Here is a 113,582-nt window from a genome sequence, read left to right on the forward strand (position 1 = left end):
TACAGGTGACGCCGTAACGATGCCGCGGGGAAATATTTTGTTGACGATCGTACGATCTTCTATTACGATAAAAGAAATGGGCAGCGGATGCCAGCTTATCACCGCCTGGATTTGGCAGCAACTTATGATATTAAGCGAACAAAGAATAGCTACTCGAGCTTGTCGTTTGGTCTCTACAATGCCTATAACCGAAAAAATGCCTATTTGATCGACTTTAGAGAAAAAGAAGGACAATCCAATGTCACCGAGATTTATCGGATAGCATTATTTGGAGCGATACCATCGATTACGTGGAATTTTAAATTTTAGCAAAGTATGAAGAAGATATTAGGAGTTATAGCTGTTGCATTATTTACTTTAGGGAGCTGCGAAGACAAAATAGATTTGGAACTGCCCGAAAATACAGGTCAATTGGTTATCACCGCAGATTTGATGGTTTCGGATCAACAGCATGAGATTAGTATACAGCAGGTTGTAAGTATTAAAGACTCGCTGTTTTCTCCGATAACAGATGCAGAAGTGATCGTTAAGAATATGCAAAATAATCGCACTTATACGTTTCAAGCGGGGGCTGACGGGCTGTATACCAATAAGACATTACGGTTACAGGAGAAGGTCACTTACCAGTTGCAGGTAAAGACCGCTGATGGAAGGGAGATCCAAGGGGTATCAAAGGTTCCCAGCTATGTGGATGTGGATTCTATAGGGCTTTCACAGCGCATTATTTTTACTGATACCATTTATTATCCAACTCTCGTATTTGTTGACCCCCCGGAAAAAGGGAATTATTATAAGTATAAGATGTCGGTGAATGGAGGTAAACTACGTTTTATTGATGTCTTTAACGATAAGTATAACAATGGCTTAGAGGTGCAGCATGATATTGTCGACCGCGATAGAGATTTGAAAGTTGGTGATCGTGTGCGTATCCTACGTCAATGTATCGATGTAGGCGCCTACAATTACTGGAATAGTTTTCAAATGATTAATCCTGGTTCGGCTTCGCCATCTAATCCGATTTCAAATTTAAGCAACAATGCATTGGGGTATTTCAGTGTCAGTGTAGGTAAATATTATGAATCTGAGGTGACGTTTGCTAGAAGTAAACCTTAATCTATTCTCGAAAGCTGATAGTTATTTTTTAATAGAAATTCTATTGTTTTAGGGAGGACATATTCGACACGGGGAATGGCTTTGATATTATCATGAAAAATAATAACAGAGCCATTTTTAATGTTGGGCAAAACGTTTTCGAGGCATTTCTGGGGACTTAAATTCTGATCAAAATCACCCGACATAATATCCCACATGATCACACGGTATTTTTTATAGAGTTGACGGAGTTGGGATTTTGTTGCTCGGGCATAAGGCGGGCGAAAAAGATCGGTTTGGGTCAGTTCCTGGCATTTTGCAACATTTGCCAAATACTGCTCATCATTTGTCTCCCAGCCTTTGAGGTGATTGTAAGTATGGTTGCCCACCTGATGTCCTTCCGCTAAAATTCGTTGAAACAAATGTGGATTTTTTTTAATATTTTCACCAACACAAAAAAATGTTGCCTTCACCTGATATTTTTTTAGGATATCGAGTATAAAAGGTGTAATTTCAGGAATTGGACCATCGTCAAAAGTAAGATAGACTTTTTTTTCATGACGTGGCATGTTCCATATTGATTTGGGATATAGCCATCTAAGGAAAAATGGAGATTTGACAAAATACATAACCGATAAATGAAGTTCAAATCTAAAAAAAAATGTATGGTTCTACATATGGACATGAAAAGATTTTATTATTCTGCAGTAGTATTTACTGGGTTATTTCTTGGAACTAATGTTTTAGTTCAAGCCCAACAGGTTGTGGGGGTGGCCGAGGCCATTCGTATGACATTGGAACGGAACGTACAGATAAAGCAAGCGGCCCTGAACAAAGATCTTGCTGAGCAGGACCTGTTTCAGGCAAAAAGTAATTTGTTGCCAAACCTGAGTGCTACTGTGGATCAAAGTTTCCGTTATGGTTTTGGTTTCGATTTAACTTCTGGACGAATCGTTAATAACACTTGGACAAAAGGAACCAGTGGCTCCGTGGGATCTAGTGTCAACTTATTTCAGGGTTTTCAGCAGGTCAATCAGATCAAAGCGAATAAATTGCAACTGGAGTCTACAGCGACTCAGGTAGATAAGATCAAGAATGATCTCGTGCTCAATGTGTTGGTGAATTATTTGGAAGCAATAACCAATCATGAGATGATGGTTGCCAGTGAAGATCAGATTGCTTTATCAAAGCAACAATTTTCTTTGGACTCCATCCAATTTGCAGTTGGTAATAAAACAATTGCCGATCTTGCTAAGTCAAAAAATCAGGTTGCCACAAATGAACTGAACAAAGTTAATCTAAAAAATTCATACGAAATGTCTTTGTTGACCTTGAAGCAGTTGATGGAAATGCCTCCTGAAACCGTTATTTCTTTGGAACGCCCGAGTCTGGAAGCCATATTGGTTCATGCAGTGGATAAGAATGCCGTGGATGTTTACCAAAAAGCGCTCACCTTACAGCCCGATATTCACAAATCTGCGTTGGATAAAGAGGTGGCATTGAAACAAATCGATATCGCGAAGGGAGGCTATTATCCTACACTCAATCTGAATGTGAGTTATGGAACGAATTACTCCTCTGCAACGACAAGACAAACCGATCCCTTAGATCCTGCAACTCTTTTTAGAGTGCCCTTTGGCCAGCAAGTATCGGATAATAAGTCATTTTTCACAGGTTTATCTCTTGCTATTCCAATTTTTTCGAGAAATCAGAATAAAGTGAATGTGGCCAAGGCAAAGATTGGGTTGAAACAGGCGGAAGCATCCGAGCAGTTGGCAAAAAATAACTTAAACAAGGCCGTTAATCAGGCTGTATTGGATGTGAATGCGGCCAAACAACGCTATAGCTCGGCTACTGTAGCATTTGAAAGTGCTGAAACAGCATTTAAGGCAACAAAGGAGCGTTATGATATTGGTATGGCGAATTCACTGGAATTGTTTACAGCTCAAACAGAACGAAATAAGGCCGAATTTGACCTTATTCAAGCAAAATATAACGTAATATTCAGATCGAAGATCATCGATTATTACCTTGGAAATCCAATTCAATTTGATAACAATTAATCTATTTGAACTAACAAAAGAAATGGCAAAGAAAAAACGTAGCATTGGAAAAATTATACTGATCATCGTAGTGCTCTTGGTGGTCCTTGGCTTCATAGGTTTTAAAGCTGGCTGGTTTGGAAAGGGAGAGATTACTAAAGTCGCTGTGGATGTCGTAAAGGAGGCCGATGTCGATGAATTAGTTTCTGCGAGTGGGAAGATTCAGCCTGAGGTGGAGGTTAAGTTGAGTTCGGAGGTATCTGGAGAGGTTGTTGAGCTTAACATTAAAGAAGGTGATTTTGTTAAAAAAGGACAGGTACTCTGTCGCATCAAACCTGATATTTTGCAGTCTGGTTATGATCGTTCGGTTGCGGCAATGAATTCACAGCGGGCCAATCTCGCAGCTGCACAACAGCAATTAAAACAACAAGAAGAAAACTTCAAAAATGTTGCCGCTACCTATAAACGGAATCAGGAGCTTTTCGAAAAACGTGTTATTTCTGCTTCAGAAATGGATAAAAGTTCTGCCGAATATTTTGCTGCACAGGCTTCTATCCAAGCACAAAGGGAAACGGTACGTTCGACAAAATATGGCATTGACCAATCACAAGCGTCAGTAAAAGAAGCACAGGATAATTTGAATCGGACGACAATCTATGCGCCCTCAGATGGTATCATCTCGCTCTTGTCTATCGAAAAGGGAGAGCGTGTTGTTGGAACGGCGCAGATGGCAGGTACAGAAATTATGCGTATAGCTAATATGAGCTCGATGGAGGTTAACGTCGATGTAAATGAAAATGATATTAATAATGTAAGGGTAGGGAATCAAGCTGAGATCGAAGTCGATGCTTTTAAGGATAGAAAGTTTAAAGGTGTTGTGACGGAAATTGCTAGCTCGTCTAAAAATATAGCAACAACAACGACGACGACATCATCGACAGATCAGGTTACAAATTTTAATGTAAAAGTTCGAATCAGTGCAGAATCGTATCAGGACTTGATGAAAGAGAATGTGGCATCGCCATTTAAGCCGGGACTTTCAGCAACCGTTCAGATATTTACAAAACATGATAAAGGACTGGTTGTTCCGATTCAATCGGTAACTGTGCGTTCTGATGATAAAGATTCTACCAATACAAATAAGAAAGTAGATGAGTATGTATTTGTCCTAAAAGATAAAACTGTTAAGCAAGTGTTGGTAAAGACCGGTATTCAGGATGATAAAAATATCATCGTTACCTCAGGGCTGAAAAAAGGAGATGAAGTGGTCTCACGGCCATTTGATGCTATTTCAAAAACTTTAAAGGATGGTAGCCAAGTTGAAAAAGTGGATAAGTCGAAATTATAAATCTCTTTGTAGATAATAATTAATAAAAAGGGAATTGTTTTTAATAATTCCCTTTTTATTTTCCTTATAATTTATTAAATTTAGATATTCCAACTATTAGCGGCTTATGAAGAGGCTATTGGCTTATTTTAAATTTAATAAAACAGAACAAAATGGGTTTTTCATTATTTTGGTAATCATTGTGCTGTTTGTGACGATCTATGCTTTGATTAAAAGCAATACGCGCGATCCAATTCCCAATCAGGCCAAATTATTTGAACAATCCTTTCATGACTCTCTTGAGGTCTCTGGTCCGGTAAACAAACAGGAGGTCGAGGCAACCTATTCGACTAAAGACAAAAGCGCGGGGGCAATATCTGAACATTCGGTTTTGGAAGAGACCAAACTATTCTATTTTGATCCAAACAATTTACCACACGCTGATTGGCATAAGTTGGGGCTTTCTGATAAACAGATTGCGGTCCTGAAAAACTATGAAAAAAAAAGGTGGAAGGTTTAGAGTAAAAACCGATCTGAAGAAAATTTACTCGATCAATGGCCGACTTTACAACAGATTAGAGCCCTACATTCAAATCAAAACAATGCCTGATTCAGCGCGAACAAAACAACAAAATAAAGCGCCTTTGCTTTACGATAAGTTTGAAAGAAATAAAGCCGAGCTTATCGATATTAATACCTGTGATACGACAGCATTAATCAGTCTTAAAGGGATAGGTTCGGTTCTATCTAAACGCATTTTGAAATATAAGGAGGTTCTTGGTGGGTTCTACCGCATAGAACAATTAAAGGAGGTTTATGGAGTTACAGCCGAGACCTATGACCAGATTAAAGACTATATTGTTGTAGCCAATTTAGATGGAATCAAAAAAATCAATATTAATAAGCTTGATGCAAATTCATTGGCCAAACATCCGTATCTTAGCCCTAAAGATGCGAAACTAATCGTCAATTATAGGGATCAGCATGGAAGTTATGTCAATATTGAGGACTTGACAAAAATAGGAACACTTTCAGATCTTGCGATTGCGAAGATTGCGCCTTATTTAATATTTGAGAATGATTCAAGATAAATTGAAACTGGAAATCCGGGATATTGTGGATTTTCCTAAACCTGGTATTGTCTTTAAAGATATTACCCCTTTGTTGAAAGATGCGGCATTGTGTAGCGAAATGGTTGATGCGATTATTGATCAATTGCAAGGCATAGAGATAGATGCTATTGCTGGAATTGAGAGTCGGGGTTTTCTATTTGGATTTTTACTTGCCAATAGGCTGGGCTTGCCTTTTATTCCAATCCGAAAACAAGGTAAATTGCCTTTTAAAACCGTATCTGAATCCTATGCACTGGAATACGGCCAGGCAACCATTGAAATCCATGAAGATGCTTTTGAAAAAGGAAGCCGTATATTGGTTCACGACGACCTTTTAGCGACAGGGGGTACCGTCGTTGCCGCCAGTAAACTTATTGAACGACTTGGTGGGGAGATTGTCGCCTACAGTTTTATTATCTCTTTGGATTTCCTTAAAGCGAAAGGACGGTTATCTAGGTTCAGTGATAATATCTTTTCATTGGTAAGTTATTAATTTTGAAATATACGATTTAGAGCAATTCACATGATACTTTTTGCAAACGCTAAACTAAATATTGGGCTGCAAGTCATTGCCAAGCGTACGGATGGTTATCATGAACTGAATAGCGTTTTCTATCCACTTCCGATTTACGATATTATCGAATTATTGGAAACGACTGCTGCGGAGACAACACTAAACATTCAAGGGGAACGTATCCCAGGGAATCTCCATGATAACCTTTGTATAAGAGCTTTTGAATTGTTGAAAAAAGATTATGGCATTCCACCCGTTTCCATTGATTTGGTCAAACAAATTCCGATTGGAGCAGGATTAGGCGGCGGTTCTGCGGACGCGTCTTTTGTTTTGAAAGGACTCAATACGCTCTTTCAATTGAATCTTACTGAAGAGCAGCTGGCGGGATACGCCGCAAAGCTAGGTGCCGATTGTCCTTTTTTTATCGCAAATAATCCTGTTTTTGCAACAGGTATTGGGACAGATTTTAAAGACTTAAATCTAAATCTGGATGGCTACCATCTTGTGGTAATTATGCCTAATATTCATATTTCTACGGCTGAGGCTTTTGCTGCTGTGCAACCTAAGGCACCGAAGTTAATTTGGAAGAAGCGATTCGTTTGCCCATCCAAGAGTGGAAGTTTCATATTCGAAATGATTTTGAGGATGGTATTTTCGAAAGTTACCCCTTGTTGAAAGAAATCAAAGAAACTTTATATCAAAAAGGAGCAATTTACGCTTCTATGTCAGGGTCCGGAGCAGCCATTTATGGTATATTTTGGGAAAAGACAGATTTAAGCGAACTTGCGAAATATGGCAAGATCTATTATCCGACCAAGCTTTAGAAGTAATATCGACTACTGAAAAAGGTGTTATGTATAGCTGTCCAAACAGGTTACATAACACCTTTTTTTATAATTAATACTCTTCTTCCACCTGATAGTTGATGAGTTCGCGAGCCTCGTTTAAGACCTTTTCTTTCCGTTCTTTTGTTAAGTTTAGGAGATCCAATTTTTCGGGATTACTGACGATATCTTTTACCAAAATAAGTTGATTTTTGAGCAGTTGCTGTTCCTCAAGGTCGGAAAGAGTTGTGAGACAAGTGACCGGATAGAAAACAGCTTTGTCTACTTTCTTTTTGATGCTATTTTCTTTTGGATAATCCCAAGAAAGCAAGTTGATATGATAGTATTTGGCAAAATCAATCGAGTCGGAGGTGAAGTATGCATTGGTAATCAGCCAGCCTTCTTGAAACTGCAGCTGTTTTCCAAAAAACTGATAATTGATATTGCTGATATCTTTGAATCTTGAAAGATAATACATGGGCGTCGTTACGGATATTTTTGCGTCAATATCGTTTCGAAATTTGCATTCGGCGGTGATCAGTTTACCGTCCTTATAGGCTACAACATCCAATTCATGGGAAACGGCATGTCCCTGTACGGTCTGTCCGGTGGTGCTTTCATATCCGATGGATCGCAGAAGGTGGGCAATGTATTTTTCGAAGTAGAAACCTTCGGGGCCAAGTTCACGCAGGGCTTTCTTAAGGCTGTAGCGAGCGGCGTAAGAATTTCGCACAGTTTTTAACGTATCAAAGGCCAGCTGATAGAGTTCTCTTGTTGAAATCCCATCATATATTTCGTTGAGTACCTTATCGTAGACCTGATTGACCTGGTCAGCATTGGCACCGGAACGAGAAAGCGAATGACGTAGCGATTCACCATTAAAGGGTACCAATTCACCAGAATATTTTTTAATTTGCATGTATCTCTAATTTGTTAAATACGAATATAAGAGATGTCGTCGGAGAAACAACATAAAAAACTATTATTCTATTCCTAAACTTTTTTAGGACACCATTTGTTTATAACATGTACGATAAATAAAATGGAGATAATTATGAGTAACCTACTAAACTTTGCATTTGATAAGATAAAAACAAAGATCGAAGATGATTGTATCGAAGAAAATATTGGCACCTCTGAGCGTGTTCTGTCGGTGATTGCCGGCGGATTCATATTGGGCTTGGGTGTTAAAAAACTTTTTAAATCACCACTGACTGGATTATCAGGATTGACCCTTGGCGGAGCGCTGATCTATCGCGGTGTAACTGGTCATTGTGATGTTAAGAAAGTGCTGGAAGATAAGGATATCAAAAAAGTAGAGGTGATTGAACACCGCTATTTTGTTAAATAACACAAAAAAAAGAGGAAGCTGTCTCAAATTTATTGAGGCAGCTTTTTTTATTAAATATGGCTATGCGATAGATTTGTGAGTTGTTTGTTGATTATTTCACAGAACTGTTCATTTGGGAAGAAAAAGAACAAAAAGTAGCTTTTAAGCTGCTTTTTTCCTTAGATTTTGCGCTATAGCCAATAAACCCCATTCTATGGACACTTTTTCCTTACCGCGGAGCATAAATCTTCGGAACCCGTGGTTCTGTTTTATGTTTCCAAAGACTGGTTCGACATCGTGACATCGCTGTTTTCTTTTGGCTATACCGACATCGCTGTTAAGCAATCCGTATGCTCTATCTTTATAAGCCTCAAGCTGTTCATTTATCTGGATGATTCTATTGCCCTGTGATTTGTGGCAAGCACCGTTCAATGGGCAGTTTGTGCAGTTTTTTGCCTGATATCTTTTTATTTTTTGCTCGAAACCTGTGGAGGTCTTTTGTGTAAATAGACCTATGCAGTTCATTTCCTGTCCCATTGGACAGATATAGCAATCTTTTGCAGGGTTATAATGTAGTTTATCAACGGAGAATGGCTTCTTGCCCGAATAACTCTTTTTCTGCTCCTTGTCAAACATACCATATTTCACATAGGCCCCAATGTTTTTCCCTTCTAGTAACGCATAGTTCTCCTGGCTGCCATAGCCAGCATCTGCGGTAATGGTTTTCAGTATTTCCCCAAAGCTCGCCTCATGTTGTGCCAGATGACCGGGTAGCGTTGTGGTATCTGTGGGGTTGGGATGTATGGTGTAATTGACGATGTATTGATTGGAAGTAGATATCTGAATGTTATAACCTGGTTTGAGCTGGCCATTTTTCATATGATCCTCTTTCATGCGCATAAAAGTAGCATCGGGATCTGTCTTGCTATAACTATTTCTATCTCCAAGCGTTACTTCCTGCTCTTCATATTGAACAATCTTGGCCGGGTAGTTTTTAGTCGCATAGCGCAACTTTGCCCTCATCTTCTTGCTTACCGAAGGTTTATCGGACAAGACCCGGTTCAGGTTATCGACCGTAGCCTGAACTTTTTCGCGGTCAATTGTTGTCAGATCGGGAGGTTCCGGAAGGTTGTCCTCTGCTTTGGCGATACTTTGGGCGTATTCCCAAATATCTTTTAAGGCAGCTTTCATCTTCTCCTTATTGGTCTGGATAGCTTTTTTCCAGACAAAGGTGTATTTGTTAGCATTGGCTTCAATCTTGGTGCCATCGGTGTAAACATCTTCTATACTCAGCAGACCTTCTTCGGATAGGAGTTTGACAACTTCTTCAAATACACTACGAAGTGCTTCTTTCAAACGAACGCCTCGAAATCTGTTGATGGTATTGTGGTCGGGATAGCTCATGCCGCTCAGCCACATGAAATTGATGTTCTCCCGGCACGCCGTTTCCAATTTGCGACTGCTGTAGACATTGCTTACGTAGCCAAACACCAAAACTTTCAACAACATCTGCGGATGATAACTGGAGCAGCCTTTTATCTTATAAGCGTCCAATAGGGACTGGATGTTGATCCGGTTGATTACATCGTTAACGATACGTACCGGATGACCTTTGGACACCAGTTCGTCCAAAGTTGGAGGAATGGCCATGATCTGGTCCTGATAGTAAGGCTTAAAAGTAGCTCTTTGAGATGGCATATATCCTTTTTGTTTACACTATAAATATATGAAAATCAAACCGTTAAAACAAATAATAAACCTTAGATAATGCAAAAAAAGAGACTGCCTTTTTGAGACAGCCTCCTCTTTTTTGTATTTATCTGTTTGAACAGGTGGGAATGATTATACATTAAAACGGAAGTGCATGATATCGCCATCTTGGACAATATATGTTTTTCCTTCCACCGATAACTTTCCAGCTTCTTTTACCGCATTTTCGGAGCCAAGCGTGACAAAATCGTCATACTTGATTACTTCAGCGCGGATAAACCCTTTTTCGAAATCTGTGTGGATTACACCTGCAGCCTGAGGGGCTGTAAATCCGTTCTCAATCGTCCAAGCGCGAACTTCCTGTACACCAGCGGTAAAATAAGTCGCCAAATTTAAAAGCGAATATGCAGCGCGGATGAGCTTATGTACGCCAGATTCTTCAAGACCCAAGTCGTCTAAAAACATCTTTCGTTCTTCGTAGCTTTCCAGTTGTGCGATTTCAGATTCGATCTGTGCTGAGATAATCAATACCTCGGCTTTTTCATCCTTTACAGCTTCCTTAACACGTTCTACGTAAGCGTTACCTGTATTAACAGAACCTTCGTCTACATTACATACATAAAGTACCGGTTTGGCTGTTAACAAGGCTAAATCCTGGATAAACTCAAAATCTTCCGCTTCAATCGCTGCTGTACGGGCGGATTTTCCAGCTTCAAGATGATCTTTGACGATTGATAGGATGTCAAACGTTCTTTTTGCATCTTTATCGCCGCCTGTTTTAGCCATTTTTTCTACCTTCTGGATACGTTTTACTACAGTGTCCAAATCTTTAAGCTGCAATTCGGTGTCAATGATTTCTTTATCTCTGATTGGGTCTACCGAACCATCTACGTGGATCACGTTCCCATCGTCAAAACATCTTAAAACGTGAATAATAGCATTTGTTGTACGAATATTTCCTAAGAATTGATTGCCTAAGCCTTCACCTTTTGAAGCTCCTTTCACAAGACCGGCGATGTCGACAATCTCGATGGTGTTTGGAACAATTCGTTGCGGGTTGACTAATTCAGCTAATTTATTGAGACGGGCATCCGGTACGGTAATTACCCCAACATTTGGTTCAATTGTACAAAATGGAAAGTTAGCCGCTTGCGCCTTCGCGTTCGACAAACAGTTAAATAATGTTGATTTACCGACGTTTGGTAAACCTACGATACCGCATTGTAAAGCCATATATAGTGCAAATTTTTGAAATTGCACAAAGATAGAAAATTCACTGTAATTTTTAGCTATCTTGTCGAATGGTTCATTGGTACAAAATTGAACATGCCGATTTTCTTAAAAATCAGGGCATCAGCGAACATAAATTCGGTGGAAAAATTATTTGTATTACCTGGCACGAAGACCAACTCTATGCTTTCTCGCCTAAATGTCCACATGCTGGGGCACCATTGAAAAATGGCTGGTGTGAACGTGGCAAAGTAATCTGTCCTTTTCATCGCCATGAATTCGATCTGGTGTCGGGAAGAGGTAATCCCGAACAGCATGATTTTATTCGCGTTTACCCCATAAAATTCGAAAACAACGATTATTATGTTGGCTTGGAATTAGGCTTCTGGGAGCGTTTATTTGCTTAAAAAGTAACGAAAGTATCATATCTCACCGCGTGAATCGTATATCTCGTTAGTAAATAAGTATATTTGCTGTCGAAAACAAATTAAAGACATGCAGGGGAAAAAGATTGGTATAATTGGTAGCGGAAGTTGGGCTACTGCTATGATCAAGATGCTATGTGAAAATGACCAAGACAAGCATATTTTTTGGTGGGTAAGAAAGGAAGAGGATGCAGAATATATTCAAAAATTCAAACATAACCCGACTTACCTGAGCAGTGTTTCGGTTGATCTTAGTATTACGACGATTGATACCGATGCTAAAAATGTAATTACTAATTCAGATATTGTCATTTTAAATACGCCTGCGGCCTATTTGAAGGATGCACTGGCCAATGTGACGAAGGAAGATTTTAGAAATAAAATTGTTGTTTCAGCCATCAAGGGGATTATTCCCAAAGATAATTTGATTATCGGTGAGTTTTTGGAGCAACGCTATGAGGTCGATATTGAACAGATCTGTGTGGTTGGTGGTCCCTGCCATGCGGAGGAAGTTGCCTTAGGCAAATTGTCTTATTTAACTTTCGGCTGTAAGAACCTGGATAGTGCAGCATTGGTTGCTTCCTTTCTGTCGTCAAGGGTTATCAAGACGATTCTTTCGGAAGATGTACTCGGAATAGAATTTGGTGCAGTATTGAAAAACATCTATGCGTTAGCTGGAGGTATCTGTCACGGCTTAGGTTACGGTGATAATTTTCAGGCTGTGCTGGTCTCCAATGCAATTCGCGAAATGCGTCGTTTTGTAGGTAAAGTAGATGGTGATACGTCAAGGGATGTGAATACTTCGGCTTATTTAGGGGATCTTTTGGTAACAGCCTATTCCCAATTTAGCCGAAATAGAACCTTTGGTAATATGATCGGAAAGGGCTACAGTGTACAATCTGCGCAGTTGGAAATGAATATGGTGGCTGAAGGGTATTACGCATCGGCATGTATTCAAGAGTATGCGAAAAAATATGCGGTGGAATTGCCAATATGCGATGCCGTGCATCAAATTTTGTATGAACACCTCCCTGCATCTAAAATTATTCAAGCATTGAGCGAAAAATTAACATAATAAAGTAGCAATAGAGTAGATGATAACAAAAGAAGCGATTGCTTTAGCTTATAAAGAAATTCAGGACGAAATATGTCAGGCGCTGGAGAAATTAGACGGATCGGCACGCTTTGAAGAAGAATTGTGGGAGCGTGAAGGCGGCGGTGGCGGTCGCACCAGGATCATTCAAAATGGTCAAATTTTTGAAAAAGGAGGCGTTAACTTTTCGTCTGTGTATGGCAAATTACCTGAAGCGATCAAAAAGTCATTTGCGGTGGAAGAAGATGATTTTTTTGCGACAGGAGTTTCCATTGTAATCCATCCAAACAATCCCTTCGTACCTATTATACACATGAATATCCGCTATTTTGAACTGAACGATCAGATTCGTTGGTTTGGCGGCGGTATTGATTTGACGCCGCATTATATCGATGAAGAGGATGCGCGTTATTTTCATCAGCAGCTGAAAGATGTCTGTGATAGACATGATTCTACCTACTATGAAAAGTTTAAAAATTGGGCGGATGATTATTTTTATATCAGACATCGCCAGGAAACACGTGGCATAGGAGGTGTATTTTACGATAAGTTGAATACTGAAAAAACGGGGGTGAGCATGGAAGATATTTTTGCTTTTTCCTGTGACCTTGGACGCACGTTTGCACCAACCTACACTGCATTGGTGGAGAAAAATCGACATAAAACCTTTACAGATCAACAGAAAAATTGGCAATTGATCCGTCGCGGACGCTATGTCGAATTTAACCTCGTATGGGATTCGGGGACTAAATTTGGACTTGAAACGAATGGTCGGATTGAGTCCATATTGATGAGTCTACCAGCCCAAGCCAATTGGGTATATGACTATCGTCCTGAAGAAGGCTCCGAAGAAGCCAAAACCTTATCTTTATTGCGAAAAGGTATTAACTGGATTTAAAAACATCGAAGAAAAAATAGATGGTTTCTTATCAAAAATTTACGTTGGAAAACGGCCTACGTGTATTGGTACACGAGGATCATAATACAGCCATGGCCTGCGTCAATATCTTGTACGATGTGGGAGCAAGGGATGAATCGCCGGAACAGACCGGATTTGCACACTTATTTGAACACCTGATGTTTGGTGGAAGTATCAATATTCCTAATTTCGATACCGAATTACAAAAAGTGGGTGGCGAGAATAATGCATTCACCAGCAACGATATTACAAATTATTACATCACTTTACCCTCTTCAAATCTAGAAACGGCATTGTGGTTGGAGTCGGACCGGATGTTAAGTTTGGCTTTTTCCGAACAAAGCCTCGAAGTGCAGCGGAATGTCGTGAGTGAAGAATTCAAACAGCGTTATTTGAATCAGCCTTATGGTGACGCTTGGCTAAAATTACGTCCATTAGCCTATCAGGTACATCCGTATCGTTGGGCAACCATCGGAAAAGAACTGAGCCATATTGAAGAGGCTACAATGGAAGATGTTAAAGCTTTTTTCAAGTTGCATTATAATCCGCAGAGCGCAATTATGGTCGTTTCTGGGGATGTGCATTTTGAGGAAGTAAAAGCTTTGACCGAAAAATGGTTTGGCGATATTGAGGCAGGCGAAAAATACAATCGCCAATTGCCTAAAGAACCCGCGCAAGATAAGATTAGGCGTGAAACGACTTGGGCAGAGGTGCCTTTGGATGCGCTTTATATGGCATTTCATGGACCTGCTCGATTGGAAGAGGGGTATTTTGCAATGGATCTTCTGTCGGACATTTTATCGAGGGGCTCTTCTTCACGTTTGTATCGTCGATTGGTAAAAGAGGGGCAGTTATTTAGTGAAATAAATGCTTATGTGATGGGAAGTATCGACAATAACCTCTTTGTTATTGAAGGAAAACCATCGGAAGGCATCTCGCTAGAGGAAGCTGAACGTGCGGTGTGGGCAGAATTGGAGGTCATAAAATCCGAGTTGGTGCCTGCAGCTGAATTGGAAAAAGTGAAGAATAAGATCGAATCGACAAATGTTTTTGCAGAACTATCAATTTTGGATAAAGCCATGAACTTGGCTTTCCATGAGTTGCTGGGGGATGCAGACGGCATTAACACAGAGGTTTCAAAATATTTGAAGGTGAGTGCTGAGGAAGTTCAACAGCAAGCTCAGGTTATTTTTAGACCGGAGAATGCTTCTATATTAATGTATAAATCAAAACAAGAGGAGGCTGTACATGTTGGATAGAACAAAAGCACCCGAGTTCCGTGAAATTGGAAATATAAGTTTGAAAGAACCAATCAAGAAGCAGTTTGCAAACGGATTGCCTGTCTATGTATTCCAGTCGCCCGAGCAGGAGCTGGTACGGATAGAATGGATCTTTGAGAATACCTATCTTGACGGTGCGGCTGAAAATCCGTTGTTAAATAGTACTTTAAGTGCATTGCTTAAGGAGGGGACAAAGACCATGTCGAGTGCAGAGATTGCAGATAAAGTGGATTTCTACGGAGCATTTCTTGTTCCTGAATATTCTTTTGACGTAACTTCTTTGTCGCTTTATACATTGAATAGACATAGTCAAGTACTCTTGCCGCTTGTAAAAGATATTCTGACGGAAGCATCGATTCCGCAACAGGAGTTAGATACCTATTTGCGTAATAACAAGCAAAAGTTTCAAGTTTCTATTCAGAAAAATGATTATCTGGCGAGACGCAAATTTTACAATTTGATCTTTGGTGAGAACAATCGTTATGGGCGTACACCAAAACTAACAGACTACGATGCAATTACGCGTGCGCAGCTGATCGAATTGTACCGTAGGGAAATTGTTCCTACCAATTGTACATTAATTGTTTCAGGTAATGTTTCTGAAGAGCTTTTGCAGGAGTTGGAGCAAATCTTCGGTGTCGATTGGCAAGGAGCAGCTGCTGTATCTCCTTCGGAAGTCCCAGTTTTGGTGCAAGGTTCAAATAACCTGGCTTATGAGGAAAAAGATAATGCCTTGCAGTCTGCCATTCGGTTAGGCTGTCAGACAATTGGAAGGGAACATCCCGATTATCCGGCATTACAATTTGTCAACACATTATTAGGTGGTTTTTTCGGTTCCCGCCTAATGCGCAATATCCGAGAAGAAAAAGGGTATACCTATAGCATTGGTTCGGCTGTTGCTACCTTGAAACATACTGGTTTTATGACCATTGTAACTGAAGTTGGGGTAGATGTAACACAGGCCACGTTGACTGAAATAGAAAAGGAGATCAATTTGTTGAAAACAACTTTGGCCTCCGAGGATGAGGTCAATCTTGTGAAGACCTATATGGAAGGTTCTATGTTGGGTTCGTTGGAAAGTATCTTTTCGCATGCCGACAAGTTCAAAAGTGTTTTGTTAAATGGGATGACATTGAACTATTATTCCTATTATATGGAACAGATCAGAAATATGTCGCCCGAGAAGGTGCAGCATCATGCCAATAAATACTTGGACTACGATGCCATGGTGAAGGTTGTTGTTGGGAAAATTAGTCAAGTAGAACCAGTTCATCAAGCGGTTGTAAATTAAATTTCTTAGACTACAAAAATCGAATACTACTTTGTATTTTTGGTTTTTGATAAAAAAGTGTATTATCCAGCATGGAATTAAAATTAAAAAGACCATTGGTATTTTTCGATTTGGAAACTACAGGTGTTAATGTAGCGACCGATCGTATTGTGGAAGTATCATTTCTGAAAGTGATGCCCAGTGGTGAAGAAACAGTCTATACAAAGAAGATCAATCCAGAAGTGCCTATCCCTGCGGAATCCTCTTTTTTTCACGGCATTTATGATGAAGATGTGAAGGATGCTCCTAATTTTAAAGCAATCGCAGTGGAACTTGCGGCTTTTATTGCCGATGGAGATCTCGCGGGCTATAATTCCAATAAATTCGATGTCCCAATGCTTATGGAAGAGTTTTTACGGGCAGGTGTTGATTTTTCATTGGGAGGTAGAGCATTTGTGGATGTTCAAAATATCTTCCATCAGATGGAACAACGTACGCTGAAAGCTGCATACAAGTTTTATTGCAACGAAAATCTTGAAAATGCGCATACAGCGGAAGCGGATGTTCGTGCCACATATGAGGTCTTGAAAGCGCAGCTGACAAAATATGAGGGTGCAGCATTCGAAGATAAACATGGGACAGTATCTTATCCTGTGGTAAACGATGTTGAGGCGTTGCATACGTTTACCAACCTAAGTAAGCCTGTAGATTTTGCCGGACGTCTCGTCTATAATGCCGAGGGATTGGAAACGATTAATTTTGGTAAACATAAAGGAAGACCTGTTATAGAAGTATTTGAGCAAGAGCCCAGTTACTACGCATGGATGCAGAATGGTGATTTTCCATTGTATACCAAGAAGGTCTTGGAGAATATCTGGAATCGGTATAAAAAGGAAAAGAGTGAGCAAAAGGCAAAAGCAGCTGCAGCCACCCATTCTGTAGAAGATAAAAAACTTGCGAAAAAGGAATTCAATCAACAAAAAGAAGAAGCGCCGCAGAACATTTCTTTGGATATGCTGAAAGGATTGCAAGATAAATTTAAAAAATAACGTTAATTAATAGCTTAGAAAAAGGATTATGGAATTCAAACAAGAAGTGGAACATGTACAGTGTTTGATTATTGGTTCGGGACCAGCAGGTTATACTGCCGCGATTTACGCAGCCCGTGCGGATATGAAACCAGTCGTTTATACCGGTATTGTGCCAGGGGGACAGTTGACTCAAACAACTGAGGTGGACAATTTCCCTGGTTATCCAAAAGGCATCACTGGACCAGTGATGATGGAAGATTTGCGCGAGCAAGCTGAACGCTTCGGAACTTCAGTGCGTTTTGGATATGTGACTAAAGTGGATTTTACAGGTGAGGTACACCGTGTTGAGATCGATGGAACAGTACAAGTTACCGCAGATACAGTGATTATTGCGACAGGAGCCACAGCAAAATGGTTAGGCTTGGAATCTGAACAAAAATACAATGGTTTTGGTGTTTCAGCATGTGCTGTATGTGATGGGTTCTTCTTTAAAAAACCAAGAGGTTGCTATTGTAGGTGCTGGGGATACAGCGGCAGAAGAAGCAACATATCTTGCAAAATTATGCTCAAAAGTACATATGTTGGTTCGCCGTGACGAGTTTCGTGCTTCTAAAGCAATGGTACATCGCGTTATGAATACACCAAATATCGAAGTTCACTACAATTCTGAGGCAAAAGAAGTCCTAGGAGATGGTCAGGTGGTGACCGGAATACGTGTTGTAAACAATAAAGACCAGTCTGAAAAAGATATCGAAGTAACAGGTTTCTTCGTTGCTATTGGGCATAAGCCTAATACCGAGCTTTTCACAGGTGTATTGGATATGGATGAAACAGGTTATTTAATTACAAAACCAGATAGTACTGCAACAAATATCCCGGGTGTTTTTGCTTGTGGTGATGTTCAGGATAACATCTTCCGTCAGGCAATCACTGCTGCAGGTACAGGTTGTATGGCAGCTTTGGAAGCTGAAAGATACTTAGCAGCTAAGGAAAGCGGCGAATAATCGCATGGAAATAATAAAAACGGGGCATTGTACAATGCCCCGTTTTTATTTACCTTCTTCCATTTCAAAAACACTATCGATTTTCCAATTTGCCTTATCTTTGGATGCTGCGACAGCTAAACGATCACAGCGCTCATTTAACGGATGCCCAGCATGGCCTTTTACCCATACAAGGCGTACGGTATGGAGCTTATAGGCGTTCATTAAGCGCAACCAAAGATCTTTGTTCTTTTTTCCCGCAAAACCTTTTTGTATCCAACCATATACCCATTTCTTATCAATGGCGTCAATGACGTATTTGGAGTCAGAATACACGGTAACATGTTGCTGTAGATTTTTCAATGCCTCGAGGCCGACGATCACAGCCATCAATTCCATCCTGTTGTTAGTCGTTTTGCGGTAACCGCCCGAAAACTCTTTCTCGATCAGTTTACCTTTAAAGGCTTCATTATCGCCTGTATAAATAGTTCTTAAGATGGTTCCGTAACCTCCAGGGCCCGGATTTCCACTTGAAGCCCCATCTGTATATAATTCGATCATACCGGCCAAATATACATGAAGTTTTTGTAAGCACATACAAACAGGTAAAAATGATCAAGACTAGTCCATATTTTGATGCTCGAAGTAGAAGAATTTTAACACTGCGACATGTTCAATCAATCCAACGATAGGGCATAGTGCTACAAGCATCAAAATTCATAGGTATTTAAGACTGACTTTATAGGTGTTTAAAAGGGACTTTACACGGCTTTATCCGAATGAGGTCCGAATGAGGTCCCTATAAAGTCCCTATGAGATCCGTTTAAATAATAGAAATATTCCCTTTGTGTTTTAAGCTTAAGCTAAGCGAAGTATGATGATAGATTTCAGCCGCTCTCCAACGTAATTTATCCCTTACATAATTGGATTGTGCTGATTTATGTGTATTTTGCCGGCTTAAACTCGTTATGTAATCGATAAAATAGCTTATGAAGTTTCGAAAGATTTCTCTTTTTGTTCTTTTGGCGTCCGCGTGCTTAAACGTTTCAGCGCAGAACAATGTATCACCGCAAAAAATGGATTGGTTTGAAGATGCCAAACTGGGTATTTTTATTCACTGGGGGATTTATTCTGTCGATGGAATATCAGAATCTTGGTCATTCTTCAATAATTACATCAACCATGACAATTATATCAAGCAACTGAATGGTTTTACAGCAAAGGATTATAGACCGAAGGAATGGGCCAAATTGATCAAAGAAGCCGGTGCGAAATACACGGTGATTACGACCAAACACCATGACGGGATCTCGATGTGGAATACGAAGGCTGATAAAGCGATCACGACATTACAAGACGCAGCTGCCAAACAGGATGTAATCACACCATTTGTGAAAGCCATACAAGAAGAAGGCTTGCATACTGGACTGTATTATTCTTTGCCCGATTGGAGCCATCCTTATTACGATGTTTTTACGCGCAATCGAAAAGGTTATGAATTGAAAAGTGAGCCTTCTCGTTGGGATAATTATGTAAAATATTACCAGAAGCAATTGACTGAGCTATCCGAACAGTATAAGCCCGAATTACTTTGGTTTGACGGGGATTGGGAGCATAGTGCCGAGGAGTGGAAAGCTAAAGAGACCTTGAATCTTTTGCGGAAGTATAATCCGAATATTATTATAAACTCGCGATTGAATCATCATGGAGATTACGATACACCTGAGCAAGGGATTCCAGTAACCCGTCCTGATGCTAAATTTTGGGAACTCTGTTATACCATGAATGATTCTTGGGGCTATCAACCCTTTGATAAAAAGTACAAATCACCGAATATGATCATTCGAACGTTGGTAGATTGTATTTCCATGGGTGGAAACCTATTGTTGGATATCGGTCCAAAGGCAGATGGAACGATCCCTGAGGAACAATTAAATATTTTGAAACAGCTGGGGCGATGGACACATAAGCATGCAGCTGCGATCTACGGTACAAGAGCCGGTATTCCATTTGTGAACTACGGCGGGAAATCTGCTTTATCAAAGGACGGAAAGACACTTTATCTGTATGTATACGAACAGAAACCCGAATTGCAGCTCAGAGGTTTGGTCAATCATACAGCCATTAAAGAAGTCTCAGTTGTTGGTGATGCATCCGCGAAAGTGAACGTTAAGTCTGAAAACGGAACCGTTCAAGTCGATTTAACGAAAGTAAACTTTGATCAGGACGTCACTGTGATTGCACTAACCTTTGCGGAGGCGCTTCGTTGGACTGCACCGCAAGATACTGAAGTTACGTTGAAATTTGTACTGGATAATAAGTTGACAGGTCGTGCTTTAGGTCAGATCGCTTCAACACTGCATGCCGGAAAAAATATCTTTGATAATTCCGGATTGACCGTGGATGGCTTAGAGACCAAATTGCCAAGTAGTAATGCGACTAATCCAACGGTATTAAAGTGGATTAAGGATCATGCCGAAGCACTTTATGAGACTGGAAAAGGCTTACCTGAAGGACATTATGAAGGACTAAGCGCGCTCTCTAAAGATCGCCAGACATTGTATCTGTTTGTCGAGGGAAAACCTACGGGTCCTATTGCACTAAAAGGTGTTAAAAATGGAGTCGCCAGGATCCGCGTGGTCGGTGAGGGCTCCATGATAAATCATGAGATTTTCAATAAGCTTTATTGGAGTAGCATCCCGGGTATTATCTACATTCAGGCACCAGCAGAGCGCTTGGATAAAAATATGACAGTTATTGCTGTTTTGTTGGATGCGCCAATACAACTATATCGCGAGAAAGTGGGCGCTATCGAAAATAACCTTTAAGAGGTCGGATAGCAATTAGCGTTGAAAAAAAGCCTGGGATAACAAAATATCCTGGGCTTTTTTGCGAGATATAAACTATGCTGATTTATTAATTCTGATCCATTTTCTTTCGGTATTCGGTGCATTTTCTCCTGAATTGTGGCGCAAAAGCATTTTTTATTATAACTTAGGCCTATGAATCCAATCAAAGCTGTTTTGATCCCAATTTTTGCTCTTCTTTGTGTTTGTTGTTCTTCCGGTGACGGAAGTAAATCCGAGCGATTGCGGGCAGATTCGTTAGTGAATGAAGTGGTCAATGGAAGGTTAGCTCTAGCAACATTAGCAGAGTCAAATGAATTTATGTATTTCAATGATAAATACTTTCATGAACCGGCTGATTTAAAGGTCATTCCGAAATTTGATAAGGTACAGATTCAAGTTGTTACTTATCGGATTTATCAGCATGTCAAATTAAAAAATAATCGCTATGTATTCAACGTGCAGAAAGCCAGTGAACTGCATATACCAAATAGCGCTTTTGTGTATTACCAACGTTCTTTTGATGATATGAACCGTAAGGCAGCCTTGAGTAAAGATTCGATCCGACTCGAGCTGCCGGATAATTATGCATCTTTGTTGATAAATGAATGATCTAGATCAGGCCTACAGACATGATGAAGGTCATATCAAAAGTCAATCTTAACTATACAATGGTGCAACAAATAGATTTAAGATGGAAAAGAAAAATATCGTTGTATTGACGGGGGCCGGTATTTCGGCTGAAAGCGGTATACCTACCTTTAGGGATGCCAATGGATTGTGGGAAGGACATGACGTCATGGAAGTTGCTTCCATTGAAGGTTGGCATAAAAATCCAGCCTTGGTGCAGGAGTTTTATAATCTGAGACGGAAAGCCGCTTTGGTCGCACAGGCAAATGCGGCTCATTATGCGCTGGTAAAATTGGAATCAGCATACCGGGTGAGTATTGTGACGCAGAATGTAGATCTACTGCATGAACAGGCAGGTTCATCCCATATCGTTCATTTGCACGGACGCCTGGATCAGTCGAAGTCATCTGTCGATGACCGTTTGGTGTATCCCATTGTTGGTGATGAGATCAAAATGGGCGATCTTTGTGAGAAGGGTAGTCAGCTGAGGCCAAATATAGTCTGGTTTGGAGAGGCTGTGCCGGCCATTGAGGAAGCGATAAGCCTGGTTTCGAAGGCCGATATTTTGATTATTGTGGGGACCTCCCTACAGGTTTATCCCGCTGCGGGACTTAAAGAATTTGCGCCTAGTCACTGTAAATCGTTTTTAATTGACAAAAAGATTCCTCATGACAACGCTTTACGTAATATACAGTGTTTTGAAGAATCGGCGACCATAGCTGTTCCTGAACTGGTAGAACAATTACTTAATTAAATGTTATATAGTCGTTTATAAAATAAGGGTTTATGAAGAAAATAATAGGGCTTCTTTGCATGTCCGTTGCTTTTGTTGCATGTCAAAATAATTCAGCGATCAAAGTAAATACGAGTTCAAATGATCAGCCTCTAACCTTGGATAGCGTTCAGGCCAAGCATCTGCTCAGTTTGCCACTGCATTGCATCGAAGTGGAATATCCCAATAAGCTGGGACAGGTACTCGGTAGTGATGGTGATCTAAAAGCACCGCGTACATTGCATCCAATTTTTTACGGTTGTTTTGACTGGCATTCTTCTGTACACGGGTATTGGTCAATTGTGCATATTTTGAAGGAATTTCCAAATTTGGATAGCTCAGGTGAAATTCGACGCCAATTGAACCGAAATATTACAGCAGAAAATGTGGCTGTTGAATTAGATTTCTTTCAAGATAAGAACAATAAGAACTTTGAGCGTACGTATGGCTGGGCTTGGTTGTTGCAGCTGCAGAAGGAATTATTAACTTGGGAAGATGCCGATGCAAAACGCTGGGCATCGAATCTTGAACCGTTGGTGAAACATGTGGTAAAATCGTATCAGGAATATTTGCCCAAATTGGTCTATCCGATCAGGACAGGCTATCATGATAATTCTGCCTTTGGCCTTTCGCTGTCCCTGGACTATGCAAGAAGCACGGGAAATGTGACGTTTGAAAAATCATTAATGACGAATGCTTCTCGTTTATACAGTCAGGATAAGAGCTGCAACATTTCTTTTGAGCCAAGTGGAAGCGATTTTCTTTCTCCTTGTCTTGAAGAAGCCCTTTGTATGAGTATGGTGCTGCAACAGGAGGATTACCGTAAATGGTTAAAGGATTTTATGCCAGATCTGTTTAATCCCGATTTCAATTTAGAACCAGGAATCGTGAAAGATCGAACCGACGGACATTTGGTCCATCTGGATGGACTTAATTTTAGTCGCGCCAACTGTTTAAACGGTATCGCCAAAGCGCTGCCTGAATTAAGTTATTTGCATAGGTTGGCGAATAAACATTTAAAGTATTCTTTGCCCAATATTACAACCAAGGATGATTACATGGGGTCACATTGGTTAGGTACTTTTGCACTCTATGCACTATCAAAGCATTGATTCGGGGAGATTATCTTCTCCCCATTTATCCATTAGGTTTAATATTTCCTCGAGCGAACGGCCGAGCTCGGTTAATTCATATTCTACCTTTGGGGGAACTTGCTGGTATACAATTCTATTAATCAGCTTGTCATGCTCCAGTTCCTTTAATTTGGCGATCAGCATACGTTCAGATATTCCCACGAGTCTTTTCCGCAACTCACTATAGCGGAGTTTACCTTCATTTAGCAAATAGGAAAGGATATTGATTTTCCATCTGCCACCTATGGTGGCCAAGGTAAATGCAATACCACAACGGTCTTTCCAGTATAGCTCATTAATGTGATTGGTTGAATTCTCTTTTCGCGGGTTCATACAAACTTTTTTGTTGGTATCATACAATCTTGTATGTACTGTTATTCCTGCAAATTAATAAAGAAATTTGTAGGAAAACAAAAAGTATAACATGGAAACGATTAAATCAGTCGCTCATTGGTTGAGCTATGCGTACTACCTTTATGTATTTGGATATGCATCATTATTCAAAGTTTTTCAAAAGAGCGCCATGTTGCAAAGCATGCAGTCCCTGGGTTTTAATAAGACTTGGACGATCATTATCGGAATAGGGGAACTAACGGGGGTAGTATTGCTCTTAATAGGTTTGTATAACCCGCAATTTAAGAATGTTGCAGTGCTGCTGTTGTTTCCATTTGCGGTTGCGGCGTTTACGGCACATATGGCGCATCAAGAGTATCATCATTTCTACAACTCCTTGCTGATGTGTGTACTTAGTATTGTGCTGTTGGCCACAGACAAAACCTTTAAAATTATACTTTAAATCCTGCGTCAGCTTTAGCATGATCATTAGAAAATTAGGATTATTTTATAGCTTAATTTTCTAATGATCCTATGTTATCCGGAAGCAAGTGGTGCTGGAGATGCAAGAGGGAAAATAATGTGATAGACTACAATTATAAGCGGTATGGCAAGCCGGTCGATAACCGAAAATATAGGAGCGACTTGATCGGTTGTAAATCGTGATTTGTGCTAATTTAACTCTGTTGATTTATGCTGGGATATTTTGTTTTTCTACCTTTTTATTGCGTTTTTATTGGTATAAGTAAAGTTTTCGCGCTGTTTTTTTTAGATATACATTTTTTAGCAAGTTAGAAAAAGACTATAAAATTCAAGATTTGTGCTACTCTACACGATCAAACTTATAATACATTTGATCTATCAATCCCATAGGGATGTTACATGCTATGTATAGGTATTTAAGACAACTTTTAATGGTTTTGCCCATTGTTTTTTTCTGTCTGTTTTTTACAGGTAAAATAAACAAGGATGTCTTTTCACATACTGCCTATAAAAACACCTCAAAAACGGCAATAACTTCTTCACAATCCCATTTCGATTTTTATGTCGGATCGATCGAAGAATGCTCGTTCGAATGGCGTTATGATCAACATTTAGCATATGCCGTTCGGCTCTGTACCTTGGGACTGATTCTACCAATTTTCTTGCTATTTGCGGATAAGAAGTCATGGCATAGTTTTTATGAACTCCAAAATAAATATCTATCGAACAGGCTGCCAGACAGGTGTATCCTATACCATTCCTTTAAAATTTTCGGTTAAATCCCTTTTCCTTTTCGTGAATATAATCGGTTGGGTCGACAGACGGCTATAAAACCGATTTAATAAATCATTTGCTTGAAGAAAGCGGCTTAATCAGCTGCTTTGCTATTAAATCATTTATATGAACACAACACTTTACGCATTAGCTATTACAGCTATTACGATCAGTTTTTTTCATACTGCATCGGGGCCAGACCATTATCTGCCATTTATTGTATTGTCCAAATCGAAAAAATGGTCGTTGGGGAAAACCATATTATGGACCATTATATGTGGGCTTGGGCATGTTTTCAGTTCGGTCATACTGGGGATTATTGGCGTTTATCTTGGATGGCAGCTCAATAAGATCAGCTGGTTGCAGGACGTGCGCGGCAATGTTTCGAGTTGGGCACTATTTATTTTTGGACTTGGATATTTGATTTACGGGATCTGGAAAATGTCAAAGAAGCATTCTCATAAGCATTTTGATGTGATGGGTGATGAGGTGTATGTGCATGAACACACGCATGGGAAAAGCACATCAGGGCATCATCACCATCATCAAAAAACGAAGGTAACGCCTTTGGTATTATTTGCAATTTTCGTCATGGGACCATCGGAACCATTGATTCCACTTTTATTTTTTTCAGGTGCTCACCGCTCAATGCCAGAGGTGATTACACTGATTAGCACCTTTACCATCACAACAGTGGCAACCATGGTTGGGATGGTCTTGTTGGGAATTTATGGTTATAATTTGCTCAACACCGAAAAACTTGATCGCTATGTACACGCTATTAGTGGTGCTGTCCTGTCAATTTGCGGTGCGGGGATGTTATTTCTGGGATGGTAATTTTTTAAATAGGATATGAACAAACATCAAATCACCCTTTTTATAAGCCTAATGGCTACTACACACAGTTATGCCCAGCAACATGTAATTCAGGGAACTGTGAAAGATAAGGATAGTAAACAGAGATTAGAAGAAGTCAATATATATTACCAACGTGGAATAAAACATAGTCATACAGCATCGAATGGTACTTTTTCCGTACAGCCGGGAACATTTCCGGATACTTTATTGTTGAGCCGGATTGGCTATCTCGATCAGGTATACATCCTAAAAGAAGCGAAGTCTCCGATTGAAATCGAGATGCAAAAAAATGAAGTGCAGTTGAGTCAAATTCAGGTGGATGCATTCAATAGCAGTAAAACATTGAGCAAAGTTGATTTAAGTAAGATTCCCGTTAATTCGGCGCAAGATCTGTTACGAAAAGTTCCCGGGCTCTTTATAGCACAGCATGCCGGTGGTGGAAAGGCTGAGCAAATATTTTTGCGTGGATTTGATAATGATCACGGTACAGATATTGCCATTACTGCAGATGGCATTCCCGTTAATATGGTCTCTCATGCGCACGGTCAAGGATACGCAGATCTCCATTTTATTATTCCAGAAACGGTAAAAGACATTGATTTTGGCAAGGGTGCTTATTATGCAGACAAAGGCGATTTGAACACATCGGGTTATGTTAATTTTACGACCTTGGATCATTTGGATCATAATCTTTTTAAGGTTGAAGGCGGTTCTTTTGATTCCTGGCGTACCGTGGCCATGCTTAATCTGCTGAATAACCATGAGCAGAATAAATATGCCTATGCCGCAGGAGAGTTCAATTATTCGAATGGTCCTTTTGACATCAAGCAAAATTTTAGTCGTGTCAATCTATTTGCGAAATATAATCAGTGGATCTATGAGAAACATTATATCAATCTCCAGGGGTCCATATTCAGTTCGGGTTGGAATGCATCGGGTCAGATTCCGGAGCGGGCTGTTCGTCAGGGACTGATTAGCCGTTGGGGTTCGATTGATTCTACAGAAGGCGGGAATACATCCCGCATGAATTTGGCGATGCAATACCGTGCGCTGATCAGTGATCAGGAAAGCTGGGAAAGCAATGTTTACTTCTCGCGCTATAAATTTCAGTTGTTTTCGGATTTTACTTTCTTTCTGAAAGACCCCATTCATGGCGATGAAATAGAGCAGGTTGATAATCGATACTTGTACGGTATCGAAAACAAATACAATCGCCAATTTCATTTTGATCATAGTCAGCTTTCTTGGACATCGGGGTTTGGGCTCCGAATGGATGATATCAAAGATCTTCAACTGAACCATGTCTATCAGCGCGACGAATTATTGGATCGGCTTTCGCATATTTCGGGTGTAGAAATGAATCTTCATGCCTATAGCAATCTGGATTGGCGTATTGGAAAATGGACGATTAATCCTGCATTACGTGTCGATCACTTGATTTTCAACTTGCATGATAAGCTGAAAAGTGATCCTGCAGGGCAAGAGGCTTCTGCAACAAGAATCAGCCCAAAGCTGAACTTTGGATATACGTTCAATCATAGCGCCCAAATCTATTTGAAAACGGGTATGGGATTTCATTCCAACGATATCAGGGTGGTGATGGAACAACAGGGAAAAGATATTATGCCCATTTCCTTTGGTGCAGATCTTGGCTTGATCTGGAAGCCAACTGATAACCTTTTTATTCAGCCTGCTTTATGGGGGTTATACCTGCAGCAAGAATTTGTGTACGTCGGGGATGAAGCTGTTGTAGAGCCTTCAGGCAAAACGAAACGTCTGGGGGCTGATTTGAGTCTACGCTATCAAGCTACTCCATGGTTATATTTTGATGGCGACATCAACTATGCTTACGCGCGGGCAATTGACCAACCAAAAGGCGAAAACTATATCCCGCTGGTACCTTCTTTAACAAGTACAGGGGGAGTATCTGTGAAGCTACCGCTCGGCATTTCGGCCAATTTGCGCTATCGTTATATGAATACAAAACCAGCGAAAGAAGATAATTCGGTACGTGCTAAAGGTTATTTGGTCAATGATCTCTTGCTGAACTATGGCGTGGGAAGATGGAATTTTTTGTTGCAGATCCAAAACGTATTTGACACCAAATGGAATGAAGCACAGTTTGAGACAGAGACTCGATTAAGAAATGAACAACAGCCCGTTTCTGAATTGCATTTCACCCCTGGAACACCTTTTATGGTAAAAGCTGGCCTGTCCTATAAATTCTAAAGACTGGGTAAAGTGGTCGCCTTAAAATTTTCCTTTGTATCTTTAATAGGAATTATAAGTCCTTATAAATGATGTATTATGGAAAAGAGTAAGTTACTTCGAATGGATAATATGGGTATCGTGGTGGAGTCGTTGGACAACGCGATTTCGTTTTTTTCAGAACTTGGTTTACATTTGGAGGGAAGGGCACAGATTAAAGGGGAATGGGCAGGTCGAATAACAGGTCTCGGTGCTCAGCATGTGGAGATCGCCATGATGGTGACACCAGATGGGCATAGCCGATTGGAGCTTTCAAGATTTATTGATCCAGCGATAATTGCAGATCATAGAAACGCTCCGGTCAATGCCTTGGGGTATTTGCGGGCAATGTTTACCGTTGAAGATATCGATGATGTGCTGCGGCGACTCATTGACAATCATGGAGCTGTGCTGGTCGGGGAGGTGGTACAATATGAAAATGCGTATCGTCTATGTTATCTAAGGGGAGTAGAGGGATTATTGATTGGTTTAGCACAACCGCTGTAAGGTAATCGATATGAAGCGGTAAAAGACAGCTATAGGAATAATTACAAGGCAAGTGATAGGAATTGAATCTTTGTACGAAAAAAGAAAATTTAAGAAATTTCTATGTTTTACAAAATAAATAGGAAACTAAGACGTTATTGATACAAATACTTTTCATAAAATAGGTTAATATATGGCTAAGACCCTAGAGTTCCCCGCTCTAGGGCTTTTTTGTAATTATACGTCCGGGAAAAACGAAATTTTGTACAATCTGTCTGGATCGCGTTCTTTCCTGATCAATAAAGCGAAATTTAGCTACTTGATGAAAGCCATGAGGAGGGCCTAAGAATCTATTTTTTAGATGCTGTTTTCAGCGATGAACTCGTCGTTATCACTGGTTTTGCAATTTTGCCCAAACTGGATATAAATTAGGCAATTTTTGAACATGTGGTCATTAGTATAATCACACATAAGACGAGTAATATAATAACAGATGTGGTGTAAGGCGTTCTTCTCATAATACTTTTTTTTACTTAGTAGTTTACAAAAGCCGTGCCTTTATTTTTAGAACTTGCAGTAAGTCTGGTTGTTGTAGCTTCGTGTCTACAAGGCGTCGATATGAATAAGGAAATGATATGTTTGAAAAGGCTTTTGCCGATGTCTTGTGCATCGATTGTGGAATTAATGGATCTGGTTCCTATTGTTCGTTTGAAACGATGTTTTTTTTGATAGTCTATAGACGATGAGAATACCCAAAAGCATTACAATCGTATAGGCAATAAACGCGATGTTTTCAGACTGATGTTCGCTACCCTTTGCAACACTTTCTACCCATAACCCCGTATTATTTTTAAATCCAAACGCCCAATGGGTTAGGTTCCAGCCGAAGTGTAGTCCGATAGATAGTGCAATATTGCGGGTTCTTAGTACTGCAAGACCAAAGAGTACAGCTCCAAGTCCTGAACCCAGTACTGCCGCCTTTAGTGTAAAACCGGTAAATAAATGTTCTAAAATAAAAACAAGTACCATAATTGAGAAGGCCACAACAGTGCCGAGTTTATCTTTCAATCGCCATAAGAAATAGGTTCTAAAGACCAACTCTTCCCGACAGGCGACGAAAAAGTATAGAAGAATATGTATTGTCAGTATTTTTGGGTCGATAAATACCTGTTTTTTAAAAGATACTTCGGCAAAATTTGTTAATATTATAACCATAAGGCCGACCATAACAAAACCTAAGCATAAGCCAGCGCTAAAATTGAGCACACTCTTTTTGTTAAATCCTAACCCAATTTGAGAAAAACTAATTTTATCCCAAGCTTTAAACAGGTAAACTAAAGCCAAGCTGAGGAATGTCGCGAGGCAGAGTGAAAGTAAATCAGGCAACGCTGTCTGTTTGGTCACAGCGGCAGCGAAAGCAAACAACACCAGCGAAGCCACGTAAAATAATATTACTTTTAGGTATATGGTTTCTCTTTTCATTTTCTAACTGTTTGGTAAACGTGAATTTACACTATTTTTGAAAAAATAGTGAAGGTTATCTGAAAGAGTGGTGTGCTTTTTGTTTATAGGGGAGAAAGATTAGAGAAATAATAATATGAAGTATCCTTATTTAGGAATTAGTATGGTATGTGCGGCCCTAGCGAGCATGGCCAATTCAAAGGCTGTATTTGCCGGAGAGCAATTAGCTGTTCAACACATTGAATATGTGCAGGTAAATTCAGACTCATTGAAGGTTGAACAATTAGCAACAGCGCTGAGAATGATGAAGCCTATCAGTTCGGCTGATTTTAAGGCAAAGTTCAAACCGGAAATCAATGGATTTAAGCTCACAGAGGTGACGGCTTTCGAGGATGCGGAGTCAGGATCTTACGCAACGGCAAACTATGTGAAGGGAGAGCAAAATATTTATTTGATGGTTACCGACGGAGCCGGTCCAGGTTCGGATCAGGTAAAGTTAAATTTGATGAACTATATCGACCTAAAATCAATTGAAGACCTAGGAACCAAAATGCAGGTTAAGCCTTACAAAGGTTGGCTGGCGTCTTTTGACTGGAGCATGTTTGAAAACGATGGTTTGACTAGCATTCAATATCTCGAATCAAATCGATTTGCAACTGTCTCTTCAGCAAATAATGTAGCAATTGAAGAATTAGAGAGTTTTTTGAATAGTTTTAGTCTATAAGAAAATTGGCACAGTCCCGGAACCTTTAATCAAAGCCGGGACTCAGTCCATCAAACCGATTTAATCCATTCCCCGACTGCTAATAGTCGTTAAATATCTATATCTTCCGAGCCTTTCTTTCCGTAATTTCCCAGATTATCCGCTCTATAGCTGCGCTTGTTGATGCAATATTTTATTGTTTATTGCTTATTTTTCTTATATTAGGTAATAAACCAGCAAATTGTGTCTATGTTCAATCTAAATCGGAGAAAATTTATTCAAGGAGCGGGAGCAGTCTTAACTTTATCCGCTTTGCAAGTTAAAGGTCTGTCGTTTAAAGATGCGATTAAAAATTTTCGGGTCGGATTGATCGGTGCGGGTTGGTATGGGAAGAGTGATTTGTTCCGTTTAATGCAGGTTCGGGATGTTGATGTTATCGCCATATGTGATGTTGACGACAACCATTTGCAGGAGGCGGGGCGATTAACTGCTGAGCGCCAGGTTTCAAAAAAGGTTCCAAAGCTTTATAGAGATTATAAGGAGATGCTCGCTAACCATAAATTCGATCTTATCCTTATTGGCACACCGGATCACTGGCATGCAAGACAGGCTATAGACGCGATGCGTGCGGGGGCTCACCTTTATTTGCAGAAACCCATCAGTGTGGATGTACTTGAGGGCGATGCCATATGGCGCGCGGCTAGAAAATATAACCGGAAAGTGCAGGTAGGGACCCAACGGCGGAGTACGGCGCATCTCATCGACGCTAAGAAGCGGGTGGTCGATAGCGGCCTGCTTGGTAAGGTTTCGCATGTGGAGATGTGCTGCTACTATCATATGCGGAAAAATGGTAACCCGCCTACACAACAAGTTCCAGAGTTCTTAGATTATGAGTTATGGACAGGACCGGCACCTTTACGAGCTTATGATGGTTTACCGCATGGCAGCTGGTGGCGAACCTTTATGGCTTATGGAAATGGGATAACCGGCGATATGGGAATGCATATGTTTGATACGGTACGTTGGCTTTTGCAACTTAAATGGCCCAAAAGCGTGAGTGCCAAAGGCGGTATTTATGTCCAAAAAGAAGGCAAATCGACGATTGCAGATACGCAGACCGCTCTATTTGAATACGAAGATCTTAACTGTGTCTGGCAGCATAGAACATGGGGAGCAGCAACAGACCCTGAATATCCTTGGGCATTTGTTATATACGGTGACAAAGGTACTTTAAAGGGAAGTGTGATGAAATATGAGTTCATTCCCATCGGAGAAGGTGAGACTATCCGAAAGGATGTTATCTTAGAAAAAGAGACGTTTCCTAAAGATCTGGAAGAGCATCGAATAGAACTGCATACAGCTCCGGCAACGCGACGACACATGCTCGATCTTTTATCAGCAATTGAAAATAATCACCTACCTGTAGCCGATATTGAAGAAGGCTATATCTCCACCGCAAGTTGCATATTAGCCAATTTGTCGATGGAGTTGAATCGGCCCCTGATTTATGATCCTACGCAAAAAATATGTATTAATGACCCTGAAGCAACTCAATTATTGCAGAGAGGGTATCGCAGTCCATGGCAACATCCGTAATAAAAATATCAAGCGACAGATACCGGCAAATGGAAAAAACGCACCCGTCAAAATATGCCATGCATATGGACCGACTTGGCATTTATCAATATATAGAACGTTCCTGACCTAACGGCAAAGGGATCCAATAGATTAAACAAAATATGTTCAAGCTTAAAATTCTAAATTTCTACAGAATTCGAACCGTTCTTTACTCGATTAAAAGACGAGTAGACGATGAATATGAATTCGACGATAACCCATAATTATGCTAGGCTTAGAAAACCCTTGTTCTTTCTACCTATACTTCTATTAGTTCTGCTCATTCTATTTCTCTATTTTAATCATGCATTGAATGTATATGGCTATACGGTCATTCAGAAGAATAGCTTTTTCACAATAAATGCTTACCTCGGACAATATCCAAATCTTGAGTCTAATTTTACACAGTTTGGAGATTGTTTAATTAGCCTGTCACTATTGAGTGTTTTTGTATTATATGCGCCTAAATTATGGGAAGCATTGATATCAGCATCGCTAATTTCAGCTTTTTTTTCCATTGTTTTAAAAGTGGCATTTGCTGTGCCTCGACCTGCAGCGGTGTTTAATCAAACGAGTTTTTTGATTACTGGTAAGATGCTTCTTGGTAACAATAGCTTGCCTTCGGGCCATTCCATTACGATATTTACAACGCTGACCGTTATCATGTATGCTTTTATGCCGCAACGATTGAGTTATAAAATAATGTGGTTTTTTTGTTTAACATGTATTGGGTTAATGCTTGCTTTATCTCGCGTCGCGTTGGGAGCACATTATCCATTAGATGTAGTTAGTGGCTGTATTATAGGATATGTTTCGGGACTGCTCGGAATTTTTTTTAGCAGGGAATTTAAAATATGGAATTGGGTCAACGACCAACGGTATTATCCAATTTTCATTTTATTATTCCTCGTTTTCAGTATAGTATTGGTCAATAGAATAATTAATGATAATTTGCTAATATTTTATTTTACATTTATCTGCTTAATTAGTACACTTTATAAAACCATTACCGTTTATGCTAAAAAATAGCTTAAAACTAGTTCATTTTGTCCTTTTCATGAGTGTGTTGAATTTTATATTCTTCCATTTTCCATTTTATACTTTTGTTTTTAAAAATGTTGATTATAAAAGCTTTGGGGGCATTGTTCTCATCGGCAGTCTAATGGTTTTGATGCTGGTAATGAATGCTTTTGTACTTTATCTATTTTTTTCAGCCTCGCGTCGCTTCGGGAAATCGATACTTGTGTTGTTCTTTCTTATCAATTCAGTAGCCGTTTATTTTGTAAATACCTATAGCGTTATTTTGGATGAAACCATGATCGGCAATATCTTGAATACCCGTTATTCCGAGTCCAGCGGTTTCTTTTCCCTGAAATTGATCGTTTATCTCGTTTTTCTCGGTATTATTCCCAGTATCTTCATTATTAAAGCAAAAATAATAAAGGATAAACCAAAGAAGTTCTTTATCACTTCGTCACTTTCGCTATTATTTATCGTTATTTTAATATTCGCCAATGCGACTAATTGGTTATGGATCGACAAGAATTCGAAGACTTTGGGCGCACTTGCCATGCCGTGGTCTTATACCGTCAATATTTCGCGTTTTTACATTCACGAACATCAAAAAAATAAAAAAGAGATTTTATTGCCAGATGCGACGATAACTGACCACAAAAAGACAGTGGTTGTCCTTGTTATTGGTGAATCTGCTCGAAGGGATAACTTTTCCTTATATGGCTATCAAAAGAATACAAATCCGCTACTTTCCAAAACACCCAATCTTTATCATTTTGACGCAACTTCTTGCTCCACCTATACGACAGCAGGAGTAAAATGTATATTGGAGCATAAAAATACAGATGATTTGTACGAAATCCTGCCGAACTATCTCTATAGAAATGATGTCGATGTGATCTGGCGAACAAGTAATTGGGGGGAGCCACCTGTACATATTAAAGAATATGAAACAAATGATCAACTTGCCACAAATTGTAAGGGTGAAGGATGTGCTTACGATGAGGTACTTTTAACAGGTCTAAAGGAGCGAATATCCTCCAGTAAAAAAGATAAAATTTTGTTGTGCTCCACACAAGTACAAGCCATGGGCCAACATATAGCAAAAAATATCCCGCTCAATTCGAGCTGTTTAAACCTGTATGCAATAGTGTTGAACTCGGGAACTGTTCTAAAGAAGAGTTGATCAATGCTTATGATAACACCGTTGTTTATACAGATTATATTTTACATAATCTGATTGAGGATCTAAAACAATTGAAGGAATATAATAGTGCCATGTTGTTCGTCTCGGACCATGGCGAATCGCTGGGTGAAAATAACCTGTATATGCACGGATTGCCGATGAGCATTGCACCAAAAGAGCAATACGAGATTCCCTTTATTGTTTGGGTTTCTGATCATTCAAAACAGTTGAAACCAAATAAAACGTTGACCCAAAATCACGTATTTCACAGTGTGTTGAAATTTCTGGATATGAAAAGCCCTATTTATGATGAAAATATGGATATTTTCGAATAGACAGGATTGCGGGTACAGTTTGGTCTAAAACGGGATGGACTATGGCCAATCAGATCAATACCGGATGGTGGATAGGTTATGTTGAGTAAAAGAAAAGATTTATTTCTTTGCAACGCGGCTTATTCAGGACCGCAAGTTCAATCGTCCTGATTTCTCGCGCTACCGCAAAGAGATACGCGGAAAGTCTTTAAGGAGCTAAAAATTTTGCCCTAAACCTTAGGGCATTAGATATCAATCATCAAATTTTACCAGGACAATAGACAGATGGAAAATTTTAATCGAAAGAAGCATTGGGAAGACATATACGAAAACAAGCCGCTGGAATCAGTGAGCTGGTACCAGCCCAATCCAGAAGCATCGCTACATTTTATAGAGCAAGCTAACCTTCCAAAAAAGGCGAAAATCATCGATATAGGTGGTGGTGACAGTTTCCTGGTTGATTTCTTGCTGAAAGCAGGATTTGAAGATATTACTATATTGGATATATCCAACGCTGCAATTGAACGAGCGAAGAAGCGATTAGGGGATGAGGCGACTAAAGTCAAATGGATTGTTTCGGATATCTTGGATTTCGTTCCCGACGCAACTTATGATTTTTGGCATGATCGGGCCACCTTTCATTTTTTGACTGTTCGCCAGGAGATTGATCGTTACATCAAAATCGCAGATCAATCAATTGCGGTGGGAGGTATTTTAGTCGTTGGAACTTTTTCTGAACAGGGGCCAAAGAAATGTAGTGGCATTACTATTAAACAGTATTCAGCACAATCAATAAGCGATTTATTCCAGACATGTTTTAGGAAAATTGAATGTATGACTATTGACCATATAACACCCTTCGACACGAAACAGCATTTTGTGTTTTGCAGTTTTCGTAAATAGCTGTCATAGCTGGGGCGAACGCATTTCGTACAAATAGCGCATCGGTGTGTGGCTCGAATCTGCCCCTTTGTGCTAATTTTTATTGGAATTTTCCAATAAAAGTTCTCCCCAGGCATTTAATTTCCAGAGTACTTCCACTAAACTTTTCCCTAAGGGTGTCAATGAATACTCCACTCTGGGAGGAAGCTCATGGAAAGATTGTTTACTTAAAATACCATCATTGACCATTTCGGCCAATTGTTGGTTTAGCACCCGTCTATCAACTGTTGCAATACCACGAAGCATTTCACTTGGGCGTTTTTCCCCTTCATTGATACGCCAGACAATCGGAATTTTCCATTTCCCGCTAATCGCATTGACGGCAAATTCCAATGGACATATTTTTTGGTTTATTGCTTTCTCTGTTATACTCATAAAATTGACTTTTTTGCCCCATAGGGATAATAATATGCGGTATTGTGATTGTGCATTTACTTTTAAAACTTTGCAGAAATAACGTACAGCATCATGAAAAATTTAGAACACAAAATTGCTAAATTAAATGCGAATTTAGCTAATCTTCGTCTTGAAATAAAGGAAATATTTGGCAGATCCATTCAGGATTTTCAGTCTGGCGATCTAACCGAAAAGAGCCTGCAGATCGGGGACAAGGTCCCGAATTTTAGTTTGATGAATTCGCTGCATAGCAAAATTGAGCTCGGAAAACTTCTGGAGAATGGAACGGTTAGCGTGGCCTTTTTCCGCGGCAACTGGTGTCCTTTCTGTAATCCCGAGCTAAGACTAATATTGATGCGTTAATCATACAGCTATGAGCAAAGTACAACGTAAAGGGGCAAGGCGGACAGCTGATATTTCAATAGACTGCCTAGCCAGTCTGAACCGCGGTGAAATTGAAACTGCAAATCTTGTAGAGTGGCTAGCTGTTGACCAACGGCTTTTACTTGAGCACATTCTTCAGCAGAATGCGCGCATTCACTACTTAAAGCCAATCTTGCTGCTGTTGGAGCAGTTACAGAAACCGACGGTAAATTCCATCAATGAAACGATCGGACGTGCGCTGTTCGACATGATTACACAAAATCGTGATAATACCTTTCTGACAATATTATCCAATCATCCTGCAGATATCGTGCGTTGCTGGGCGACCTACGCGATTGGAAATGATAAACAGCTTGAAATTGAGGAACTGCTTTCATCAATACGTCCTTTTGCTGCAGATACACATTTTGGTGTACGAGAAATCAGCTGGATGGCCATCCGTAATAGGATAGCTTTTGATTTGGACAGGAGCATTACCTATCTGAGCCTATGGGCGATGGAGAAGGATGAAAATGTGAGGCGTTTTGCTACGGAGTCGACCCGACCGAGGGGCGTATGGTGTAAGCACATCGATCGGTTGAAGCAGGAACCAAGTCTAGCCTTGCCTATTTTAGAACCGCTAAAATCCGATCCTTCAAAATATGTTCGGGATAGCGTCGCAAATTGGCTGAATGACGCAAGCAAAAGCCAACCTGGTTTTGTTAGAGCACTTTGTCATCGTTGGGAAGAAGAAAGTAATACCAAGGAAACACACTACATTATTCGAAAAGCATTACGCACAATTTCGAAGTAAAAATTATCCGTGTCAGTATTCTGTTTTTTGCGTCTTTCTAGTTCATATTTAATTTTTTATGCAGTAGTTTATTTAGAATTATTAAAAATAATTGGAAATACTGTGTTAAAATACATTACATTTGCATCTGTTTAGAATCATTTTAAATAGATGTGCCTTTTTGTGCGCTTTTATTCTCACTTATGAAAAAGCTCTATTGGACTAGTTTTATTTTATTTTACACAATTGCAGTTGCGCATGCACAGTCGATATACATCCGGGGAAAGATCACTGATAGTAATAAGAAAGTCCTATTGGGAAGTACCGTTATTTTGGATCAGTTAGGATTCTCCAGTATGAGCGATGGGCGTGGTGAATATCGTTTAACCATCCCTAAAGAGCAGTATGGCAAACGTGTTACGCTATCGGTTTCCTACATTGGTAAGAAAAAGGTTGAAAGGACAGTCCTGTTAGATTCGATGCAAAAGATTGAAAATTTTTTGTTGCAAGATATGAGTCTTGCTCTTGAAGAAGTTGGGGTACAGGCGAAGAGAGGGGAGTTGAGCAACTCATCACTCGTATTTGATCGCGAAATGATTGAACGTTATCCGGCGCTAAGTTTAAACGATCTGTTGAACCGATTGCCAAACCGGAAGAATACAGCCCCTTCTGTGCAGGAGATGCAAAATCTGACGCTGAGAGGTGCTTTTAGTGAGACTACAGGACGATCGCGAGACGCGAATGAACTGAATAACTCCTTTGGTGTCGCTATCATAATGGATGACATGGTTTTGGGTAACAATGGAAATATGCAAGGGCGGAACGCTGGAATATTTGGCATGTCTTCCGCAACGAATGCAATTAGACCTTCAGATTATGGTTTAACCGGTCGACCGACAACGGGAAAATTCTATTCTGGAGAAAACGTGTTTAGCGGTCTGGATCTGCGTCAGATTCCGATAGAAAATATCGAACATTTGGAAGTTATTTCTGGCGTAGCACCGGCACGCTATGGCGATTTATCAAATGGTGCCGTTATTATCGAAAGGCAGGCAGGCAAGACTCCGGCTTTTTTTAGGCTTCAAGTGCGGAGCAATGCAACTTCATATGGTCTGTCTAAGGGAATGCAGCTCGGAAAAAAGCTTGGGACAATTAATGTGGATTTAGGTTATGTGCAGTCTTACGCAGACAATAGAGATAAGCTGAAACAATACGACCGCGTAAACGGAACTTTGATATGGACAAACTATTTTGGCGCAGATAAGCGTCTGAAACAAACCTTCTCAGGCTCTTACAATAAAGTTATTGATCAGGTCCGAAAAGATCCAGATGACCCACTCTCGAATGCCATTTCTTTTGGCGGCTGGGGTTGGAATGCTGCTAGCCGAACCAGTTACAAATTGGACCATAAATTCCTTAAAAGCATTAGTCTCAATGCAGGAATAAGTTCAACACTGCAGAAAACCTATCGGGAGTATTACTATAATGGTGCAGTCGTGCTTTATACCGATTCTGTGCAAACTGGAATTGTAGAAGGACAATATGCACCTGGTCAGTATACTGCGCTAGATCATGTGGATAATAGACCATTGAATTTAAATGCCCGATTGGAAGGAAATGCCATCGCAATTACCGGCGATATTATCCACAAAATAAACTTTGGAAGTAACTATAGTTATGACATCAACCGTGGAAAGGGGCGAATTGCAGATCCTTCTATTCCCAAAAAGGATCTTGGAGCGAGATCGGATAGGTATTATGATTTTTCATTAACAAACGCTTTGCAAAACCTGGGCTTGTATGCGGAGGATGCTATGCGGACAAAAGTATGGGGAAGGGATCTTAGCATGCGGGCGGGCATTCGCTGGGATCTTATGAATGGTCACTCTTCCATCTCTCCAAGAACCAATATCAATTATTCACTTTCTAAATCAACTCAGATTGGGCTAGCATACGGCTTATCCTTCAAATCTCCTGGATTAGCACAACTATATCCCGGGCCTACTTTTGATGAAATTATATTGCTCAACTCTTATAATGGTAAGGTTGACGAAAGTATGGCATTGATTTACTTGCGGCGTTATGAAAAAGATAATAGCAATCTCAAAAGTAGTGTAGGGCAAACGCTGGAATCATCGTTTTCATGGCATAAGAATGGGCATCAGCTACGTACGAATCTTTTCTATAAAAAAAATACGCGCGGAATCAACACGGTTACGGCTGATCAACTCATTGACTTGCCAACCTATTCGGCTACTGCGGTGCCCGGGGGTAAACCAATAGTTGAACAGACGGGGACGAGAAGCTATTTAATGTCCAATCTGTACTTCGCCAATAGTAATAAATCGTCCAATATTGGTGCGGAAGTCATGTATTCTACACCTAGAATTCAACAGATTATGACAACTTTCTCCGCTACTGCCGCATTTACCCTAGCCAATTCTAGTTCCAGTGCGCTGAGCCGTTTGAATTTTAATGCCGAAAAGACAGCGTTAGATGACGTTATCCTTGGATTTTTTCCGTCCAAATCTACCAAGAACTATTTAAGTCGAGCGCAGTTACGAAGTTCAACTCATTTTCCGGCTTTGCGTTTGATTATTGAACTGAGTGCAGACTGTGAATTATTAAACTACAATAAATCTAATTACCGAGATATTATTCCTGTAGGATATTATACACGTGATTATACGTATCATATCATTGATCAATTTGATATAAACAATCCGAAGCATCTCGAATTATACACAGCAAGGAAAAATGAAGCTGACTTGGTAAATATTGAAAACAACTACATCTACTGGAACTTTGGTCTCAATATGGCCAAGGAAATAGGCAAGAATATTTACCTGTCATTTAACGTCTATAATTTTCTGGATTACCAACCGCGCTTTTATAGGGAAGGAGCTTCTTCAGTGCAAGCCCCAAATTCATCTCCCAACTATGGCGCCCAACTGACTTATAAATTTTAACATAAAAACTAAACACAATGAAAACTCGTTACTTAATTCCTTTTCTCTTTTTACCTTTTATCTCCTGTAAAAAAGATAATACATCCGGTGTACAACCGCTGGATATTAAGCTGAATTTAAAATATGCTTCTGAAAATTTTAATACCAAGTTGGACTTAAGCAAGGTTATTGTTAAGATAACCAATCTGGCAACAAAAACCAGTGCTACATATTCTTCGTCCCAAGGTGTGGTCAACCTGACTTCTATTATACCGGGTGAATATGATATTGATGCTTCTATTACGATACCCAAAGCGCAATACAACAGTTTGACAGGAGAATCAAGTATTGAAGACGTGACATTCAATGCTTCGCTGAAAAAAATCAGTTTAACCAGTTCTACGACTTTGGATATGGAATTGGTTGCAGGTCTATTGGGCGACTTTGTCATCAAGCAGATTTACTATGCAGGTTCTGATAATAAAGAAGGAGCGGTATTCAGGGATCAGTTTTTTGAAGTTTACAATAATACAGAACGTGTTTTATATGCTGATAGTCTTTACTTTGGCCGGTTATGGGGAAGGCAATCTCCGACCAGTCAATCCGATTACTATCAATCCAATGGCCAATTGGATTGGAGTAAATCTTCAGGAATGGGCGGCTACGAATCAGAAAATACAGACTATGTTTACTTAAGAGATTTATTTATGATTCCTGGCAATGGAAAGACCTATCCAGTGGAACCTGGTAAAAGCATTGTAATTGCGCAAAATGCGCTAAACCATAAAGCACCGTTTGTTGGTAATAATGGAAAAGAAGTAGCCATCAAGAATCCGGATCTTACAGTAGATCTGAGTAAAGCTAATTTTGAGGTTTATTTTGGAGATATCCCTGGCAAAACTCCTTTTGCAACAGATATTGACAATCCGGCTGTTCCCAATGTGGAGATATTGGATTATACGGGGAATGACTGGATATTGGATAATTTAGGGCGGGATGCTTATGTTATTTTTAAGCACGCGAATCGTTCAGATGTGGAGAATTTGAAGAGCTATGCGGAACCGTCCATCAGTGTTCCGACTTCCACCGCAAAAAAAATACAGACAGTTACCTATCGGTTGGATTATGGATGCCGTAGAAGTACAGCCAAACACCAAGGACGCGAGAATTCCTAAAAAATTGACGGCGTCACAGGATGCAGGTTTTACTTTCGCACCATTAGGTGGCTATTCATCGCAATCTGTAATTCGCAAAACCGAAAAAACGAACAATGGAGTTCGTAAATTAAAAGATACAAATAATTCCACAGAAGATTTTATCGCGATAAAAGCAAATCCATTTGGATTTGGTGATTAATGAAAAACGGTTATTCCCAATACCAGCTTTTTCGTTGGAAAGCTGGTATTTTATAAAAAATACCTGAATGAAAAGTGTGAGATACATCATGTTATTTTTGGGGGCTTTCTTAGCCCACCACGCTGTCTTCGGGCAGAGTACGTCTAATTCTTTAGATTCAACAGCAGCTTTGACCTATTGGTATCAGCCATCATTTGTAATAATGCATGATATGGCCATACGAAATAGGGTATGGATTCCTGAGGAAATCAAAAATAGATCTTCTCTATTTGGTATTCGGCACAGCAGGGGGCAAGGGGACTTTAAGGCGGCGCAAGGAACTGATGGGCTCATTCAATCCCAATTGTATACGGAAGGGAAGACCGATTGGCGCAAAACTAGCTTTTGGGGAAGATTTTCATATGACCGCTCCGCAGAAGACAGTACTGCTTTGCGCCATCAGTCACGATGGAATGTCGATGCGCCATTGTATTTTGGTTCGTTGCGAAAAAATAAATACAGTCGAGAGACCTATAAGCTCGATGCGGGAATCCAAAGAGCATTCTTCGATGCTAAGCTCCCGATTTCCCTGGGCATCGATTATCGATTAGGCTCTCACTACTCCAATAATGATCCCAGAGGCGATATCAAAGATATGAACCTGCAGTTTGAATTGAGTGTTGGTCACAATCTGCCAACACTTTCTTATCATATTGCTGGTATTTGGGGATATGGTTCTGAACGGGTCAACGTGGGCTATAAAAATGACAAGTATACAACCAATACAGAAGACCCATTGTATGTCAATTGGATGATGAACGGTTTTGGAAGTGCGAGTGAGCGACTAAAAGAGATCAATTACAACGATATTATTCACCGTAAAGGCGTCGGCGCGCATATCTTGCTGAAAACCAATGATAGGAATAAGATCTATTTTAATAGTCGCTATCTAAATGAAGAACAATCATTCAGACGAAATGATAACTCAAAACAGACCTATTTGTCCTTAAATGATTATAAAAAAGATATCGGATCAATCGATTTTTTATGGAGCCGGCAGATGCATCGTAAGCGATTGCTAAGAGTAGCGCTGCAGGGACAAATTGAAAATGGACAGGATTTTAATTATAGTTATCTAGCAAATAACTACACCTATCGTCGGCATGAAATTTCGTTTAAAACTCAATTAGCCGTACATCAGTATTTGTTTGAAGGCCATGCTGGTATGTATAAGACCGAGAAAAAAGATGGTGTTAGTGGTAACCAAATGGAATTTGATCAAGTTAAACTGGGACTGGGACTGAATCGAACATTCCGGCTCGGCCAGTCGGCCGACATAATAGGAACAATCGGCTATACTAAACAATGGTCACCAAGCCATAATCTCTACGTATCTGAGTTGAATACAGGGGATTTTGGAAAGCAGATACTGTATCAAGATTATCTTTACGACACCGCTCCACGTAATAGCTGGAATATGTCCTGGGTATGGGGGCACGCATCATGCAAAGAACAATTGGAGCATACAGCTCCAGATGGATTATCAGTGTAGGGGTAATTTGGTACCGATAGACTATGAGTTGTCAAGTGTGCCAGGTAAAGATTGGTTTTCGGGTAAATTGGGAGTTTCTTATATATTTTAAAATAGTTATCGTACTTGTTTATAAGCATAATTAAGAGAGAATGAAAAAGCAGTTTTGTGTATTGGCTACTATTGTTGGTTTTGTGGGTTTGCTTTCTATGAAAGATCAACAGCAAGCCTTTGATGATGAGATACAGCTTTATTATCGACGGCCGGTGAGCGAATGGCCAAAACCAACAATTGATGCTGGGGCTCATTGGAATGAATTTAAGTCGCTACCCAAGATCGATACCGGTTATTTTTCTTTAATGGAAAAGCCTGATGTGAAGTTGGGGAAATATCTTTTTTTTGACCCCATTCTATCGGGAAGCAATCAAATATCCTGTAGTAGCTGCCACAACCCGCAAACTTCCTGGGCTGACAAGCTTACCGTGCCAGTTGGTAATGATCATCTTGAAGGCACGCGTAATACGCCATCGTTGCTCAATGTGTATGCACGCAAGGAATTGTTTTGGGACGGTCGTGCTGGTTCATTGGAGGAACAAGCCTTGGGGCCTATTGAGGCTCATCATGAAATGGATATGGAATTGACAAAACTGATTCCCAAGCTAAAGGCCATTTCCGCATACAACAAATTGTTTGTGGATGCTTTCGGGGAAGCCGATTATTCGATGCCAGAGGTGCTGAAAGCCTTGAGTGCTTTTCAACGGACATTAACAAGTAGGCGAAGTCGTTTTGATGAGTTTTTAGATGGCAATTATAAAGTGTTGTCAGATCAGGAAGTTCGCGGTCTTCATTTATTTCGCACCAAAGCGCGCTGTATGAATTGTCATAATGGTCAATTTTTTACCGATGATCTGTACCACAATATTGGTCTCACCTATTACAAACGGAAATATCAGGACCTGGGACGATACGAGATTACAAAGGATCCTGCTGATGTAGGACGTTTTCGAACACCATCGCTACGTGACGTGATGAATACCGATCCGTGGATGCACAACGGATTGTTTTGGAATATGACCGGTCTGTTGAATATGTACAATAGTGGTATGCAGATGAATTCCGCTACTGCTGAGCAGAAAGCAAAAGATCCACTTTATCCTGTAACTGATCCATTGATGCAACCCCTAAATCTGACAAAAGATGAAATAAAAGATATTGAGGCCTTTTTGCACGCCATCACAGGGACTTCTTATCGTATGCGCCGTCCCGAAAGTTTACCTAGATAGATGACAGCCGAACAATCGTGAAGCTGTGTTTACATACTGTTAGACATGCTATATTGAGAGTGGGGCAACTTCAGGATAGCTTCTTGCAAAAAAATGGTTATCCAGCTATTGGATAACCAATGTTTTAAACAGATACTGGTAGGGTGTTTATTTTTTCAAATATCGTGAATTCTAATGACTTATAAAGAAATTTTAAAAAGTTGGGCATATCTGTTTGTTTACCTCCTTTTTTTTGTTCCTACTAATTTGTATCTTAATAAGCTGTATAGCCATCTGCAATTTCTTGTTTTAGGGCCTTAAATTGGTTTGTTAACTTGTTGGTCGTATTGGCTTAGAATCGCTGTCAAAGGAATACTGCGACAGTTTTAAAAATAAGGAGAAAATACGAAATGAAAAAAATTATCGTCATTGCTGTGTACTGTGTTGTGTTGTTTATGTCGTGTAACAATAGCGGTGGAGATAGGGGAAATGAAGAGGTTGCTGAAGTTGGTCATAGCGGAATAGCCTCGGTCGTAAAATCGTACTTTCTCTATCATGAAATAAGAAATGTAGACTATGCTATCTATATCAATGATGTATTGGCAGGACAATCTCACGAAAACAATGGTATTCCGGGGCCCTATAAGCTGAATCCGTATATAACTTCATCGGGCAAGCAAATTGTTAAAATGATCATATCTGCCAACAGTCGAGAAAAAGAGATTACCCCAGAAATATTGGGAGAAATCAGTAAGAATGCGGGTATATATTTGCTTCTAAATAAAGATTTTGAGCATATTAGGGAACTCAAAAAACTGCAATTTCCACACATTGACAAGTCTGTTCCTTCCTATGAATATATATGGGAATTTGAAGCGGAGTAGGATAATTTTCCCCTAGGCTTGCATTAATAGCTGATCGACCAGCCGGAAGTTTTCATCGTCAAAACATACTATTTTGACTTGCGAAAGTCTTGTATCTGCCATCAGAAATTGCGTAATGACGCGGATGGATGTTTGAGCCGCTAGTTCTTTCGGGAATCTGTAGATCCCTGTACTGATATTGGGAAAGGCTATCGAATGGCAACCATTTTCAACAGCTAATCTGAGTGCATTATAATAACAGCTTTCTAATTTTTCAATTTCGTGATTTTTCCCTCCATTCCACACAGGACCAACTGTATGAATTACATATTTCGCGGCTAGCTTGCCTGCAGTTGTGATGACGGCTTCACCTACCTTGCAGCCTCCTTGTTTAGCCACAATGTTACGGCATCCTTCCAGAATTTCCGGGCCACCGGCGCGATGAATAGCCCCATCTACACCTCCACCTCCAAGTAGCGACGTGTTGGCAGCATTTACAATAACATCGACGGCAATTTGTGTTATATCGCCCTTTACTACGGTTATTTTATTGGTATTATGTGACATAAGATTAATCTTAATTCAAAGATATGAAAAATAAAATAGCCGGTTTAATCACCGTATTAGGGATATAGCCATTGAAGTTAATGCCTCAGGTAAAAAAATGCAATAAAATATTGTGTAGTTAAATAGCTACTCTTATATTTGTAGTCAAATAACTACATAATAAAGAGCGGTCAGTAAAAGAGCTGCTTTATCTTGGGTGGCAAGGATAATACCGGGTGTTGAAGATAGGAGAGGTGGCTAGGAATGTAAAGTAATTAACAGGATAATAAATAAATCAACGCATTATGAAAAGAAATCGGATAATTTATTGGATAGCAACCATATGGTTGGCTGTAGGGTTATTGTCAACTGCTATCATACAGATTTTTAAAATTCAAACAGAAGGTGCAGGTGGGATACAAAATATAGACCATTTGGGATATCCGAGTTATATACTTGCTTTACTAGGAATCTGGAAACTATTAGCTGTGGTTGCCTTGCTTTGGCCCAAAAGACCACTTTGGAAAGAATGGGCATATGCGGGTATTTTCTTTACGGCTACTGGTGCCTTGTATTCGCATATTGCATCGGGAGATTCTTTCGCTTTAATGGCTCCGGCACTATTATACATTATTCTAATTGCTACTTCTTGGTATTTCAGACCAGCCGATAGGAAATTCGATTAGAAATTGTGTTGAAATCTGTGATGAATTTAATGAGTTACCCGAAAATATGTACTGGGGTGAAAAAATCCATCAGGGACAGTATTTAACTTGCTTTAACCTTTACTCTTCAGGTGAAATATAGTGATCTCCGGTAGTATCCCAACTCGGCTTGGGATAATCTAGATAACCGAAGCCAACATTTACGTACAGTGCCTGATGCTTTTCACCGGTACAGGCCTGCCCATTCGCGGTAAGCATATTTGACCGGACTCCACTGATAATTCGGGTTGTTATAGCCGAATTGTCCCCCATGCGTATGCCCCGCTGAAAGTGACGTCGATTGTGGGATATTTGGGTAGGATCTCTGCGCGCCATGGGAGGGATCGTGTGAAAGCATCAAATTGATAGGCGAGGATTTATCTACTTTAGACATGGCCAGATCGATATTCCCATAATTTTGTGGATTATTTGCGCCCCAATTTTCGACGCCTATAATCGTAATCTTTTCGTTATTCAGTACGAGTTCTTTCGATTCATTGAGAAGTAGTTGCCAACCCAGTTGTTGATGAATGGATTTGAGATTTGAAAGGTTTTGTTGTTTGGTCAAATGCTTCTGATCAAAGAAATGATGTCTGTTAAAATGATAATCTCCATAATCATGGTTCCCGAGGATAGAGAACGTACCTAATGGAGCCTTCACTTTATCAAATATGGATAAATAATCTTCCATTTCAGCAGCAAAATCATTGATTAGGTCCCCTGTAAAAAAGATGATGTCAGGGTTCTGTGCTAACAAAAGGTCAATCCCTCTTTTTACAGCAGTTGAATTAAATAGACTACCTGCATGTATATCGGAAATTTGGGCTATAGTAATTCCTTCAAATGATTTCGGTAAATTAGGTAAAATTAAATCGAGGTGGTTGACCTGGTACTTATACAAATTGAAGGCAAATCCACGTGTAAGTGCAACGATGGGGACACTGGCTAACAGGAGACCACTTTTGACTATAAAATCTGATCTTTTTATGGAGGGTAAATTTCCAATTTGTTTCGGCAACGATTTAGTTTCTTTTATTCGTTTGTTTATTATGTTGAAAATATGCACAACCGCATCAATACCAATAAAAAAAAGACAGATTATCTTACCCAATAGCAACGAAACTGGAAAAAATACCAAACAGGCAGATTCAAAACTAGTCCATCTAAAAAATAAATTAAGAAATATGGATAGATAGGAAAGTATACTGATAGACCACCAGACTATGTTTAGTAGCTTTCGATTCGATTTCCAAGTTGATAATGACCGTATTCTTAAAAATATTAGAAGATCTAAAAAAATGAATAGCATTAAAATTTTTAGATAGGCATAGAATTGTTGGATCATATTCGAAGTCTAAAATTTGAATCTGGCATATTTGGAATGAATAATTGGATTACCAAATCTAAAATAGCTGTTTTTCTCCATAATCATAATTTCGGTTTTAAATTATTTTCAAAGCTGATGATTATTAGCTTTGGAGCTATAACCTTCTTTCGCTTTGTGTCATATTATTGACGAATGTGGTGCCACAGATCTAGGGTAGAAGTCTTAAATTTGTCCCTATTTGCAGTGGATTGTATGCTATTAAAGAGATTTTAAATTATGGGAAAACGAAAAGAAAATTCAACCAATAGGATTAATGAACAGTATATTATTGAATGTGATTTAGCGTATGCTGTATGTAAGATCGGTGGCCGATGGAAGCTGTTGATACTTGCTAAATTACAGCATGGCAAGCTGCGGTTTGGTGAGATTAAACAATTGATTACAGGGATTACAGATCGCATGCTCACTTTGCAGCTCAAAGAGCTGGAAAAGCAAGGACTGGTTAAAAGGATTGCTTACGCGGAAGTGCCCCCTCGAGTGGAGTATCAATTGACTGAAATTGCGGCAGAACTTATCCCTATTTGTGTCAGTTGGAAAAATGGGGCGCCAAGCATAAAATGATAACATAAAGACGGCTTTGTTTTCAGCACTGATTTTTTATCGATACCTAATTCAAAAAAGTTTAGTATAGCCACAATGGAATTTACACTAGGATGGTCTCTGAAAGATTTTTATTTCAGAGAACCGGCCTTGCTTTAGGTCCCACTTATATTCGAATGCAATGGAATAACCTAAAGATCTAATTTTCCACACCTGGTCTTTTTCATGTCCAACGATATAGTGTAAAAACCCTGACATCGCATTTTTTCCAATTTCTTCAACATCTTGATTAAAGGGGATAATGCCGTTTGAAAATGAAAATAGCTGCTGTGCAACTTCATCGGGTTGCAAAATATGGTTTTTTAAGGTTTTTGTCAATTGTATATTTTCATCGGAAGATAAGTGCAATTCTTGCCAGTTCGTATCCAAATTGCTTGCTTTTTCCAGATCCTTGAGTATTTCATTTTGAACTTTTATGAAGCGGGGCTGATTTTTTAGGTAAAATGTACCTAATCGCTTATCAATAGTATCTTGCCATTCTTGAGGGCTGAGTTGTTGTATCCAAGTTGATGAATAGCTGTTCCAGCGTATTTCATCCATTTCCTGGTAGAGTTTCTCTAATTCATTGGCTGGTTTCTGGGGCACGAACGGAATCCCAAGTCGTAAATATTCCACTTTATTGGATAGCGTATATTCCGAATTTTGGATAACCATCGTTTGGAGATTAAGGTTGAACTTAAGCATATAAAGCTTATTTACTAGCCAAATTTGCCAAACCTCCTCCTTTAATTGTTTAACGAAGACTTGATTTCCAAAGGCATAAGCTATTGTAGATTCGTTTGTTCCTATGTTCGATTGTTGGTAAATCATAGGTTGTATAATTCCGCTGATAAGTCGCGCTATTTCGATAGGTCGATAACACTGTAGCAAGGTTACTGTCGTGAATTGTGGGGTTTCCAACATTTTTGACAGTTCCTCAGGAGGCTTGCTATCAAAAATAAATGCATTAAGTGCTGTTGGTGGAGCCTGTATTTTTTCAAAATATTTTTTGCGCAATCGTGTTAAGCCAGTATGTTCTTTATGAGCATACGCAACGATCGGGTTAAATAATGCATTTTGCTGTTCGGTCGTTAAGGTCGAATCCGTTATTTTACTTCCTATTTCAGTAATAAACTTCAAAAATTCCTTTTGCGTCTTTTCCTTTTGATTCCTCAGTTGGCGATCAAAACTCTGGCCTGTACAAGTGAGTGCCATTAATACGAAAAGTACAGTTGACAGCGCTATTTTTGAATATATCATGTGCTGATAGATTTTATCTCAATGTTAGTATGCAAAGATCGTCCTTTTACTTAACATGCATATCATCTAAAATGTTTATGCTAAAGTTAGCTTAGATAACGAAGGAATATTAATTTATTACAAACGATCTTTGGTTAGAAGCTGTTTGGTTTTTAGAGACATTTGGATTGGGCAATTCCAATCCATTCGTACCGGGTCAGGGAAATTTAAACCATTATGGACAATAAAAATAAGGAACAAATGACGACAGCATATTTGCAAATTGTGTTAAAAATGAATTCTTCCAATAGGGGGGAATTGACAAGTACATATAATAAGTTCAAAGATTTATTTCGAGAACAAATAAAAGGAGCGAAAACACAAGAGCTACTCTTCAGCGATGAGGATATACAGCTCTTATATGGCTTTGATACTTATGAAGATGCTGAGGCCTTTTTGTCAACAGAATTATACAATAATATCATCCTCGTTGCACTAAAACCACTAATAAGCAATAATCCTGAGATTAAAATATACCATGTGGCATAAAGATAGCGTAGGCAATGCCTTCATATGTAGATGACCTTATATTAATATATAATGAAAATAGAGTTTCCAGAATTGTTACTGCGCGAAGTCGCTCAAAATCTCAAAGATGCTAAAGATCGTATTGCCGTTGCTGAAAGCGTGACAGCGGGATTGTTGCAGTTAGCCTGTACACAGATGGAGGGAGCAATGGAAGTTTTCGCTGGGGGAGTGACCACCTATACGATTAATGCTAAGATAAAAATACTAAAGGTAGATGCAAAGGAAGCCGAAAGATGCGACTGCGTATCTCCGAAAATTACCGAAGAAATGGCACTTGCAGTAAGCAACCTGTTTGGTACAACATGGGCTATTGCCACAACCGGATATGCAACATCCGTGCCCGAATCAGCTGGTAAATTGTTCGCCTATATTTCAATTGCTGAAAAGGACAAGATTATATCTACCGAAAAAATTGAACTTCAATCGAGCGTCAAAATGGAAGAAGCGCAGGCCAATTATACCATAAAGGCATTCGAAACTTTAAATAGGCTATTACGACTAAATAGGGTAAGTAAAAAGTCAAGCCAATCCGTTTGAGAATTGATTATCCGAAAGGTTGTTGAATTGGATGGGATGTACATAAAATAGTAAAAAGGAAGGGCTGTCCACGTTAATCACTGCCCTGAAAAGTTAGACTCCTCGGACAGCCCTTTAACTTTAAGCTTCTCTTTTCAAATCAAAAGAGAGGTATTTTTCATAATCAATTAAAGATCTCACCGGTGTTGTTACTCCATTTAGAAGCTCGATATACATTTTTGCTACGTTTTTCCATACAGTTTGTTCTCCGTAGCTGCGTGCTTTGAAACGATGCCAAGCGAGTAGTCGATGGGAGGTATACAATAATTTGATGTTGCCACGCATGGATTCTATGTCGTTAAATGGGGTAAGAATGCCACGATCATCTTTCAATAAATCTTTGGCATGCCAGTAAGGAGTGGAAATAACTGCAGCTCCCGCGCCTACTGCAAAAGATAAGGTTCCACTGCTTATTTGTTGTTCGTGAGGGTATGGGGATAAGTATATATCGCATGCTGTCAGATACTCTTTAAGTTCTTCATCCGTTAAGAATTTATCAATAAAAACAACTTTATCCTGTAAACCTAGTTGATCAACTAAATTTTGAAGTTCGAATCGGTAAGATTCACCTTCATGGGCAAGCACATTGGGGTGTGTTTTTCCAACAATCAAGTATTTGAATTCAGGAAGATCGATACCCGATAGGGATTTTATGGCATATTCAAGCCCTTTACTTCTTCCGATTAAACCAAAAGTCATCATCACAAAGTTTTGCTGTAAATTCAACCTGTACTTGGCTAACCCCTGATTATAGTCAAACTGTGGCACGCCATGCGGTATAACTTTAATTTTATCCGTAAGAGCCGAATCAAATTGCTCCTTTAACAATTCTACTCCTTTTGGCGATAAGCTGACAACCACCTGAGATTTTTCCAGAAGTAATTCCATAATTTCTTTCTGCTGCAATGAAGGGGTTTGCAGAATAGTATGAAATACGGTTAATAATGGTATAGTAAGATTGTTGGCGATTTGTGTGATGAAAATACCGTCGGCACCACCAAATATTCCAAATTCATGTTGCACAATACAATAATCATATTCCTCATTGATGATACGAGCTGCTTGATGATAACTATCAAGTCGATCCCGAAAGATGACAAAGCGTACAGATTCATTAAAATCCTCTAATCCATGTTTAGATAAAGCGATGATGTCAATTTGTACAGTAGGATCGAATTCCATACCTTGTTTAAGGTCTTTCGTAAAAGTTGCTAACCCACATTCTTGAGGCGGACAAGTACTGATGATTGCTATTTTTTTCATATGATTTAACCCTCCTTTACTGTATTTTGTACTTCTTCAACTGGAAGATCCAAAATGGCCATTAGCAATAAATAGTAGCCTTTTTCCAAACCTATTTTTTTTGCTTTCTTTTCAATATTTTCCATATCCGTACGCTATTTGAGTGTAAATTCTTTTGATGTAATTGAAACAAAATTTATACCTAAAGGATGTTTATGAAGCTTTAACCGTAGTTTTTGAATAGAAATAGCGTAGGGTAGCTAAGGAACTTCCGAAAAATACAGGTTAAATACGTATTTATAGCATTGGAGAAATGAATTTATCGTCGTATCACTTAAATAGTCATTTAATCCCATACAAATTTCATAAATAAGTGCTGTTTTGCTAAAGATGTTCAATTTTCCTCGCTTAAATTTTTCTTAGCAGTTTCAAACAATAAAGAGGTTCCTTTGGTTGTTTATTTAAGTTAAAAATGAGTTCATGAAAATAGCTACCTATAATATTAATGGTATCAATGCGCGTCTACCAGTCTTGCTTCGCTGGTTGGCCGAAGAATCGCCTGATGTTGTATGCCTCCAGGAGTTGAAATCTCCGCAGGAACGTTTTCCACTGAAAGAAATTAATGCCATCGGATATCATGCCGTTTGGCACGGTCAAAAAAGCTGGAATGGGGTTGCGGTTCTTTCCAAATATGAGATCGAAGAAATCTCAAGAGCGCTTCCAGGTGATGCCGAAGATGTTCAAAGCCGTTATTTGGAGGTTATGATCCAGCAAGTCGCGATTTGCTGTCTTTATCTTCCCAATGGGAACCCATTTCCCGGGCCCAAATTTGAGTATAAATTGACGTGGATTGAGCGCTTAGCTAAGCGGGCCAAAACGTTGCTTAGTATGGATATTCCAGCGATACTCATCGGCGATTTTAACATTATTCCAACCGAAATGGATACCTATAAACCTGAAAAATATGTCAACGATGCATTGTTCAGAAAGGAGGTTAAAGAGGCTTTCAGTCAACTTCTTGAAGCGGGCTGGCAGGATGCGATTCGTCAGCTTTTTCCGGATCAGCAGGTGTATACGTTCTGGGATTACTTTCGTCAGGCTTATAGTCGAAATGCCGGTTTGCGTATAGATCATATCCTATTAAGCCCTTCAATTCAGAATCGTTTGATTGAAGGCGGTATTGATCGCCATGTTCGCGGCTGGGAAAAGAGCAGCGATCATGCCCCTACATGGATTCGGTTACGGAATAGCAGCAACAATGGCTAAAAAGATAAATACCAGTGCTGGATTGTTATTGTATAAATTTGAGGCGCTAGAAATTTATTTTTTCTTAGTACATCCTGGTGGCCCCTATTTTACGAAAAAAGATGAAGGCTCTTGGACAATCCCTAAGGGAGAAATCGATTTGTATGAAGATGAACTTGAAGCAGCCAAAAGGGAATTTATTGAAGAGACAGGCTATCTTCCCAGCGGAAATTTTATTGCGCTACAAGCTATTCAACAGAAAGGAGGAAAAATAGTTAAGTGCTGGGCGATTGAAGGAGATATAGATCCTGCTGATCTGGTAAGCAATACCTTTGAAATGGAATGGCCGCCGAAATCCGGAAAAATGCAAACTTATCCAGAAGTAGATCGCGGAGGTTGGTTTACATTTGCGGAAGCTAGGAAGAAAATAAACGAACGGCAGATTTCTTTTTTGGAGCAAGTGATTGCTCATGAGAAATGTTAATTTTTTCAACACCATTTTATTTTGCAAGTGCTACCTAGTAGACCTCATTGCTTTAACTTTCGCTGTATTATCATCCGCTACAAACTTCTGATAAATTGCTGTTTCCATTCCATATAGAGCGATCTTGCCTTCACTATTACTATGAATCCCATACCCATAGGTTTTTGTAAGCGGGGAAGCTCGCAGGCAAGCTTGTCCTCTTGAGAAAAAAACTGCTCTTGCTTCAGGATACTCATCTGGTGTTAGATCCCTTCTTTCCGCATAGACTTGGAAAATAATATCGTCAGATGTATACTGATAAGGTGCAGAGGCGATTAATTCATATTGTCGTTCAGCAACGGTTTTATTGCTTTTTGATGGTGGAATAGTGCCCTTAACTACTTTGGTATCTGCAGCAGCTTCAATCAATGTGTTAAAATAATTGGTTGAATGTGTTTTCATAATTTTCATCTTTCTTTAATCAATGGAGCCGTAAGGATAACAACAAAAATAATAGGATATCTTACGATTTGAAAGTGAATCGCAAAATATCCTATGATTTATTGATTATTATGCTCGTATGTTCTAGAGCGCAGCTTTAATAGCGGCTAAACAATCCGATTGGTATTTCATGATGTTATCTTTATCCGAAGCAGATATTTTTCCATCAGCAAGACTTTTTTCGATCTCGTTTTTAATATCCAACAGTGATTTCTCTTTATCCAACGCTTGATCTGCAGACTCTGCATTGATGCGATCCACCCAAGTTTTACCTAATTTTGTATAAAGCTCCTTGGCTTTATCATTGGAAAGGACAGGGGCTGTCACTGAAGCAATGGCTGCATTAGCCGCCGCTTTATCGGAATAAACAACAGCTTCTGCATCTTTCGTCGCAGCATCTTCGGAAGTTTTCATTGCCTCTTCATTGGCGTCAGCTGCTTTTTCCTCCGCATGCTCCATCTTCTCAGCCGCCTTTTCCTGCGGTGTTTGATTATTACACGAAACTAAAATCGCTGCGGTAGCTAGTGAAGCAAGTAATGTTTTGTTTGAAATCATAATATTTATTTATTTAGTGATAATGTTTAAATAACAAGATTTATTTGTAAATAGTTTTAATTTTTATTTTTTTATAGTTTAATATATCCCCTATATTAATGATATATTGCTAACTGCTTTTGCATGGTCTTTCGAATAAAATGAATGCGTGTTTTAATAGTACCTTCAGGCATCTGCATATATTCAGCGATTTCATGATATTTATAACCTTCTAGAAACATGTTGAAAATTTCATAATTATCTTCGGAAAGCTGACGCAATGCTTTTTGGATATCATCCTGGATAAATTTGCTGCTGCTTAAATTTGTTGAAACAGAATCCGCACTGGCTAAAGCTGCATACTCATGGTGATAGTTCTCAGTACGTTTTGTTTTTCTGTAATGGTTAATATAAATGTTGCGCATAATCACATACAACCATGAGCCCACCTTAGGATTATGTATAAGCTTTTCGATGGATTTTAATGCATTAACCATGGTGTCCTGTATAAGATCATTTTTAATCTCCGGATCTGAAGTAAATTGCGAAGCGAAATTTTTGAGTAGGCTTCTTTTTTCTTTAAAAAATGAGTTTATCTCGATGTGCTGCATGTTGTTATTTTCTAAATTTTACGGCTATTATAGAACAACAACAGTGCAGATTTTAGTCAAAATGCTGCGTGTTGGAACGCTGATACGATCTTTAGGTAAATATTACGGAAGATGTAATTTATACTTAATATTGGTTATAACTGCTCATTATCAGTATGTTATATTCACTGTATGAGTCGCGCCAACATAATCAGCTAAGGATTTAAAACCGTATTAAATTTTTGCGATTGGAATTTTCTCGGTAATGCCTCAAAGTACACGTTATTTATACGCTTATCTCAGGTATTTCATTAAAAAACGAAGCCATCACTTGTTATACTAATGTGCGTTCATGAAGGGAGAGCGTACTGTTAGATTCCTAATCTGTGTAAAAAGCTGGAGAATCTCTATGTTTGGGGCTACATAGGCATCAACAAACTGTTGACATCGCTTCGCTTCTTTTAGCTGAGTTTGATCCACAAGAACAATAACGATCAGGTTTGGATAGCGATTATTTAGAAGCGAAAAGAAAAGGGCGGTATCTTTAAATACCAAACGATAATCGAGCAGCAGCAATTCAGGCTTTTCATGAATGAGAGAATTGCTGCTAATAGATTCAAGAGATGCTGCTTCTAGTACAACCCTTGCGGGACTTTGTATATGTTCAGAAAAAAGGATGCGATAGGCAAACAACTGCTTTCTTAAACTCGTAATAATACCGATATTGATTTTTTCCATAATGAACGATATTGTTGTTGTTTACAAGCCTGCAGTATCTATATTTCATTGCTCCTTTATTGGGGTGTGGTTGAAATAATATTTGCGGAATGGCATTTTAAACTTGCGCCAAAACTCCTTTCCGCCTTCTCAATTTCTTTTTCACTCACAATTTTTCGAAGCGACTGACTTGAAAATCGGTTTTTGTTCTTGGTATAACAAATTTCAATTCCCTCTGAAATACAATAATCTCTGCCTGAAAAATCAACCATCTTATAGTCTTCCCCTATAAAGAATTTGTGGACAGGTAGTGACTGAAGCATATCTGTAATGTCGTGATCCGATTCAAAAGGGATGATTTCATCAACAAACTGACAGCCTTCCAATTTGATGAATCTTTCGACCATGGTCTGAGCCGTGTCATGGCCATCAGCTTCCTGTACATTTGAATCAGTTTTAAGTCCCACAATGAGATAATCACACTGACTCTTCGCTTCCTGTAGCGCAACGATATGGCCTACATGCAACATGTCAAATACGCCGAAAATAATACCTATAATCATATTTTTAATATTAGTTTATGCATTTATGCGCTTTAACGCGTAATTAGCCCCATCGTTTATACTGACTACGGCGCCCTTACTAGTGTTTTCCTTCGATGCAATTATTCTTCGCAAAGACGAACTCGAGAACCTGTTTTCCCGTCTATTGAAATAAAGTCGTATCCCTTTTTCTTCGCAATACTGTCTGCCTGTAAATGCCTTATCCATATATTCATCACCCAAAATGCGAACATGTATTTTGTATGAACGTAAAACATCTTCTAGGTCCTGCTCAGTAGCGTAAGGGATAATCATATCCACATGTTTACATGCCTTTAATTGCATATAGCGTTCAAATACCGATTGTGTCGGCTTGTTTTTTTCTGGACGATCCAGCGTTGGATCTGTCTGCAGACCGCAAATCAGAAAGTCGCACTGTTCTTTGGCATCTTCGAGCATCTTAATGTGACCTGCATGAAGCAGATCAAAAGCGAAAAACGTAATTCCTATTTTTTTCATATTATAATAATTTAAACTGCAATTATTGAAGAAGTACAGGTAGAACGCAGCTCAGCAAGATTCGTTTTAATTTTAAATTATTTTTTTGCCTTATTATTTTCAACACCCTTCCATCTCATTTCAACTTCCCTTTTTTGAAAAACGATTGAACTAAAATGGCTGGCTGGCGTTCTGAACTAAAATGAAATCAAGCGCTATGCAGACGAATAGAAATGTATCCATTAATAAGCCAAATACAACCTACAGAATTCAATTTCATAAAGCGTTTAACTTTGCTGATTTTAAAGCCATAATTCCTTACCTGCTTAATCTAGGTATAGATACGATTTATGCTGCACCTATTTTACAATCAACGCCGGGGAGTGTCCATGGCTATGACGGTGTTAATATGCATCAGATAAATCCAGAATTAGGTACACTCGACGAGCTCAGGGCTATTAAGAAACAATTAAGAGAATCCAATATCAAATGGATTCAGGATATCGTTCCAAATCACATGGCATTTCATCCAGCGAACGAATGGCTCATGGATCTGCTGGAATTTGGACAGTCATCAACATTTAGCCGTTTTTTTGATACCTGCTATAGTTCGAATTTATTTGAGCAGGGAAAATTAATGGTACCTATATTAGCAAAGACTTTGGATGAAGCAATATCAGACAATGAAATTACAGTTGTTTCTTCCGATGATAGTCTTCGACTTTCTTATCAAGGAAATGTTTATCCAATTTCACCAGAATCCTATGGCTTTATATTGGGCGATTATTTACGGGACACACAAGCCGATTTTAGCGGCCTTTTGGTTCAGATAAATACCACTCAAACCAATGGAGATAACGAAGAGTGGAAGCAGTTGCGAATACACATCTTTAAAGGTCTCTCAGGCGAGATACTTACGTCTACGCTGCAACGCTTTAATGCGGATCCCGATCGTATTCTTGAATTGGTAACTAGTCAGAATTATGAGCTTTGTCCTTGGTGGCATACACATCAACGAATAAATTATAGACGTTTTTTTACGGTCAACGAACTAATTTGTTTAAATGTGCAGGACGAAGAAGTATTCAAGCAGTCTCATGAGCTAATCAAAACACTCGTTGACGAGGGGCTGATTGATGGACTCCGCATTGATCATATCGATGGACTTTATAATCCCACAGCCTACCTCTACAATTTGAGAAAATATATCGGTCCGAAAACGTATATCGTCGCTGAAAAGATACTGGAGAAAGGAGAGAAGCTCCCGATCGAATGGCCTATACAGGGAACAACGGGCTATGATTTTTTATCAGTTTGTAATAATGTATGTTCCTGCCAGTCGGGAAAGAAAATATTGAATAACTATTATCGCAAAGTTACTGGCGAAAACTTATCAATTAAAAAAGATCAATATGCAAAAAAATGTAAGATTCTTACAGATCAGATGCAGGGAGAGCTCGACAATCTTGCCAAATCGTTAGCATCACTCCTGGGTGTTGTTGACCAAGAGAAGCGGGATGCGCTAAAGGACATTTTAAAGTCCTTTATTGCCCTTTTTCCGGTCTATCGGCTTTATGATGATTGCTTTCCATTGTCAATAACGAACTTCGAACTTGTGTCTTCACTTTTTGAAAAGTTGATGAAGAACCCCGAGCTCGACCAAGAGCTGGTCGATCAATTTCGAAATCAGTTTCAGCAAGCGCAGGTAGCTTATCAATCGCCGAACCAAACTGCTTTGGCCGATTTCTTTCTCCGCTGCATGCAATTGACTGGGCCAGTAATGGCAAAAGGGGTGGAAGATACCTTGATGTACACCTACAACCGGTTTATTGGACATAATGAAGTGGGTGACCATCCACAGAATTTAGGGCTTAGTATCAAGCAATTTCACCGATTTATGCAGGATCGGCAAAAAGATTGGCCACTGTCAATCAACGCCAGTTCAACGCACGACACCAAGCGGGGGGAGGATTCACGGAGCCGTCTTTTGGTCCTGACTGCTATGGCGCAAAAGTGGGTAAAACAACTGCGCATTTGGCAGGATGTGGTCTGGAATGAATATCGAAAGGACATTCCGCACCCAAATGATGAATATTTCATCTACCAGTCTTTGGTCTCCTCTTATCCAATGGAGAAACAGGATGCGAAGGCAAATACAGCATCATTTGAAGAACGTTTTTTGGACTACTTGGTTAAATACCTTCGCGAAGGTAAAGAACGCTCAAGCTGGGAGAATCCAAATTTAGTTTATGAAGCTTCAGTTCGGGACTTCGCTTCTTTTTTGCTGGACAAAGACCGTCCTTTTTTTACGAGCTTTTATCAATTTATTGAGGCAGTCGCTGATTATGGGATATTGAATTCACTTATTCAGCAAATTTTAAAGTTTACTTGTCCTGGTATACCCGATATCTATCAGGGATCAGAACTTTGGAACTATAGCTTTGTTGATCCCGACAACCGACGACCTATAGCTTATGAATTAAATAAAGGTCTCCTCGACACGATCGAAGAGACAGCCAAAGAAGAGCGAATTCCATTTTTATGGCGAAATAGACACGATGGAAGAATAAAGCTTTGGTTGATAAAGGAATTGGTGAAACTGAGAAAGGACGATCATACACTTGCACCGAATAGCAGCTATATTTCACTGAAGGTGAGTGGTCGATATCGGAAACATATATTGGCCTTCGCACGTAGGTCAGGGGATGAGTGGTTAGTGGTGATTTTACCGCTACATCTTGCCGCTATTGGTAAAATCTCAAAATTTGTGCCCTGTTCATTTGATTGGTCCGATACAAAAGTTCATCTCTTAACTCATCGTTCAGTGACTTGGCAGCATGTTTTGATGGATAGCAGTGGCGAAGGCACAGAAATTCCTATCAATGCTATTTTTAAGGATCTTCCCATGGCGATCTTAAAATATAAAGATTCCACTCAGAAAAGGAGTTCCGGTGTATTGTTGCATATAAGCTCATTACCGTCACCTTATGGGATCGGAGATCTCGGGAATGAAGCTCGCCGTTTTGTTAAACAGCTCCAACGTGGTGGCCAAAGCTGGTGGCAAATCCTTCCATTGGGGCCTACAGACTTAGCACAATGTTATTCGCCTTATAGCACGCTAAGTAGCAGGGCTGGAAATCCCTTACTCATCGATTTAAAGGAATTATTAAAATTTGGCTTGCTGAATAAGGATGAATTAAAGACCTTGAAAAAGAAGGGCTTGCAAACAATAGATTTCACGGAAATAAACAGCTCAAAATATCGGCTCCTTGAAAAGGCATTCCATCGTCTTCCAGCGCAGCCTACGCATGAATTTTCCGAGTTTGTAGACCGCGAATCTTCCTGGCTTGATGATTATGCACTCTTCAAAGTTTTGAAAAATAGACATGACGATCGTCCATGGTATCAATGGCCAGCGCTTTATAAGCTTCGCGATAGCGCAGCGCTGGAAGATTTCGCCACTCGATTTGCAGATGAATTGCAACAGGAAAAATGGTTTCAGTTCCTATTTTTTAGGCAATGGAGTGCGTTAAGAAACTATGCGCGTGATTATGGGATTAGGTTTATAGGGGATATCCCATTTTATGTTGCCTATGATTCTGCCGATGTGTGGGTCAATCCGCAGTACTTTTCATTAAAAGCAGACGGTACTATAAATCATGTTGCGGGGGTACCACCCGATTACTTCAACGCCGACGGCCAATTATGGGGTATGCCAACCTATAATTGGATCTCACTTCAAAAAGATGGTTATCAATGGTGGGTGGAACGTTTGTCACATAACTGTACGCTATTCGATACGTTACGGCTTGACCATTTCCGAGCATTTTCTTCCTATTGGGAAGTGCCCCATGAAGAAACTTCCGCAAAAAATGGAAGCTGGGTTGTAGGGCCCGGGTCGGATTTTTTTGATCATGTGAAAACTTCGTTGGATCATATGCCTTTTATCGCCGAAGATCTTGGTGACATAGACGCTAAGGTATATCAGCTACGTAATGAATATAATTTTCCGGGAATGGCCGTATTACAATTTGCTTTTGGCAACGATATGCCCCGTTCACCTCATATCCCGCATCAATATAACCGCAATACTGTCGCCTATACGGGCACCCACGACAATAATACTTCGCTGTCTTGGTTTAATCAAGATCTCGATGGAGCGGGCAAAGAAAGGATCAATAATTACTATGGGCAAATCGTTGAAAATACAAATCTAAATGATGTCCTCATACGTTCACTCTACGCATCCGTTGCAGACAGCGTCATTATCGCGATGCAAGATATCCTGAATCTTGATGGATCTTGCCGCATGAACCGTCCCGCCAGCACAGCTGGCAATTGGGTATGGCGTATGCAAAAAGGGGCATTTGCAGCAAACCACCAGGAGAAATTAGTTTACTACACGAAATTATACAACCGTTAAACATACAGATGGAAACAAAAATTTATACCGGAAGCCCTTATCCATTAGGAGCTACTTACGATGGAGAAGGGGTTAACTTTGCCCTTTTCTCCGAACATGCTGAAGCTGTTGAACTTTGCCTCTATACCAGTTCCGATGAGGAGGAAGTCACAAAATTTAAAATAACCGAGAAGACGCACCAAGTGTGGCATATCTATCTCTCGGGAATTAAGCCAGGACAACGCTACGGCTATCGGGTATATGGTCCGCACGATCCATCGCAGGGACACCGTTTTAACCCCCATAAATTGTTGATTGATCCGTATGCAAAAGCAATATCAGGTACTGTACAATGGGATGATGCGCTATTTGCATACACTATTGGAGACGATGATATGAGTTTAGATACAACAGACAGCGCTCCTTTTGTTCCCAAAGCTGTTGTTATTGATAACAAATTTGATTGGGGGAACGACAGTCCGCCGCGGGTACCGATGCATCAGAGTGTTATTTACGAAACCCACGTAAAAGGTTTTACAAGCGACACATCCTGACATTCCCGAAGAAATAAGAGGAACCTATGCTGCTTTGGCACATCCTGTTGCTATAAATTACCTGAAAGAACTGGGTATTACTGCCGTCGAATTGTTGCCGATCCATCATTTTTTGACTGACCGTCATTTAAAGGACAAAGGACTCACTAACTACTGGGGATACAATAGCATCGGTTTTTTTGCTCCCGATGTGCGCTATTCCGCTTCAGGTACACATGGCGAGCAGGTTATGGAATTTAAAAAAATGGTCAAGGCCTTACATGATGCCGGTATCGAAGTGATCCTCGATGTTGTCTACAACCATACCGGCGAAGGTAACGAAATGGGGCCAACACTGTCTTTTAGAGGGATTGATAATGCTTCTTATTATCGCTTGGCGGAAGACCCACGGTATTATATGGATTTTACCGGAACCGGCAATACCTTAAATACACGTCAACCCAATGTATTACGTCTGATTATGGACAGTCTGCGCTATTGGGTTGAAGAAATGCATGTTGACGGGTTCCGCTTTGATTTGGCATCAGCATTGGCACGGGAGTTACACGAGGTCGATAAATTAAGTTCATTCTTTGACGTTATTCATCAAGATCCGGTGATTTCACAGGTTAAACTCATTGCAGAGCCTTGGGATATCGGAGAAGGTGGATACCAGGTTGGCGAATTTCCTGCTGGCTGGGCCGAATGGAATGGAAAATACCGTGATTGCATCCGCGATTATTGGATCGGGGCAGATAGCATGATTGCTGAATTTGCCAATCGCCTTACAGGATCCTCCGATTTATATCGGGGGGATAATCGAACACCCTCCGCCAGTGTTAATTTTATTACGGCCCACGATGGATTTACACTTCATGACCTTGTATCGTATAACGATAAGCACAACGAAGCCAATGGCGAGGATAATCAAGATGGTGAAAGTCACAATCGCTCCTGGAATTGCGGGGTCGAAGGACCCACAGATGATGCTACAGTTAATAGCCTAAGACAAAAACAAAAACGAAATATGCTGGTGACCTTGTTCCTGTCGCAAGGTGTGCCTATGCTCGTCGCTGGCGATGAACTGGGCAGAACACAGCAAGGCAACAATAATGCGTATTGCCAGGACAATGAGATCTCTTGGCTGGACTGGACCAGCGTGGATGGAACTTTATTGGATTTTACTAAAAAATTAATTCATTTTCGCCGTGAACATCCTGTATTCTGCCGTCGTAAATGGTTTCAAGGTATACCTATTCGTGGTACGGGTGTCGAGGATATCGTATGGTTTCTCCCAGATGCATCTGAGATGGACGATCATCATTGGCAGGAGGATTATGCCCGTTCCCTTGCTGTATTTCTCAATGGTCAGGGAATTCGATCGGTAGACATCGCTGGTAATAAAATAGTGGATGCCAATTTTTACCTCTTATTTAATGCTCATTGGGAAGATGTCGCCTATAAACTCCCTAGTGAAATCTATGGGGCTTCCTGGAATAAGATCATAGATACGAATAGCGATAGGATAGGTGATTTTGGGGAGTTTCCAGCCGGGGATACGGTTTTAGTTCCCTCGCGCTCGATTCTTTTATTTCAATCACAATAGAGCGACCACTGGATTATGAGCAAAACAGGAATTAGACAATTAGGAGTTCAATACAATGGTGCGCTATGGGAGATTCGCGTATGGGCGCCAAATGCAAAGAATGTCTATTGCATGCTTTATAATATGGGTGTCGAAATCCCGCTAGAGCAGCAAGCCTACGGTTATTGGTATGCCGAAAGTGATTTAATCCGTGCGGGCGATTTGTATAGAATACGGGTAGACGACAACGAATTCCCTGATCCGCTTTCTCGTTCACAACCGGAAGGTGTTCATGGACCGTCTCAAGCTGTAGACCTCGCTTTTTCATGGACCGATCAAGACTATCAGCCGCCGCAACAATCAGATTTTATCATCTATGAGCTTCATGTAGGTACATTCTCGTCGTCACATGACTTTGATGGAGTTATCAAAAAGATTCCTTATCTGAAAAATTTGGGAATAACTGCTATCGAAATAATGCCGGTCGCTCAATTTCCCGGAGAGAGAAATTGGGGTTATGATGGCGTATTTCCATTCGCGGTACAGCATTCTTATGGTGGCGCTTCCGAATTGCAACGGCTAGTTAATGCCTGTCATGAGGCTGGTATAGCTGTAATTCTCGATGTGGTCTATAATCATGTAGGCCCCGAAGGAAACTATTTTGCGCAGTATGGTGCTTATTTCACTGAGAAATATCTAACGCCCTGGGGCGATGCACTCAATTATGACGACCGTTTCTGTCACGGGACAGCGGGATTTGGTAGTCAACAATGTACGGATGTGGTTTGAAGACTTTCACATTGATGCGCTGCGCATGGATGCAGTACATGCGATCAAGGATTTCAGTCCAATTCACATCCTTCAGGAAATCCGTGCGGAAACGGATAATGTGATCGCCAAATCGGGAAAAAATCGATATCTCTTTGTTGAGTGTGATCTTAACGACAGAAGATTTTTAGACCCCTTGGTGAAAAATGGTTTTGCGATGGATGCGCAGTGGCTAGATGAGTTTCACCATGCCTTACGCGTAGCAATAGGCGAACCAAAAAAGGGCTATTATCAGGAGTTTAATGGCGTGGAAGATCTGGCAAAAGCCTATGAGAAGGCCTATGTTTTTGATGGGAACTATTCTTTCCATCGCGAGAAATTTTTTGGAACAGATACGGCGGGTATTCCGGGCGATCGCTTCATTGTTTCAGTCAGAATCATGATCAGGTCGGCAATAGGATGCTGGGTGATCGTGCTGCCTCGCTTTACGCCAGAGAAATAACATGTCTTATGACTTTTGCTGTATTCATGTCGCCCTACCTTCCGCTACTATTTATGGGCGAAGAATGGGGGACAGCGCGACCTTTTCCGTATTTTATCAGTCACAGTGATCCAGAGCTAGTAGAGCTGGTGCGGGAGGGCCGCAAGCGGGAGTTTGAAGATTTTCTCACAGATCACGAGGTTCCCGATCCACAGGATGAAACAATATTTAGGCAAGCTGTGTTGGATTGGGACGAATTGAACAGGCTACCATATCAGCAACAGTTGTCCTATTATAAATCGTTGATCGCATTTCGGAAAAGCAATCCGTTGTTAAAAAATATGCAACGAAGTGATATCAGGACTGAGTGCCTCTGTGATAAGAAGGTACTTAGTATCTATGTGGAACAAAAGGAGAGGCAAATGATTATCCTGATGAACTTTTCAGCTCATTTACAACATGTCAATCTACCAGCAGCTGTGCAATGGACCTTGTCATTTGATACCAGTGTACCGGACGCCGACCTTTTGGCAGAGACTGACGCTGTTGCAGTGCAGGACTGTTCCTTATTACCATGGTCAGGGTATGCTTACACTTTGAAATAGATCGTTTTGGAAAGATTTAAGGGAGTTGATCTTCAGGAATGAAAGCTATTAAAAGATAAAAACAAATTATTCAAACAACTTCGTTAAAAGTATTGTTCCTTATTTAAATACGGCTTGTCCAGTCGTGAAGAAAGTTTTAAAAGCTAGGTCCTTTCCAACCTAGCTTTTTTATTTTTAAAAGGAACAATTGCTTATGGCTTTGAATACCAATGGTTTGAACGATCAGCTATTCAGAATAAATTTTAAACAAACGTTTGATCTGTTATTCGTCGCAATTTTTTTTTATCTTAGCCTAAGATATGACATGTTTGAAGAGGGGTGCTAGATTTATGATGTATGGCAAATTATCTCTTTCGAGAATTTCCTATTATTAGCGAATTAAATAATTAAAAACTAGCAAACTATGCGTCAACTGGAGTGTCACGAAGAGAAAATCCAACTATGCGGTAAGATCCAGTCTTTCGGTTTCCTTTGTATTTTTGATGAGAGCGGATGTATTGCCGCAAGTGAAAACTTAACTATCGTCCTTGATATTCCCATGAAGGAAATCCTCGGACGCTCTATTGCTCAGCTATTACCATTGCTATCGTCCGAAAAGGAGTTGAATCTTAAAGAGATTGAAACGCAAATTAGAGGAGAGATCTTTACACGTTTTGTGGAGCGTATCCGCATTAAAAATGTAGACTATTACCTGAGTATTTACCAGTACGACGAGCGGACATACCTTGAAATAGAAATCTGTAATGAAAATCATTTAAAAGCGACGCGATTATTTTATTATGCGAAGTACCTTGAAGAACGTCATGGCAATGCTTGGCAATCATTGACTGTACTGATTCGTCAGATCATTGGTTTTGACCGAGTTATGGTATACCGTTTCGAGGAGGACAATAGCGGACAGGTCATTGCAGAGTCCATCGCAGATGGAATGACCCCATTGATGGGCTACCGGTATCCGGAATTTGATATTCCGGCACAAGCACGCGAACTCTATGTGAAGTTTCTTGCGCGCCACGTAGCTGATGTTGATGGTCCGACTATTGGTATACAGGGTTTGGAGGCTGGTGAGGTAGACTTGACGCGCTGTAGCCTCAGAGCATTATCTCCAGTACATCTACAATATCTTAAAAACGCTGGAGCACGGGCCAGTGCCAGTTTTTCTATCGTTATCGAAGGAAAACTTTGGGGCTTGGTGGCATGCCAGAATAGCGAGCCTTTGAATGTTGATCTCGCCCAACGTCATTTATGCGCTTTTTTAACGCAATACGCTATAAACTACTATCTTTCAGAACATCAAAAAGAAAACCTGGTAGCGCAAACCATTATGGGTGTTATGGAACGTGATCTGAAGTCTGAGTTATTAGTTAATAGCGATATTGGAATTGTGCTTGAACGCTTTGCACCACAAATTCTAGAAATTGCGGGCGCAGATGGACTAATGATCAAGCACGACCGGGGTTCTAAAAGTTGGGGCGATGTACCCACTCAATTGCAGTTGCGTGAGATCGATCGCTTTATAGAAGAGGAGGGTCAAGATGACTTGTTTTTCACATCAAACTTTGTCTATGGCGACAGTGAACCCCCGCAACCGGTTATATTGCCTGGCATTTTGCGGATAAATATCCTTCCCAGCAATAAATGGCACATCTATTTATTCCGCAAAGAACATGTTTACGAAGATGTATGGGCTGGAAAACCCGAAAAAATATATCATTACGATCCCGAAAGGAAAGTCGAATTTCCATCTCCACGGACATCTTTTGAAGCTTGGCGTGAAAAGATGAAAGGCAAATCTATCCAGTGGAAAAGTGCCGAGCTTTCTTTTATGGAGAAAGTCGCACAAATAACCCAACAAGCTATTGCCCAGCGCGGCGGAGAGATTGCTCAGCTCAATAAAGAACTTGTCAGATCCAACAATGCTTTGGATACATTTGGCTATACATTAACCCATGATCTTAAAAATCCACTTTCATCGATAAAGCTTGCTGCCCAGATGATGTTGATGAAAGATGATCTTCCGAAGGATATGTTACGCAAAATGGCACTAAATATTATGGATGCTACTGCGCTGATCACTGAAATGATGGACAAGGTGTATCAGCTCACGCAATCGAATTATGTAGCCTTCAAAACGGAACTGATCGATCCACGGAATAAAATTCTTAACATTCTCGAAAGCTGTAAGCAGCAGTTTGAAAGCGCCCATCTTGAATTTGTTTTGGGAGAAACTTTGCCGATTCTAGGGGAGAGAACACTGTTATACCAGTTGTTCTTAAATCTGATAAGCAATGCCATAAAATATAGCAGTAAAAAAGATCGCCCGAGAGTCGAGGTATATAGTGAAAAGCAGGGACAATTCGTTCACTACTACATTAAAGACAATGGTATCGGAATGGATATTAAGGATGATAGTAATATATTTGATATTTTTAAACGCTTGCCTAACTCGCAGGGATTCGAAGGGTCGGGGATTGGGCTTTCTATAGTAAAACGCATCGTAGATCGTCTAGAGGCAAAAGTCACCGTCGATAGTGAGCTAAATATAGGTACAACTTTTTGTATAACATTTAAAGCCTAATGGACTAAGAAAAAAATCAATAAACCAAAAAAGGAGCCCGAAAGCTCGTTTTTTTTGTTTGAACGTAGCAGCAACCTTTAAGAGCGGTAGAGTTACTATCTGCCCAACCTACTCTTATCAAAGTTTCATCCAATCTATACTTTGCCTTATTGACAGGCTATCCGATCTTCTGGGATACGAAAATTTAAGAACACTTTTAGAATTAAAACAAACGATTAGTCGATTGGAAAAGTTCCTATATGAAATGGTGAATATTGCCCGTCCAGATGGATATGCAAAAGTTACAGCTGAATTTTCTCCAAAGTTTATACGACAAACGATGTTTAAACCCAAAAATCGATTATAATGAAAAAAAAAGAATTGAAGACTGAACAAGTTGATCCAGTGGAAAATAAAAAGGTCAACGCCCTAAGACCACATACGGCGGACGCCACAGGACAGCAAATGACCACTGATCAGGGAGTCAAGATCAATGATGACCAAAATTCGCTGCGTGCTGGAGATCGGGGCGCTACGCTTTTGGAAGATTTTATTCTCCGAGAAAAGATCACACATTTTGACCACGAGCGCATTCCCGAACGTGTTGTACACGCAAGAGGTTCGGGCGCGCATGGCGTATTCAAACTATACAAGCCTTTAGCTGAATGGACAAAAGCGGGTTTTCTTAATGATATCGAAACTGGAACCCCAGTGTTTGTGCGTTTCTCTACGGTTGCTGGTTCGAGGGGGTCGACGGATCTTGCCCGCGACGTTCGTGGTTTTGCCGTCAAATTTTATACACAAGAAGGTAATTTTGATCTGGTGGGTAATAATATGCCTGTATTCTTTATTCAGGATGCAATGAAGTTCCCCGATCTTGTTCACGCTGTCAAGCCCGAACCCGACAATGAAATTCCACAGGCGGCTTCTGCCCATGATACATTTTGGGACTTCATTTCTTTAATGCCTGAGTCGACACACATGATCATGTGGCTGATGAGTGATCGAGCAATACCGCGCAGCTACCGCATGATGGAGGGATTTGGTGTTCATACTTTTCGGTTGATCAATGCCAATGGCGAATCGCACTTTGTTAAGTTTCATTGGAAACCACTGCTTGGAGTTCATTCAGTCGCATGGGATGAAGCTCAAAATATATCCGGTAAAGACCCCGATTTTCATCGAAGGGATCTCTGGGACGCCATTGAAAGCGGTGCCTTTCCGGAATGGGAACTCGGCATACAGGTCATTCCCGAATCTGATGAATTTAAGTATGACTTCGACCTGCTAGATTCAACGAAGATTGTTCCTGAGGAGCTGGTGCCTGTTCAGCCTATTGGAAAAATGACTCTAAATCGCAATCCCGATAATTTCTTTGCCGAAACGGAACAGGTTGCCTTTCATATTGGCAATATTGTACCTGGAATTGATTTTACAAATGATCCGTTGTTGCAAGGACGATTGTTCTCTTACACAGATACCCAACTTATTCGTTTAGGTGGACCTAATTTTCATGAAATTCCGATTAATAGGCCCATCTGTCCTTCGCACAACAACCAGCGTGATGGATTTATGCGGCAAAGGATTGATCGGGGTAAAACGAGTTACGGACCAAATTCATTGGGGAATAATGATCCTGCGCAGGTAGGCGAGGCAGATGGTGGTTTTAAAAGTTATCAAGAGCGTATTGATGCCAGAAAAGTGCGGGCTAGGAGCGATAGTTTCCGCGACCATTTTAGTCAAGCAAGGCTGTTTTATAATAGTCAGTCTGAGCCGGAAAAAAATCATCTTGTAGATGCGTTCAGTTTTGAGCTGGGTAAAGTGAAGGCCGTTTCGGTAAGGCAACGCATGATCGGTATACTGTCGCTGGTCGATCAGGGGCTGGCAGCTGAAGTTGCGTTTGCCTTGGGGCTGCAGGTGCAAGAAGAAGTTGAAAAGCCGATTAATAAGAGCCTCCCAGCCGATGCTGATCCTTCCGATTATGAACCTATTCAAGTTAAGGAAAAATTAAAAAAATCGGCGGCCTTAAGTATGCAAAATACGATAAAAGATACGATAAAGAGTCGAAAGATTGCCGTGCTTGCTGCTGATGGAGTAGACACGAAATCATTTCAGGCCGTGGTAGATACGATCCGGGCTCAAGGTGGAATTGTCCACGTTATTGCACCTAAGCTCGGGGAGGTTACGGGCACGGACAAAAAGAAGATCCCTGTGGAAGAAAGCTTTCTAACTGGAGCATCGGTGCTGTATGATGCCATATATATACCCGGAGGAAAGGATAGCGTAGCTACACTGCAGTCCAATGCCGATGCTGTCCATTTTCTAAATGAAGCATTTAAACACTGTAAAAGCAATTGCAGCAGATGTCGAGGCAAGTCCAGTTTTGGAAGCGACCTATTTTTTTAGCAAGGTATACCAAGAGTTTTCAGCGGAGACTGTACTTGATGACGGAATCATAGTTGATCAGGATCCGAAGTCCTTAGTGGATAAATTCATTAAAGCAATTGCCCAACACCGGTTTTTGGGAGCGGGAAAAATCGCGCAAAGTGCCTGCGTAGTATCTAAATAATATCCAATGTAGAAATATGCCCCAAAAAGTTTTATACTATTTGGGGCATATTTATGGACCATCCTATTTAAATAAATACTAATGCTGTAGCAGTGTGAGGGCGGTATCATTTCCCTGTTGCGCGGCGAGGTCTAACACCGACAAGCCACGGGTATCGAGTAGCCTGGTATTTGCACCATTGTCAAGTAAAAGCTTAAGTACCTCATTTCTACCAAACATGGCTGCAAACATCAGCGCGGTGCCACCGTTCCCATGTTGCAGGTTTAAATTTGCGCCATAACCGATTAATAATTTGGCAATATCATGATAACCTTTAAAAGCAACACCCATCAGGGCTGTGTTTCCACCGTTATCCTGTGCATTTACATCGGCACCAGCTTCCAATAGTAATTGGGCTGCAGCCAGCTTATTGTTATAACAGGCAATGATCAATGGGGTATAGCCTTTGTCGTCTCGTGTATTTACATCGGTATTCTGATTGATCAATTCACGTAAGACTTCGAGATTGCCCAGTCGGGCAGCATGAATCATGATTTCTGAGTTTTGTGTCATAGTGGTTCAGTTTATATCGTAAAAAGCGTTAAATGGGATCGGCAAAAATGCTTCCTGGCGTTCCTTTTTAATTTGAACAAAACTGGAAACCGAAACGTTTGCGCTCATTCGATGTTTTGAAAAGCTTAATTAAAATGTCAAGGTATTATTCTTACCTCAGTTACAAATGAAGAACATAGACTTAGCGACAATATCACACTATTCTTTTTGCCATGGAATCAATAGCGAGTTTGTAAATCTTCAAAACAAACGAAGCCGAACGTAATTTATGTTTCGGCTTTGTTTCATCTTTTGAGTTCAGTTTAAGCAGCACCACGAATGACACGTAATAAAACGACAATAATGGCAATGACCAATAACACGTGGATGATATTCCCCGTAGCATAACCTCCAAAAAAACTTATCGCCCAAATGATGACCAATATAACGGCGATGATGTAGCAATAGATTTCCCATAATTTGATTTTTTTATTAGAACAGCATTCCAAGAGTGATAGTTTGCTTTTATATCGTATTTCGATCAATTGCGTGTTCAGTTTTTTCAACAACTGTATACAATGTTCATCTGAGTATAAATTGCTAAAACGCAGAATAAACGTATTTCTAACATTTCAGCAGTAAATAAATACCTTATTATCTTTTTTTATTAGTTGCTTATTTTTTGATCATTATTTAAAATAAATGTCAAAAAGCTATTAAACTTTGCTTAATTAGCTTTATAAAATAGGAAAACGTATTTCTACCCTCAACGCTGCTATTTATTTTTTGGCACAAATGGAGCTTCAAATCTAGCATCCTTCTTGTTACCTCTGTTCATGTAAAACCATTTTAAACAATCAGTTGAAAAAAGAAAGAGGATAAGTTATGAACAACTACAATTTAAATGTACTCATCAACGAAAAAAGAAGTTTGCTTAATCATTTTGCTGCTAAATTTACAGCTGATCCGGATGAAAAGGAAGATTTGATCCAAGAAACCTGGATAAGGGCATTGAAGTCCATAGACAACTTTGTGCAGCATCCGAAGTTAATGAGCTGGCTATATGTGATTATGAAGCATACGTATATTAATAAGTATAGAAAAGCCAAGCGGGTGACGGAAATTCAGGATAATTATATTGCCTTAGAAAGTACCAATACGTCTGAACTTAACAAAGGGATCAATAAATTTATGGCCGAAGACATCGAAAAAGCGATGACCAGTCTTACGCCCGAAAATTATGAAATTTTCCGTTTATTTTTAGATGGTTATAAATACCATGAAATCGCTTCCTATTTTAATATGCCAGAAGGCACTATAAAGACCAGAATTCACATGGTACGTAAAAAGCTGCAAAAACAGCTCAAAGTTTACCGCTTAAATTAACTGTTTCGACAACTATAAATAAAAGCTAGGCTTCAATTGTCTAGCTTTTATTCCTCGAAAGAGGACATTTTCCTTTGCAATAAACGCTGTGGTAAAGTCAATCAAAATCAACCTTCAATGGCAGTTTTATCGTATCTACAGGAGTGTTGGAGATCGACGCAACCTGTCACTCCGCGATAAAAATATTTTTCATATAGATGCTTTTTTACCTAGCATAACTGTCAAGGGGATGTATTGTTTTTTGAAGATAAGTTCTCGGAAACTGTTTCACTTCAATTTTATCCAAACAAGAAGCTTCCTGCAATTGTTGTTACATATAACTGTATTTACTTCTTAACGTATTTCTTTATGGTAATGTTCGAAAAACAACTTTTGCAAACCCTTATTCGGGTTCAGGATGAATTATGTGTCACCATTTCTGTCAATACCCATCGCACACATCCTGATAATCTCAGTGACCGCATAAAAATCAAAAATTTTAAAAGAGAAGCGATTGATAGGTTGTTGGATAAACATGATCAGAAAGATGTTGTTGGTCTGATTGAAAAATTGGAAAAAATAGAGCAGGAGCTCGATATCAATTATAATCTTGAAAGTCTACATATTTTCGTTTCTGATACCATCAGTGAAGTTTTCAAGTCCTCTTGGGAGACAAACCAAGAAGGAGTCCATATCAGCAATACATTTGCAGTACGCCCGTTGGTGAAGGAGATTGGCCGTCAAACCAGTTATCTTGTGATGCTCCTTTCGCAAAGCGGTGTCCACCTTTTTCGAGCCATCAACGGTCGCATTGTTGAGGATATCAGTAGCGAAGAGTTCCCGATTCCCGAAAATCAATTCCATAATACATTTCCGGATAAGAGTAGTGATGTCAAACATCTTGATGATCTTCTCAGGGAATATCTTAATCGGGTTGATAAAGCCCTTTTACGATTTATTGGTGAGGAGAGGATTGTCACGCTCGTTTTCTGTACAGAAGATAACTATAGTAAGCTCTTACAGGTTGCAGATCGCCCCTCGGTCTATTATGGATACCTGCCTATTGATTATAACAACATTGAAACACATCAGTTGGAGAGCCGTGCCTGGAATTTTATGAAACAGGAGCTTGTACGAAAAAATGAGGACTACTTTAAAGAATTGGAAACAGCTGTGGGCAAGGGCTTAGTGATCACTGATCTTCAAGAAATCTATCGCGCCTGTCAGGATGGCCGCGGGGATATCTTGGTGGTGCAAGAAAGCTTCCATCAAGCCGTAAAGATTCTTTCGGATCGGGATATAGCGATAGTAGAAAGCCCTATAGGATTGGACACGATCGACGACATCAGTAGTTTATTGGCCTTGTTGATCGACGAAAGGGGAGGACAGACCGTATATGTTCCTCAGATACCGAATGAGGAATTACAACCTATTGCCCTGAAGACTCGGTACTAGTCTTATTAAGTTAATTATGCTTAGTGAATAACCATTTTTGGAGCTCGTCCGTTAGTAGAAACGGAATGACAATATTATTATGCTGTAAATTTTTAAAAGTTGTGAAATTGAGTTTACGATTTCCGTGCAGCTTTTTGTACAAAACTTCGCTTCCAATATAAGGGTTCTCTATATCTTTTCGACCATGGATAAGCCAAATGTTTTTATGAACAAGTGCGTTGATATTAGATAGATCTGGTACAGCGGCGATAGAAATCATTGCTGCGAATTTTTCTGGGGCCAGGCTCATGAGGTTTTGTGCTGTTGACGCTCCCATAGAATAACCGACGAGATAAATTCGATTTTTATCGATATTTTTAAACTCGTCTTCAATATTTTCTATCAATTCTAAAATTTGCCGCGCATCTCTTGAAGGTCTTGCCTCAAGTATACCATTCTTATCCAATTCGTAGATTGATGAACGCTTTTCAAACTGTGGGGGCAACAACGAAACAGTTGAACGTTGTATAAATATCTTCTCTAATCCAGGTTCTTGCCAAATGCTCTAATTGGTTTTCATTGTCGCTACCCATTCTAGATGAATTATGAAATGTAATGACAACAGGATATTTTCTTTTTGAATTGAAATTTTTTGGTAAGAGAAGCCGGTAAGGTATTGTAACGAACTCATTGGTGAATATCCTTTTCTCATATTGATCCGTGCTTAACTGGCTTAATATTGTTCTAGTTTCAACAAATGTTGCACTATCTATTCGTCTATTATCGTATTTGTGTCTTTGTGCAAAACAAAAATTACATGTAATTAAATTTAATAGAATACCAAATTGTAGAAAAAAACTTGATCGTTTTTGTAGCATAAGACCTTATTGGCTAGTGATTCGTGTATACTTATATATTAATTCCAATATAATTTAGATTGCGTAATCCAATGGTATTGATTACGGCATTAATATCGTGTTCTGTGCGTTGCAGCTTTTTGTCCACAATAGCCGCAAAAATTGGTTTATATCGCACAATTGCAATTAATACATTTATTATTCATTGCTAGGTTAATTGTTTTTTTTGCAAATATAATTTTATTATCGAGATATATCGCCTTACTTCGCTCTTTAATTTCATCGTACTGAATCGCTATTTCGACGAAAATTAGACACAAGCAATTATCTCCGCTCGGACGCTATTAAACTAGTTTTTTATATTTGAAGCGTAAATCAGTAATGACACTTACACTAAATGGTAGCGACGACGGGTTGAATCGCTCGAAAAGAATGTGAATTTTGAATAGCTTTTATGGAAAATGAATTTTAGATGCATCATTTAGATAAGTTATTGAATGTACATTCTTTATGCTGAAAAAAAATATACCTATTTTATAAAGTAATCGATCCATTTGATTATGTTGAAGCCTCTTGATTTACCAAAAATCAGAGGCTTTGTTTTTCGCCTCGCGTCAAAAACAATCTTGAAAATAACAAGGCCATTTCTGTAGAACTGGCCTTGTTATTTATATTGTTCAATCTAAATGGGTTTTAATCATTTCCATGATCCTCTGACGCATAGGAAAATTTAACTGATTTTTGCGGATAAGCTTCCATACTCTTGCGGCTTGTATTTTTGATAATGGTTTTGATACTAACGCGATCGCCCAATTTATAGTAAGTTTCTACGGTCTGATAATCCAGTAGGTAGGGACCACAAAAGTAATTCCCGTTGTCATCTTTTTCGATGATTCCCTGATAAAGCCTGTTCTTGTCTCTTTTGGCATGTTAATTTAATTTGAAGAACAAAGGTAGCAAGAGTATTTGGAGAAAATGATATTAAAGATAAAATTAGGCACATTTTATTAAAATTCTGGAAAACACCTCCCAAGGGCCATTCTAAATAGCGGATAGAAGACTGAGTGGATTTAATTGTTGGAACTACCAGAATCCGGGATGGCAAAAGCAGAATGTCAAACCATAGGACAAGTGCTTAAGTATGCCCGTGAGCATAATCTAATTTAAAAAACTAGCGATAGGGATGTTATTCCTTAATAGTGCTCACCAAGATAATGGCGGTTTTAGTTGTAGACTTTAGCTGACTTTGAAAATTGGCGTACATAATCAAATTAGGTTTAAACAAGTCTGAAACTAACCTCGCGGCGAAATAATCGTTATTAATTAATTGTTTAAATATTCTGGTGATCCGTTGTGCAAAGATAGAAATCCTTGGGTATTTACTAAATAGTTGATCTATTTCTTCCCGAAACTGGAATGAAAACTGCACAAAGGATCCTTAGCGATTGCTATGGATAAAAGCGCACCATTGTGCGCTTATTAGTAAAGATGATACAAGGAACGTAGGATCTTGTAATTAAAACCGGTAGCCTATGGATAATGCGGTGCGAATACCGGCAAACGGTCCGCTAGTGCTTAGTGTTACGCCATCGGCATTTACTTCTTTTTTGATTTTCATGAGATTACTATCAAATTCATCCAGTTGTCTCCTTACTTCGCGTTGTTCGTCTGCATTTAATGGAGTTTTCCCTTCGAACTTTCCATTGTTGAAGCCATAACCGGGACCGACAATGCGCCAGTCTAAATAGATGTTTTGTCCAAGTTTCCATTGGTTACCGACAGCTACCCCACCGGTAAAAGCATCTAAGCTGCCCGATAGAGGTACTTCACGGTGATAATTTGATTCATCGACGGTAATCTTTGTGTGTACACTGTAATTGGCGTATTTGACAAAGGGCGCGATATAGAATCCTTTTAACACTTCTTTATTCCCGAGGTAGAAACGTACTTCGGGGTAATGGAAAAAGCGCCTAATTTAGCTTCACCCAAAATATTATTATCATCATCAAAAACAGATTCCCATAGGGATTTAAAGGGTAAGTTGGTTTTTGGACGATAACTTATCGTTCCATTGACCGATAGGTGCTCATTGAGCGATCTTTCATACTCCAATGCAATATTTCCGACAGATAGGGGCCAAAGATTTAGTTTGATAAGATTTGATTTTTCTTGTGCTTTTAATCCAGAGATAGTACATATCCCAAGAGTAAGCATCGTAAGGTAGCGCAATTTCATAGTAGTTTTTCCAAAATATAGGTAGCAAAGATATTGGAATATATTTTAGTTCGGAAGGAACAGGTGCGTTCTTCAATTTGTTTTTTAAACATTATATCTCCTAATGATTTAGAATTGATTTTTTAAAGAACGAAAGCCAGCTGGATTTTGTTCTTTAAATTCTTATTTTTAGAAGTCGTTCAAATTTTTATGCTTTCGAAGGCATATCTTCAGATGCTATGGAAAGTTAAGTTTTCAAGATAAAGGGAAACAGGCAATGGCACAAAATTTAGAACTAGAATATGTGTTTTGAAAAATATACTGAGGGAGGACAGCTCCCTCAGTATGATGAACAAATTAAAGTTTGTTGCCTTCTAAAGTGCTTATACTTTTAGCAGGTATTGTTAAGGAATAGACACCTGAGCTGTTTGGTGTTACAGCTCCGACGTTACCCCAATGGCCAGAACTGCTTGCCGTGGTTTGGTAATTGTTCAGCGCGCCGCTTGCAAAACCTGTGAGGTTGATATCCAATGGAACAGCTGCAGTACCCGTGTTGGTGACAACTAAGGCAAACTTACCTGATTGAGGATCTTTGTAAGCCGAAATCAATAAGCCATTTCCATTTTGAACCGCTACATTGATACGCATATAACCTGCTTTGATAAACCTGGAATAATGTCCCATCACATCATACGTTTTTGGAAACTCCAAAGAACCATTACTCTTTGTGCAAATAAGCGCCTCATTATTTTGAAATGCCAGCATCCCTAGCCAAAATACATAGGCATTGGCATTACAATCCGCCAGTAGTTTGTGCATATTAACGGCCAGTTTCAAGCCGCCTTCAATGCCACTGTCATAATTGCCGCCATCATCGGACGCTTCTGTTACCCACATTGGTTTACCACCAATACTAAAATTCCACATGGACGGACTCTGGTTAAACCCACGTTGACCAGTGATGATGCCACTTATTTCAACGTAGCCGTGCCCCGCAAGGATGTCGACATTGCTTCTGTCCATGCCTGAGAGGAAATTATCGGCAGTTCCCCAGGCCGCATTTTCGGAAGATATAATCTTGGTGGATTGTAGACCAGCGCTGTTTAATTCTGGACGGAGGTTGTTGGTAATAAACTGTCCCAAATGCGAAGCGTCCCAATAAGAAGCATCCCAGTCTGAAAAGACATTTTCAGGTTCATTTGAAGGAGAGATAGCATTGATTGTAATTCCTTCATTTTGAAATGATTTTACAAATCCAGTCAGGTAGCGCGCGAAAGCTGTTGAAGAAGTATTAAAATTAAGTCCATTAAACCATTTCGCGGAAATACTGCTCGTATTGGTCTTCATGTATAAGGGCGGAGTCCAGGTACTTGCCATAACGAAGGGAACTTGGAATCTTTCTTTTGCTTTCTTGATGATCCAGACCTGTCCAAGCTGTTCTTTTTCATCTGCTGTCAAATTCTGATAAGTCGCACTGTTGGGGTCTACGTCAATCGAAACTCCTGCCGGTTTAATGGTAACGACCTTGGTCTGTTGATTAAAAGGATAGGTATGAAGTACTTTTCCACGAAGGATATTCAGTTTCAATCCACTGCCTCCCCATAAATAATCCAGAATACTATCTCTTTTTGCGGATTCAAAGAATGGAACAATCCGGCCTCCGAATGCACCAAATCCATCAATCTTTTGATAGGTTTGATCCCAATTTAATGTTGCAATTGTAGCTCCTGCCTGTGCGGATACAGCATCTTTTTTGTTCAGTTGTGCTTCTGGACTCTCAGGAGTTAATGAAGCTTTTTGGCAACTAAAAATAGAAAATGTGGAAACTACGGCCAAAACAGCATAAAGTCTGTTCCAGCGACTGGTTAATTTTAACATAACTTAGTTTTTAAGATTTGTGAATGAATCATTAATTTAATTGTGCTTGGTTTTTCAAGCGGTTCTCATTGTCGTTGTTTTGTTTGCCTCCTTTCTTTAGTTAAAAAAATAAACATTCACCGATTTCCACATTGGTTAGTTTCCGAAAATTAATAATATTTTGGGAGAATTTATTATTACTTCTCTTATTTTAATTTTATTTTTTATTGAATTAAAAATAAATACATATTTTTTTAATGATAACTTAATTTTAATCCTTCTTTTCTGCTGAAGATGAAGGCTGAACCTGTCGCCGATCATACAGTAATAACTGATGTCTAATGTCATTTTCAAGTTCACTGACCTTGCGTTGATCAATGGTGTCGTTGACCATAATAACGATACCATAATCATCTGTGGGATAAAGTACACACAAGGTATTGTAGCCTATTTTAGTATTTCCATCGTGATAGAAATAGCGAACCCCACGTTCATCACGATTGATCATCCAACCGAGCCCCATACCAAATCCATCGTCTTTTCCATAAGTCAGTTGATGTGTTAGACCAAGGGCTCTATCGTTTAGTTTGAGGTTGGCTTCGATGTAGATCAACATATCATTGATCGTTGAATTCATTGTGGGGCCAAAGTAAAACCCGCTCAAATTCGCAAATGGAACAGGCTGACCTTTATTGTCATGGCCCTGTACAACGTCGTTTATTTGTGATTCATCTAAATAGGGGGTTGTATAGTGCATACCGAGGTGTCCCTTCAGATATGCGCTGATAAGATGTTCATAGGAATCTTTATAGCTACTTTCCAATAGCGCAATAAGTACCATCACAGCCGTGCTATTGTAACTGAAGTTTGTACCTGGGACGGTGTCGGGCTTGACTTTCCTCAGATCATCCAATAGGTTGTCACGACTGTACTTTCCAAGATAGTCTACCTGTTCCGGAATAGTGAGCCCCCTTAAACTATCGACAACTTTGGTAGGAAGCGATCTGAAAGTCTTTGGAAGGGCAGAAGTATGATTTGCTAGATGCTTAACGCGGATTCCATGGCCGCTGTATTGTAAATTGGAATAACCTCCCGGCAAGTATTTACGGATATCATCATCGAGGTTGATTTTCTTATCAAGGACCGCTTGCGCAAGTAGAGCGCCGACAAAGGTTTTCGCCACCGATCCAATGTTGTAATAGTTATCGGCGTTTGGTAACTTTTCTCTACTGTAGGTGTAGGTTGTTTTGTGCCCTTTAGTATAAATCCCAATAGACACACTAAATGTATTGTTGTTGGAAAGATAATCAACAACGGAACAGTTTACAATTGTATCGAGTTGGTTTTTAAGTTTATGGTCAGTATTGAAGGGTGAAAGATACTGTCCTTTTGATGAAAGGCTATTAATTAGCAACAGGGTGCTCAATAGGATAAATAAGGGTTTGGATAGTATATTCATAAACAAGTTTATTGTTCTTGATGCTGGAATCTATCGTCGGTATTCGGAAAAGCATTGGGTTTACAACCTGCCCAAGGCGGGGGATTAGCTAATTTTATTAAAGTGTTAGTGAAAGGTACGAATTGTTATGTAAATATCACAAGGTTAAGTTTTTAAAAGGGCAATACTTCATTTGAACGTATTGCCCCTTTACATGGAATATAAACTACTAATAATTTGTTGTAAACATGCGTATTACGGCAGTGTTGTTAGATTTATTGAAGGTGCTGTGCCAGTACCTGCTTGTGTAAATTTCGTTCCGGGATTTACGACAGTATTGAAAAAACCGCCATTTTTCAGGAAGAAGCTATTCCCGGTTATTCCGCCAATGGCGTCTATCCGCTGGTTATTGGAATAGGTTGCATCAACCGTAAAGGTACTTTCCACGACTTTCAGCCAAGTTCCAGCAGATGTTCGAACCCATTGATTACTATATTCTGCCGAACGTCCCAGAAAGCCGTTGTCGGCGTTGAAATTTTCTAGGAAGCTATGAAATCCTGTTAAATAAGTATTTGTTTTGGGACGTTTCCAACTTGCAATGAGTATCCAAGTATTGGTCGAAGGATCATTAAACCATGCTGTAAAATCAGTACTTCCATTATTATCAGGTTCTCCTTTCAATAAAAATTTATAGGTAGTAGCGGCAGTCCAATTAAACTTGAGGTAGCTTTGTCCGCCAGAACCTTCGCCACCGAACTCTCCTGTCGTGGTATTTGCACCTTTTCTATTTAATGTAATGCGGTCCTCTGCAGGTATTTGTGATGGGTTATCGGTGCTATATGGACTCCAAACAGAAAATAATATTCTGCGCTCTGTCGCTGAATTGACCTGCATTCCGAAATATCCTTGGCCGAAGCCATTTGCCATAAAGTAAGATCCTATTTTATCTTCTCCAGCGGGGACTTTCACCTCGCTATAATAATAGGAAACTTGCTGATTTGTTGGAATGGTATAACTCAAATGGCAGGATGGACCCCGTCGCGACCAATAGTAGGTATTATCTACATTATTGTCACTATAAATTACTGTGCCATTCGTTGCCTAACTATCTAAAATCAAGTGGGATACATCCGCAAAGTAACCACCTGACTTGGATACACCTTGAAGATCCATTTTTATATAACCCGCCGCATTTAGCGAATAGGTACCAACAGTGTAATCCTGTAGGGTTCCACCCTTAAGTTTGATTTGTTTGCTTACACCGTTGATCGTTAACTTCACCGTACTGCTATCGCCTGAAGGTAACACTTTAGCCCTTATTTTAACACGTAAAGCGCCTGCTTGGGGGACCTTGGCATAGGTACTGATCACGCTATTGGCATTGGTCCAGTTTGCCAGGCCATTGCTATTGATGACTTCAACTGCACCGGAAGGTGCTGAAGTAACAAAGGCATTACCACCTAAGGGAACTTCGTATCCGCTTGCTCCAGGGGATGCAGCACGGAGCGATAATTTCTCTTCTAAATTGGTGTGCACCTCGCTTTTTTTGCAAGACAGAAAGCTTGCCACTACTGCACAAAGCAGTAGTGTAAATTTGGGATATCTCATAAGTTAAATTTAATTGTTGACTCTAATTTTATAAATACAATTAAATTAAACGAAAATTATTCAATGCAATCGTTTGTGTGAATTGCTTTTGTAACAAAAGGGATACGTTAGATAGTCGCCATTGTTTATTTAATGAACTATCATTAGGTAAATGCTGCAATGCGCAATAGCTTAAATAGTCTCCAGTGGTTTGCTGCACACAGCCGTTTTATCTGACGATTTGCTAAGCCATCTCGATTATTCGGCCAGTTTATCGGCATGTCGATGCATAAGCTTCCAATTGCCTTGCTCTTTTCTGAAGATTTCGGTGATTCTGAGATTGAAAATCACTGCTGTATCTCGCCCTTTTACGTTGACTGTCGAACGTTGTATACCCGTCCAGTAAGCTAGCGAATCACATGCATCTTGATGGATCACTTCAAATTTGTTTTCTGCACCCGGAAGGAAATTGGAAGCTCCTTTTTGATTAAAATCATTGACCTCGGATACCCCAGAGATGTATATTCCATTGGGCGGAAAAATTGTTGCCGGCTCATTCGAGACAGAAATGTCTTTAAGAGAGTCAAAATGGCCCTCCACAAAATCTGTTGAGGATTTCAATCGGATAGCCATAAATTTTTCGAATTCCAAAAGTGCGTTATTGTCTGTTTTCATATTTCTTATCTGTGTTTGTTGAAAAATAAACCAATGTGTGAATGTAATTGCGAAGATTGTCCATGGTTAAATCTTTTCATCGTCGTAGTGACGCATCATGTAATAAAAATAGTCTATCATCTTCAGGTAGTTTTCAATGCTGATGTATTCATTGGTACTATGCATACTCTGCTGTTCGGCGTGATTAATTTTAATGGGCATAAAACGATAGATATGATCACTGAGATGCTGATATTTGATGGCGTCGGTTCCGCCCACCGTCAGGTAGGGCGTAATAATAAGATCGGGGTATAGTCTGCGGATAGCAATTTCCATCATTTTGTAGGCTTTAGCGTCTGTTGGTGAAACTTTGGATGCTTCTCGGGCATTGTCGACCTGTTCGATCTCAACATCAAACCCGCTTGTAGCCTGCTCGACATGATCCCGAACTTCCTGTAGGGTGTTTTCGGGTAGCAGTCTAAAATTGACAACAAATTCAACTTCAGGTGAAAGGACATTGGGGGCATCGCTGCCTTTCATCATTGTCAGTGCCGTAGTTGTTCGCACGAGAGCATTAGTCGAATGGTTTTTCGTTAGTTGAGCCAGAAGTAAAGGTTCAAGAAGCCAGCGGTTAGCGATCGCAAATCGGGAGGCAAAAGGCATGCTGCCACCAACCTGTTGAAAGAAGTTTTGGATAATGGGGTTGATCTGTGCTTTCATCTGGTGATTTTCTAAGCGCTGCATGATGACTGCCGCTTGACCAATTGCACTCGTTGTTGGGGGCATCGAAGAGTGCCCACCAAGACCTTTAACCTTTATTTTCAGGGATAAAAATCCCTTCTCCGCGCAACCGATCAATGCTACATCCGAGCTGATCCCCTCGACCGAGCCCTTTTCCAGAATGAGTCCACCCTCGTCATAAACGGCTTCGAATTTAAGGCCCTTTTCTTTGAAGTAGTCTGCTATTTTGGCTGCGCCACGTACGCCCCCAACTTCTTCATCAAAACCAAAAGCGAGGTAGATATCCCGCTTGGGCTGTACCTGTTCTCGAACCAGCTGTTCTGTCGCTTCAAGTAAGGAGAAAAGCATGCCTTTCATGTCTAAGCTTCCACGTCCATAAATGCGGCCGTTGGCTACTGCTCCCGAAAAAGGTGCATAGTCCCACTCTTCGGCGATTTCGCTTACAGGTGGTATCGCCTGGTCGCTAGGCTGAAATAGTGATGAATCGTTGTTTTTTATGGCAGCTGAACCAGGAGGGACGACATCCATATGGGAAAGAAAGAGTAGCGGAAGCAAGCTCTTGTCGCTTCCCTTGAGTCGAAAGACCAGCGCATGACCATTGATTGTATAGGTTTCCAGCGAGCGATAGATCAGTGGAAAGTTGTACCTGATGTAATTATTCAGTTCTTCAAAAGGAGCATGATTAAATAATGTCGAGTCACCGATAGAGATGGTGGCTATTTTGATACCGCCAGCAATTCGGGCAACAATACTGTCATTGACCGCTGGCGGCATTGGAGCCACCTCCGATTTTTTGACTCGCGTAAACGGATAAGTCAGCGTTCTAATGAAAAGCCCAATGAGAAATAGAATAAGTGAGACAAAAAAGATTATGAGAATTTTCTTCATAACAGACTTCATATTAATATAAACCACCTACCACATATACCTTGGAAAAAGTCATCCAGCGCATATTCTATTGTTTCTAGTAGAACACGAAAGCCCTTCGTTTGTTTCTTATGTCCCATTAAATGTGCAATAGCTCAAATTCCTGTTGGACCATTTCTCGCCCATTGACAATAATGGAGATTTTATGCTTCCCTGCATAGAATTTCCGGGTGGTAATCAATTTAAAAGATTGCTTTCGCTCGATACGGTTTATCTCAGCTCCCTGATAAATTCGTTCACTAATTTTAAAAACCTTTCGAGATAGCTGGCCATTTGATTTTTGATAATATAACCCATACTCCAGACGTAGTGATTTAGCGGTGCTGCTTCCATTCTCGATTTCAAAAGAAAAAATAAGATGTTCACCTACTTTAACAGCCGGTGTATGAATACTGAGATTTGTAACATCGAAATCGCTACTATCCAGTCCATAAAAGCTTAGAATTGCTGGATGCCCTTGTTTGAGTAAGGTACGGCAGCCATGTTTGATGATAGCATCTGTATTTTTACTGATACCTTTCCATTGCTGGGCAATACCCAAGACAAGATGGGGATGATCCTTAGCGATATCGTTGAGATTGTGGCTACACTTCTTCTGACGCTCTCGGATGAATCATTATGGAGTTTTGTAGGATGGACAGGATAGGAGTAGGGTCATTTTTCAACGATGGAATTGCCATCGCCCAAGGGAGTCGGGGTCGAGATCCTTCGCTTGCAAGGCGTCGTACCTGAGCATGTGGACTTTTGGACCACCTTTCCATTTCCGCGATCATTCGAGATCCATAGTTGATAATAAATGGACGAACGGCAAATTCGCAGCTGATAAATCTCGTGACGATTTCAAATGACTGTACAGCTGTTTCAAAATCTTCGATGCCGTAAGTTTCGATATAGTCTGGAAAAATAACATATTCAAGTCCTCCCGGATGCTTCGTTTTTAGGAGATGTTCCACAACTTGTCTTAGTAAGGCCGCTGCTTCAGGAAAGGAGTTCGGCATAAATTCATGCAAGACCGCTGTGCTATGTTTTGTGCGCTGTTTCCATTCCATTTCATGAAAACTGCCTGCAAAAACACGTTTGATAAACTGTTCTCTGTTAAAATTGTTATCAACGCGGTGGAACTGATCAGCAATAAACTGATAGAATTCCCGTGTATATATATCTTTAATTAGGGCCATGAGCTGAATAGCTGTTAAATGTCAATTAATGAAGACAAGATACTATATTCGATGTTAGTATCTTGTCAGATGAGCAGACTAGTTAGTAGCGTCTAAACCAAATTTCTTGATGGCCTCAGGGCTCAGTGGCGTGAAAAAGTTAAGCAGGTTACCATCGGGGTCACAAAAAAGCAATGAGCGATTGCCCCAAGGCATTGTTGTCGGCTCCTGAACGATTTTTGAAGCACTATTTTTGATCCGAATATATTCATGATCTACATTTTTCACTAAAAATTCAATAATAATGGGGGCCGTGTTGCCAAAGACAGTGGGGCTGTCGCTAAACATTTGCATCGTACGCGTACTTCCAATAGCTATGGTAATCGAACTGGTGGAAACTTCAGCGAAATCTGGTGTAAACCATTGCGCGGTGAGGCCCAGGATTTCTTCATAGAATGTGACGGATTGCTGGATGTCATTTGCAATCAGCCGAATGGATGTTAATTTCATGATGATCTAAATTTATTGATAACAAAATTAAACGGGCTATTGACACCAGTTTGTCAATAGTCCGTTTGAAATTGTTCATAAATTTAATGATCATCGCTAGGTCAGTACGTCGTCAATAATTCCAAATTCTTTTGCTTCTGCAGCAACCATCCAGTGATCCCGGTCGCTAACATCATGTACACGTTGATAGCTTTGTCCACTATGTTGGCAATAATATCGTACAGCTCCTTCTTTATTTTCAACACTTGATTGGCTGTAATTTCAATGTCAGATGCCTGCCCTTGAACACCGCCCAGCGGTTGATGCAACATCACCCGTGCATGCTGCAGGGCGCTACGCTTGCCGGCGGCGCCGCCACAGAGTAATATCGCGCCAAAAGAGAGTGCCATACCGGTGCAGATTGTTGCAACATCAGGACTGATCAATTGCATCGTATCATAAATACCTAATCCAGCATAAACTTCGCCGCCAGGAGAGTTGATATACAGTTGTATATCTTTTTTGGGATCAACAGATTGAAGAAATAGCAGCTGGGCTTGTACGATATTGGCGATGTTGGATTCTACGGCAGCACCCATAAAGATAATACGGTCAATCATCAATCTGGAAAATACGTCCATTTGTGATACGCGCAATTCGCGTTCTTCTGTGATATATGGAGTCATGGCCAGCGGCATGCGGGATTGCTCGATACCGGAAATGTAATGATCCACCAGATCTTTTTGGACATAGCAGTGCCCTACCGCAAATTTGCGGAACTCATTTTTGTCAATCGTCATGATGTTAAGAATTTAGGATTTGCGAAATAACTTTAGTATTTTTTTTCTAAAAGAGACATGTTCAGGATATGTAAATAATGCTTGCGTTATGGCTTCAATTTCAGTTTTTAATTGTTTGCGCCCAAATTGCTGAATAGCTTCATAAGCTTTTTGTTGCGCAATAACCTTGTCTGCCAATTCTTCGTCCAATACCAATTGCGCTTCAAAAAGCAACGCTTCTTCTGGTTCAGCCATTCCAAAGATATATGCTTCTATCTGCTGGGTTTTCATTCCATGAAGTCATCATAAACCAGGGATTTTTCTTTAACGGATTCTCTAACTTTCTCCAGGCATTTGAATTTCTGTACAGTGGCGCTCCTTACGCCCGAATAGCCATATTCATCTGCAATTTCTTGCAGGGACATTTGATCATAATAGAAGCTTTTCAAAAGTTCTAAACATTTGCGCCCGGCAATCTCCAAAAAGCGAAACAGCCTTGCGCTAGAAGGAGACTCTTCGGTTGTCAAAGCAATATCCACTTGATCTAGGGAGAGGTTTGGGCTGGATTGACCATACCGTTTAAGCCATAGATTTTTGGCTGTTCCGACCAAATAACCAATAGCGTTGTTTAGTGGTGTTTCTTTTAAATGTATCTTTTCATAATACACCAGTAAAGCGTCCTGAAATACATCTTTGGCTTCATCTAAATTACCGCCCATGCGACTGATATACTTAGCCACGATAGGAAATGTACTTTTATACAAGTTCATAAAGAGCACCTGCCGGTCTATTGTTCGATTTGAATTGATCAATTGTTGCATAGCAATATCATTTATAGACATGTACCAATTTAGCGAAAAGTATCACCTTTTATTTGAAAATTAATTAAACAAAAATGCTTCCCCAAAAAAAGGAAGCATTCATTCGCTTATCTGAGTTGACTATTCCAGTGTATGTTTCTACTGCGCCAGGTTATTTTTTTAAATCCAGTTCCATCTGGATATTACAGCGTTGATAAGTACTTGGAAAGCCATTGATTTTTTGAAAACCTAACTTGTGATAGAGATTGATCGCAGGTTTTAAAATGGTGTTGCTCTCGAGAAACAGTTTTGAAGCCCCTAGAGTCTTTGCTTCTTCAATAATTGCTTTTCCCAAAAGATAGCCTATATTTTTGCCCTGCACTGTTGGAGAAACCACCATTTTTGCCAATTCATAGTCAAAATCGGGATGATTCATTTTGATAAGTGAACATACACCTACGGGCTTGTCATTATAAAGAGCAACCATAATTTTGCCGCCTTTTGCCAAAATATACTCCTCAGGGTTGTCAAGTGCTTTATGGTCCGCCTCTTCCAATTCAAAATAGGTGGAAATCCATTCCTCATTCAAGGACTTAAATGCTAAGCGGTAGGCTGGATTGTACGGCACAATGTTGATATCCTTACTTTCACGCATTTTCTTTTGCTCTTGCACCCGTTTCAGCAAGGATTTTTGTTCAAGGAGAAATTCCCATTCCGCTAAAGCTTCCCATAGATTGTGCGTAGCTTCCTGGATAATCCCATCAATGGCACGATCGATATCGATACATTGAATTTTCATTCTTTCCCATAGCATTTTTCCTTTATTACTCAATCCAACCATATTTCTCCGTTTATCCATAGAGCGAAGGTTATCTTCAAGTAGGCCCGCTTCGATCATTTCTTTAACGATTTTAGTGACCGATGGCTGGGAGTGGCCAATCTCTGTTGCTATATCAGTAATTGTCTTGGAATCACCTTCAGATAAAATAAAGAATACGGGAAACCATTTGGGTGCAAATTCAATCTGATAAAGCTCGTGTATCCGGGCGGCTTCTTCTGTGATGTTGGAAGCCATGTAGCGCAATCTGCTACCTAAGGCTATTTTTCCTGTTTTTTCAAATAGTTCCATCGTATTATAAGTAATTATATAACTAGTTATGTAAATGTAGGAAAATAATTTGGATGTTTTAAAATTGAATTTTAAAATTCGACTGGAGAAAAATATCGTTGCTTTTTTCGTTATATTTCAATAAATTCAACACATAAAAAACCAGAACCCCTTAAATAGACCGAAGGACATGAACGAGTTAGAAACTTATTTCCGAAATAATAATGCGAAGCTAATCAATAAATGGATGCATTATTTCGATATATACGACAGACATTTTAGTCGTTTCAAAGGCAAAGAGATCGTGGTGTTGGAAGTTGGGGTTTTTCAGGGTGGAAGTCTGCAGATGTGGAAGAACTATTTTGGCGATCGTGCTAAAATATATGGTATTGACATCAATCCGCACTGTAAGGAACTCGAAGAAGAAAATGTCGAGATCTTTATTGGTTCGCAGTCCGACCGAAAGTTTCTGCGTCAGGTAAAAGAGTCTATTCCGCCGATCGATATATTGATTGATGATGGTGGCCATACGATGAAACAACAGATTGTGACATTTGAGGAGCTTTTTGATCATGTGAAAGACAATGGCGTATACCTTTGTGAAGATTTACATACATCTTATCAGGTATTTTATGGTGGTGGCCATAAAAGGAACGGTACTTTTATAGAGTATAGTAAAAATTTTATTGATTACATCAATGCTTACCATTCTGAGCAACGCGGATTGAAGGTCAACGGATTTACGCGTTCGGTAGGCTCTCTACACTACTATGATAGCATCCTGGTGGTGGAGAAACTTCGAAGGGATGAAGCGCCGATCCATATGAAAACAGGGGCGGCGACAGTGAAAGATTTCAATGCGGCTCCCACAGGATTCGATGGATTAAAATGGAAGATTAAAAAACCTGCTTTAACCGTGATTAACAAGTTGCTCCGCTTTTTCCGTATTGGCGGGTTTATGTGGCGCTAACAGACGGGAGCAAACAGACGGGACTAGAAACAAAAAAGGCAGATCATTTGATCTGCCTTTTGGGTAAGTAATCGGGCTCGAACCGACGACCCCTAGAACCACAATCTAGTGCTCTAACCAACTGAGCTATACCTACCGTGATTTTGATGTCACAAAAGTAGTATTATAGCTCATATGTTCCAAATGTTTTTTAAACTTTTTAACTAAACAATTGTCTATCAAAAGGTATAATTTTCAAGTATGCCCATTTAGTGACCCTGAAGAATAATATTGAGGTAATATTTTCAGGTTAAATGTCTAAAAAAGCAGCTTGGTCTTTAATTTGTATAGTATAGTTTATGGGAAAATTTTTAAAATTTTTAATTATCGTAGCCATTTTGGCAGTTGGCGCCTGGTTTGTGTATCATAAATATAACAGCGGACCGACAGTGGAAAGCAAACATCAGCTGTTGGTGGACCGTATTGAAGCCATGGGAAAACTGGAATTGGTCAAATACCGTTACAGTGATGTTGTAGAGCACAAAAACGTGAATACTTTTTTACCGGATGCAAGTGTATTACTCATCGTGAAAGCAGATGCTGTAGGCTGTGTGAATCTGACGAAACTTAGTCCGGAAGATATCACGGTTTTGGGGGATTCGGTCTCCATCAAATTGCCGGCTCCAGAAATTTGTTACATCAAGATCGACCACGAGGCGTCCAAAGTCTATGATACGAAAATGGCTTTCTTGCGCGAAGCAGAGCTCGTGGATGAAGCTTATAAAGCTGCGGAAAAAGCTGTTGCTGATGATGTAAAGAAATCGGATATCCTGCAGCAGACCAAGGCCAATGCAACCACCGTTTTTAAACCGCTCTTACAGGGATTGGGATTTTCGAAAATCAATCTGACCTTCGAATAGTGCCCAAATAAAAAAGCTAGACAATGTTTACATTGTCTAGCTCTCTACAATAAATCTAATCTCCAGCCATCTCACGACGGGAGGACTTCATAATTATGCTATTATGTCGGCGGGATTTCTCCACGGGATTCGGCAGATGTGGTGTCGCGATATTGTATCGTCGTGGTATCGTTGGGAACGGAATCACGCATCAGTTCCTGTGATTTTTGATCATCAGTTTTAGCGCCGTTACATCCATAGGCTGCTAAGTATAATAGACTGACGGCAATTAATTTTGTTGAGTTTTTCATATTATCTATCGTTTAATCATGGCATGCCACCTGCATGCACTTAGTAGGAGAACAAAGCTCAGGTCAAAAGCGTTTCGCTTTCTATATTTGCTATTATGATAGAAAAAGAAAATCAATCTTATTTTCTTTATTTTTTAGATAAATTCAACTGTAAAAAACTTTTTACAATTGGGTGCTGTTCCTAGAAGTACATAAGTTCATTAAACAGATAGCTATGATTCAGATAGTGCTTGTTGACGACCATCATTTGGTAAGAAGTGGTTTTCGGCTGATTTTAGAAACACAAGATGACATTACTGTTTTGGCTGATGTTGAAAGTGCTGAAGCAGCTTTGGATGTGTTGAATGTCGATCAGCGACCAGATATGATCCTTACGGATATTAATATGGGTGAAATGGGCGGGATAACCCTCATTGATTCCGTTAAACAGAAATACCCCGATATAAAAATCCTTGCTTTGACGATGGAAAATGACAAACACATTGCCGCAGATGTATTGCGTGCTGGAGCAGATGGTTATTTAGTGAAAGATAGTAGTTGTGATGAGGTACTTTTTGGTATACGGCAGGTTGCCAAAGGAGAAAAATATATCAGTGGTTCCTTAAGTGTTTCCTGCCTTAACGATTATAAAAACTTTGCGGACAGGGCTCCAGACCTAAATCGTGTTTTGTTAAAATATGATATTTCAGAACGCGAATTGCATGTCTTGGAACTCATCGCACAGGGATACACCAACGGCGAAATTGCAGAGCGTATTTTTTTGAGCAAACGTACGGTGGAAGGGCACCGACAGAAGCTGATCGAGAAAACGAATACAAAAAATACAGCTGGTCTTGTCAGCTTCGGTTTTCATCACATGCTCTTACATTGATTAAACAATAAAAACAAAAAATAGAGGAATATGGCAACAAAAAATGAAAACCGCGTCGTCGGAACCGAAATGGAAAAAAAGAAAAAGGTCAAGTTAGGTGTAAATGGAGAGACACTGCGAGATGTAGGCGATAAGGATCAGGGCGATGCCGAGGCCGGAGTAGACCCGCAGGTGGATCAGTTGAACGAGATGCCCAATGATCCTACAGATAGGCCAAAAGAAAGGAAGAAATAAGAAAGACCCGCATTTAAAATTGCGGGTCTTTCTGTTAAACTTAGTTTCTAACTGAAAATCTGTATCTATTTTCAGGACTAATCAGCACTTGTCCGTGAATGACATTTCTATTTTTTGCCCTGCTTCTCTATGGCTTTAGCAAGTTCATCTTTCGTCATATCGTGACGCCCGGTGATCTCCATTTTCTTTGCCATTTCCAAGAGTTCAGCTTTGGTTTTATCAGAACTTCCGTTTTGCGATCCTTTAGACGCTGAAGCACTTTTTCCTGTTGTTGTCGCTGATTTTTTTTCTTTGTTAGCGTTGCTGCTTTGCGATTGCCCTTTGGCAGTCGTATGGCTTGAACTTTTGTTGTATTCATAATATACTGTTTTATGTGTTATTTATATGCTGAACATGTTACAAGATCTAAAGGTTAGCCGATTTATACGTTATTGAAACTGTACTACTACGCTTTGTTCTTTTTTTCTGTCGCAAACGCTTTAATGATGGCTTTATTAAAAGCGGGAAGATCGTCGGGCGTACGACTTGTAATAAGTTTGTCGTCAATCACCACTTCGCTGTCTTCCCATAATGCGCCTGCATTAATCAGGTCCATTTGAATGGCTTCAACGGACGTTATTTTTTTATCACGCACCAGATCCGCGTTAATCAGTAATTGCGGTCCATGGCAAATGGCTGCGATCGGTTTATCCCGTTCCCAGAAAGCATTGATCAATGCAATAGCCGTTTTATTCGTCCTCAATTTATCAGGATTGATGACCCCGCCTGGTAGCAGCAATCCGTCATATCGATTCTCTTCTGCCTCCTGCAGAGCTACATCGACAGGATAGTCATTTGACCATTCATCTCCATTTTTTGCCCGCACTGTTCCTTCAGCCGGTGATATAATGTCTGTTTTGGCGCCTGCATTTTCCAAGGCTTCCTTTGGGCTAGTCAGTTCAATTTCTTCAAATCCATCCGCGACAATATCGCTATCCGCTTATTCTTTAAATTCTCCATATCACTAATTTTATTTACGTTCTTTCTATACTTCAAGAGAACGGATGTAAATCGGCGAAGGTTTGAAATAAATTGCCTTTAAATATCGACAAGTGCAAAGCTGGTATCGTCCTCGTGATGTGCTTTCAATACAGGCACTGCCACATTGTAAATCGGTATTCCAGAAGGGGACAGGGCCTTGAATTTTCCGGCATGCGCGTGCCCGTGGAAGGCAGCACTTACTTTACGCCGTTGCAAAGGTTCCATTAAATGCGTTGACCCTAAAAAAGGATAAATTTGGTCGGGCTCACCTAAAACAGTTTCAGCAATGGGCGCGTAATGCATTAAGGCAACTTTTTTATGTCTGCATGTTCTTGTTCGAGGCGCGCCAAAGCTCGATCTAAAAGCAACGATTCGTTTACGGCTTCCTGCACAAAACTTTTCATGGCACCTTCACCAAACATTGATAACATATAACGGTCAAAACCACCGCCAAAGCCCTTTACGCCAGCAAAACCAATATTTTCGATCACGATAGCTTCACCATCCAAGACCGTAATTTTACTGTCTGTCAAAATTTGGCGGATCTGCTTTTGTCGTCCTTTCTCATAGTCGTGATTTCCCAGTACGGCGATGACTGGAACCTTAATAGATTGGAGTTCAGCAACAAGTAATTCTGCTTCTTCTTCATCCCCCGTATCCGTTAGATCACCGCAAAGTAAAAGGACTTTAGCCTTCTCCGAAATCTCCTCAAATTTGGTTTTCCATTTTCCGTGCTGGTTTGCATTCATATGTATATCGCCCAATGCGGCTATGGTTGTCTTCTTGTTCATATTAAACAGTTTTTATTGTGTATGACTTATAATCCCATTCTTTAATATCAATTTCATATTGCGTTTGATCTATCAAGGGTCCCAGACAAACTTTCTCCAAACAAGGAGGCAATTCATATTGATCCGCTGCGCGTTTAATGAGCTCATCAAATAAGTCTTTTGGGAGAATATCGCGATAGTCATGCGGATAAGTAAACTGAAAGATGAGCATTTGAGCCAACAAGAGGTGCCAATGTTGATCCATTCGCGTTAGTAAATGGTTCCAGTCCAAACTTTTTCCATATTTTAGCCAAATATGGTTAATATCGGCGCTGTCATGCCGCTCTCTGTTTTGTACATATAGCTTACACCATACTAGCTCTTCTGCTGGTACATAACGTACATCAGCATCAAAAAGAGTACCTTCAGGTGCTCTGTCAAACCAATCCTGCTCAACAGTGCAATTGTGATTAACACTATCGAAAATAATATCAATGAAATAGGGGTCTTTGTAAATCTTGGCGAGCCATCGCACATCTGTCAATTCGGTCTCATAACCATTAGCGGCAAGATGTTTAAGAATTTTTGGGTATTCGCTGCTTTTGCAAAAGATATCCATATCCTTAATAGGCCGTATGATCCCCGTGTAGTGAAACATGGCTAAACCACCGCCCACCATAAATTGAGCTCCGCTATCCTGGAGCAGCCGCAATGTATCCTGAAAGAAGGCGAGACAATCTTCAGGTGGATTATCTAAATGAATCATATCGTTTGCTTTTCTTAAAGACAGTCAATTAAATGCAGTAGTTTGTTGACTGTCGATGAAAACGTATTATCCGCCTGTTGAATAGGTAAAAGTACTCAATTTGAAAAATGAGGGAACAGGGAAGGCTCCTACCGATGTTCTGAGATAAAGTAGGCTATTTTGAAATAAAGAGCACATTGCTTCATGATGAAGATGGGCGTATAACAACGATCTAAACGGTATAAAAATATGGACAGTTTTTTTGGCTCTGGTGAAGACCTGACGATGATACAAATGGGGGCGCGTGCGTTTATGATGTTTATCATCGCACTTTTTTTGGTTCGATTGGGCGGAATTCGAATTCTCGGCCGAAAGTCTGGAGTAGATTTCGTCATCATTATTATGCTAGGTGCGGTATTAGCGCGGGGAATAGTTGGCGCTTCGCCATTCCTGTCAACCGTGTTTGCCGGCTTCGTGATGATTATTGTCAATAAAATCCTAGCCCAGGTATCGGCCAGGCTTCCCTATTTGGGTAATATGGTAAAAGGTAAGCCCGCTGTTTTATACAAGAACGGTAAAATCCAATGGGATCAAATGGACCGGTTGGGGGTAAGCCGTACTGATCTACTGACGAGCTTGCGGTTAGAGACAAATAGTAAGCACCTCGATGAAGTGGATATGGCTTTGATGGAGCCGAATGGGCGAATAAGTTTTATACTCAAGGAAAAGGCATGAATACTTAATAGTTAAGTTTTTATTGAAGTTATATGTACTTAATAATAAAATAAATCTTGCTATGGAAAACAAGAAAAATTATTCTTTTTTTTATCGTAATGGCCTAAGCCTGGTGTTTGCAGCGCTTTTTGTCTTTTCCCTAGGCATGCAATGTTTTACGGGTTGGAAAGTACATAATGAAGAGTTGCTGGAGGCCAATCAGGCACCGCTGGATATCGTTAATTATTTGGGCACAGGACATTTTACATCCGCAACTTTTGAAAATTTTGAGAGTGAATTTCTGCAGATGGCGATGTATGTGATTCTGACGGTGGGATTACGCCAATGGGGCTCTGCTGAATCAAAAAAAATAGGGGAAAAAGTAGAGGTAGACCGTGAACCGCAGCCCGGCCCGAATACCCCTTATCCTGTTAGAAAAGGTGGCTGGCTGTTGAAATTATATAGTTCATCGCTATTCATTTGCTTTGCGCTACTTTTTTTGGGGAGTTGGGTTATGCACTTTTATGGAAGCTGGAGACAGCACAACACCGAACAGCGGCTTGAAGGTTTACCGGTAGATGACGCATGGACGTACCTCATTATGCCTCAATTTTGGTTTGAAACTTTCCAGAACTGGCAAAGTGAATTTTTGTCTGTTTTGGCCATTGTTGTATTCACCATTTTCCTACGTCAAAAAGGATCACCTGAATCAAAGCCCGTTGATGCTCCACATAGCGAAACGGGGAAGGGGTAACGAATAATAATAAAAGTTAAAAACTATGATTAAATATTTGTATTTGGCCATCGCATTCGCAGCTGTGGCAGCAACATCTTGCGATAATAGAACCAAAAGTAGCGAAAAGGAACAGAAAGTAGATACAACAGTCAACCAGAATGGTCTACCATTAGACAATATTCACCGTAGCCGTGGAAAAGATACGACTAAAAATAAGGCTGGGACCGCACAGGAAGCTGTACCATTGGACAATTTGGATCGAACTAAAGCTGAGGATTGAACAGGCAGCATTGAGTAACATGAACACGCGTTTGTCGACGTTTGACCTGTTGCGTACTTCTACGATAGGGAGATATTTTTACTTAAATGCGAACTAAAGAGAACCATTGTTTTTTTTGCACTGTTCACTTTTCGAATAATTTCATACTTAAACTCAAAACATATGAAAAAGATTAGTTTATTGATATTGGCAATCCTTGGACTATGGGGATGCGGCAATAGCAGCAATAAAGGCAATCAGGCAAACGGTAGCTATGATTCCTCCAATACACCCGATGATGGGCAGGTTGGTGTTGGTATAAATGACTCGCTTGGCCGGGACAGCACCGATTCTTTGCAGCGGCAGCCTTCTCCGGCTAAACCCGATTAAACATAAAGACAAATTTAAAACGTAAAAGATTATGGGCCCAATAATTTGCGCCATGCTAAGGCTAAGCTTGGTCATCCAGCTTAGCCTATTTTTTTATACGGTGCACGCACAAAAGGCCGATTCCGTTGAGCGATCGAAGGATTCGGTCAGTATTCTTGATTCGTTGCCGAGTAATCCACTGGCCTCGGCTAGAAACTTTTTGGAACAATGGCGTGAGCAGGTTGATCGTTATTATACTGGATTGGACAGTGTAAAGCGAGGAGTCGCCTGGCAGCGGCCGGATGATGGTCGGCTCGTGCCCAGTCAAGTACAGCAGTATATCAGCCTGGTTAAACCCGCTGTGCATGATCTACAGGGAAAAGTTACGGTGTTGCGCAAGCAAACGGTGCCCCAGGACTCCACGGCCAACTCATGGCGGGCGGTGCAAGATAGTGCCGCAACACTAGAACGTGATATTGAATCGCTCCTGTTGGACATGCAAGACCTTGGCGACAAGGCCGAGCAGCAGCAGAATGTGACTCAGGCAGCGCAAGAAGGAACCTTTTGGTATCACTGGAAAAGTATAATACAAAAGAACCTGGAGCAGGATGGACTATCGCAGCGTTACTACGATAGTGCCTGGGATGGTCGTTTCCTCCTTATCCTACTGAGCCTTATTTATTTTTATTGGCTTTATCAGATGCGCAGACGTGCCATAGGGGCCGAAGAGACATTGCCCTTACATCGCAATCAACCGTGGTGGATTCCTGTCCTCAAGTTTGCGGTCTTTTTCCTTATTCTCCTGCCACTGACTTCCCTTAGAATCCCCGTGATCGTGCTCGAATTGAGCTATCTGCTTATTTTCGGCTTTCTATATCTTTTGATTCGCTCGGAGTTATCCAATCAGCATCTGAAGATGATGCAGTATGTATTTTTTTATTATCTATTGGTACTTGCCAGCAATCTAGTGCTGGATACAGGTTGGATGTCGCGAATTATTGTCATGTTGATCAATTTATCGGGTATTTGCCTGCTTTGGCACCTCGGGCGGAAGGTCGACGGAAAAATACCTTTTGATTATCTGCGCCCCTTTTCACGATGGTTACTGCTAATTATCAGTATGGCCGCCATTATATTTAATCTGTTTGGTTTTCTAAATCTGGCCCGTACATGCAGTATCGCTGGAGCTGTAGGGCTATTGCAAGCATTCTCCCTGCATGCATTCCGCGACATGCTGTCTCATGATTTACTCAACTCTTATGAAAATTCGAAAGAAGACCGTTTTATAAATCGCTTTGATAAGCAGAAGATACTTGCCGCACTCCGTCGTATTATTGGCCTATTTGCGGGTATATTGGTCATTATTATCTGGGCCAACACCTTGCATATCACAAGTGAAATTCGTCGACTTGGGGATCGCTTGTTAAATAATACCCACACCATTGGTGGTGTTAATTATACGTATGGCGATGTGCTTTTAGCATTTGCAGTCATATGGACAGCAAATTGGATACAAAAAAATTTAAAAGACCTTCTTGATCAGCCCGACGCGAAAAAAAATCAGCGCCGAACAGCCTTATTACCACTCGTACGTGTTGTCATTTTTATTGTTGGCTTCCTCATAGGAATACGTATTCTGGGGTTGGGAGTTGACAAGCTGACCGTCATTGTCGGTGCATTAAGTGTGGGGATAGGTTTAGGCCTGCAGAATATTATCAACAATTTTGTTTCAGGTGTGATTTTGGTATTTGAACGTCCGTTTAAAGTGGGGGATTATGTGGAACTTGCTGATAAAAAAGGGCAGGTCATGCAGGTGGGTATCCGATCGAGCACCTTATTAACAGACCAAGGGGCCCAAGTTATTATACCAAATGGAGATCTCCTTTCCGGTCGCCTGGTCAACTGGACGTTCGAAGAATCGGATATCCGTCTGAATCTTCAGTTGACCATCGTTACGGCACGCAGCATCGAAGAGTGGAAAAAGTGGTTGGAAGATACCATTACTAGCTTTAAGGAGATCGACAGAAGCCTGCCCATGAAAATTTTAACAAAGGATATTACGGCGGATGCCTATGTTGTATCAATTCAGGTAGGTTTACAGAACGTGCAACAGATTGAATGGTTTAGGAGTAAGTTTCTTGAGCAAGTTAAAGCCGAAGCCGTATTTCATGATTCAAAAGTTACCTCGGCTTAAACAAAATTAGTTACTTCCCGAACGATAATAGATCCAACCTTGCAACTGTTCTAATTGATTTGATATTTTCAGATCTACGATGGTATTCATTCCGAGTTCTTGGGATAATTTTCCGAATGCATCTAGTTCATGGACTGGGTAGAATATCGCGTGTTCATTGGGCATGTCTACATTTCCCTGTAAAAAACGGTAGCCCTCGGCATGTAGATTATCGATAAAGGTGTCGGTAACAGCCGCTAGGTAATGCATCATTTTATTAATCCAGGTAAGTTCATCTTTAACCCGCATTGGATAGTGTTCATGCACAAAATCGAGGATCAGTTGTTCGCCCTCCATATCCCAGCCGTCGCGAATCATCGCTAGCCCCGTGGAGCGCACTTCTTCCTGATAAAAATCCCGTCCATAGCTCATTTTTATTTCGCCTGCAATAGGGCTTTCTTCAATTTTGGCACGTAGCGCCATTTGTCTATTAAGGAGTTCGTGTATGTAGTCGAATGTCTGTTCCATGTGATGTAAGAAATAGCGAAGGACAGAGCCGTAATGGCTTTGTCCTCCGGAGTGAATGATTGGAAAAAATATGTTGTTATTTTAATGTCGGTTTTGGTACCTTATTCTTGATTGCTGGGGATGGCGCATTTGGTGTAATGGGCATGTCACTTATCGAAGGATCTGAAGGTTGCCAATTTTTAAGCTGATCAAGGTGCTTTTCGAACGCCGGAATTTTATCGGTGGCAAATTTCTTCAGGTCAGCATCTGTAATTGCTGTGCCTGCGCTTGCATCTTTGAAAAGTGAAATTGCATCTCGATGGCTCTTAACCATCAGATCAGTGTAAACGCGGTCAAAATTGGCTGTGTCGGCCTTATTGAGTTGGTCGATCATGGCTTTATAATTTTGATCGTCACTCGTACGCAGCTGCCAATTTTTATTTTTTACAATGGTCGATAGTTCATTTCCTGCAGCGGTATGGTCATCAGTGATCATCTGTGCATATTGTTTGATCGTTGGGTTTTGCGATTTAGCAAGAGCAATGCTTGCCGCCTGCAGTTCGAAATTGTTGCTGGCCGTGGCTTTGCTGGCAAAGTCCAGATCTCCAGACTGTGGCTGAGCGGGATTACTGTCTTGCGCCTGAACGACAACTATACAGGCGAGGGTGGCTAGTAATATTCCCAGGGTTTTTAAAATGATTTTCATGATACTATTATTTAAATGTTAACGATTTTTTCTGTTTCGCGTATTATTTCCCTTTCTTCTATAATTGATGACGATATAGGATGCTAAGAAAATAAAGACGATGCCAATAATGATGGATGTAAACATATGTTCTTCTTTCGTTGTGTTTTCAAGTGAACAGCGGCGAGGAAGGTAGCGTTTGAAAAGAGCCTATTTTGCGTATTTAAAGCAAAAATTGTGGTGCTTACGCAAACATATCGTACTAATTCCCTCGTGGAGGAATAGCGCGACTTCAATTATTTATATGCTCTAGCAGAGACATCTCTCACGCCTTTCCAGAAAAAAGAATGCGGCGGCGGTCAAAATCTTTCCGTTGATGTTATGTATGCATTTGCCAAGAGCTATTTTTTTAAAACATTTTTGGCTTGAAAGCTGTTTCGTTCAAAAATCAATCACTAAACGAAAGAAAGAAAACAGATAGCTATGACACAGTTGCTTTTGGTAGATGACCATACGTTAGTACGATCCGGTTTCCAATTAATATTAGAGGCGCAAGAAGATATAACTGTAATTGCGGGGATGGAGAATGGTCAAAAAGCCCTGGAATTTCTCAAGGGAGCCAAACCGGACATCATCCTGACTGATATCCATATGGAGGTAATGGATGGCATTCAGTTTATACAAGAAGTAAAAAAACATTATCCAGCCATAAAAATCATTGTTTTATCTATGGAAGACAATATCCAGATTGTTCAGGAGGTTTTAAATCTTGGCGCTGATGGCTATTTATCGAAAGATTCCAATGTAGAAGAGATTTTATTCGGAATTCAGCAGGTAAAACGTGGGCAACAATATATCAGTGCAGCATTAAGTATTGATTTGATCCGAAACTTATCAAAGTATGCACAGTTGGATATTGATCGTACAGCAATAATGACACGATACGACATCTCTGAACGCGAACTGTCTGTATTGGAATTAATTGCGGAAGGACATACAAATGCGGAAATAGCTGATCAAATTTTTTTGAGCAAAAGGACCGTGGAGGGCCATCGGCAGCAATTAATTGAAAAAACCGGTTCGAAGAATACGGCGGGACTTGTCCGTTTTGGTTTTCAGAAAAAGTTATTGAGATAGGATAGGGTGCAATGAACCCCGACACTGGAAAAAGAGCGGGGTTCTTCTGTTTTTTTGTCCACGTTATAGGGGTGTTGCATCTAAATCAGAAGGTGTTGTCACCGGTTGCGTAGGCAGCCCTTCCGCATCATTAGCACCCTCGTTTTCATCTCTTTCATCTTCTTCTGGAAATTCATCTTCACCTGCTGAACCAATTTCCTCATCGAAACCGAAATCATCCTGTCGGGGTATTTCAGGTTCTTCTGCATCAACTGCGAAGTCTAATTCTTCATCCGTTTCCAAATCTTCCTGATCAATTTCGGGTTCCTGATCCGGTGTATTTTCCGGTAGTTCTTCTTCATGCTCTTCCGGAATATCGTTCGGTAGATTTTGGGGGCCTGATTGCGCTACAATCGCTAAAGCGAGGATGGCCATACCTGGACGGACATCCTGAACTGTACATTTTTTATTCATACTGCGTTTAATTTATAATCGTTTGTTGATGAACCACTGTTGTTGACAGATCGTTAACTGTGTTAGTACGCATTGTCATATGATTTGTACGTTAATTATAGCGTTGTTGTTCGCTATCATTTAAATTTTTGAAAAACGTGTTTTTACTTATAAAATGTGGTATATGCGTGATTTGCAGGATTTACACAGTTCTGGCGAACGAAAAGAGTTTGAGAGCTGTTTATTTGACGAACCGCTCGTTTGAGCATAAAAACTTAGTATTATGGCAACAACAACAGCAACAGCAGAAAAAAGTAAAACAAACACAAAATCAGGTAACACAGCAACTTCAAACGCTAATTCAGAAGGAAAAAAAGTACCTGCCGAAGCGGGGGCAGCGAAGGATCTAGCCGAATTATTTGAGGATGGATTAAAGGATATTTATTGGGCAGAAAAAGCGCTGACGAAAGCACTTCCTAAGATGGAGAAAAATGCAAGTTCAGAACAATTAAAATCTGCTATTTCTAAACATCTGGCAGAAACGGAAACACATGTGGATCGCCTAGAGCAATGTTTTGAGCTTATCGGAGTGAAAGCAAAAGCCGAAAAATGCGAAGCTATGGCGGGGCTACTTGAAGAGGCGGAAAGCCTTATGAAAGAAACAGAAGCTGGATCTGTCCGCGATGCAGCAATTATTGCTGCCGCCCAAAAGGTGGAGCATTACGAAATTGCCACGTATGGCACATTGGCGGCTTTTGCGAAAGTGTTAACACATAAGGATGCCTTAAAATTACTACTTGAAACACTGGGTGAAGAAAAGAAATGTGATGAAGATCTTAGCGCGCTGGCCGATACAAATCTCAATTCAAAAGCTGAATAAGTGTACAATAGACCTAGCGTGAACACTATTAAAAAATCAAAAATTTAAGTTATGGCATTAAATACAGGAAACGAAGGTGAAATCACCAAAAAGATAGAAGATCAAACTTCTAAACTACCATCCACCGTATTTTTAGGCGCAGCATTGCTGGCGATGGGTGTATCTGCCGCATTAAAATGCATGTCGAACGATAAAAACGCCCTATTTGTAGGCCAATGGGCTGCACCGTTCCTTCTATTGGGCATCTATAACAAGATTGTGAAAACTGAAGGACATGATTAACGTGCATTTTTTGTAAAAACACATCTGTAGAATAAATATAAGAGGCTCAATTTCATTGGGCCTTTTCCAAAAACGAAAAAAGCTATGAAGTATTCAGATAATATGGGAAGAAGAGCTGCTATCGGTAAAATAGGTTCTGGAATCTTGGCATTGAGTATCATTGGAAGTCCCGATCGCTCAGCGGGCCAAACCCAAGACAGACCGGTCAATCCGGTTAAAGAATACCCAAAACCGCCGTTCAAGAGCCAGTCTCAACCCTGGCCTGGACTCTGCAGTGAAATGGAGCCCCGGCCGGATCATGGCGAGGATAGTTATAAAGGATCAGGAAGGCTCCAAGGGCGCAAAGCATTGATCACCGGGGGCGATTCGGGAATGGGACGTGCAGCAGCTATCGCTTACGCACGAGAAGGGGCCGACGTTGCCATCAACTATTTGCCCGAGGAAGAGAAAGATGCGAAGGAAGTCATCGCTTTGATAAAAGCGGCGGGCCGAAAGGCAGTCGCTATTCCGGGAGATCTCCGTAAAGAAGAGTTTTGTATTCGGCTGATTGAGGACGCCGTACTTCAACTCGGCGGTCTGGATATTTTGGTCAGCAACGCGGCGCGGCAGCAGACAAAACTATCGATATTGGATATCACCACTGCGGAATTTGATGCCACGATGAAAACCAATATTTATGCACCTTTCTGGCTTATTAAGGCAGCCTTGCCTCATCTTAAACCTGGAGCTGTAATTATCGGTACAACATCGGTACAGGCCGCAGACCCCTCGGAAGATTTGTATGACTACGCACAGACAAAAGCTGCGACCACCAACTATATTCGGTCATTGGCCAAGCAGCTTGGTCCAAAGGGCATACGGGTCAATGGCGTGGCTCCCGGTCCAATTTGGACTGCACTACAGGTGAGTGGTGGTGCTACGCAGGAAAAGCTGGTGAATTTCGGAGGTGATACCCCCATGGGACGTCCGGGGCAACCCGCCGAACTTGCTTCAATCTATGTGCAATTGGCTGCGGCAGACGCAAGTTATGCGAACGGACAAATTTATGGGGCCGCGGGCGGCGGTGGACAGCCCTAAAAATTAGCGATTACAGCATGACAAAAAAAATCCCCTTCAAGGGGATTTTTTTTGTCATCAATAAGCTGAATACTAGTCCGTCGTGTTCGGATTTTTGTCTGCTGAGCGGTTGTGTTTTCTTTTTGAACCTTTACTTTATAATCATGGTTTTCCTTTGCGGCATCTATAGAGTGTGTGCAGGTGAGATCCCTTTCTTCCAGAGCGAGCTTCGCCACGTGCGCATAAAACTTAGCGAGCTGATCCAATTCCTCTTCACTTAAGTCTTCCAGATTGACCATTCGGTTGCTGGTGCCTTCATGGGACGCTATCAGTTCATTGAGTTTCAGGTGGATTGCTTTGGAATCCTTGTTTTGGATTTTTGAATGAGAAATACCATTAGAAAAGTAACAATGGTCGTACCTGTATTGATGACCAGTTGCCAGGTTTCAGAATAATTGAATATGGGGCCGCTCACGGCCCAGATGATCACCGTCGAAGTTGCGATAATAAATGCGGCTGAACTACCGGTGGCATGCGTTGCCCAGTTTGAGAATCGTTCAAACAAGTTTTTCTTTTTTCTCATGACACAAATTTTTTTAAGGACCTTCAACTAAGTGGATTTGTTTTCTTGTTGATAAAATCGCAGATGACTTATATGATTTGTCTCAAAGGTTTAACCTGTGTATGCACGATGGAAGTGCGTAGTGGTTGAGATAGGATATAAGCTATGGTACGCGCGATATCTTCGGCATAGAGCATTTCTAAATGATCAATTTTTTCCTGCTGCTCCTCCGGTGAAAAAGGTTGCATATCTGTTCCAACTGATCCAGGTTCAACAAGCGACACCTGGATACCCTTGGGATTGGCTTCCTTCCGTAACGATTCTGTAAATGCTTGAATACCTCCTTTCGAGCAGACATAGACAGAACTCTGCGCTTCGCGTACATCTGCACTCATTGATCCGACATTGAGGATATGTCCTGTTCCGCGGGGTTCCATCCGTAACAACGCGGCTTGGGTACAAGCCAAATAGGCCAGCACATTCGTGCGAAGGAGGTAGGCCTGATCCGAATAACTTCCGTCCTTAACCGACTGAAAGGCTATAGCCGCATTATTGATGAGAATATCCAAACGATCATATTGTTCGTCAAATGTCCTGAAGAGCATGTGTATGCCTTCTTCGGTCGCCAGATCTACTACAATCCCTTCCATCTTACCTGTGCATTCCAATTGATTAAAATCACGGAGCGTATCGTCCAACTGGTTTTGATGATGGCCGCAAATTAAAATATCGTTACCCATCGCGGCTAAAAGTAGGGCGGTCGCCCGGCCAATCCCGGTGGTGCCGCCAGTAATAATTATTTTCTTATTTTTTACCCAACTCGGTAAAATGGAGTTGACGTAATCCTTCGCATTTATTTTCATAATGTATATCGTGTTAAAGGTGCAATGAAGCACTTCGTTATTTCATGAAGGAACAGCCTATTTTATACATTGGTTTGGGGGCGCAAAGGAAGACGTACTTCTTCTTTTTTTTACGTATTTAACCGCTAAAACGAAAGTGGAATAGCATGGTTCTTATCTTGGACGTGTTGTATTTGCAATAAAGCAAAGACTGATTCTTTGAATTTAATATAATGACTATGAAGCGTGACGGAACGAACAAGAGCTTTTGGCAGGATGTTGACATTGAAAATTTTTCGACTGACCCTGCCATTTTAGATTTCCATACCATTGTTGTGGGGGCGGGTATAACTGGTGTAACATTGGCCAAGGAACTTCAGAATAGAGGCATAAAATGCCTACTGTTGGACAAGGAGAATCCAGGGTTTGGCACAACCGGAGGAACCACCGCCCATATCAATAACTTTTATGACGCTTCTTACAATGAGATTATTGAAAATTTTGGAAAGGATCCCGCTCAGCTGCTTCTGAATGCGACGCTTGAGGTCTTAGATTATATAAAAGATAACATTTCCAAATATTCCATACAGTGTGCATATTCGACATGTGACTTTTTTCTCTTTAGCGCAGAATCTGGACAGAACGAGCAGCTTGAGCAAATTTACGCGGCCCATCAGCAATTGGGATTGCCTACCCATTATGTCGAAACCATACCTTTTGATATACCTTTCGAAAAAGCAATATGCATTGAGGGACAAGCACAATTTCATCCCATGAGATATATTGCGGGCATGATCGAAGCCTATCGTCGTGAGGGCGGCGAAATACTGACGGGTCGAGGAATTGAAACCTATAGCAATGAAGATGGAAGGGTCAAATTGAAGCTGAGTGGAAAAGAGGTTTATACGGCAAAGAATATCATTTGGGCTACCCATGTGCCACCAGGCAAAAACAGATTCAATTTTTTACTGGCACCTTATCGAAGTTACGTCCTGACGTTAAAGCTTCATGGGGAACCTGAAGCATTGGGACAAGCTGCGGATCTGTATGATCCCTACCACTATTTTAGGTATCATCGATCTGATAAAGAACATTACCTTATCGTGGGTGGTTTTGATCATAAAACTGGCGACGACCAACAAACAGAGCAACATTTTGCCGACCTAAAACTTTGGGTTGATCAGCATTTCGACTATGATGAACTTACTGCAAGTTGGTCGTCGCAATATTATGATTCAGCCGATGGCTTACCCTTTATCGGCAGTATGCCAAATGAAAATAATGTGTATATAGCCACCGGTTATGGCGGTAATGGAATGACATTTGGATCAATGGCGTCACTTGTGATCCCTGACTTATTGGAAGGAAAGGAGAATCCGCTGGCTGAACTGCTGTCACCAAGCCGCATCAAACCTGTTGCGAGCGCACAGCAGGTATTATCGGAAGGTGTCAATGCTGCAAAACATTTTATCATGGACAAATTTTCGGCTGAATCGCTGAAGGAGGTCGAAAGCTTACAGCCAGCGGAAGGTAAAATTGTTCACTATAGGGAGAGAAAACTGGCTATTTGTCGGGATATGGAAGGGGAGTTGCATGCTGTAAACTCAGTCTGTCCGCATATGGGGTGTACAGTAAGCTGGAACCCATCCGAAATGTCCTGGGACTGTCCTTGTCATGGTTCACGGTTCGGAATGAATGGAAAGCTTTTGAATGGTCCTGCTAGTGTAGATCTTGGTCGTGTCAATTTTGATTAGTGCAACTTTGTTTTGACGCTTTTCTAACATATCTGGGACTTATATTGGCTTGGCGTGATCCCTTTAATTGATTTGAAAATTTTATTGAAGTTTGAAAGGCTGTTGAAGCCACAGGCATAAGCAATGTGTGTGATTTGATGCTTGTTTTCGACAATCAATCTACAGGATTCACTGATGCGAACCTCATTGACAAATTGGACGAAGGTTTTCTGCGTACGGGATTTGAAATAACGGCAAAAGGAGTGTTTTGACATATTAGCGAGCTGCGCAACTTGATCCAATTGAATTTCTCCGGTATAGTTGTTAAATACGAATTTAAAGATGCTGTCAATTTTTGCTATTGTCAATAGGGCTATAGTTGTGGGTGTATCCAGCGCTGGAAATGTAATCAAATTCATCTGTCGATAACATCAATTCGATAATCTCTAGTAACAAAATAGTTTTTTCAAAGCCATAATCCAGCTGTACGATCTTTTTTAGCTTTACCTTCAATTGTTCCTTTGTTGCGCCACGGAATAGGAGACCGCGTTTGGAGACTGAAAAGAAGGTTTCGACTTTGTGTGTTTGAAAGAAATGCCCTAAAAGTTTAATCATTAATTTAGGTTCTATATACAAGGCTAAAGAACGGGAAGTTTTTGTCTCCGCAATGGTAGAGCCTGCGCAATTTATAGTGTTATTGTGCCAGACATGTGGCAGATCAGATCCTACAAAAGTAAGTTCATCGGAAACAAAGTTACTCACATTGTCGCCAATAATCCGCTTTCCCTCACTTTCCACAATATAGGTCATCTGGCAGGCGCTATGAAAATGAAATTCGGTTGAGAAGAATGGGCGTTGCACATCTTTGGTCGCAAAAGTGGTGATAGCTGCACCTTCCAAAATTTTGGCGAAAACAGGTTTCATGTGTTTGGTTATTTTTAAATTAAGAACAGGCAATATAGCCTATTTTGCCTTAAAAATAAGTAAACATGTGTAAAATTGTTAATATAGTGGGAGAAATGAGCAATCTAGCAGTAGTCTCCGTCCTGCTAAGCGCGTAATTTAGTAGTACTATACAACTACGTATAATTATACAATAACGCAGAACTTATGTATCCTAAATTGTATCCTTACATCCTTGTGATCGTCTTGGTCGTACTCTGTACAACAGCCTTCCGGTCTACAGAGAGCAGTCGCTCCGTGACTCGCTATGCATCCATAACAGGATTGAAAGCCGAGAAAGTAGCGTATTATAAAAAGCTTCATGCCAAAGTTTGGCCCACAGTACTTCGAAAGATCAAGGCATGTCATATCCGCAATTATTCTATTTTTTTGAAGGAGATAGATGGTCAATTTTTTCTTTTTCAGCTATTTTGAATATGCAGGACAAAATATCAAGCTTGATATGCAAAAAATGGCTTCCGATCCAGAGACACAGCGCTGGTGGAAGGAAACGGATCCTTGTCAGCAACCCTTATCCGATGCACAGGAGAAAGGGGAGATTTGGTCTGGTATGACGGAGGTATTCCATACGGACTAAAGAAAAGAAAATTAATAAACGCAGTAATAACCAATAGAATGTAACCATGAGAAAAAAAAATATTATTTAGTTTGGCACTCGCTGTTTTAGGTATACATGTCGGTGCTCAAACAAAGGCTATTGTACCTGTTCCATCGGTACGGCCCAATGCATATCAGCGGGCGCAGATTGACCAAAAATATGGCATGTTCGTTCATTTTGGCATGAATACATTTCATGATCAGGAGTGGACAGACGGATCTAAACCCGCCAGCACATATGCTCCATCAGCAATTGAGGTTAAACAATGGGTTTCGACAGCAAAGGAAGCCGGGATGAAGTACATGATTTTGGTAACGAAACACCACGAGGGTTTTTGTTTATGGGATAGCAAGTATACGGATTATGATTGTAGCGAACTCTTCGAACGCAACAAATGTTGTACTGGAGCTGGCTAAAGAATGCGCCAAACAGGGAATGCGCCTCGGCTTGTATTATTCTTTATGGGACCGAAAGCAGAACCCCAATGTTAAAGACAGGTCTGCAGATGCAGCCTATTAATCAATATATGTTGAACCAGCTCAATGAGCTGGTGGATATGACCAAAAAGTATACGGATATCGTTGAGCTTTGGCTGGATGGAGGCTGGGAAAAAGAGAATTATCGATGGCCCACGCAGGAGATCTATAATTTAATCAAGGAAAAAGGTTCCTGGATGTCAAATTGGTATAAACTGGAGCATCGGATCGCCTGAGAATACGGACAAACACATTGTTTTGCCGAAAGACCAGCAGAATTATTACCCAATACGTTATTTTCCAAGTGACTTTAGGCTAGGCGACCCATATCTTCCCGGTCGATCCTGACCCTAAGCTTTTTATGGCACAGGGGAACACTTACTATATGCCTTTTGAGACAACAGTGGTACTTGGAGAACGCTGGTTCTATAACACGACAGACAAGAAGTATAAGTCTTTGGAAGAGCTTGCGGGGATTTATCAGACCGCAACTGCGCAAGACAATATCCTGATCTTAAACGTTGGTCCCAATCGAATGGGGCGCATAAAGGATTCGGATGTTGACATTTTACGCAAATTAAAAGAGAAATTAAAGTTATAATTCAAAATAGATTAACCTAAATACTAAAAATAAGCACGTTAAGATTTTATGATAAAGACGTTTGATATTCAGGGATCGAAGATTTCCTTTGGCTACAGGTGCAGGCAGTGATGCGATACACAAAGATCCGATCTATTCTTATGCAGTGACCCGATTGGCCGATGATAAGGGGCGCGTTGGGACAGGTCTGGCTTTTACACTGGGTGCAGGGAACGAGCTGGTCTGTCGTGCCGCAGCTTTTTATGCCGAACGACTGAAAGGGATTCCAATTGAGGATCTTATGGCAGATTTTGGTCAATTGTTTAATAGGTTGAGCAATGAACAGCAGTATCGTTGGTTGGGTCCACATAAAGGGGTTGTTCATTTGGCCTTAGCTTCGGTAACAAATGCCTGTTTTGATCTTTGGGCTAAAACGAGAGGAGTTCCACTTTGGAAATTGTTAACCGAGCTCAGCGCCGCAGAGATTGTCAATACGCTGGATCTTTCCTATTTGGAAGATGAGTTGACAAAGGCGGAGGCCATCAGCTTACTGGAGTCAAATATGGCTACAGGTCATAAAAGAATGGGGATTATTGAAAAGGGCTATGTGGGCTATGATACGTCAGTAGGCTGGTTTAACTATTCTGATGAAAAGGTACGGGAGAATTGTAAGCGTGCTTTAGAAAACGGCTTCTCCGCAATGAAACTCAAAGTGGGCAGTGAAGATCCCTTGCGGGATATTCGTCGTGCGCATATCGTGCGTTGAGGTTGCTGGTGATGAAGCTAAAGTAATGCTCGACGCGAATCAGCAATGGACGCTGCCGCAGGCGCTATCCATCTGTCAAGAGCTTAAAGAGATGAACCCGTTTTGGGTAGAGGAGCCGACACACCCGGACGACATTGTTGGTCATAAACGCTTGGCCGAACACATTGCGCCGATAAAAGTTGCCATGGGTGAGCATGTGCCGAACCGCATTTTGTTTAAAAATTATCTTCAAATGGGTGCGACGGGATTTGTACAGGTCGATGCTGTTCGCGTTGGCGGCGTAAGCGAGTTTATATCCGTGAGTCTACTTTGTCGAAAATATAATATCCCTGTTGTACCACATGTTGGGATATGGGGCAGCTCCATCAGCACCTGGTTTTATTTAACCACATAAGCTTGGGGCATGAGGCTTTGTTTTTTGGAGCATATTCCGCATCTAAAGTCTCATTTTGTACATCCAGTGGCTATAGAGAATGGCGTTTATCGTACCCCAATGGATGTGGGAAGCAGTTGTGATTTGTTATAAGTTGACATTATGTTAGGAAATTTAGATTTAGGTATCGCCATCTTTTATATACTGTTGATTTTAGTTGTCGGCGTATTGGCAGATCGGTGCGATTTAAGAAAGTCAAGGAAACAAGTGCAGAGGGGTATTTTTTGGCTGGAAAGACACTTCGTTGGCCAGCATTGGACTAGCGCTTTTGCAACCAATATTTCAACAATCCATCTGGTCAGTTTGGCACAGAGCGGGATTCGATACCGGGTTGCTTAATGGTAACTTTGAATGGATGCGGCCTTTACTTTAATCTTACTGGCGCTTTTTTTTGTGCCATTTTACCTCAAGTCGGGTGTTGCCACCTTGCCCGACTTTCTGGAACGGCGCTATGATCGTGCCAGCAGAGATTGGCTTACGTTTATCTCTATACTATCGGCAATGTTATTCATATCGCTTTTTCGATGTTGGCCGGAGGGATTGTGCTGCGCACACTTTTTGGATTTAATATGTATTTAAGTATTACAGTAATCTGGTGTGATAACTGGAATATATACGATTTGGGCGGATTGCGTGCTGTTGTGGTGACGGAATCTATCCAGACAATTGTGTTGCTGCGGGGCTTTCATTATCAGTTTTGCGGCTTTTGACAAGATGGGCGGTTGGACGCCAATGAAAGCTGTTACTGGAACAGGACAATGCCCTTGATCGTCTTCCATGCTTCGTGGGAGTAACGATGGAAGTGGAATGCCTTGGTATGCCGTTTTGTTTGGCTATCCGATTTTGGGTATTTGGTACTGGTGTGCCGATCAGACCATTGTTCAGCGTGTTTTAGGGGCGAAGATGAAAACCATGGACGTGTGGGTGCTCTTTTCTGTGGTGTTCTAAAAATCTTGCCTGTTTTTATTTTTGTGCTTCCAGGCCTATTTGCGTATACCTTGTTTAGAACAGGTCAATTGGATTTAAGCTGTCTCGGCGTGGACCATCAAGGGCAGTCAATTCAAAAGGTATCTATACACTTTATTTACTCAACTTTTGCCTTCCGGATTGATCGGTGTTTTGGTCGCAGCGCTCCTGTCGGGGTTAATGAGCCAGATATCGGGTGCGCTAAATTCGATATCGACCATGGTGAGTTACGATATCTTTAGACAGCGGAAACCTGCCGCTTCCGATGGTCAGTTGATTCGTATTGGAAAATTGCTGCAGTTATTGCCATGGGATTTTCCTTGGCTCTTTTACCACTATTGGATCGCTATGAGAGTATTTTCTACGGCATAAATGATGTGATAGCACACATTGCGCCACCAATAACCTGCGTATTTCTTTTAGGTGTGTTTTGGAAAGGGGCATCGGCAATAGCTGCAAAACTTACCTTGTGGATAGGTTCTGTTTTGGGGGTTGCCGTATTTTTACTGAACAAGCTGCTGCCTGACTCGTGGATAGGCCAGACTCCATTTATGATGATGGCTTTTTATCTGTTTTTGATCTGTATGGTACTTCAGGTATTATTATCTTATAAGTATCCCGTACAGCACACTGCGCAAAGTCGGGATTTGTACTGGAAGAATCCCATGGACCCACTTCGGGGTAAAGCCTGGTCGGGTATCGGGAGTTACCGCATTTTGTCGACATTGCTACTCGCTATTGTCGTGATTTTATATGTAATTTTCAACTGATTTTTTAATTTGTTCCAATGCTTTGGAACTTGATGCTAAATACAAGAATAATAGAACGTGAAAATCTTAGAAGATAAAATCATATTGGTTACCGGAGGAAGTGCTGGTATCGGTTTGGAATGTGTAAAAGCCTATGTCAAAGCGGGGGCAAAGGTTGCCTTTGTTGGTCTCGATCAAGCATCTGTGGATGAAACAGCTGAACTGATCGGGGCACCACATATGGGCATCTGTGCGGATGTCACGCAGGCCAGGGAAGTTGAATCAGCTATCCAAAAGACCGTTGCTGTTTTTGGGCGGCTTGATGCAATCCATAACAATGCTGGCTTGGCAAGTCCATCAAAACCTTTGCATGAAACGACGGACGATGAATGGATAAGGTTACTGGATACCAACATGAAAAGTGTTCTTTTGACTACACGGTATGGCTACCCCCATTTAAAGGAATCTGCCGGTTGTATTCTAAATACGAGTAGCTTGGTAGGGGAAATAGGCCAGGGGAACCATGCGGCATATGCTGCCACAAAAGGGGCTATCAATGCGTTGACAAAATCGATGGCCATAGACTATGCGTCTGTCGGCATACGTGTCAATTCGGTTATGCCTGCAGCTGTTATGACACCCATGCTCAACAAATGGACACTGGAGCAACCACAGCCGACACAGGTTTTTGATTTTTTGAAGGATATTCATTTGCTTGGATACTGTCCTGACGGTGATGTCATTGCTGATGCCTGTGTGTTTCTGCTGTCAAACCAAGCGCGCTTTATTACAGGGGTAAATCTACCTGTAAGTGGAGGTGCCGAGTTGGGCTACCGCAGAAATGTGTGACAGATTTTTTTATATTAACTATAATTAGCTTGCATTTGAAAAGCAATTTATCTAAGTTTGGCGCGCAGTTGTAGACTGCTTATAAATAATACATCAATCATGAGCCAGAAATTTATATATAATACCCGTTATCCTTCTGTTGAAGATCTAAAGATTAAAGCGAAGAAAAGGATTC

The 113,582-nt window shown here is 40.4% G+C and carries 123 protein-coding genes, 1 tRNA gene and 9 pseudogenes (1 of these 133 only partly in view); 82 read left to right on the top strand and 51 right to left on the bottom strand.

The window, feature by feature from the left end:
* Positions 1-87 precede the first annotated feature (87 nt).
* Together DTA23_RS28990 and DTA23_RS10730 are read left to right on the top strand one after the other, a co-directional pair.
* On the top strand, positions 88-309 hold the full coding sequence (locus DTA23_RS28990; protein WP_256603403.1) for a hypothetical protein: 222 nt from the start codon (positions 88-90) through the stop codon (positions 307-309).
* A 6-nt stretch (positions 310-315) separates the two neighbouring features.
* On the top strand, positions 316-1,113 hold the full coding sequence (locus DTA23_RS10730; protein WP_112374687.1) for a DUF4249 family protein: 798 nt from the start codon (positions 316-318) through the stop codon (positions 1,111-1,113).
* Here DTA23_RS10730 and DTA23_RS10735 read toward each other — a convergent pair.
* The gene (locus tag DTA23_RS10735) at positions 1,110-1,661 is read right to left on the bottom strand and encodes a polysaccharide deacetylase family protein (protein ID WP_370445084.1); all 552 of its coding nucleotides are present in this window, start codon (positions 1,659-1,661) and stop codon (positions 1,110-1,112) included. The two genes, DTA23_RS10730 and DTA23_RS10735, sit on opposite strands and share 4 nt — an antisense overlap.
* A gap of 114 nt (positions 1,662-1,775) precedes the next feature.
* Here DTA23_RS10735 and DTA23_RS10740 point away from each other — a divergent pair, with 114 nt between their 5' ends.
* The 7 genes from DTA23_RS10740 (at position 1,776) to DTA23_RS30355 (ending at position 6,911) form a co-directional block, all read left to right on the top strand.
* On the top strand, positions 1,776-3,155 hold the full coding sequence (locus DTA23_RS10740; RefSeq protein WP_159332923.1) for a TolC family protein: 1,380 nt from the start codon (positions 1,776-1,778) through the stop codon (positions 3,153-3,155).
* A gap of 22 nt (positions 3,156-3,177) precedes the next feature.
* Entirely contained in the window at positions 3,178-4,482 is a 1,305-nt protein-coding gene (locus DTA23_RS10745) for an efflux RND transporter periplasmic adaptor subunit (RefSeq protein ID WP_112374833.1), read from the top strand.
* 106 nt (positions 4,483-4,588) lie between these two features.
* The gene (locus DTA23_RS10750) at positions 4,589-4,981 is read left to right on the top strand and encodes a hypothetical protein (RefSeq protein WP_112374689.1); all 393 of its coding nucleotides are present in this window, start codon (positions 4,589-4,591) and stop codon (positions 4,979-4,981) included.
* Positions 4,956-5,552, top strand: coding sequence for a ComEA family DNA-binding protein (locus DTA23_RS10755; protein ID WP_112374690.1), 597 nt, complete (start codon positions 4,956-4,958; stop codon positions 5,550-5,552). The genes DTA23_RS10750 and DTA23_RS10755 overlap by 26 nt, the downstream gene beginning before the upstream one ends.
* Entirely contained in the window at positions 5,539-6,066 is a 528-nt protein-coding gene (locus DTA23_RS10760) for an adenine phosphoribosyltransferase (protein WP_046676245.1), read from the top strand. The genes DTA23_RS10755 and DTA23_RS10760 overlap by 14 nt, the downstream gene beginning before the upstream one ends.
* 30 nt (positions 6,067-6,096) lie before the next feature.
* Positions 6,097-6,762, top strand: a complete 666-nt coding sequence (ispE, locus tag DTA23_RS10765; protein ID WP_370445085.1) for a 4-(cytidine 5'-diphospho)-2-C-methyl-D-erythritol kinase — start codon at positions 6,097-6,099, stop codon at positions 6,760-6,762.
* Positions 6,759-6,911: a hypothetical protein gene (locus DTA23_RS30355; RefSeq protein WP_370445086.1), complete on the top strand. Its 153-nt coding sequence runs from the start codon at positions 6,759-6,761 to the stop codon at positions 6,909-6,911. Before ispE ends, DTA23_RS30355 begins: the two co-directional genes overlap by 4 nt.
* A 73-nt stretch (positions 6,912-6,984) precedes the next feature.
* Here DTA23_RS30355 and DTA23_RS10770 read toward each other — a convergent pair whose 3' ends face one another.
* Positions 6,985-7,830 (bottom strand): ATP cone domain-containing protein, encoded by an 846-nt coding sequence (locus DTA23_RS10770; protein WP_112374691.1) that lies wholly within the window; start codon positions 7,828-7,830, stop codon positions 6,985-6,987.
* 135 nt (positions 7,831-7,965) lie between these two features.
* On the opposite strand from DTA23_RS10770, the gene DTA23_RS10775 reads away from it, so the two are divergent.
* A complete protein-coding gene (locus DTA23_RS10775; RefSeq protein WP_046676248.1) occupies positions 7,966-8,262 on the top strand; it encodes a YgaP family membrane protein in 297 nt (98 codons plus the stop codon).
* A 141-nt stretch (positions 8,263-8,403) separates the two neighbouring features.
* Here the strand turns inward: DTA23_RS10775 and DTA23_RS10780 are convergent, their stop codons facing one another.
* Positions 8,404-9,939, bottom strand: coding sequence for an IS1182 family transposase (locus tag DTA23_RS10780; RefSeq protein ID WP_112373764.1), 1,536 nt, complete (start codon positions 9,937-9,939; stop codon positions 8,404-8,406).
* A gap of 144 nt (positions 9,940-10,083) precedes the next feature.
* Entirely contained in the window at positions 10,084-11,184 is a 1,101-nt protein-coding gene (gene ychF, locus DTA23_RS10785) for a redox-regulated ATPase YchF (protein WP_112374692.1), read from the bottom strand.
* Between the two features lie 68 nt (positions 11,185-11,252).
* On the opposite strand from ychF, the gene DTA23_RS10790 reads away from it, so the two are divergent.
* From DTA23_RS10790 to trxB, 7 genes and pseudogenes are all read left to right on the top strand, one after another.
* Positions 11,253-11,588 (top strand): Rieske (2Fe-2S) protein, encoded by a 336-nt coding sequence (locus DTA23_RS10790; protein WP_112374693.1) that lies wholly within the window; start codon positions 11,253-11,255, stop codon positions 11,586-11,588.
* A gap of 88 nt (positions 11,589-11,676) precedes the next feature.
* On the top strand, positions 11,677-12,681 hold the full coding sequence (locus DTA23_RS10795) for an NAD(P)H-dependent glycerol-3-phosphate dehydrogenase (protein ID WP_070560849.1): 1,005 nt from the start codon (positions 11,677-11,679) through the stop codon (positions 12,679-12,681).
* 19 nt (positions 12,682-12,700) lie between these two features.
* Entirely contained in the window at positions 12,701-13,597 is an 897-nt protein-coding gene (hemF, locus tag DTA23_RS10800) for an oxygen-dependent coproporphyrinogen oxidase (RefSeq protein ID WP_070560847.1), read from the top strand.
* Between the two features lie 20 nt (positions 13,598-13,617).
* Positions 13,618-14,877 carry a M16 family metallopeptidase gene (locus tag DTA23_RS10805; protein WP_112374694.1) on the top strand — a complete coding sequence of 420 codons (1,260 nt, stop codon included), beginning with the start codon at positions 13,618-13,620 and terminating at the stop codon, positions 14,875-14,877.
* On the top strand, positions 14,867-16,189 hold the full coding sequence (locus tag DTA23_RS10810; protein WP_112374695.1) for a M16 family metallopeptidase: 1,323 nt from the start codon (positions 14,867-14,869) through the stop codon (positions 16,187-16,189). Before DTA23_RS10805 ends, DTA23_RS10810 begins: the two co-directional genes overlap by 11 nt.
* 71 nt (positions 16,190-16,260) lie before the next feature.
* Positions 16,261-17,217, top strand: a complete 957-nt coding sequence (locus DTA23_RS10815; RefSeq protein WP_112374696.1) for a 3'-5' exonuclease — start codon at positions 16,261-16,263, stop codon at positions 17,215-17,217.
* Positions 17,218-17,245: 28 nt separating this feature from the next.
* Positions 17,246-18,203, top strand: a pseudogene (gene trxB, locus DTA23_RS10820) (thioredoxin-disulfide reductase).
* Between the two features lie 45 nt (positions 18,204-18,248).
* Here trxB and rnhA read toward each other — a convergent pair.
* Positions 18,249-18,743, bottom strand: a complete 495-nt coding sequence (rnhA, locus tag DTA23_RS10825) for a ribonuclease HI (protein WP_112374834.1) — start codon at positions 18,741-18,743, stop codon at positions 18,249-18,251.
* Between the two features lie 428 nt (positions 18,744-19,171).
* Between rnhA and DTA23_RS10830 the strand changes: the two genes are divergently transcribed.
* The 4 genes from DTA23_RS10830 (at position 19,172) to DTA23_RS10845 (ending at position 23,542) form a co-directional block, all read left to right on the top strand.
* Entirely contained in the window at positions 19,172-21,010 is a 1,839-nt protein-coding gene (locus DTA23_RS10830) for an alpha-L-fucosidase (protein WP_112374697.1), read from the top strand.
* 174 nt (positions 21,011-21,184) lie between these two features.
* A complete protein-coding gene (locus DTA23_RS10835; protein WP_112374698.1) occupies positions 21,185-21,640 on the top strand; it encodes a hypothetical protein in 456 nt (151 codons plus the stop codon).
* Positions 21,641-21,722: 82 nt separating this feature from the next.
* Entirely contained in the window at positions 21,723-22,412 is a 690-nt protein-coding gene (locus DTA23_RS10840; protein WP_046676258.1) for an SIR2 family NAD-dependent protein deacylase, read from the top strand.
* 32 nt (positions 22,413-22,444) lie between these two features.
* Positions 22,445-23,542, top strand: coding sequence for a DUF2891 domain-containing protein (locus tag DTA23_RS10845; protein WP_070560832.1), 1,098 nt, complete (start codon positions 22,445-22,447; stop codon positions 23,540-23,542).
* On the opposite strand, the gene DTA23_RS10850 is transcribed toward DTA23_RS10845, so the two are convergent.
* Positions 23,531-23,896, bottom strand: coding sequence for a winged helix-turn-helix transcriptional regulator (locus tag DTA23_RS10850; RefSeq protein ID WP_112374699.1), 366 nt, complete (start codon positions 23,894-23,896; stop codon positions 23,531-23,533). The genes DTA23_RS10845 and DTA23_RS10850 overlap by 12 nt on opposite strands.
* Positions 23,897-23,987: 91 nt before the next feature.
* Between DTA23_RS10850 and DTA23_RS10855 the strand changes: the two genes are divergently transcribed.
* The 4 genes from DTA23_RS10855 (at position 23,988) to DTA23_RS10870 (ending at position 28,765) form a co-directional block, all read left to right on the top strand.
* The gene (locus tag DTA23_RS10855) at positions 23,988-24,359 is read left to right on the top strand and encodes a DoxX family protein (RefSeq protein ID WP_112374700.1); all 372 of its coding nucleotides are present in this window, start codon (positions 23,988-23,990) and stop codon (positions 24,357-24,359) included.
* A 920-nt stretch (positions 24,360-25,279) separates the two neighbouring features.
* Entirely contained in the window at positions 25,280-25,990 is a 711-nt protein-coding gene (locus DTA23_RS10860) for a membrane protein (protein WP_046676263.1), read from the top strand.
* A gap of 15 nt (positions 25,991-26,005) precedes the next feature.
* Positions 26,006-28,240 (top strand): TonB-dependent receptor, encoded by a 2,235-nt coding sequence (locus DTA23_RS10865; protein ID WP_172462382.1) that lies wholly within the window; start codon positions 26,006-26,008, stop codon positions 28,238-28,240.
* Between the two features lie 78 nt (positions 28,241-28,318).
* On the top strand, positions 28,319-28,765 hold the full coding sequence (locus DTA23_RS10870; RefSeq protein ID WP_112374702.1) for a VOC family protein: 447 nt from the start codon (positions 28,319-28,321) through the stop codon (positions 28,763-28,765).
* 660 nt (positions 28,766-29,425) lie between these two features.
* Here DTA23_RS10870 and DTA23_RS10875 read toward each other — a convergent pair.
* Positions 29,426-30,226 carry a CPBP family intramembrane glutamic endopeptidase gene (locus tag DTA23_RS10875; RefSeq protein ID WP_112374703.1) on the bottom strand — a complete coding sequence of 267 codons (801 nt, stop codon included), beginning with the start codon at positions 30,224-30,226 and terminating at the stop codon, positions 29,426-29,428.
* A 115-nt stretch (positions 30,227-30,341) separates the two neighbouring features.
* Between DTA23_RS10875 and DTA23_RS10880 the strand changes: the two genes are divergently transcribed.
* From DTA23_RS10880 to DTA23_RS10900, 7 genes and pseudogenes are all read left to right on the top strand, one after another.
* Complete coding sequence (locus DTA23_RS10880) at positions 30,342-30,929, top strand: hypothetical protein (protein WP_112374704.1); 588 nt, start codon at positions 30,342-30,344, stop codon at positions 30,927-30,929.
* 228 nt (positions 30,930-31,157) lie between these two features.
* Complete coding sequence (locus DTA23_RS10885; protein WP_239468869.1) at positions 31,158-32,504, top strand: Gfo/Idh/MocA family protein; 1,347 nt, start codon at positions 31,158-31,160, stop codon at positions 32,502-32,504.
* 222 nt (positions 32,505-32,726) lie between these two features.
* Entirely contained in the window at positions 32,727-33,554 is an 828-nt protein-coding gene (locus tag DTA23_RS10890) for a phosphatase PAP2 family protein (protein WP_201303617.1), read from the top strand.
* 151 nt (positions 33,555-33,705) lie between these two features.
* Positions 33,706-34,323: pseudogene (locus DTA23_RS30360) on the top strand (phosphoethanolamine transferase domain-containing protein); the annotation flags it as partial.
* Between the two features lie 281 nt (positions 34,324-34,604).
* Entirely contained in the window at positions 34,605-35,060 is a 456-nt protein-coding gene (locus DTA23_RS29000) for a sulfatase-like hydrolase/transferase (RefSeq protein WP_256603418.1), read from the top strand.
* A 23-nt stretch (positions 35,061-35,083) separates the two neighbouring features.
* Positions 35,084-35,273, top strand: a pseudogene (locus tag DTA23_RS30365) (penicillin-binding transpeptidase domain-containing protein); the annotation flags it as partial.
* A 51-nt stretch (positions 35,274-35,324) separates the two neighbouring features.
* Positions 35,325-35,942 (top strand): class I SAM-dependent methyltransferase, encoded by a 618-nt coding sequence (locus DTA23_RS10900; protein WP_112374707.1) that lies wholly within the window; start codon positions 35,325-35,327, stop codon positions 35,940-35,942.
* 72 nt (positions 35,943-36,014) lie between these two features.
* Here the strand turns inward: DTA23_RS10900 and DTA23_RS10905 are convergent, their stop codons facing one another.
* Entirely contained in the window at positions 36,015-36,356 is a 342-nt protein-coding gene (locus DTA23_RS10905) for a winged helix-turn-helix transcriptional regulator (RefSeq protein ID WP_112374708.1), read from the bottom strand.
* A gap of 93 nt (positions 36,357-36,449) precedes the next feature.
* Here DTA23_RS10905 and DTA23_RS10910 point away from each other — a divergent pair, with 93 nt between their 5' ends.
* The 7 genes and pseudogenes from DTA23_RS10910 (at position 36,450) to DTA23_RS10945 (ending at position 45,493) form a co-directional block, all read left to right on the top strand.
* The gene (locus tag DTA23_RS10910; protein ID WP_112374709.1) at positions 36,450-36,740 is read left to right on the top strand and encodes a redoxin family protein; all 291 of its coding nucleotides are present in this window, start codon (positions 36,450-36,452) and stop codon (positions 36,738-36,740) included.
* A gap of 10 nt (positions 36,741-36,750) precedes the next feature.
* Entirely contained in the window at positions 36,751-37,554 is an 804-nt protein-coding gene (locus DTA23_RS10915; protein WP_112374710.1) for a DNA alkylation repair protein, read from the top strand.
* A gap of 182 nt (positions 37,555-37,736) precedes the next feature.
* Entirely contained in the window at positions 37,737-40,502 is a 2,766-nt protein-coding gene (locus tag DTA23_RS10920; protein WP_112374711.1) for a TonB-dependent receptor, read from the top strand.
* 686 nt (positions 40,503-41,188) lie between these two features.
* Positions 41,189-41,837, top strand: a pseudogene (locus DTA23_RS31070) (DUF4876 domain-containing protein).
* A gap of 67 nt (positions 41,838-41,904) precedes the next feature.
* Entirely contained in the window at positions 41,905-43,368 is a 1,464-nt protein-coding gene (locus DTA23_RS10935) for a DUF6850 family outer membrane beta-barrel protein (RefSeq protein ID WP_146753060.1), read from the top strand.
* Positions 43,369-43,499: 131 nt separating this feature from the next.
* Positions 43,500-44,630, top strand: coding sequence for a cytochrome-c peroxidase (locus DTA23_RS10940; RefSeq protein WP_112374715.1), 1,131 nt, complete (start codon positions 43,500-43,502; stop codon positions 44,628-44,630).
* A 389-nt stretch (positions 44,631-45,019) separates the two neighbouring features.
* On the top strand, positions 45,020-45,493 hold the full coding sequence (locus tag DTA23_RS10945; RefSeq protein WP_112374716.1) for a hypothetical protein: 474 nt from the start codon (positions 45,020-45,022) through the stop codon (positions 45,491-45,493).
* Positions 45,494-45,505: 12 nt separating this feature from the next.
* On the opposite strand, the gene DTA23_RS10950 is transcribed toward DTA23_RS10945, so the two are convergent.
* Entirely contained in the window at positions 45,506-46,039 is a 534-nt protein-coding gene (locus DTA23_RS10950; RefSeq protein WP_112374717.1) for an O-acetyl-ADP-ribose deacetylase, read from the bottom strand.
* A 284-nt stretch (positions 46,040-46,323) separates the two neighbouring features.
* Between DTA23_RS10950 and DTA23_RS10955 the strand changes: the two genes are divergently transcribed.
* Entirely contained in the window at positions 46,324-46,704 is a 381-nt protein-coding gene (locus tag DTA23_RS10955) for a DoxX family protein (protein WP_239468868.1), read from the top strand.
* A 202-nt stretch (positions 46,705-46,906) separates the two neighbouring features.
* Here the strand turns inward: DTA23_RS10955 and DTA23_RS10960 are convergent, their stop codons facing one another.
* The gene (locus DTA23_RS10960; RefSeq protein ID WP_112374719.1) at positions 46,907-48,067 is read right to left on the bottom strand and encodes a metallophosphoesterase; all 1,161 of its coding nucleotides are present in this window, start codon (positions 48,065-48,067) and stop codon (positions 46,907-46,909) included.
* A gap of 258 nt (positions 48,068-48,325) precedes the next feature.
* Here DTA23_RS10960 and DTA23_RS10970 point away from each other — a divergent pair, with 258 nt between their 5' ends.
* Complete coding sequence (locus DTA23_RS10970) at positions 48,326-48,670, top strand: winged helix-turn-helix transcriptional regulator (RefSeq protein ID WP_370445087.1); 345 nt, start codon at positions 48,326-48,328, stop codon at positions 48,668-48,670.
* A gap of 87 nt (positions 48,671-48,757) precedes the next feature.
* On the opposite strand, the gene DTA23_RS10975 is transcribed toward DTA23_RS10970, so the two are convergent.
* On the bottom strand, positions 48,758-49,948 hold the full coding sequence (locus DTA23_RS10975) for a hypothetical protein (protein ID WP_112374721.1): 1,191 nt from the start codon (positions 49,946-49,948) through the stop codon (positions 48,758-48,760).
* A 216-nt stretch (positions 49,949-50,164) separates the two neighbouring features.
* Between DTA23_RS10975 and DTA23_RS10980 the strand changes: the two genes are divergently transcribed.
* Both DTA23_RS10980 and DTA23_RS10985 read left to right on the top strand, forming a co-directional pair.
* Complete coding sequence (locus DTA23_RS10980; protein ID WP_053003998.1) at positions 50,165-50,476, top strand: hypothetical protein; 312 nt, start codon at positions 50,165-50,167, stop codon at positions 50,474-50,476.
* Between the two features lie 51 nt (positions 50,477-50,527).
* Positions 50,528-51,052, top strand: coding sequence for a CinA family protein (locus DTA23_RS10985; RefSeq protein ID WP_112374722.1), 525 nt, complete (start codon positions 50,528-50,530; stop codon positions 51,050-51,052).
* Between the two features lie 120 nt (positions 51,053-51,172).
* On the opposite strand, the gene DTA23_RS10990 is transcribed toward DTA23_RS10985, so the two are convergent.
* A complete protein-coding gene (locus tag DTA23_RS10990; RefSeq protein ID WP_112374723.1) occupies positions 51,173-52,354 on the bottom strand; it encodes a glycosyltransferase in 1,182 nt (393 codons plus the stop codon).
* A gap of 459 nt (positions 52,355-52,813) precedes the next feature.
* Between DTA23_RS10990 and xth the strand changes: the two genes are divergently transcribed.
* Together xth and DTA23_RS11000 are read left to right on the top strand one after the other, a co-directional pair.
* The gene (gene xth, locus DTA23_RS10995) at positions 52,814-53,599 is read left to right on the top strand and encodes an exodeoxyribonuclease III (protein WP_112374724.1); all 786 of its coding nucleotides are present in this window, start codon (positions 52,814-52,816) and stop codon (positions 53,597-53,599) included.
* Positions 53,592-54,062: an NUDIX hydrolase gene (locus DTA23_RS11000; RefSeq protein WP_112374725.1), complete on the top strand. Its 471-nt coding sequence runs from the start codon at positions 53,592-53,594 to the stop codon at positions 54,060-54,062. The genes xth and DTA23_RS11000 overlap by 8 nt, the downstream gene beginning before the upstream one ends.
* Positions 54,063-54,092: 30 nt before the next feature.
* Here DTA23_RS11000 and DTA23_RS11005 read toward each other — a convergent pair whose 3' ends face one another.
* The 6 genes from DTA23_RS11005 to DTA23_RS11030 form a co-directional block, all read right to left on the bottom strand.
* Complete coding sequence (locus DTA23_RS11005; RefSeq protein ID WP_112374835.1) at positions 54,093-54,503, bottom strand: DUF6157 family protein; 411 nt, start codon at positions 54,501-54,503, stop codon at positions 54,093-54,095.
* 123 nt (positions 54,504-54,626) lie between these two features.
* Positions 54,627-55,097, bottom strand: a complete 471-nt coding sequence (locus tag DTA23_RS11010) for a hypothetical protein (RefSeq protein WP_046676283.1) — start codon at positions 55,095-55,097, stop codon at positions 54,627-54,629.
* A 95-nt stretch (positions 55,098-55,192) separates the two neighbouring features.
* The gene (locus DTA23_RS11015) at positions 55,193-55,687 is read right to left on the bottom strand and encodes an RNA polymerase sigma factor (protein ID WP_046676284.1); all 495 of its coding nucleotides are present in this window, start codon (positions 55,685-55,687) and stop codon (positions 55,193-55,195) included.
* Positions 55,688-56,005: 318 nt separating this feature from the next.
* Positions 56,006-56,404 (bottom strand): hypothetical protein, encoded by a 399-nt coding sequence (locus tag DTA23_RS11020; RefSeq protein ID WP_112374726.1) that lies wholly within the window; start codon positions 56,402-56,404, stop codon positions 56,006-56,008.
* Between the two features lie 56 nt (positions 56,405-56,460).
* Entirely contained in the window at positions 56,461-56,946 is a 486-nt protein-coding gene (locus DTA23_RS11025; RefSeq protein WP_070560786.1) for an adenylyltransferase/cytidyltransferase family protein, read from the bottom strand.
* Between the two features lie 15 nt (positions 56,947-56,961).
* Positions 56,962-57,444, bottom strand: a complete 483-nt coding sequence (locus DTA23_RS11030; protein ID WP_112374727.1) for an adenylyltransferase/cytidyltransferase family protein — start codon at positions 57,442-57,444, stop codon at positions 56,962-56,964.
* A 196-nt stretch (positions 57,445-57,640) separates the two neighbouring features.
* Here DTA23_RS11030 and treY point away from each other — a divergent pair, with 196 nt between their 5' ends.
* From treY to DTA23_RS11070, 8 genes and pseudogenes are all read left to right on the top strand, one after another.
* Positions 57,641-61,846: a malto-oligosyltrehalose synthase gene (gene treY / locus DTA23_RS11035; RefSeq protein ID WP_172462385.1), complete on the top strand. Its 4,206-nt coding sequence runs from the start codon at positions 57,641-57,643 to the stop codon at positions 61,844-61,846.
* Positions 61,847-61,854: 8 nt separating this feature from the next.
* Positions 61,855-62,379 carry a GlgX family protein gene (locus tag DTA23_RS29010; RefSeq protein WP_256603425.1) on the top strand — a complete coding sequence of 175 codons (525 nt, stop codon included), beginning with the start codon at positions 61,855-61,857 and terminating at the stop codon, positions 62,377-62,379.
* A 34-nt stretch (positions 62,380-62,413) separates the two neighbouring features.
* Positions 62,414-63,964, top strand: a complete 1,551-nt coding sequence (gene glgX, locus DTA23_RS11040; RefSeq protein ID WP_256603426.1) for a glycogen debranching protein GlgX — start codon at positions 62,414-62,416, stop codon at positions 63,962-63,964.
* Between the two features lie 15 nt (positions 63,965-63,979).
* Positions 63,980-64,732, top strand: coding sequence for an alpha-amylase family glycosyl hydrolase (locus DTA23_RS11045; RefSeq protein ID WP_112374729.1), 753 nt, complete (start codon positions 63,980-63,982; stop codon positions 64,730-64,732).
* Positions 64,722-65,213 (top strand): alpha-amylase family protein, encoded by a 492-nt coding sequence (locus DTA23_RS11050; RefSeq protein ID WP_112374730.1) that lies wholly within the window; start codon positions 64,722-64,724, stop codon positions 65,211-65,213. Before DTA23_RS11045 ends, DTA23_RS11050 begins: the two co-directional genes overlap by 11 nt.
* Before the next feature lie 8 nt (positions 65,214-65,221).
* Positions 65,222-65,797, top strand: coding sequence for an alpha-amylase family protein (locus tag DTA23_RS11055; protein ID WP_172462386.1), 576 nt, complete (start codon positions 65,222-65,224; stop codon positions 65,795-65,797).
* A gap of 403 nt (positions 65,798-66,200) precedes the next feature.
* A complete protein-coding gene (locus DTA23_RS11060; RefSeq protein WP_112374732.1) occupies positions 66,201-68,375 on the top strand; it encodes an ATP-binding protein in 2,175 nt (724 codons plus the stop codon).
* 345 nt (positions 68,376-68,720) lie between these two features.
* Positions 68,721-70,912: pseudogene (locus DTA23_RS11070) on the top strand (catalase).
* Between the two features lie 89 nt (positions 70,913-71,001).
* Here DTA23_RS11070 and DTA23_RS11075 read toward each other — a convergent pair.
* Positions 71,002-71,475 carry an ankyrin repeat domain-containing protein gene (locus tag DTA23_RS11075; protein ID WP_112374734.1) on the bottom strand — a complete coding sequence of 158 codons (474 nt, stop codon included), beginning with the start codon at positions 71,473-71,475 and terminating at the stop codon, positions 71,002-71,004.
* Between the two features lie 302 nt (positions 71,476-71,777).
* A pseudogene (locus DTA23_RS11080) lies at positions 71,778-71,931 on the bottom strand (lmo0937 family membrane protein).
* Between the two features lie 408 nt (positions 71,932-72,339).
* On the opposite strand from DTA23_RS11080, the gene DTA23_RS11085 reads away from it, so the two are divergent.
* The gene (locus DTA23_RS11085; protein ID WP_046676293.1) at positions 72,340-72,840 is read left to right on the top strand and encodes an RNA polymerase sigma factor; all 501 of its coding nucleotides are present in this window, start codon (positions 72,340-72,342) and stop codon (positions 72,838-72,840) included.
* A 348-nt stretch (positions 72,841-73,188) separates the two neighbouring features.
* A complete protein-coding gene (locus tag DTA23_RS11090; RefSeq protein WP_146753061.1) occupies positions 73,189-74,274 on the top strand; it encodes a baeRF3 domain-containing protein in 1,086 nt (361 codons plus the stop codon).
* Positions 74,275-74,284: 10 nt separating this feature from the next.
* On the opposite strand, the gene DTA23_RS27685 is transcribed toward DTA23_RS11090, so the two are convergent.
* From DTA23_RS27685 to DTA23_RS11170, 16 genes and pseudogenes are all read right to left on the bottom strand, one after another.
* Positions 74,285-74,719 carry a carboxylesterase family protein gene (locus tag DTA23_RS27685; RefSeq protein WP_218565365.1) on the bottom strand — a complete coding sequence of 145 codons (435 nt, stop codon included), beginning with the start codon at positions 74,717-74,719 and terminating at the stop codon, positions 74,285-74,287.
* 1,907 nt (positions 74,720-76,626) lie between these two features.
* Positions 76,627-77,031, bottom strand: a complete 405-nt coding sequence (locus DTA23_RS11110; protein ID WP_172462387.1) for a hypothetical protein — start codon at positions 77,029-77,031, stop codon at positions 76,627-76,629.
* Positions 77,025-77,345 (bottom strand): hypothetical protein, encoded by a 321-nt coding sequence (locus tag DTA23_RS11115; RefSeq protein ID WP_112374739.1) that lies wholly within the window; start codon positions 77,343-77,345, stop codon positions 77,025-77,027. Before DTA23_RS11115 ends, DTA23_RS11110 begins: the two co-directional genes overlap by 7 nt.
* 336 nt (positions 77,346-77,681) lie before the next feature.
* Positions 77,682-79,202, bottom strand: coding sequence for a glycoside hydrolase (locus DTA23_RS11120; protein ID WP_112374740.1), 1,521 nt, complete (start codon positions 79,200-79,202; stop codon positions 77,682-77,684).
* 250 nt (positions 79,203-79,452) lie between these two features.
* The gene (locus DTA23_RS11125; RefSeq protein ID WP_112374741.1) at positions 79,453-80,640 is read right to left on the bottom strand and encodes a serine hydrolase domain-containing protein; all 1,188 of its coding nucleotides are present in this window, start codon (positions 80,638-80,640) and stop codon (positions 79,453-79,455) included.
* 234 nt (positions 80,641-80,874) lie between these two features.
* Positions 80,875-81,702, bottom strand: a complete 828-nt coding sequence (locus DTA23_RS27690; RefSeq protein WP_394370145.1) for a DUF3472 domain-containing protein — start codon at positions 81,700-81,702, stop codon at positions 80,875-80,877.
* 18 nt (positions 81,703-81,720) lie between these two features.
* Positions 81,721-82,227 carry a DUF5077 domain-containing protein gene (locus tag DTA23_RS27695; RefSeq protein ID WP_204991155.1) on the bottom strand — a complete coding sequence of 169 codons (507 nt, stop codon included), beginning with the start codon at positions 82,225-82,227 and terminating at the stop codon, positions 81,721-81,723.
* A 237-nt stretch (positions 82,228-82,464) separates the two neighbouring features.
* Complete coding sequence (locus DTA23_RS11135; RefSeq protein WP_046676299.1) at positions 82,465-82,881, bottom strand: nuclear transport factor 2 family protein; 417 nt, start codon at positions 82,879-82,881, stop codon at positions 82,465-82,467.
* A 66-nt stretch (positions 82,882-82,947) separates the two neighbouring features.
* Positions 82,948-84,489, bottom strand: a complete 1,542-nt coding sequence (locus DTA23_RS11140) for a M20/M25/M40 family metallo-hydrolase (RefSeq protein ID WP_112374836.1) — start codon at positions 84,487-84,489, stop codon at positions 82,948-82,950.
* Between the two features lie 118 nt (positions 84,490-84,607).
* Entirely contained in the window at positions 84,608-85,069 is a 462-nt protein-coding gene (locus DTA23_RS29015) for a YhaZ family DNA alkylation repair protein (RefSeq protein WP_256603431.1), read from the bottom strand.
* A 43-nt stretch (positions 85,070-85,112) separates the two neighbouring features.
* Complete coding sequence (locus DTA23_RS29020; protein ID WP_256603433.1) at positions 85,113-85,706, bottom strand: hypothetical protein; 594 nt, start codon at positions 85,704-85,706, stop codon at positions 85,113-85,115.
* Between the two features lie 78 nt (positions 85,707-85,784).
* Positions 85,785-86,195, bottom strand: a complete 411-nt coding sequence (locus DTA23_RS11150) for a VOC family protein (RefSeq protein WP_112374742.1) — start codon at positions 86,193-86,195, stop codon at positions 85,785-85,787.
* 96 nt (positions 86,196-86,291) lie between these two features.
* Positions 86,292-86,974, bottom strand: a pseudogene (locus DTA23_RS11155) (ATP-dependent Clp protease proteolytic subunit).
* Between the two features lie 12 nt (positions 86,975-86,986).
* On the bottom strand, positions 86,987-87,244 hold the full coding sequence (locus DTA23_RS11160; protein ID WP_112374743.1) for a hypothetical protein: 258 nt from the start codon (positions 87,242-87,244) through the stop codon (positions 86,987-86,989).
* Positions 87,241-87,774, bottom strand: coding sequence for an RNA polymerase sigma factor (locus DTA23_RS11165; RefSeq protein WP_070564571.1), 534 nt, complete (start codon positions 87,772-87,774; stop codon positions 87,241-87,243). Before DTA23_RS11165 ends, DTA23_RS11160 begins: the two co-directional genes overlap by 4 nt.
* Before the next feature lie 151 nt (positions 87,775-87,925).
* On the bottom strand, positions 87,926-88,882 hold the full coding sequence (locus DTA23_RS11170) for a bifunctional helix-turn-helix transcriptional regulator/GNAT family N-acetyltransferase (RefSeq protein ID WP_070564440.1): 957 nt from the start codon (positions 88,880-88,882) through the stop codon (positions 87,926-87,928).
* 169 nt (positions 88,883-89,051) lie between these two features.
* On the opposite strand from DTA23_RS11170, the gene DTA23_RS11175 reads away from it, so the two are divergent.
* A complete protein-coding gene (locus DTA23_RS11175) occupies positions 89,052-89,831 on the top strand; it encodes a class I SAM-dependent methyltransferase (RefSeq protein WP_083295870.1) in 780 nt (259 codons plus the stop codon).
* 62 nt (positions 89,832-89,893) lie between these two features.
* Here the strand turns inward: DTA23_RS11175 and DTA23_RS11180 are convergent.
* Positions 89,894-89,967: transfer RNA gene (locus tag DTA23_RS11180), tRNA-His, on the bottom strand.
* A 202-nt stretch (positions 89,968-90,169) separates the two neighbouring features.
* Between DTA23_RS11180 and DTA23_RS11185 the strand changes: the two genes are divergently transcribed.
* Entirely contained in the window at positions 90,170-90,730 is a 561-nt protein-coding gene (locus tag DTA23_RS11185; protein WP_046676305.1) for a DUF4230 domain-containing protein, read from the top strand.
* A gap of 101 nt (positions 90,731-90,831) precedes the next feature.
* Here the strand turns inward: DTA23_RS11185 and DTA23_RS11190 are convergent, their stop codons facing one another.
* Positions 90,832-91,020 (bottom strand): hypothetical protein, encoded by a 189-nt coding sequence (locus DTA23_RS11190; RefSeq protein ID WP_112374744.1) that lies wholly within the window; start codon positions 91,018-91,020, stop codon positions 90,832-90,834.
* A 214-nt stretch (positions 91,021-91,234) separates the two neighbouring features.
* Between DTA23_RS11190 and DTA23_RS11195 the strand changes: the two genes are divergently transcribed.
* Together DTA23_RS11195 and DTA23_RS11200 are read left to right on the top strand one after the other, a co-directional pair.
* Positions 91,235-91,891 (top strand): response regulator transcription factor, encoded by a 657-nt coding sequence (locus DTA23_RS11195; protein ID WP_112374745.1) that lies wholly within the window; start codon positions 91,235-91,237, stop codon positions 91,889-91,891.
* Positions 91,892-91,921: 30 nt separating this feature from the next.
* Complete coding sequence (locus DTA23_RS11200) at positions 91,922-92,125, top strand: hypothetical protein (RefSeq protein WP_070564431.1); 204 nt, start codon at positions 91,922-91,924, stop codon at positions 92,123-92,125.
* A 107-nt stretch (positions 92,126-92,232) separates the two neighbouring features.
* Here the strand turns inward: DTA23_RS11200 and DTA23_RS30370 are convergent, their stop codons facing one another.
* From DTA23_RS30370 to DTA23_RS11220, 6 genes are all read right to left on the bottom strand, one after another.
* The gene (locus DTA23_RS30370; protein WP_112374746.1) at positions 92,233-92,319 is read right to left on the bottom strand and encodes a hypothetical protein; all 87 of its coding nucleotides are present in this window, start codon (positions 92,317-92,319) and stop codon (positions 92,233-92,235) included.
* A complete protein-coding gene (locus DTA23_RS27110; protein ID WP_172462359.1) occupies positions 92,280-92,483 on the bottom strand; it encodes a hypothetical protein in 204 nt (67 codons plus the stop codon). Before DTA23_RS27110 ends, DTA23_RS30370 begins: the two co-directional genes overlap by 40 nt.
* A gap of 87 nt (positions 92,484-92,570) precedes the next feature.
* Positions 92,571-93,041 (bottom strand): type 1 glutamine amidotransferase domain-containing protein, encoded by a 471-nt coding sequence (locus DTA23_RS11210; protein ID WP_256603436.1) that lies wholly within the window; start codon positions 93,039-93,041, stop codon positions 92,571-92,573.
* 161 nt (positions 93,042-93,202) lie between these two features.
* Complete coding sequence (locus tag DTA23_RS29025; protein WP_256603438.1) at positions 93,203-93,448, bottom strand: hypothetical protein; 246 nt, start codon at positions 93,446-93,448, stop codon at positions 93,203-93,205.
* Positions 93,448-93,936 carry a metallophosphoesterase family protein gene (locus tag DTA23_RS11215; RefSeq protein WP_256603440.1) on the bottom strand — a complete coding sequence of 163 codons (489 nt, stop codon included), beginning with the start codon at positions 93,934-93,936 and terminating at the stop codon, positions 93,448-93,450. The genes DTA23_RS29025 and DTA23_RS11215 overlap by 1 nt, the downstream gene beginning before the upstream one ends.
* Before the next feature lies 1 nt (position 93,937).
* A complete protein-coding gene (locus tag DTA23_RS11220) occupies positions 93,938-94,681 on the bottom strand; it encodes a nucleotidyltransferase domain-containing protein (protein WP_112374748.1) in 744 nt (247 codons plus the stop codon).
* Between the two features lie 228 nt (positions 94,682-94,909).
* Between DTA23_RS11220 and DTA23_RS11225 the strand changes: the two genes are divergently transcribed.
* The 5 genes from DTA23_RS11225 to DTA23_RS11245 all read left to right on the top strand — a co-directional run bounded on the left by DTA23_RS11225 (position 94,910) and on the right by DTA23_RS11245 (position 98,932).
* On the top strand, positions 94,910-95,395 hold the full coding sequence (locus tag DTA23_RS11225; protein ID WP_112374749.1) for a DUF421 domain-containing protein: 486 nt from the start codon (positions 94,910-94,912) through the stop codon (positions 95,393-95,395).
* Between the two features lie 61 nt (positions 95,396-95,456).
* Complete coding sequence (locus DTA23_RS11230) at positions 95,457-96,128, top strand: DUF6766 family protein (RefSeq protein WP_070564393.1); 672 nt, start codon at positions 95,457-95,459, stop codon at positions 96,126-96,128.
* 25 nt (positions 96,129-96,153) lie between these two features.
* Complete coding sequence (locus DTA23_RS11235) at positions 96,154-96,390, top strand: hypothetical protein (protein WP_070564390.1); 237 nt, start codon at positions 96,154-96,156, stop codon at positions 96,388-96,390.
* Between the two features lie 162 nt (positions 96,391-96,552).
* A complete protein-coding gene (locus tag DTA23_RS11240; protein ID WP_046676320.1) occupies positions 96,553-96,759 on the top strand; it encodes a hypothetical protein in 207 nt (68 codons plus the stop codon).
* A gap of 31 nt (positions 96,760-96,790) precedes the next feature.
* Positions 96,791-98,932 (top strand): mechanosensitive ion channel family protein, encoded by a 2,142-nt coding sequence (locus tag DTA23_RS11245; protein ID WP_112374750.1) that lies wholly within the window; start codon positions 96,791-96,793, stop codon positions 98,930-98,932.
* 6 nt (positions 98,933-98,938) lie between these two features.
* Here DTA23_RS11245 and DTA23_RS11250 read toward each other — a convergent pair whose 3' ends face one another.
* Positions 98,939-99,439 carry a hypothetical protein gene (locus DTA23_RS11250; RefSeq protein ID WP_070564384.1) on the bottom strand — a complete coding sequence of 167 codons (501 nt, stop codon included), beginning with the start codon at positions 99,437-99,439 and terminating at the stop codon, positions 98,939-98,941.
* A gap of 76 nt (positions 99,440-99,515) precedes the next feature.
* Positions 99,516-100,124 (bottom strand): DUF4142 domain-containing protein, encoded by a 609-nt coding sequence (locus DTA23_RS11255; protein WP_070564381.1) that lies wholly within the window; start codon positions 100,122-100,124, stop codon positions 99,516-99,518.
* Between the two features lie 462 nt (positions 100,125-100,586).
* Between DTA23_RS11255 and DTA23_RS11260 the strand changes: the two genes are divergently transcribed.
* On the top strand, positions 100,587-101,240 hold the full coding sequence (locus DTA23_RS11260; RefSeq protein WP_112374751.1) for a response regulator transcription factor: 654 nt from the start codon (positions 100,587-100,589) through the stop codon (positions 101,238-101,240).
* A 63-nt stretch (positions 101,241-101,303) separates the two neighbouring features.
* Here DTA23_RS11260 and DTA23_RS11265 read toward each other — a convergent pair whose 3' ends face one another.
* Positions 101,304-101,693, bottom strand: a complete 390-nt coding sequence (locus tag DTA23_RS11265; RefSeq protein ID WP_112374752.1) for a hypothetical protein — start codon at positions 101,691-101,693, stop codon at positions 101,304-101,306.
* A 262-nt stretch (positions 101,694-101,955) separates the two neighbouring features.
* Between DTA23_RS11265 and DTA23_RS11270 the strand changes: the two genes are divergently transcribed.
* The 3 genes from DTA23_RS11270 (at position 101,956) to DTA23_RS11280 (ending at position 103,911) form a co-directional block, all read left to right on the top strand.
* A complete protein-coding gene (locus DTA23_RS11270; RefSeq protein ID WP_070564375.1) occupies positions 101,956-102,552 on the top strand; it encodes a YciE/YciF ferroxidase family protein in 597 nt (198 codons plus the stop codon).
* 51 nt (positions 102,553-102,603) lie between these two features.
* Positions 102,604-102,834, top strand: coding sequence for a hypothetical protein (locus DTA23_RS11275; protein ID WP_046676326.1), 231 nt, complete (start codon positions 102,604-102,606; stop codon positions 102,832-102,834).
* A gap of 84 nt (positions 102,835-102,918) precedes the next feature.
* Positions 102,919-103,911 carry an SDR family oxidoreductase gene (locus DTA23_RS11280; protein ID WP_112374753.1) on the top strand — a complete coding sequence of 331 codons (993 nt, stop codon included), beginning with the start codon at positions 102,919-102,921 and terminating at the stop codon, positions 103,909-103,911.
* Here the strand turns inward: DTA23_RS11280 and DTA23_RS11285 are convergent.
* Both DTA23_RS11285 and DTA23_RS11290 read right to left on the bottom strand, forming a co-directional pair.
* Positions 103,908-104,473 (bottom strand): annotated as a pseudogene (locus tag DTA23_RS11285) (low affinity iron permease family protein). The gene DTA23_RS11280 and the pseudogene DTA23_RS11285 sit on opposite strands and share 4 nt — an antisense overlap.
* Positions 104,474-104,541: 68 nt before the next feature.
* Positions 104,542-105,315 carry an SDR family oxidoreductase gene (locus DTA23_RS11290; protein WP_112374754.1) on the bottom strand — a complete coding sequence of 258 codons (774 nt, stop codon included), beginning with the start codon at positions 105,313-105,315 and terminating at the stop codon, positions 104,542-104,544.
* Positions 105,316-105,533: 218 nt separating this feature from the next.
* Here DTA23_RS11290 and DTA23_RS11295 point away from each other — a divergent pair, with 218 nt between their 5' ends.
* Positions 105,534-107,048, top strand: coding sequence for an FAD-dependent oxidoreductase (locus DTA23_RS11295; RefSeq protein WP_172462388.1), 1,515 nt, complete (start codon positions 105,534-105,536; stop codon positions 107,046-107,048).
* Between the two features lie 23 nt (positions 107,049-107,071).
* Here DTA23_RS11295 and DTA23_RS11300 read toward each other — a convergent pair whose 3' ends face one another.
* Positions 107,072-107,395 carry a helix-turn-helix domain-containing protein gene (locus DTA23_RS11300; RefSeq protein ID WP_172462389.1) on the bottom strand — a complete coding sequence of 108 codons (324 nt, stop codon included), beginning with the start codon at positions 107,393-107,395 and terminating at the stop codon, positions 107,072-107,074.
* Positions 107,376-107,951 (bottom strand): cupin domain-containing protein, encoded by a 576-nt coding sequence (locus tag DTA23_RS11305; RefSeq protein WP_112374757.1) that lies wholly within the window; start codon positions 107,949-107,951, stop codon positions 107,376-107,378. Before DTA23_RS11305 ends, DTA23_RS11300 begins: the two co-directional genes overlap by 20 nt.
* Positions 107,952-108,137: 186 nt before the next feature.
* Here DTA23_RS11305 and DTA23_RS27700 point away from each other — a divergent pair, with 186 nt between their 5' ends.
* The 13 genes and pseudogenes from DTA23_RS27700 to DTA23_RS11335 form a co-directional block, all read left to right on the top strand.
* Positions 108,138-108,404 carry an L-rhamnose mutarotase gene (locus tag DTA23_RS27700; protein WP_218565366.1) on the top strand — a complete coding sequence of 89 codons (267 nt, stop codon included), beginning with the start codon at positions 108,138-108,140 and terminating at the stop codon, positions 108,402-108,404.
* Positions 108,405-108,432: 28 nt separating this feature from the next.
* Positions 108,433-108,567, top strand: coding sequence for an L-rhamnose mutarotase (locus tag DTA23_RS27705; protein WP_256603446.1), 135 nt, complete (start codon positions 108,433-108,435; stop codon positions 108,565-108,567).
* Positions 108,568-108,638: 71 nt separating this feature from the next.
* Positions 108,639-109,004, top strand: a complete 366-nt coding sequence (locus DTA23_RS27710) for an alpha-L-fucosidase (RefSeq protein WP_218565368.1) — start codon at positions 108,639-108,641, stop codon at positions 109,002-109,004.
* Positions 109,005-109,072: 68 nt separating this feature from the next.
* Positions 109,073-109,300, top strand: a complete 228-nt coding sequence (locus tag DTA23_RS27715; RefSeq protein WP_218565369.1) for an alpha-L-fucosidase — start codon at positions 109,073-109,075, stop codon at positions 109,298-109,300.
* A gap of 125 nt (positions 109,301-109,425) precedes the next feature.
* Positions 109,426-109,665 (top strand): alpha-L-fucosidase, encoded by a 240-nt coding sequence (locus DTA23_RS27720; RefSeq protein WP_218565370.1) that lies wholly within the window; start codon positions 109,426-109,428, stop codon positions 109,663-109,665.
* Between the two features lie 61 nt (positions 109,666-109,726).
* Positions 109,727-110,410: an enolase-like domain-containing protein gene (locus DTA23_RS29030; protein WP_256603448.1), complete on the top strand. Its 684-nt coding sequence runs from the start codon at positions 109,727-109,729 to the stop codon at positions 110,408-110,410.
* A 25-nt stretch (positions 110,411-110,435) separates the two neighbouring features.
* Entirely contained in the window at positions 110,436-110,804 is a 369-nt protein-coding gene (locus DTA23_RS29035) for an enolase C-terminal domain-like protein (protein ID WP_256603450.1), read from the top strand.
* 390 nt (positions 110,805-111,194) lie between these two features.
* Positions 111,195-111,553: pseudogene (locus DTA23_RS29040) on the top strand (sodium:solute symporter family transporter).
* Between the two features lie 67 nt (positions 111,554-111,620).
* Positions 111,621-111,791: a hypothetical protein gene (locus DTA23_RS29045; protein WP_256603452.1), complete on the top strand. Its 171-nt coding sequence runs from the start codon at positions 111,621-111,623 to the stop codon at positions 111,789-111,791.
* 147 nt (positions 111,792-111,938) lie between these two features.
* Positions 111,939-112,181 (top strand): sodium:solute symporter family transporter, encoded by a 243-nt coding sequence (locus tag DTA23_RS29050; RefSeq protein ID WP_256603453.1) that lies wholly within the window; start codon positions 111,939-111,941, stop codon positions 112,179-112,181.
* A gap of 5 nt (positions 112,182-112,186) precedes the next feature.
* Positions 112,187-112,579, top strand: coding sequence for an SLC5/6 family protein (locus DTA23_RS29055; protein WP_256603455.1), 393 nt, complete (start codon positions 112,187-112,189; stop codon positions 112,577-112,579).
* 57 nt (positions 112,580-112,636) lie between these two features.
* Positions 112,637-113,407, top strand: coding sequence for an SDR family NAD(P)-dependent oxidoreductase (locus tag DTA23_RS11330; protein ID WP_070564353.1), 771 nt, complete (start codon positions 112,637-112,639; stop codon positions 113,405-113,407).
* 99 nt (positions 113,408-113,506) lie between these two features.
* On the top strand, positions 113,507-113,582 hold the 5' end (the start) of the coding sequence (locus tag DTA23_RS11335) for an alpha-hydroxy acid oxidase (RefSeq protein ID WP_112374758.1). The gene runs 1,091 nt beyond the window's last position; the window shows 76 of its 1,167 coding nt (coding positions 1-76); the start codon lies at positions 113,507-113,509; its stop codon lies off the right edge, out of view.

This window comes from Sphingobacterium multivorum, from assembly GCF_900457465.1.
Classification (GTDB): Bacteria; Bacteroidota; Bacteroidia; order Sphingobacteriales; family Sphingobacteriaceae; genus Sphingobacterium; species Sphingobacterium multivorum.

What these genes read in the sequence shown, in the direction of transcription:
- DTA23_RS11045 (WP_112374729.1), top strand. Translation starts at nt 63,980, where the DNA reads ATGAGCAAAACAGGAATTAGACAATTAGGAGTTCAATACAATGGTGCG.
- DTA23_RS11015 (WP_046676284.1), bottom strand. Translation starts at nt 55,687, where the DNA reads ATGCAGCACATCGAGATAAACTCATTTTTTAAAGAAAAAAGAAGCCTA.
- DTA23_RS11030 (WP_112374727.1), bottom strand. Translation starts at nt 57,444, where the DNA reads ATGAAAAAAATAGGAATTACGTTTTTCGCTTTTGATCTGCTTCATGCA.
- DTA23_RS28990 (WP_256603403.1), top strand. Translation starts at nt 88, where the DNA reads ATGCCAGCTTATCACCGCCTGGATTTGGCAGCAACTTATGATATTAAG.
- DTA23_RS11305 (WP_112374757.1), bottom strand. Translation starts at nt 107,951, where the DNA reads ATGAAACCTGTTTTCGCCAAAATTTTGGAAGGTGCAGCTATCACCACT.
- DTA23_RS10770 (WP_112374691.1), bottom strand. Translation starts at nt 7,830, where the DNA reads ATGCAAATTAAAAAATATTCTGGTGAATTGGTACCCTTTAATGGTGAA.
- DTA23_RS29025 (WP_256603438.1), bottom strand. Translation starts at nt 93,448, where the DNA reads ATGCATTACGCGCCCATTGCTGAAACTGTTTTAGGTGAGCCCGACCAA.
- DTA23_RS10975 (WP_112374721.1), bottom strand. Translation starts at nt 49,948, where the DNA reads ATGATATATTCAAAAATAGCGCTGTCAACTGTACTTTTCGTATTAATG.
- DTA23_RS10730 (WP_112374687.1), top strand. Translation starts at nt 316, where the DNA reads ATGAAGAAGATATTAGGAGTTATAGCTGTTGCATTATTTACTTTAGGG.
- DTA23_RS11270 (WP_070564375.1), top strand. Translation starts at nt 101,956, where the DNA reads ATGGCAACAACAACAGCAACAGCAGAAAAAAGTAAAACAAACACAAAA.
- treY (WP_172462385.1), top strand. Translation starts at nt 57,641, where the DNA reads ATGCAGACGAATAGAAATGTATCCATTAATAAGCCAAATACAACCTAC.
- DTA23_RS10810 (WP_112374695.1), top strand. Translation starts at nt 14,867, where the DNA reads ATGTTGGATAGAACAAAAGCACCCGAGTTCCGTGAAATTGGAAATATA.
- DTA23_RS11160 (WP_112374743.1), bottom strand. Translation starts at nt 87,244, where the DNA reads ATGAAAACCCAGCAGATAGAAGCATATATCTTTGGAATGGCTGAACCA.
- rnhA (WP_112374834.1), bottom strand. Translation starts at nt 18,743, where the DNA reads ATGATCGAATTATATACAGATGGGGCTTCAAGTGGAAATCCGGGCCCT.
- DTA23_RS10735 (WP_370445084.1), bottom strand. Translation starts at nt 1,661, where the DNA reads ATGCCACGTCATGAAAAAAAAGTCTATCTTACTTTTGACGATGGTCCA.
- DTA23_RS11005 (WP_112374835.1), bottom strand. Translation starts at nt 54,503, where the DNA reads ATGAAAACACATTCAACCAATTATTTTAACACATTGATTGAAGCTGCT.
- DTA23_RS10855 (WP_112374700.1), top strand. Translation starts at nt 23,988, where the DNA reads ATGGAAACGATTAAATCAGTCGCTCATTGGTTGAGCTATGCGTACTAC.
- DTA23_RS11215 (WP_256603440.1), bottom strand. Translation starts at nt 93,936, where the DNA reads ATGAACAAGAAGACAACCATAGCCGCATTGGGCGATATACATATGAAT.
- DTA23_RS10775 (WP_046676248.1), top strand. Translation starts at nt 7,966, where the DNA reads ATGAGTAACCTACTAAACTTTGCATTTGATAAGATAAAAACAAAGATC.
- DTA23_RS11195 (WP_112374745.1), top strand. Translation starts at nt 91,235, where the DNA reads ATGATTCAGATAGTGCTTGTTGACGACCATCATTTGGTAAGAAGTGGT.
- DTA23_RS10790 (WP_112374693.1), top strand. Translation starts at nt 11,253, where the DNA reads ATGGTTCATTGGTACAAAATTGAACATGCCGATTTTCTTAAAAATCAG.
- DTA23_RS29035 (WP_256603450.1), top strand. Translation starts at nt 110,436, where the DNA reads ATGCTCGACGCGAATCAGCAATGGACGCTGCCGCAGGCGCTATCCATC.
- DTA23_RS11185 (WP_046676305.1), top strand. Translation starts at nt 90,170, where the DNA reads ATGGGAAAATTTTTAAAATTTTTAATTATCGTAGCCATTTTGGCAGTT.
- DTA23_RS10755 (WP_112374690.1), top strand. Translation starts at nt 4,956, where the DNA reads ATGAAAAAAAAAGGTGGAAGGTTTAGAGTAAAAACCGATCTGAAGAAA.
- DTA23_RS11150 (WP_112374742.1), bottom strand. Translation starts at nt 86,195, where the DNA reads ATGAAATTAACATCCATTCGGCTGATTGCAAATGACATCCAGCAATCC.
- DTA23_RS10870 (WP_112374702.1), top strand. Translation starts at nt 28,319, where the DNA reads ATGGAAAAGAGTAAGTTACTTCGAATGGATAATATGGGTATCGTGGTG.
- DTA23_RS11175 (WP_083295870.1), top strand. Translation starts at nt 89,052, where the DNA reads ATGAACGAGTTAGAAACTTATTTCCGAAATAATAATGCGAAGCTAATC.
- DTA23_RS10865 (WP_172462382.1), top strand. Translation starts at nt 26,006, where the DNA reads ATGAACAAACATCAAATCACCCTTTTTATAAGCCTAATGGCTACTACA.
- DTA23_RS11290 (WP_112374754.1), bottom strand. Translation starts at nt 105,315, where the DNA reads ATGAAAATAAATGCGAAGGATTACGTCAACTCCATTTTACCGAGTTGG.
- DTA23_RS11255 (WP_070564381.1), bottom strand. Translation starts at nt 100,124, where the DNA reads ATGAAAATCATTTTAAAAACCCTGGGAATATTACTAGCCACCCTCGCC.
- DTA23_RS11295 (WP_172462388.1), top strand. Translation starts at nt 105,534, where the DNA reads ATGAAGCGTGACGGAACGAACAAGAGCTTTTGGCAGGATGTTGACATT.
- DTA23_RS11220 (WP_112374748.1), bottom strand. Translation starts at nt 94,681, where the DNA reads ATGATTCATTTAGATAATCCACCTGAAGATTGTCTCGCCTTCTTTCAG.
- DTA23_RS10840 (WP_046676258.1), top strand. Translation starts at nt 21,723, where the DNA reads ATGGAAAAGAAAAATATCGTTGTATTGACGGGGGCCGGTATTTCGGCT.
- DTA23_RS10970 (WP_370445087.1), top strand. Translation starts at nt 48,326, where the DNA reads ATGGGAAAACGAAAAGAAAATTCAACCAATAGGATTAATGAACAGTAT.
- DTA23_RS11260 (WP_112374751.1), top strand. Translation starts at nt 100,587, where the DNA reads ATGACACAGTTGCTTTTGGTAGATGACCATACGTTAGTACGATCCGGT.
- DTA23_RS29010 (WP_256603425.1), top strand. Translation starts at nt 61,855, where the DNA reads ATGGAAACAAAAATTTATACCGGAAGCCCTTATCCATTAGGAGCTACT.
- xth (WP_112374724.1), top strand. Translation starts at nt 52,814, where the DNA reads ATGAAAATAGCTACCTATAATATTAATGGTATCAATGCGCGTCTACCA.
- DTA23_RS10915 (WP_112374710.1), top strand. Translation starts at nt 36,751, where the DNA reads ATGAGCAAAGTACAACGTAAAGGGGCAAGGCGGACAGCTGATATTTCA.
- DTA23_RS10780 (WP_112373764.1), bottom strand. Translation starts at nt 9,939, where the DNA reads ATGCCATCTCAAAGAGCTACTTTTAAGCCTTACTATCAGGACCAGATC.
- DTA23_RS11265 (WP_112374752.1), bottom strand. Translation starts at nt 101,693, where the DNA reads ATGAATAAAAAATGTACAGTTCAGGATGTCCGTCCAGGTATGGCCATC.
- DTA23_RS10960 (WP_112374719.1), bottom strand. Translation starts at nt 48,067, where the DNA reads ATGATCCAACAATTCTATGCCTATCTAAAAATTTTAATGCTATTCATT.
- DTA23_RS11025 (WP_070560786.1), bottom strand. Translation starts at nt 56,946, where the DNA reads ATGATTATAGGTATTATTTTCGGCGTATTTGACATGTTGCATGTAGGC.
- DTA23_RS11010 (WP_046676283.1), bottom strand. Translation starts at nt 55,097, where the DNA reads ATGATTTCAAACAAAACATTACTTGCTTCACTAGCTACCGCAGCGATT.
- DTA23_RS10955 (WP_239468868.1), top strand. Translation starts at nt 46,324, where the DNA reads ATGAAAAGAAATCGGATAATTTATTGGATAGCAACCATATGGTTGGCT.
- DTA23_RS27715 (WP_218565369.1), top strand. Translation starts at nt 109,073, where the DNA reads ATGTTAAAGACAGGTCTGCAGATGCAGCCTATTAATCAATATATGTTG.
- DTA23_RS10885 (WP_239468869.1), top strand. Translation starts at nt 31,158, where the DNA reads ATGTTCAATCTAAATCGGAGAAAATTTATTCAAGGAGCGGGAGCAGTC.
- DTA23_RS10990 (WP_112374723.1), bottom strand. Translation starts at nt 52,354, where the DNA reads ATGAAAAAAATAGCAATCATCAGTACTTGTCCGCCTCAAGAATGTGGG.
- DTA23_RS10835 (WP_112374698.1), top strand. Translation starts at nt 21,185, where the DNA reads ATGAATCCAATCAAAGCTGTTTTGATCCCAATTTTTGCTCTTCTTTGT.
- DTA23_RS11170 (WP_070564440.1), bottom strand. Translation starts at nt 88,882, where the DNA reads ATGGAACTATTTGAAAAAACAGGAAAAATAGCCTTAGGTAGCAGATTG.
- DTA23_RS11235 (WP_070564390.1), top strand. Translation starts at nt 96,154, where the DNA reads ATGATTAAATATTTGTATTTGGCCATCGCATTCGCAGCTGTGGCAGCA.
- DTA23_RS11190 (WP_112374744.1), bottom strand. Translation starts at nt 91,020, where the DNA reads ATGAAAAACTCAACAAAATTAATTGCCGTCAGTCTATTATACTTAGCA.
- DTA23_RS11090 (WP_146753061.1), top strand. Translation starts at nt 73,189, where the DNA reads ATGGTAATGTTCGAAAAACAACTTTTGCAAACCCTTATTCGGGTTCAG.
- DTA23_RS11020 (WP_112374726.1), bottom strand. Translation starts at nt 56,404, where the DNA reads ATGGAAAAAATCAATATCGGTATTATTACGAGTTTAAGAAAGCAGTTG.
- DTA23_RS10860 (WP_046676263.1), top strand. Translation starts at nt 25,280, where the DNA reads ATGAACACAACACTTTACGCATTAGCTATTACAGCTATTACGATCAGT.
- DTA23_RS10920 (WP_112374711.1), top strand. Translation starts at nt 37,737, where the DNA reads ATGAAAAAGCTCTATTGGACTAGTTTTATTTTATTTTACACAATTGCA.
- DTA23_RS11240 (WP_046676320.1), top strand. Translation starts at nt 96,553, where the DNA reads ATGAAAAAGATTAGTTTATTGATATTGGCAATCCTTGGACTATGGGGA.
- DTA23_RS11230 (WP_070564393.1), top strand. Translation starts at nt 95,457, where the DNA reads ATGGAAAACAAGAAAAATTATTCTTTTTTTTATCGTAATGGCCTAAGC.
- DTA23_RS27720 (WP_218565370.1), top strand. Translation starts at nt 109,426, where the DNA reads ATGGCACAGGGGAACACTTACTATATGCCTTTTGAGACAACAGTGGTA.
- DTA23_RS10805 (WP_112374694.1), top strand. Translation starts at nt 13,618, where the DNA reads ATGGTTTCTTATCAAAAATTTACGTTGGAAAACGGCCTACGTGTATTG.
- hemF (WP_070560847.1), top strand. Translation starts at nt 12,701, where the DNA reads ATGATAACAAAAGAAGCGATTGCTTTAGCTTATAAAGAAATTCAGGAC.
- DTA23_RS10740 (WP_159332923.1), top strand. Translation starts at nt 1,776, where the DNA reads ATGAAAAGATTTTATTATTCTGCAGTAGTATTTACTGGGTTATTTCTT.
- DTA23_RS11060 (WP_112374732.1), top strand. Translation starts at nt 66,201, where the DNA reads ATGCGTCAACTGGAGTGTCACGAAGAGAAAATCCAACTATGCGGTAAG.
- DTA23_RS10850 (WP_112374699.1), bottom strand. Translation starts at nt 23,896, where the DNA reads ATGAACCCGCGAAAAGAGAATTCAACCAATCACATTAATGAGCTATAC.
- DTA23_RS10815 (WP_112374696.1), top strand. Translation starts at nt 16,261, where the DNA reads ATGGAATTAAAATTAAAAAGACCATTGGTATTTTTCGATTTGGAAACT.
- DTA23_RS10745 (WP_112374833.1), top strand. Translation starts at nt 3,178, where the DNA reads ATGGCAAAGAAAAAACGTAGCATTGGAAAAATTATACTGATCATCGTA.
- DTA23_RS11115 (WP_112374739.1), bottom strand. Translation starts at nt 77,345, where the DNA reads ATGAAATTGCGCTACCTTACGATGCTTACTCTTGGGATATGTACTATC.
- DTA23_RS10950 (WP_112374717.1), bottom strand. Translation starts at nt 46,039, where the DNA reads ATGTCACATAATACCAATAAAATAACCGTAGTAAAGGGCGATATAACA.
- DTA23_RS10900 (WP_112374707.1), top strand. Translation starts at nt 35,325, where the DNA reads ATGGAAAATTTTAATCGAAAGAAGCATTGGGAAGACATATACGAAAAC.
- DTA23_RS10905 (WP_112374708.1), bottom strand. Translation starts at nt 36,356, where the DNA reads ATGAGTATAACAGAGAAAGCAATAAACCAAAAAATATGTCCATTGGAA.
- DTA23_RS10980 (WP_053003998.1), top strand. Translation starts at nt 50,165, where the DNA reads ATGGACAATAAAAATAAGGAACAAATGACGACAGCATATTTGCAAATT.
- DTA23_RS11280 (WP_112374753.1), top strand. Translation starts at nt 102,919, where the DNA reads ATGAAGTATTCAGATAATATGGGAAGAAGAGCTGCTATCGGTAAAATA.
- ychF (WP_112374692.1), bottom strand. Translation starts at nt 11,184, where the DNA reads ATGGCTTTACAATGCGGTATCGTAGGTTTACCAAACGTCGGTAAATCA.
- DTA23_RS10890 (WP_201303617.1), top strand. Translation starts at nt 32,727, where the DNA reads ATGAATTCGACGATAACCCATAATTATGCTAGGCTTAGAAAACCCTTG.
- DTA23_RS10945 (WP_112374716.1), top strand. Translation starts at nt 45,020, where the DNA reads ATGAAAAAAATTATCGTCATTGCTGTGTACTGTGTTGTGTTGTTTATG.
- DTA23_RS11055 (WP_172462386.1), top strand. Translation starts at nt 65,222, where the DNA reads ATGACTTTTGCTGTATTCATGTCGCCCTACCTTCCGCTACTATTTATG.
- DTA23_RS27695 (WP_204991155.1), bottom strand. Translation starts at nt 82,227, where the DNA reads ATGAGATATCCCAAATTTACACTACTGCTTTGTGCAGTAGTGGCAAGC.
- DTA23_RS11000 (WP_112374725.1), top strand. Translation starts at nt 53,592, where the DNA reads ATGGCTAAAAAGATAAATACCAGTGCTGGATTGTTATTGTATAAATTT.
- DTA23_RS29020 (WP_256603433.1), bottom strand. Translation starts at nt 85,706, where the DNA reads ATGGCCCTAATTAAAGATATATATACACGGGAATTCTATCAGTTTATT.
- DTA23_RS27700 (WP_218565366.1), top strand. Translation starts at nt 108,138, where the DNA reads ATGTATCCTAAATTGTATCCTTACATCCTTGTGATCGTCTTGGTCGTA.
- DTA23_RS10760 (WP_046676245.1), top strand. Translation starts at nt 5,539, where the DNA reads ATGATTCAAGATAAATTGAAACTGGAAATCCGGGATATTGTGGATTTT.
- DTA23_RS10935 (WP_146753060.1), top strand. Translation starts at nt 41,905, where the DNA reads ATGAAAAGTGTGAGATACATCATGTTATTTTTGGGGGCTTTCTTAGCC.
- DTA23_RS11135 (WP_046676299.1), bottom strand. Translation starts at nt 82,881, where the DNA reads ATGAAAACAGACAATAACGCACTTTTGGAATTCGAAAAATTTATGGCT.
- DTA23_RS10880 (WP_112374704.1), top strand. Translation starts at nt 30,342, where the DNA reads ATGAAGTATCCTTATTTAGGAATTAGTATGGTATGTGCGGCCCTAGCG.
- DTA23_RS11200 (WP_070564431.1), top strand. Translation starts at nt 91,922, where the DNA reads ATGGCAACAAAAAATGAAAACCGCGTCGTCGGAACCGAAATGGAAAAA.
- DTA23_RS10795 (WP_070560849.1), top strand. Translation starts at nt 11,677, where the DNA reads ATGCAGGGGAAAAAGATTGGTATAATTGGTAGCGGAAGTTGGGCTACT.
- DTA23_RS11250 (WP_070564384.1), bottom strand. Translation starts at nt 99,439, where the DNA reads ATGGAACAGACATTCGACTACATACACGAACTCCTTAATAGACAAATG.
- DTA23_RS11075 (WP_112374734.1), bottom strand. Translation starts at nt 71,475, where the DNA reads ATGACACAAAACTCAGAAATCATGATTCATGCTGCCCGACTGGGCAAT.
- DTA23_RS10875 (WP_112374703.1), bottom strand. Translation starts at nt 30,226, where the DNA reads ATGAAAAGAGAAACCATATACCTAAAAGTAATATTATTTTACGTGGCT.
- ispE (WP_370445085.1), top strand. Translation starts at nt 6,097, where the DNA reads ATGATACTTTTTGCAAACGCTAAACTAAATATTGGGCTGCAAGTCATT.
- DTA23_RS30370 (WP_112374746.1), bottom strand. Translation starts at nt 92,319, where the DNA reads ATGGCAAAGAAAATGGAGATCACCGGGCGTCACGATATGACGAAAGAT.
- DTA23_RS10830 (WP_112374697.1), top strand. Translation starts at nt 19,172, where the DNA reads ATGAAGTTTCGAAAGATTTCTCTTTTTGTTCTTTTGGCGTCCGCGTGC.
- DTA23_RS11050 (WP_112374730.1), top strand. Translation starts at nt 64,722, where the DNA reads ATGTGGTTTGAAGACTTTCACATTGATGCGCTGCGCATGGATGCAGTA.
- DTA23_RS11140 (WP_112374836.1), bottom strand. Translation starts at nt 84,489, where the DNA reads ATGAAGAAAATTCTCATAATCTTTTTTGTCTCACTTATTCTATTTCTC.
- DTA23_RS11120 (WP_112374740.1), bottom strand. Translation starts at nt 79,202, where the DNA reads ATGTTAAAATTAACCAGTCGCTGGAACAGACTTTATGCTGTTTTGGCC.
- DTA23_RS27110 (WP_172462359.1), bottom strand. Translation starts at nt 92,483, where the DNA reads ATGAATACAACAAAAGTTCAAGCCATACGACTGCCAAAGGGCAATCGC.
- DTA23_RS11245 (WP_112374750.1), top strand. Translation starts at nt 96,791, where the DNA reads ATGGGCCCAATAATTTGCGCCATGCTAAGGCTAAGCTTGGTCATCCAG.
- DTA23_RS10750 (WP_112374689.1), top strand. Translation starts at nt 4,589, where the DNA reads ATGAAGAGGCTATTGGCTTATTTTAAATTTAATAAAACAGAACAAAAT.
- DTA23_RS29045 (WP_256603452.1), top strand. Translation starts at nt 111,621, where the DNA reads ATGCTTCGTGGGAGTAACGATGGAAGTGGAATGCCTTGGTATGCCGTT.
- DTA23_RS11225 (WP_112374749.1), top strand. Translation starts at nt 94,910, where the DNA reads ATGGACAGTTTTTTTGGCTCTGGTGAAGACCTGACGATGATACAAATG.
- DTA23_RS10985 (WP_112374722.1), top strand. Translation starts at nt 50,528, where the DNA reads ATGAAAATAGAGTTTCCAGAATTGTTACTGCGCGAAGTCGCTCAAAAT.
- DTA23_RS11165 (WP_070564571.1), bottom strand. Translation starts at nt 87,774, where the DNA reads ATGCAACAATTGATCAATTCAAATCGAACAATAGACCGGCAGGTGCTC.
- DTA23_RS10940 (WP_112374715.1), top strand. Translation starts at nt 43,500, where the DNA reads ATGAAAAAGCAGTTTTGTGTATTGGCTACTATTGTTGGTTTTGTGGGT.
- DTA23_RS11275 (WP_046676326.1), top strand. Translation starts at nt 102,604, where the DNA reads ATGGCATTAAATACAGGAAACGAAGGTGAAATCACCAAAAAGATAGAA.
- DTA23_RS10845 (WP_070560832.1), top strand. Translation starts at nt 22,445, where the DNA reads ATGAAGAAAATAATAGGGCTTCTTTGCATGTCCGTTGCTTTTGTTGCA.
- DTA23_RS11125 (WP_112374741.1), bottom strand. Translation starts at nt 80,640, where the DNA reads ATGAATATACTATCCAAACCCTTATTTATCCTATTGAGCACCCTGTTG.
- DTA23_RS11085 (WP_046676293.1), top strand. Translation starts at nt 72,340, where the DNA reads ATGAACAACTACAATTTAAATGTACTCATCAACGAAAAAAGAAGTTTG.
- DTA23_RS27705 (WP_256603446.1), top strand. Translation starts at nt 108,433, where the DNA reads ATGCAAAAAATGGCTTCCGATCCAGAGACACAGCGCTGGTGGAAGGAA.
- DTA23_RS10910 (WP_112374709.1), top strand. Translation starts at nt 36,450, where the DNA reads ATGAAAAATTTAGAACACAAAATTGCTAAATTAAATGCGAATTTAGCT.